The sequence below is a fragment of the Sphingobacterium sp. genome, assembly GCF_032065005.1.
Taxonomy (GTDB): Bacteria; Bacteroidota; Bacteroidia; order Sphingobacteriales; family Sphingobacteriaceae; genus Sphingobacterium.
Genome location: NZ_DAMBMM010000003.1, coordinates 61,021 through 176,363 on the forward strand (window position 1 = coordinate 61,021; position 115,343 = coordinate 176,363).

The 115,343-nt window shown below is 39.1% G+C and carries 108 protein-coding genes and 2 tRNA genes (1 of these 110 running past the window's edge); 41 read left to right on the forward strand and 69 right to left on the reverse strand.

The window, feature by feature from the left end:
• Positions 1-901: 901 nt before the first annotated feature.
• Positions 902-1,048, forward strand: a complete 147-nt coding sequence (locus RT138_RS05490; protein WP_185216216.1) for a hypothetical protein — start codon at positions 902-904, stop codon at positions 1,046-1,048.
• A gap of 34 nt (positions 1,049-1,082) precedes the next feature.
• Positions 1,083-2,705, forward strand: a complete 1,623-nt coding sequence (locus RT138_RS05495; RefSeq protein ID WP_313189903.1) for a hypothetical protein — start codon at positions 1,083-1,085, stop codon at positions 2,703-2,705.
• An 84-nt stretch (positions 2,706-2,789) separates the two neighbouring features.
• Here RT138_RS05495 and RT138_RS05500 read toward each other — a convergent pair whose 3' ends face one another.
• Together RT138_RS05500 and RT138_RS05505 are read right to left on the reverse strand one after the other, a co-directional pair.
• Positions 2,790-3,623 carry a glycoside hydrolase family 16 protein gene (locus RT138_RS05500; RefSeq protein WP_313189904.1) on the reverse strand — a complete coding sequence of 278 codons (834 nt, stop codon included), beginning with the start codon at positions 3,621-3,623 and terminating at the stop codon, positions 2,790-2,792.
• 6 nt (positions 3,624-3,629) lie between these two features.
• Positions 3,630-4,343 carry an SOS response-associated peptidase family protein gene (locus RT138_RS05505; protein ID WP_313189905.1) on the reverse strand — a complete coding sequence of 238 codons (714 nt, stop codon included), beginning with the start codon at positions 4,341-4,343 and terminating at the stop codon, positions 3,630-3,632.
• Between the two features lie 362 nt (positions 4,344-4,705).
• Between RT138_RS05505 and RT138_RS05510 the strand changes: the two genes are divergently transcribed.
• Complete coding sequence (locus RT138_RS05510) at positions 4,706-5,236, forward strand: O-acetyl-ADP-ribose deacetylase (RefSeq protein WP_313189906.1); 531 nt, start codon at positions 4,706-4,708, stop codon at positions 5,234-5,236.
• A 73-nt stretch (positions 5,237-5,309) separates the two neighbouring features.
• Entirely contained in the window at positions 5,310-5,825 is a 516-nt protein-coding gene (locus RT138_RS05515) for a GNAT family N-acetyltransferase (RefSeq protein ID WP_313189907.1), read from the forward strand.
• A gap of 123 nt (positions 5,826-5,948) precedes the next feature.
• Here RT138_RS05515 and RT138_RS05520 read toward each other — a convergent pair whose 3' ends face one another.
• The 6 genes from RT138_RS05520 to RT138_RS05545 all read right to left on the reverse strand — a co-directional run bounded on the left by RT138_RS05520 (position 5,949) and on the right by RT138_RS05545 (position 10,576).
• Complete coding sequence (locus tag RT138_RS05520) at positions 5,949-6,083, reverse strand: hypothetical protein (protein ID WP_313189908.1); 135 nt, start codon at positions 6,081-6,083, stop codon at positions 5,949-5,951.
• 1,324 nt (positions 6,084-7,407) lie between these two features.
• Positions 7,408-7,800, reverse strand: coding sequence for a barstar family protein (locus RT138_RS05525; RefSeq protein WP_313189909.1), 393 nt, complete (start codon positions 7,798-7,800; stop codon positions 7,408-7,410).
• A gap of 60 nt (positions 7,801-7,860) precedes the next feature.
• Positions 7,861-8,217, reverse strand: a complete 357-nt coding sequence (locus RT138_RS05530) for a hypothetical protein (protein WP_313189910.1) — start codon at positions 8,215-8,217, stop codon at positions 7,861-7,863.
• Positions 8,218-8,257: 40 nt separating this feature from the next.
• Complete coding sequence (locus RT138_RS05535; protein WP_313189911.1) at positions 8,258-8,593, reverse strand: hypothetical protein; 336 nt, start codon at positions 8,591-8,593, stop codon at positions 8,258-8,260.
• A 153-nt stretch (positions 8,594-8,746) separates the two neighbouring features.
• Entirely contained in the window at positions 8,747-10,360 is a 1,614-nt protein-coding gene (locus RT138_RS05540; RefSeq protein WP_313189912.1) for a hypothetical protein, read from the reverse strand.
• A gap of 54 nt (positions 10,361-10,414) precedes the next feature.
• Positions 10,415-10,576: a hypothetical protein gene (locus RT138_RS05545; protein ID WP_185216208.1), complete on the reverse strand. Its 162-nt coding sequence runs from the start codon at positions 10,574-10,576 to the stop codon at positions 10,415-10,417.
• A gap of 702 nt (positions 10,577-11,278) precedes the next feature.
• Here RT138_RS05545 and RT138_RS05550 point away from each other — a divergent pair.
• Positions 11,279-11,980 (forward strand): glutaminyl-peptide cyclotransferase, encoded by a 702-nt coding sequence (locus RT138_RS05550; RefSeq protein ID WP_409529447.1) that lies wholly within the window; start codon positions 11,279-11,281, stop codon positions 11,978-11,980.
• On the opposite strand, the gene RT138_RS05555 is transcribed toward RT138_RS05550, so the two are convergent.
• The 6 genes from RT138_RS05555 to RT138_RS05580 all read right to left on the reverse strand — a co-directional run bounded on the left by RT138_RS05555 (position 11,977) and on the right by RT138_RS05580 (position 18,225).
• Complete coding sequence (locus tag RT138_RS05555; protein WP_313189913.1) at positions 11,977-12,363, reverse strand: VOC family protein; 387 nt, start codon at positions 12,361-12,363, stop codon at positions 11,977-11,979. The genes RT138_RS05550 and RT138_RS05555 overlap by 4 nt on opposite strands.
• A gap of 39 nt (positions 12,364-12,402) precedes the next feature.
• Positions 12,403-13,122 carry a DUF2071 domain-containing protein gene (locus RT138_RS05560; protein WP_313189914.1) on the reverse strand — a complete coding sequence of 240 codons (720 nt, stop codon included), beginning with the start codon at positions 13,120-13,122 and terminating at the stop codon, positions 12,403-12,405.
• 56 nt (positions 13,123-13,178) lie between these two features.
• Positions 13,179-13,967: a sugar-binding protein gene (locus tag RT138_RS05565; protein ID WP_313189915.1), complete on the reverse strand. Its 789-nt coding sequence runs from the start codon at positions 13,965-13,967 to the stop codon at positions 13,179-13,181.
• Positions 13,901-14,146: a hypothetical protein gene (locus RT138_RS05570; RefSeq protein WP_313189916.1), complete on the reverse strand. Its 246-nt coding sequence runs from the start codon at positions 14,144-14,146 to the stop codon at positions 13,901-13,903. Before RT138_RS05570 ends, RT138_RS05565 begins: the two co-directional genes overlap by 67 nt.
• Before the next feature lie 427 nt (positions 14,147-14,573).
• Positions 14,574-17,459: a hypothetical protein gene (locus RT138_RS05575; protein ID WP_313189917.1), complete on the reverse strand. Its 2,886-nt coding sequence runs from the start codon at positions 17,457-17,459 to the stop codon at positions 14,574-14,576.
• Positions 17,460-18,134: 675 nt separating this feature from the next.
• Positions 18,135-18,225 (reverse strand) — tRNA-Ser (locus RT138_RS05580).
• Between the two features lie 106 nt (positions 18,226-18,331).
• Here RT138_RS05580 and RT138_RS05585 point away from each other — a divergent pair.
• The 4 genes from RT138_RS05585 (at position 18,332) to coaA (ending at position 21,320) form a co-directional block, all read left to right on the forward strand.
• On the forward strand, positions 18,332-19,396 hold the full coding sequence (locus RT138_RS05585) for a patatin-like phospholipase family protein (RefSeq protein WP_313189918.1): 1,065 nt from the start codon (positions 18,332-18,334) through the stop codon (positions 19,394-19,396).
• A 135-nt stretch (positions 19,397-19,531) separates the two neighbouring features.
• Positions 19,532-19,924 carry a methylglyoxal synthase gene (locus tag RT138_RS05590; protein WP_185212060.1) on the forward strand — a complete coding sequence of 131 codons (393 nt, stop codon included), beginning with the start codon at positions 19,532-19,534 and terminating at the stop codon, positions 19,922-19,924.
• Complete coding sequence (locus RT138_RS05595; protein ID WP_313189919.1) at positions 19,914-20,342, forward strand: OsmC family protein; 429 nt, start codon at positions 19,914-19,916, stop codon at positions 20,340-20,342. Before RT138_RS05590 ends, RT138_RS05595 begins: the two co-directional genes overlap by 11 nt.
• 33 nt (positions 20,343-20,375) lie before the next feature.
• On the forward strand, positions 20,376-21,320 hold the full coding sequence (gene coaA / locus RT138_RS05600) for a type I pantothenate kinase (RefSeq protein WP_313189920.1): 945 nt from the start codon (positions 20,376-20,378) through the stop codon (positions 21,318-21,320).
• Here coaA and RT138_RS05605 read toward each other — a convergent pair.
• Positions 21,307-22,188 (reverse strand): mechanosensitive ion channel family protein, encoded by an 882-nt coding sequence (locus tag RT138_RS05605; RefSeq protein WP_313189921.1) that lies wholly within the window; start codon positions 22,186-22,188, stop codon positions 21,307-21,309. The two genes, coaA and RT138_RS05605, sit on opposite strands and share 14 nt — an antisense overlap.
• A gap of 190 nt (positions 22,189-22,378) precedes the next feature.
• Between RT138_RS05605 and RT138_RS05610 the strand changes: the two genes are divergently transcribed.
• Positions 22,379-23,332 (forward strand): acetyl-CoA carboxylase carboxyltransferase subunit alpha, encoded by a 954-nt coding sequence (locus RT138_RS05610; protein WP_185212056.1) that lies wholly within the window; start codon positions 22,379-22,381, stop codon positions 23,330-23,332.
• Positions 23,333-23,361: 29 nt separating this feature from the next.
• Here RT138_RS05610 and RT138_RS05615 read toward each other — a convergent pair whose 3' ends face one another.
• The 8 genes from RT138_RS05615 to RT138_RS05650 all read right to left on the reverse strand — a co-directional run bounded on the left by RT138_RS05615 (position 23,362) and on the right by RT138_RS05650 (position 31,902).
• Positions 23,362-24,708, reverse strand: a complete 1,347-nt coding sequence (locus RT138_RS05615) for a PDZ domain-containing protein (RefSeq protein WP_313189922.1) — start codon at positions 24,706-24,708, stop codon at positions 23,362-23,364.
• Between the two features lie 201 nt (positions 24,709-24,909).
• Positions 24,910-25,761, reverse strand: a complete 852-nt coding sequence (locus RT138_RS05620; RefSeq protein WP_313189923.1) for a TIM barrel protein — start codon at positions 25,759-25,761, stop codon at positions 24,910-24,912.
• Between the two features lie 141 nt (positions 25,762-25,902).
• Positions 25,903-28,116: an NADP-dependent isocitrate dehydrogenase gene (locus tag RT138_RS05625; protein WP_313189924.1), complete on the reverse strand. Its 2,214-nt coding sequence runs from the start codon at positions 28,114-28,116 to the stop codon at positions 25,903-25,905.
• A gap of 187 nt (positions 28,117-28,303) precedes the next feature.
• Positions 28,304-28,960, reverse strand: coding sequence for a hypothetical protein (locus RT138_RS05630; protein WP_313189925.1), 657 nt, complete (start codon positions 28,958-28,960; stop codon positions 28,304-28,306).
• Positions 28,961-28,986: 26 nt separating this feature from the next.
• Positions 28,987-29,268, reverse strand: coding sequence for a GNAT family N-acetyltransferase (locus RT138_RS05635; protein ID WP_313189926.1), 282 nt, complete (start codon positions 29,266-29,268; stop codon positions 28,987-28,989).
• Positions 29,269-29,275: 7 nt separating this feature from the next.
• Complete coding sequence (locus RT138_RS05640; RefSeq protein WP_313189927.1) at positions 29,276-29,767, reverse strand: nuclear transport factor 2 family protein; 492 nt, start codon at positions 29,765-29,767, stop codon at positions 29,276-29,278.
• 119 nt (positions 29,768-29,886) lie between these two features.
• On the reverse strand, positions 29,887-30,867 hold the full coding sequence (locus RT138_RS05645) for a cation diffusion facilitator family transporter (RefSeq protein ID WP_313189928.1): 981 nt from the start codon (positions 30,865-30,867) through the stop codon (positions 29,887-29,889).
• A gap of 48 nt (positions 30,868-30,915) precedes the next feature.
• Positions 30,916-31,902, reverse strand: a complete 987-nt coding sequence (locus RT138_RS05650; protein ID WP_313189929.1) for a bile acid:sodium symporter family protein — start codon at positions 31,900-31,902, stop codon at positions 30,916-30,918.
• A gap of 146 nt (positions 31,903-32,048) precedes the next feature.
• On the opposite strand from RT138_RS05650, the gene RT138_RS05655 reads away from it, so the two are divergent.
• The 4 genes from RT138_RS05655 (at position 32,049) to rplI (ending at position 34,811) form a co-directional block, all read left to right on the forward strand.
• Complete coding sequence (locus tag RT138_RS05655) at positions 32,049-33,254, forward strand: pyridoxal phosphate-dependent aminotransferase (protein ID WP_237219459.1); 1,206 nt, start codon at positions 32,049-32,051, stop codon at positions 33,252-33,254.
• 468 nt (positions 33,255-33,722) lie between these two features.
• Positions 33,723-34,091 carry a 30S ribosomal protein S6 gene (gene rpsF / locus RT138_RS05660; protein ID WP_185212047.1) on the forward strand — a complete coding sequence of 123 codons (369 nt, stop codon included), beginning with the start codon at positions 33,723-33,725 and terminating at the stop codon, positions 34,089-34,091.
• Positions 34,091-34,354 carry a 30S ribosomal protein S18 gene (gene rpsR / locus RT138_RS05665; RefSeq protein WP_093096199.1) on the forward strand — a complete coding sequence of 88 codons (264 nt, stop codon included), beginning with the start codon at positions 34,091-34,093 and terminating at the stop codon, positions 34,352-34,354. Before rpsF ends, rpsR begins: the two co-directional genes overlap by 1 nt.
• A 13-nt stretch (positions 34,355-34,367) precedes the next feature.
• Positions 34,368-34,811 (forward strand): 50S ribosomal protein L9, encoded by a 444-nt coding sequence (rplI, locus tag RT138_RS05670; protein WP_185212046.1) that lies wholly within the window; start codon positions 34,368-34,370, stop codon positions 34,809-34,811.
• A 525-nt stretch (positions 34,812-35,336) separates the two neighbouring features.
• Here the strand turns inward: rplI and RT138_RS05675 are convergent.
• The 7 genes from RT138_RS05675 to RT138_RS05705 all read right to left on the reverse strand — a co-directional run bounded on the left by RT138_RS05675 (position 35,337) and on the right by RT138_RS05705 (position 42,459).
• Positions 35,337-35,531 (reverse strand): hypothetical protein, encoded by a 195-nt coding sequence (locus tag RT138_RS05675; RefSeq protein ID WP_313189930.1) that lies wholly within the window; start codon positions 35,529-35,531, stop codon positions 35,337-35,339.
• Positions 35,532-35,672: 141 nt separating this feature from the next.
• Complete coding sequence (locus RT138_RS05680; protein ID WP_313189931.1) at positions 35,673-36,992, reverse strand: hypothetical protein; 1,320 nt, start codon at positions 36,990-36,992, stop codon at positions 35,673-35,675.
• A gap of 3 nt (positions 36,993-36,995) precedes the next feature.
• Positions 36,996-39,032 (reverse strand): hypothetical protein, encoded by a 2,037-nt coding sequence (locus RT138_RS05685; RefSeq protein WP_313189932.1) that lies wholly within the window; start codon positions 39,030-39,032, stop codon positions 36,996-36,998.
• A 25-nt stretch (positions 39,033-39,057) separates the two neighbouring features.
• The gene (locus RT138_RS05690) at positions 39,058-39,741 is read right to left on the reverse strand and encodes a hypothetical protein (RefSeq protein ID WP_313189933.1); all 684 of its coding nucleotides are present in this window, start codon (positions 39,739-39,741) and stop codon (positions 39,058-39,060) included.
• Positions 39,742-40,054: 313 nt separating this feature from the next.
• The gene (panD, locus tag RT138_RS05695; protein ID WP_093096189.1) at positions 40,055-40,423 is read right to left on the reverse strand and encodes an aspartate 1-decarboxylase; all 369 of its coding nucleotides are present in this window, start codon (positions 40,421-40,423) and stop codon (positions 40,055-40,057) included.
• Positions 40,424-40,439: 16 nt separating this feature from the next.
• Positions 40,440-41,486: a DUF6695 family protein gene (locus RT138_RS05700; protein ID WP_313189934.1), complete on the reverse strand. Its 1,047-nt coding sequence runs from the start codon at positions 41,484-41,486 to the stop codon at positions 40,440-40,442.
• Entirely contained in the window at positions 41,473-42,459 is a 987-nt protein-coding gene (locus RT138_RS05705) for a cysteine synthase family protein (RefSeq protein WP_313189935.1), read from the reverse strand. The genes RT138_RS05700 and RT138_RS05705 overlap by 14 nt, the downstream gene beginning before the upstream one ends.
• Before the next feature lie 308 nt (positions 42,460-42,767).
• Between RT138_RS05705 and RT138_RS05710 the strand changes: the two genes are divergently transcribed.
• Complete coding sequence (locus RT138_RS05710; protein WP_313189936.1) at positions 42,768-43,067, forward strand: LPXTG cell wall anchor domain-containing protein; 300 nt, start codon at positions 42,768-42,770, stop codon at positions 43,065-43,067.
• 16 nt (positions 43,068-43,083) lie between these two features.
• Here the strand turns inward: RT138_RS05710 and RT138_RS05715 are convergent, their stop codons facing one another.
• The 3 genes from RT138_RS05715 to RT138_RS05725 form a co-directional block, all read right to left on the reverse strand.
• Positions 43,084-43,272 carry a hypothetical protein gene (locus tag RT138_RS05715; RefSeq protein WP_313189937.1) on the reverse strand — a complete coding sequence of 63 codons (189 nt, stop codon included), beginning with the start codon at positions 43,270-43,272 and terminating at the stop codon, positions 43,084-43,086.
• Positions 43,273-43,305: 33 nt separating this feature from the next.
• Positions 43,306-44,175, reverse strand: coding sequence for an SPFH domain-containing protein (locus RT138_RS05720; RefSeq protein ID WP_313189938.1), 870 nt, complete (start codon positions 44,173-44,175; stop codon positions 43,306-43,308).
• Between the two features lie 178 nt (positions 44,176-44,353).
• The gene (locus RT138_RS05725; RefSeq protein ID WP_313189939.1) at positions 44,354-44,860 is read right to left on the reverse strand and encodes a hypothetical protein; all 507 of its coding nucleotides are present in this window, start codon (positions 44,858-44,860) and stop codon (positions 44,354-44,356) included.
• 267 nt (positions 44,861-45,127) lie between these two features.
• Between RT138_RS05725 and RT138_RS05730 the strand changes: the two genes are divergently transcribed.
• Entirely contained in the window at positions 45,128-46,264 is a 1,137-nt protein-coding gene (locus RT138_RS05730; RefSeq protein WP_313189940.1) for a hypothetical protein, read from the forward strand.
• A 42-nt stretch (positions 46,265-46,306) separates the two neighbouring features.
• Here RT138_RS05730 and RT138_RS05735 read toward each other — a convergent pair whose 3' ends face one another.
• From RT138_RS05735 to RT138_RS05755, 5 genes are all read right to left on the reverse strand, one after another.
• Positions 46,307-46,876: a cytochrome b/b6 domain-containing protein gene (locus RT138_RS05735; protein ID WP_313189941.1), complete on the reverse strand. Its 570-nt coding sequence runs from the start codon at positions 46,874-46,876 to the stop codon at positions 46,307-46,309.
• 21 nt (positions 46,877-46,897) lie between these two features.
• The gene (locus RT138_RS05740; protein WP_313189942.1) at positions 46,898-47,350 is read right to left on the reverse strand and encodes a hypothetical protein; all 453 of its coding nucleotides are present in this window, start codon (positions 47,348-47,350) and stop codon (positions 46,898-46,900) included.
• A gap of 7 nt (positions 47,351-47,357) precedes the next feature.
• Complete coding sequence (locus tag RT138_RS05745; protein ID WP_313189943.1) at positions 47,358-47,954, reverse strand: TetR/AcrR family transcriptional regulator; 597 nt, start codon at positions 47,952-47,954, stop codon at positions 47,358-47,360.
• 108 nt (positions 47,955-48,062) lie between these two features.
• Positions 48,063-48,389 carry a hypothetical protein gene (locus RT138_RS05750; protein ID WP_313189944.1) on the reverse strand — a complete coding sequence of 109 codons (327 nt, stop codon included), beginning with the start codon at positions 48,387-48,389 and terminating at the stop codon, positions 48,063-48,065.
• Between the two features lie 114 nt (positions 48,390-48,503).
• Positions 48,504-48,576: transfer RNA gene (locus RT138_RS05755), tRNA-Lys, on the reverse strand.
• Between the two features lie 776 nt (positions 48,577-49,352).
• Here RT138_RS05755 and RT138_RS05760 point away from each other — a divergent pair.
• From RT138_RS05760 to RT138_RS05770, 3 genes are all read left to right on the forward strand, one after another.
• The gene (locus RT138_RS05760; RefSeq protein ID WP_185212012.1) at positions 49,353-49,673 is read left to right on the forward strand and encodes a DUF4870 domain-containing protein; all 321 of its coding nucleotides are present in this window, start codon (positions 49,353-49,355) and stop codon (positions 49,671-49,673) included.
• A gap of 62 nt (positions 49,674-49,735) precedes the next feature.
• Positions 49,736-50,689: a DUF3829 domain-containing protein gene (locus RT138_RS05765; protein ID WP_313189945.1), complete on the forward strand. Its 954-nt coding sequence runs from the start codon at positions 49,736-49,738 to the stop codon at positions 50,687-50,689.
• 125 nt (positions 50,690-50,814) lie between these two features.
• Positions 50,815-51,972, forward strand: a complete 1,158-nt coding sequence (locus tag RT138_RS05770; protein ID WP_313189946.1) for a hypothetical protein — start codon at positions 50,815-50,817, stop codon at positions 51,970-51,972.
• Positions 51,973-52,060: 88 nt separating this feature from the next.
• On the opposite strand, the gene RT138_RS05775 is transcribed toward RT138_RS05770, so the two are convergent.
• Complete coding sequence (locus tag RT138_RS05775; protein ID WP_313189947.1) at positions 52,061-52,669, reverse strand: dienelactone hydrolase family protein; 609 nt, start codon at positions 52,667-52,669, stop codon at positions 52,061-52,063.
• Positions 52,670-52,745: 76 nt separating this feature from the next.
• A complete protein-coding gene (locus tag RT138_RS05780; protein ID WP_313189948.1) occupies positions 52,746-53,681 on the reverse strand; it encodes a ring-cleaving dioxygenase in 936 nt (311 codons plus the stop codon).
• A 180-nt stretch (positions 53,682-53,861) separates the two neighbouring features.
• On the opposite strand from RT138_RS05780, the gene RT138_RS05785 reads away from it, so the two are divergent.
• Complete coding sequence (locus tag RT138_RS05785; RefSeq protein ID WP_313189949.1) at positions 53,862-55,124, forward strand: FAD/NAD(P)-binding oxidoreductase; 1,263 nt, start codon at positions 53,862-53,864, stop codon at positions 55,122-55,124.
• A 90-nt stretch (positions 55,125-55,214) separates the two neighbouring features.
• Here the strand turns inward: RT138_RS05785 and RT138_RS05790 are convergent, their stop codons facing one another.
• Positions 55,215-56,018: a response regulator gene (locus RT138_RS05790; RefSeq protein WP_313189950.1), complete on the reverse strand. Its 804-nt coding sequence runs from the start codon at positions 56,016-56,018 to the stop codon at positions 55,215-55,217.
• Positions 56,019-56,022: 4 nt separating this feature from the next.
• On the reverse strand, positions 56,023-59,133 hold the full coding sequence (locus RT138_RS05795; RefSeq protein WP_313189951.1) for a two-component regulator propeller domain-containing protein: 3,111 nt from the start codon (positions 59,131-59,133) through the stop codon (positions 56,023-56,025).
• Positions 59,134-59,313: 180 nt separating this feature from the next.
• Between RT138_RS05795 and RT138_RS05800 the strand changes: the two genes are divergently transcribed.
• From RT138_RS05800 to RT138_RS05820, 5 genes are read left to right on the forward strand one after another with little or no spacing between them, the layout of a single operon-like run.
• Entirely contained in the window at positions 59,314-62,481 is a 3,168-nt protein-coding gene (locus tag RT138_RS05800; RefSeq protein ID WP_313189952.1) for a TonB-dependent receptor, read from the forward strand.
• Positions 62,482-62,483: 2 nt separating this feature from the next.
• The gene (locus RT138_RS05805; RefSeq protein ID WP_313189953.1) at positions 62,484-64,301 is read left to right on the forward strand and encodes a RagB/SusD family nutrient uptake outer membrane protein; all 1,818 of its coding nucleotides are present in this window, start codon (positions 62,484-62,486) and stop codon (positions 64,299-64,301) included.
• Between the two features lie 4 nt (positions 64,302-64,305).
• Positions 64,306-64,980: a DUF3823 domain-containing protein gene (locus RT138_RS05810; protein WP_313189954.1), complete on the forward strand. Its 675-nt coding sequence runs from the start codon at positions 64,306-64,308 to the stop codon at positions 64,978-64,980.
• 6 nt (positions 64,981-64,986) lie between these two features.
• Positions 64,987-66,477 carry a sulfatase gene (locus tag RT138_RS05815; protein ID WP_313189955.1) on the forward strand — a complete coding sequence of 497 codons (1,491 nt, stop codon included), beginning with the start codon at positions 64,987-64,989 and terminating at the stop codon, positions 66,475-66,477.
• Positions 66,478-66,488: 11 nt separating this feature from the next.
• Entirely contained in the window at positions 66,489-68,339 is a 1,851-nt protein-coding gene (locus tag RT138_RS05820; RefSeq protein WP_313189956.1) for a sugar-binding domain-containing protein, read from the forward strand.
• 299 nt (positions 68,340-68,638) lie between these two features.
• Here RT138_RS05820 and RT138_RS05825 read toward each other — a convergent pair whose 3' ends face one another.
• A complete protein-coding gene (locus RT138_RS05825) occupies positions 68,639-69,706 on the reverse strand; it encodes a hypothetical protein (protein ID WP_313189957.1) in 1,068 nt (355 codons plus the stop codon).
• Between the two features lie 737 nt (positions 69,707-70,443).
• Positions 70,444-71,955, reverse strand: coding sequence for a TPM domain-containing protein (locus tag RT138_RS05830; protein WP_313189958.1), 1,512 nt, complete (start codon positions 71,953-71,955; stop codon positions 70,444-70,446).
• Between the two features lie 219 nt (positions 71,956-72,174).
• On the opposite strand from RT138_RS05830, the gene RT138_RS05835 reads away from it, so the two are divergent.
• Together RT138_RS05835 and RT138_RS05840 are read left to right on the forward strand one after the other, a co-directional pair.
• Positions 72,175-72,735: a DUF4230 domain-containing protein gene (locus RT138_RS05835; protein WP_313189959.1), complete on the forward strand. Its 561-nt coding sequence runs from the start codon at positions 72,175-72,177 to the stop codon at positions 72,733-72,735.
• Positions 72,736-72,742: 7 nt separating this feature from the next.
• A complete protein-coding gene (locus RT138_RS05840) occupies positions 72,743-73,351 on the forward strand; it encodes a class I SAM-dependent methyltransferase (protein WP_313189960.1) in 609 nt (202 codons plus the stop codon).
• On the opposite strand, the gene RT138_RS05845 is transcribed toward RT138_RS05840, so the two are convergent.
• Entirely contained in the window at positions 73,340-74,554 is a 1,215-nt protein-coding gene (locus RT138_RS05845) for an MFS transporter (protein ID WP_313189961.1), read from the reverse strand. The genes RT138_RS05840 and RT138_RS05845 overlap by 12 nt on opposite strands.
• Before the next feature lie 269 nt (positions 74,555-74,823).
• Positions 74,824-75,228 carry a hypothetical protein gene (locus RT138_RS05850; protein WP_313189962.1) on the reverse strand — a complete coding sequence of 135 codons (405 nt, stop codon included), beginning with the start codon at positions 75,226-75,228 and terminating at the stop codon, positions 74,824-74,826.
• Positions 75,229-76,038: 810 nt separating this feature from the next.
• On the opposite strand from RT138_RS05850, the gene RT138_RS05855 reads away from it, so the two are divergent.
• Entirely contained in the window at positions 76,039-76,269 is a 231-nt protein-coding gene (locus RT138_RS05855; RefSeq protein ID WP_313189963.1) for a hypothetical protein, read from the forward strand.
• 31 nt (positions 76,270-76,300) lie between these two features.
• On the opposite strand, the gene RT138_RS05860 is transcribed toward RT138_RS05855, so the two are convergent.
• The 4 genes from RT138_RS05860 to RT138_RS05875 all read right to left on the reverse strand — a co-directional run bounded on the left by RT138_RS05860 (position 76,301) and on the right by RT138_RS05875 (position 80,477).
• The gene (locus tag RT138_RS05860) at positions 76,301-77,248 is read right to left on the reverse strand and encodes a DUF5106 domain-containing protein (RefSeq protein WP_313189964.1); all 948 of its coding nucleotides are present in this window, start codon (positions 77,246-77,248) and stop codon (positions 76,301-76,303) included.
• A gap of 157 nt (positions 77,249-77,405) precedes the next feature.
• Positions 77,406-78,095, reverse strand: coding sequence for a hypothetical protein (locus tag RT138_RS05865; protein WP_313189965.1), 690 nt, complete (start codon positions 78,093-78,095; stop codon positions 77,406-77,408).
• 544 nt (positions 78,096-78,639) lie between these two features.
• Complete coding sequence (locus tag RT138_RS05870) at positions 78,640-80,274, reverse strand: hypothetical protein (protein ID WP_313189966.1); 1,635 nt, start codon at positions 80,272-80,274, stop codon at positions 78,640-78,642.
• Positions 80,275-80,294: 20 nt separating this feature from the next.
• Entirely contained in the window at positions 80,295-80,477 is a 183-nt protein-coding gene (locus tag RT138_RS05875; protein WP_139185432.1) for a hypothetical protein, read from the reverse strand.
• 660 nt (positions 80,478-81,137) lie between these two features.
• Between RT138_RS05875 and RT138_RS05880 the strand changes: the two genes are divergently transcribed.
• A complete protein-coding gene (locus RT138_RS05880; RefSeq protein ID WP_214648481.1) occupies positions 81,138-81,449 on the forward strand; it encodes a hypothetical protein in 312 nt (103 codons plus the stop codon).
• Here the strand turns inward: RT138_RS05880 and RT138_RS05885 are convergent.
• The 10 genes from RT138_RS05885 to RT138_RS05925 all read right to left on the reverse strand — a co-directional run bounded on the left by RT138_RS05885 (position 81,446) and on the right by RT138_RS05925 (position 92,155).
• Positions 81,446-83,158 carry an ATP-binding protein gene (locus RT138_RS05885; RefSeq protein WP_313189967.1) on the reverse strand — a complete coding sequence of 571 codons (1,713 nt, stop codon included), beginning with the start codon at positions 83,156-83,158 and terminating at the stop codon, positions 81,446-81,448. The two genes, RT138_RS05880 and RT138_RS05885, sit on opposite strands and share 4 nt — an antisense overlap.
• On the reverse strand, positions 83,155-84,279 hold the full coding sequence (locus tag RT138_RS05890; RefSeq protein ID WP_313189968.1) for a sensor protein KdpD: 1,125 nt from the start codon (positions 84,277-84,279) through the stop codon (positions 83,155-83,157). The genes RT138_RS05885 and RT138_RS05890 overlap by 4 nt, the downstream gene beginning before the upstream one ends.
• Before the next feature lie 13 nt (positions 84,280-84,292).
• Positions 84,293-85,372, reverse strand: a complete 1,080-nt coding sequence (locus RT138_RS05895; RefSeq protein WP_313189969.1) for a porin — start codon at positions 85,370-85,372, stop codon at positions 84,293-84,295.
• Complete coding sequence (gene kdpC, locus RT138_RS05900; protein ID WP_313189970.1) at positions 85,362-85,949, reverse strand: potassium-transporting ATPase subunit KdpC; 588 nt, start codon at positions 85,947-85,949, stop codon at positions 85,362-85,364. Before kdpC ends, RT138_RS05895 begins: the two co-directional genes overlap by 11 nt.
• Before the next feature lie 6 nt (positions 85,950-85,955).
• On the reverse strand, positions 85,956-87,965 hold the full coding sequence (kdpB, locus tag RT138_RS05905; protein ID WP_313189971.1) for a potassium-transporting ATPase subunit KdpB: 2,010 nt from the start codon (positions 87,963-87,965) through the stop codon (positions 85,956-85,958).
• A 15-nt stretch (positions 87,966-87,980) separates the two neighbouring features.
• A complete protein-coding gene (gene kdpA / locus RT138_RS05910) occupies positions 87,981-89,669 on the reverse strand; it encodes a potassium-transporting ATPase subunit KdpA (RefSeq protein ID WP_313190167.1) in 1,689 nt (562 codons plus the stop codon).
• Between the two features lie 20 nt (positions 89,670-89,689).
• Entirely contained in the window at positions 89,690-89,767 is a 78-nt protein-coding gene (locus RT138_RS18870; protein ID WP_185212105.1) for a potassium-transporting ATPase subunit F, read from the reverse strand.
• A 4-nt stretch (positions 89,768-89,771) separates the two neighbouring features.
• Entirely contained in the window at positions 89,772-90,107 is a 336-nt protein-coding gene (locus RT138_RS05915) for a hypothetical protein (RefSeq protein ID WP_313189972.1), read from the reverse strand.
• 92 nt (positions 90,108-90,199) lie between these two features.
• Positions 90,200-90,559: a hypothetical protein gene (locus RT138_RS05920; RefSeq protein ID WP_313189973.1), complete on the reverse strand. Its 360-nt coding sequence runs from the start codon at positions 90,557-90,559 to the stop codon at positions 90,200-90,202.
• A 252-nt stretch (positions 90,560-90,811) separates the two neighbouring features.
• Positions 90,812-92,155: a sigma-54 dependent transcriptional regulator gene (locus tag RT138_RS05925; protein ID WP_313189974.1), complete on the reverse strand. Its 1,344-nt coding sequence runs from the start codon at positions 92,153-92,155 to the stop codon at positions 90,812-90,814.
• A gap of 345 nt (positions 92,156-92,500) precedes the next feature.
• Between RT138_RS05925 and RT138_RS05930 the strand changes: the two genes are divergently transcribed.
• Entirely contained in the window at positions 92,501-93,004 is a 504-nt protein-coding gene (locus RT138_RS05930) for a thermonuclease family protein (protein WP_313189975.1), read from the forward strand.
• A 4-nt stretch (positions 93,005-93,008) separates the two neighbouring features.
• On the opposite strand, the gene RT138_RS05935 is transcribed toward RT138_RS05930, so the two are convergent.
• Positions 93,009-95,684 carry a cation-translocating P-type ATPase gene (locus RT138_RS05935; protein ID WP_313189976.1) on the reverse strand — a complete coding sequence of 892 codons (2,676 nt, stop codon included), beginning with the start codon at positions 95,682-95,684 and terminating at the stop codon, positions 93,009-93,011.
• Positions 95,685-95,865: 181 nt separating this feature from the next.
• Here RT138_RS05935 and RT138_RS05940 point away from each other — a divergent pair, with 181 nt between their 5' ends.
• Positions 95,866-96,738 carry a universal stress protein gene (locus RT138_RS05940; protein WP_313189977.1) on the forward strand — a complete coding sequence of 291 codons (873 nt, stop codon included), beginning with the start codon at positions 95,866-95,868 and terminating at the stop codon, positions 96,736-96,738.
• Here the strand turns inward: RT138_RS05940 and RT138_RS05945 are convergent.
• The 3 genes from RT138_RS05945 to RT138_RS05955 all read right to left on the reverse strand — a co-directional run bounded on the left by RT138_RS05945 (position 96,698) and on the right by RT138_RS05955 (position 104,441).
• Positions 96,698-99,160, reverse strand: a complete 2,463-nt coding sequence (locus RT138_RS05945) for a phosphocholine-specific phospholipase C (RefSeq protein ID WP_313189978.1) — start codon at positions 99,158-99,160, stop codon at positions 96,698-96,700. The genes RT138_RS05940 and RT138_RS05945 overlap by 41 nt on opposite strands.
• A 160-nt stretch (positions 99,161-99,320) precedes the next feature.
• On the reverse strand, positions 99,321-101,195 hold the full coding sequence (locus RT138_RS05950; protein ID WP_313189979.1) for a RagB/SusD family nutrient uptake outer membrane protein: 1,875 nt from the start codon (positions 101,193-101,195) through the stop codon (positions 99,321-99,323).
• A 12-nt stretch (positions 101,196-101,207) separates the two neighbouring features.
• A complete protein-coding gene (locus RT138_RS05955; protein ID WP_313189980.1) occupies positions 101,208-104,441 on the reverse strand; it encodes a TonB-dependent receptor in 3,234 nt (1,077 codons plus the stop codon).
• 1,486 nt (positions 104,442-105,927) lie between these two features.
• On the opposite strand from RT138_RS05955, the gene RT138_RS05960 reads away from it, so the two are divergent.
• The gene (locus tag RT138_RS05960; RefSeq protein WP_313189981.1) at positions 105,928-106,377 is read left to right on the forward strand and encodes a hypothetical protein; all 450 of its coding nucleotides are present in this window, start codon (positions 105,928-105,930) and stop codon (positions 106,375-106,377) included.
• A gap of 95 nt (positions 106,378-106,472) precedes the next feature.
• Here RT138_RS05960 and RT138_RS05965 read toward each other — a convergent pair whose 3' ends face one another.
• From RT138_RS05965 to RT138_RS05985, 5 genes are all read right to left on the reverse strand, one after another.
• Positions 106,473-107,213: a dienelactone hydrolase family protein gene (locus RT138_RS05965; RefSeq protein WP_313189982.1), complete on the reverse strand. Its 741-nt coding sequence runs from the start codon at positions 107,211-107,213 to the stop codon at positions 106,473-106,475.
• Between the two features lie 16 nt (positions 107,214-107,229).
• A complete protein-coding gene (locus RT138_RS05970; protein ID WP_313189983.1) occupies positions 107,230-108,096 on the reverse strand; it encodes an NAD(P)-dependent oxidoreductase in 867 nt (288 codons plus the stop codon).
• Positions 108,097-108,104: 8 nt separating this feature from the next.
• Positions 108,105-109,220: an aldo/keto reductase gene (locus tag RT138_RS05975; protein WP_313189984.1), complete on the reverse strand. Its 1,116-nt coding sequence runs from the start codon at positions 109,218-109,220 to the stop codon at positions 108,105-108,107.
• A gap of 100 nt (positions 109,221-109,320) precedes the next feature.
• A complete protein-coding gene (locus tag RT138_RS05980) occupies positions 109,321-110,256 on the reverse strand; it encodes a DUF1801 domain-containing protein (protein ID WP_313189985.1) in 936 nt (311 codons plus the stop codon).
• A gap of 11 nt (positions 110,257-110,267) precedes the next feature.
• On the reverse strand, positions 110,268-110,720 hold the full coding sequence (locus RT138_RS05985; RefSeq protein ID WP_313189986.1) for an SRPBCC domain-containing protein: 453 nt from the start codon (positions 110,718-110,720) through the stop codon (positions 110,268-110,270).
• A gap of 240 nt (positions 110,721-110,960) precedes the next feature.
• Between RT138_RS05985 and RT138_RS05990 the strand changes: the two genes are divergently transcribed.
• The 9 genes from RT138_RS05990 to RT138_RS06030 form a co-directional block, all read left to right on the forward strand.
• Positions 110,961-111,812, forward strand: a complete 852-nt coding sequence (locus tag RT138_RS05990) for an alpha/beta hydrolase (protein ID WP_313189987.1) — start codon at positions 110,961-110,963, stop codon at positions 111,810-111,812.
• A 74-nt stretch (positions 111,813-111,886) separates the two neighbouring features.
• A complete protein-coding gene (locus tag RT138_RS05995) occupies positions 111,887-112,303 on the forward strand; it encodes an SRPBCC family protein (RefSeq protein WP_313189988.1) in 417 nt (138 codons plus the stop codon).
• A gap of 12 nt (positions 112,304-112,315) precedes the next feature.
• The gene (locus RT138_RS06000) at positions 112,316-112,711 is read left to right on the forward strand and encodes a VOC family protein (protein ID WP_313189989.1); all 396 of its coding nucleotides are present in this window, start codon (positions 112,316-112,318) and stop codon (positions 112,709-112,711) included.
• A 1-nt stretch (position 112,712) separates the two neighbouring features.
• Complete coding sequence (locus RT138_RS06005) at positions 112,713-113,165, forward strand: hypothetical protein (RefSeq protein ID WP_313189990.1); 453 nt, start codon at positions 112,713-112,715, stop codon at positions 113,163-113,165.
• Positions 113,166-113,167: 2 nt separating this feature from the next.
• A complete protein-coding gene (locus tag RT138_RS06010; protein WP_313189991.1) occupies positions 113,168-113,602 on the forward strand; it encodes a DUF1801 domain-containing protein in 435 nt (144 codons plus the stop codon).
• Between the two features lie 74 nt (positions 113,603-113,676).
• Positions 113,677-114,093, forward strand: coding sequence for a DUF6157 family protein (locus RT138_RS06015; protein ID WP_313189992.1), 417 nt, complete (start codon positions 113,677-113,679; stop codon positions 114,091-114,093).
• A gap of 113 nt (positions 114,094-114,206) precedes the next feature.
• Positions 114,207-114,689 (forward strand): SRPBCC domain-containing protein, encoded by a 483-nt coding sequence (locus RT138_RS06020; protein ID WP_313189993.1) that lies wholly within the window; start codon positions 114,207-114,209, stop codon positions 114,687-114,689.
• 63 nt (positions 114,690-114,752) lie between these two features.
• On the forward strand, positions 114,753-115,199 hold the full coding sequence (locus RT138_RS06025; protein ID WP_313189994.1) for a VOC family protein: 447 nt from the start codon (positions 114,753-114,755) through the stop codon (positions 115,197-115,199).
• Positions 115,200-115,294: 95 nt separating this feature from the next.
• A protein-coding gene (locus RT138_RS06030) for a hypothetical protein (RefSeq protein ID WP_313189995.1) crosses the window boundary here: on the forward strand, positions 115,295-115,343 show its 5' portion. Its footprint extends 329 nt past the window's final position; 49 of the gene's 378 nt are visible here — the first part of the coding sequence; it begins with the start codon at positions 115,295-115,297; its stop codon lies beyond the right edge, outside the window.

The following is a 115,343-nucleotide window of genomic DNA, read 5'->3' on the forward strand; positions in this document are numbered from 1 at the left end:
AAGTTTGCATTGTTCCGAGATACTTCGGATGAACCTCAGTATGACTAAAAAAAATTGATTCTTCGCCTAGCTCTGAATCCCTCTTTAGCGCATTTTGATTCTGAACGAACAGTGAAGAATCTGTTAGGTCCTCCCCCACAGCTGCTGTCATCCTGCACCTTCGGTGCAGGAACTGTACGCCAATCCAATCTGCAGTAGTATAATCGATTAGATCTGTAATATTCCGAGATCATTCCTTCGTCAGCACGACAGCGTGGCGTTAAACTTTATATGCTTAAGCTTTTATTATTCTGAGATTTTCGAAATAACTTAGAATACGAAAAAAAGCCTTCACAATTTTTTCCCTAAATTCGAGAAAGAACAATTGCAGGTAATTCCCTTTTTCCCTAAAATTTTCAACTAAGAAAATTCTCCTTTTTCTGAAGATCTCGATTTTCCCTTTGATCTTATTCGAGACACATTCCGAAAATTCCCAATGCAACTAAACCATTTCTCGAATATGGCTCGAATGAATCCCGAACAAGACTAGGAAATATAGTCCAATTTCTGCCATCGATTTCTTCCAAAAAACTGATGGCACTCTCCTATTTTCCTAAACGATTTCAGGTCCAACCTTATCCATTTCAGTCAATTATTTACAATTATTTAAAAGGTCATTTTCACACTTTAGAGGCCGTTACCACATATCAATAGCAAACTGTAGTGATGAAACGACAATTTAAAATTAACTGCTATTACGCATATCTTCTGCAGTAGAGAAAATGAATTTCCTACTTATTTTTACAATGTTTTCAAAGTGAAGACATTAGAATATACCGAAAATCACTAACTATTAACGCGTAATTCTAAAATTTTATAAAGTATCACTAACTAGGTGCAAAGCATTATGGATAAAACTTACATGAGTCCAAAAATCGAGGTCCTCGATATCCATCTTGAAGAAGGTATAGCTTCAGGATCAGCATTTGTCCGCCCTCATAACACTGATAATGAGCTGATGGATCAATGGTACCAAGACGATCAGGAAACAAAAAATATCGATTGGTAATACAAACACACAAAGAATAATAAAAACCTACAAAATGGAATTTACACTACTGAACAAGATGGCTAGATTAAAAAGTATGTTCTTTATAGCGATTCTGCTACTTAGCTTTCAATCTTGTAAAAAATCAGGCTCTGATCCAGTTTCTGGAGAACTGACGACCGTAAAGGTAAAATTATCGGTTGGCTCGCCTGAAGAAGAAAGAATAGCATACGGAAGCAATAAATCAACTAAAAGGGCACCGGAATCCAATGTACAATTATCGAACGTAAAGATCAGCGATAATATGAACATGGAAGTTATGGTAATTCGCGATGTTGAACCTTCTACAATTAGAGAGACTTCTTCTGCAGACAATGCAGCCAAAGCTGCAACACAAACCGTGAACTCAACTTTGACTCCTGGCGTGAAGTACCGCATTATGGTTTATAATAATGCAGGTGCTCATCAAGGGAATTTCGACTATATCTATGGTAGCGAACCTACAACTGGTGGAATTCAATTAAATGCTGGTGAAACCTACACCTTTGTAGTTTATTCAGTTAATAGCTCGACAGATTTACCAAACGTGAGCAACCAAGGAAGCTTAAGTACAGCAAGCCTGAATAATATTTCCAGTGATTTGATGTTCTTTAAAAAGTCGGTTAAATTGACTCACGGAGATAATAATCTAAACGCCGTATTGGTACACCAATTTAGCCAGATTACAACGACCATTGAAATGGACGATAGTATGACCGGATCGATTGAAGCAATTTCAAATGCCCGTTTTTCTCCAACAAAGGCTAGCGGTTCATTGAAATTCAGTGATGAAAGTCTGAGCTTCCCTAATCAAAATAGCCAAACTAATGTGACATTCCCAGCTATTACACCAGGGATGAGAAGCATCAGCAGTAATCCAACATTTTTGATCAGCAAGAGTGTAACGGATGCCATCTTTACTTTTGGTTCAATCACCTTAGACGCGGAGACCCAAAATGGAATCCAAGTTAAGAATGTTAAGATCACTCCTGGACATAAGTACAATTTGGTATTGCGATTCAGAGCATGTACACAAAATGTAACTTCGGATGCATTGAATTGGAGATATGCAGAAGAAACTTGGAAAACGTGGGACTTTTGGAATGGCTGGACAACATATATCGGTATCATTAAAGACGGCCAAAAAATTAAAAACAATGAGATCATTACCAATTCATTCAGTGCACCACGTGCTGATTATGGTTTCCAATTTGATATTACTGAATTAGATAATGCATTGAATATGCGCGTAAATGGTCAATATATTTTTGGAAACAGCTATGCAGACCAAATTCAATTCCAGACTAACAATAACTTAGGTACTGTACGTAATATTGAATTTGAAGACGGCACAGAATATGCTAAAAATGGTATTGATGAGGCTTACAACCTAAAAGGTACATTGGCAAAACCATTGATCCGAATCATGATCAGCCGTACTGGAGAAGTGACCATGTTAGGAAGCAAAACCAACGAAGGACCATTGATTCCATTGCGCTTGAAAGCTGGCAAGCAATTCAACAAAGTTAACTGGAGTTCTACAGGTTCAAATACCGTGGTAGTAAGTCAGAAAGTGGACGGAAGGACGATTGTAGTTGGTAGAGGTTATGGAAGAAAAAGAACCGACTGTCCTAAATAGCATAAGCCCCATTTAATAACGAGGATATAATTTTTAAGATAACGGCCAAATATATTATTTGGCCGTTTTTATTTTGCGTAGATTTTATTGATACACTCGCACCCAATCTATTTCCATAGCAACAGGTAATTGTGATTGATCCACCTTACCTACCCAATTACCGCCTAATTGTTGATCGATCAAGATAAAAAATGGTTGATCATATGGCCATTGTGAAGGGTCAACCCCTTCTATCCTAGGATAGGTAAAAGTATCCTTGCCATTCAATTGAAAAACTATTCTGTCAGGATACCATGAGATTCCAAATACATTGAATTCATCAGGTTCTATAGACGTTGTGCCAGAATGTGGCGGATTGTCTTGATGACCAAGATTTAAGGTATAATGGGAATGGGTCGTCTGATAGATTATTTTATCATAATTGAGGTGTTCCATGATATCGATTTCTCCATTCATGGGGTATTTACCGTATTCATCCAATTCAGCTAACATCCACATGGCCGGCCATGCACCTTGTGCACTTCCCAATTTGGCTCGAATCTCAATCCGGCCATATTGAAAGGCAAATTTGTTCTTGCTCCAGATCCCTCCTGTGATGAAGGGTCTCGGGTCTGAAGATTGATCTGGATTATTGATACCTAGTAAAAATAAACCTCCGTTCTCCATTCGGAACACGGCATCTGAGGTACTCATATGTCTGTTCCAATCAGATTCTCCTTCGGGTATCCGGGACCATTTTGTTGTATCTATCCCCGTCCCGTCAAAATTATCCTCCCAGATCAATTTCCACTTTCTATCTGCCCTATTTTCTTTTTGGATATGGATATATGGTTTGTCCGCCATCTTTTGCGTAACTGAACATGACCCCAATAAAGTAATGAAAGTGAGTCCAAGGAGATATAGGATTTTAGTTTTCATAGCAGATTAAAATAGAGAAGTTTGTCCAGACCAAGGTTTTTGGATTTCGGGACGGTTTGTATTTCCGCTGCGATCAGCTGTAACCCGATATACTTGGTGGGCATTTAATTCCTTTGGGTATGGAATCATCAATTGTTTGATTTCCTCTTTTCCTTCCGCAAATAACCAAGCATCTCTGGATTCCTCGGGAATAACCAATGGCATCCTTTTCTTTTCATTATGAATCTCCTCAAGCAGTTCATTTGCAGCTGTGGTAATCACGGAAAAAGTAGGATAAGTCTCTCCGGTTTCCTTATCCGTGAAATGGGAATATACAATGCCCAAACTGATGATTTCATGCTTAGGAGCATAAATGAAATAATTCTCAGTATCTTTTTTTCCGGCGACCTTATGGGGTTCATAAAATCCGGTTACATACAATAATCCTCGATTATTGTGGATGTAGTTTTTATAGCTAGCTTTTTCGAAAATACTTTCCGCCTCAGCATTGAGGGTATTTGCATATTTATTGGCCTCAGTCTCGGTTTTTACCCAGCCTGGAATCAACTTCCATCTGGCCTCGATCACAGCATCTGCATCTTGGTTTAAAGTGACAGGGAGATAGGGCCTCGTAAATCCTGAAATATGGAAAATCTCATTTTCATTCGGGTAGTATATCTTCTTTTTGGGAAGCTTATTTTTTAATTCTGATTTACTTGGAGAACCAACGTGATAACACATAACTGTAAGGTAGATTTCAGTTGAAAATAATAATTATTTGACAATTAAACGCATATTTTGATTGCAGGAACACACATGGAGATAATTCGACGGTTATTATTGCCAATAAACAATTATACCCCAATAGCTTGGGGTATAATCTTATGCAAATTGACAATAATTTGTAAACTAATTTCTGAAAAGAGTCAATCTGCAAATTTATGGTTGTATTGCGATGTGCGTTATAACAGTTTAATGTTCTAGATAATTTTGAAACAATTTAAATGTAAATTGGTTTTTGAACATTTTGATTTTTTATGAATAATAAAAAGATTAAACTTTTTTCACAGGAATTGATTCATTCATAAAGGTATACTGAAAATATGGGGGATAAAATAAAACTGGAATTGGGAGATATTACCAAATGTCATGTGGATGCTATTGTAAATGCGGCAAACACCTCATTATTGGGCGGAGGAGGTGTTGATGGCGCTATCCATCGGGCTGCTGGACCTTCACTTTTAGATGAATGCCAACAGATCCGCAACCGGCAAGGTGGTTGCAAAACAGGCCAGGCTGTCATCACCCATGCTGGCAATCTTCCCTGTAAATTTGTAATCCATGCTGTTGGTCCGGTTTGGAAGGATGGGAACCATAAAGAGGATGATCTTTTATATAGTGCGTACCACAGCAGTTTGGTCATAGCAAGCAAGAATAAGGTTAGGAATATAGCATTCCCTAATATCAGTACCGGAATTTATGGTTTTCCAAAAGAAAGGGCTGCAAAAATCGCGATTCAGGCTGTAAAAGATTATTTAACTGAAGATGAATCGATTGGAGAAGTAATATTTATCTGTTTTGATGATGAAAACTTTAAGATTTACCAGAAATCGTTGGATATAACTATAATATAAACGTCATAACTTGGATTTCACCTATCCAAATTGCATATAATTCGATACATTTAGGCTCCCAGGACTTAATATTATGATTGAAATCAAAGTAGCATCTATTGATGACTTGCTCATTATTCAAAAAATTGGTCGAGAAACATTCCTTGAAACCTTTGAATCCAGAAATTCCGAATCGGATATGTCTGCATATATTAATGATCGTTTTTCCGAAAACCAGGTTCAGCATGAATTGAAAAACCTGGAATCTATATTTTATATAGCATGGGATCAAGAAGACCCTATCGGCTATCTGAAATTAAATATTGGTCAGGCTCAGACCGAGTATAAGCTAGAGGACCATATCGAAATAGAACGGATTTATGTCTATGCAAGTCATCATGGCAAACAAGTTGGTCAGCTGTTGTTTTTTAAGGCGCTTGAAACCGCAAAAAATTTAAGGGTTCCAACGATTTGGTTGGGAGTCTGGGAAGAAAATGCCCGTGCCATCAGTTTCTACAAGAAAAATGGATTTGAAGAGTTTGATAAGCATATCTTCAGGTTAGGCAGTGATGAACAGACGGATATTTTAATGCGAAGGGCCGTTGGTTAATGCCCTATCGGGGTTTAATATTATTCAAATATTCTCTTCGTTACTTTTGAAGCCCAAAAGTAACCAAACCGACGAAGGAGCTCACGGATACCAAAAACAACTCGAATCCGTAACGGCTTCGGCTCATTTAAGATGGCTTTTCGCACCATCCACTACACATGAAAAGAATGCCTTGATGTCGGGAATATCTTTTTGAAGATCATCCCTTTTGATGGGATGATCTTCAAAAAGCATTCCAAGGCCAATCCCATCGCACATGGCAACGGCATTCTTTCCATTTTTCCGCCATTGGAAATGAGCCGGGGGCTAAAGGGCTTCCTTCGGAAGGATGATGTTTGTTTCTAGAACCCCTGGAAGGGGTGAAATCTTTGTAGAACCTGGATGTTTGAAATGGTCAACCCACAGCGTGGGTGAAATATTTTCTATATCCTTTCTGTGTCACCCTGAGGGCGCCGCCGAAGGGTCTCGGAACTATCCATACTTCATTTGAAATAGTTTTCTCATCTTACGATTTCGAAATGACAAACACCTCTAATTAAAAACTAAAATAGATTCTTCGCTTCACTCTGAATCCCTCCTTAGCGCATTTTGATTCTGAACGTTCTGTGAGGAATCTGTACGGTTTTCCTCCCACCGACCCTGTCATCCTTGACCTTCGGTCAAGGAACTGTACGCCAACACAAACTATATTAGATTGACGAACTGTTCGCCAATCCAAATTTTATTATAGTGTAAGTTTGCATTGCTCCGAGATACTTCGGATGAACCTCAGTATGACTAAAAAAAATAGATTCTTCGCTTCACTCTGAATCCCTCCTTAGCGCATTTTGATTCTGAACGTTCAGTGAGGAATCTGTACGGTTTTCCCCCCACCGACCCTGTCATCCTTGACCTTCGGTCAAGGAACTGTACGCCAATACAAACTATATTAGATTGACGCACTGAACGCCAATCAAAATTGTATTATAGTGTAAGTTTGCATTGCTCCGAGATACTTCGGATGAACCTCAGTATGACTAAAAAAAATAGATTCTTCGCTTCACTCTGAATCCCTCCTTAGCGCATTTTGATTCTGAACGTTCAGTGAGGGATCTGTACGGTTTCCCTCCCACCGACCCTGTCATCCTTGACCTTCGGTCAAGGAACTGTACGCTAACACAAACTATCTAAAATTGACGCACTGAACGCCCATCCAAATTTTATTATAGTGTAAGTTTGCATTGCTCCGAGATACTTCGGATGAACCTCAGTATGACTAAAAAAAATAGATTCTTCGCTTCACTCTGAATCCCTCCTTAGCGCATTTTGATTCTGAACGTTCAGTGAGGAATCTGTACGGTTTTCCCCCCACCGACCCTGTCATCCTTGACCTTCGGTCAAGGAACTGTACGCCAATACAAACTATATTAGATTGACGCACTGAACGCCAATCAAAATTGTATTATAGTGTAAGTTTGCATTGCTCCGAGATACTTCGGATGAACCTCAGTATGACTAAAAAAAATAGATTCTTCGTTTCACTCTGAATCCCTCCTTAGCGCATTTTGATTCTGAACGATTAGAAACTTTTGGACGTTGTGCCTTATTTTTTAATCAGTTCGATATTGGTATGTTCTGCGATAATTTCTTCGAGGATTTCGAAATAGGTCTGCCCCTTGCCTTCCCTCAATGCATCCAATCGTTTTTGGATAACGGAAGAATCGAAATCATCGGGATGCTCTAACTTTTCCTGATAATAATTAATGGTGAATTCAGTTCCTAAAGCTTTTCGATTGGCTTCAAAGTTTTCCCAGATCAATGTTATTTCTTCCTTTTCACGGATAGCTCCAAAACCTCCGTACAATAGGTCATCAAATGCATCCAAACTTTCCGCTAATTGCCAGCTTTCATTTTTCATAAACTTTCGGTTTATTTCTTCGTAAAAACTGGTTTTATCGTAGATTTGGCTTCCGTCAATTATGATTTCTTTTTTCATGTATACACAAAAATAGAAATTTTAGGGAATCTGGCTAAATCTGATGCGTTAGTCTAAGTTCTATTCAGAATATTGTTTGGAACAGCTATCAAAGACAATTTTTCTGTCCAATATTTTCCTTGGGTCCTCCAAATTGATTTTGTCGAGATCACAGGTATAGCCAGTTTCCGCTTCTGTAACCAGACATTCAGCACATGATATTTGGCTATAATAAACAATTTTCCCTTCATAACTTGCCCTTATTAAGTCAGAAGAATAAGATGATTTGGCATCTTCCTTACAATAAAGTTCTTTGGCTAAATAATCCCTCATTTTTAATAAGCAAGCAGAAGCTTTTGTACGGTCCTCTAAAATTTCCTCTTTTCCGCAAGAACTCATTCCTACAAAAAGAATTAAAAGTATAATGATGTTTTTCATGAGGTCTTATAATTAATTAGAATTTAGATTTTTGGGTGTTTTATTCCGTGTAATCCTTAGTACAGCTGTTATAAACCATAGTTTTATTGGCAACCTCATTAAAATTATCAAAATCTACTTTTTCTAGGTCACAAGTATAGCCATATTCTGGTGAAGCAGTAAGGCAAGAAATACACACGTCATCTACATAATATACCGTTTTGCCTTTATAGATTCCTTTATAGAGATTGGTTTCATACGCACCTTTCTTTGTACATCGTAATTCTTTATTGAAATGGCTTTTTAATTTTTTTGAGCATGGTGAAGCATCTTGACCTTCTTTTTCGCAAGCCGTAAACAGTACTATGGCTAGAGCTAAAAACATAATTCTCTTCATAATTGACAATGGTTTAATATTAATAGAAATGCTGTGTATTAACTAAACGATTAAATTTATTAAGATGCTACAAAGTTGATGGCATAAAAAAAGCCTGATTTCTCAGGCTTTTTCCTACAAATTATGTTTATAAAAAAATTAATCTTTTACTTTTTATTTACAAGCAATTTTAGCTTGACCGTAACCTCTACCTACAACAAAAGTTGTATTGGATACTTTTTGAGTAACCTTTACGCTATTCGTTCCAGAAGTTTTCCAAGGCACTTTGTTGAATTTCAAAGAACCTTTTAACACCATTTGAACTAATGGTCCATTGTTTGTTTTGCTACCTAACATGGTCACTTCACCTGTTTTACTGATAATGATTCTTAACATTGGAGTAGCATCAGTTCCTCTAAGGTTCCAAATATCCGGAATGCCACCTTTACCATGTTCCGTTCCATCAGCAAATTGAATGTTACGAGTAATGATTCCTTCACCATTTGCTGTGTTATCGTAAGTTTGGAATTGAATCTGGCCTTCTTTAGGATCAGTTAAGATCTGAACTCCATTAACTTCCATATTTACAGCATTGTCCAATTGGAAGATGTCAAATGTAAAGCCGTAATTTGAAGCAGGAGCAGCGAATTCTCTCGTCAATAATTCTCCATTTTTCCAAACTTTACCTGAATTTGGATCATAACAACCCTTACGGTCACCAGTTTCAGGAAATTTCCAGTTTAAAGCATCATTCGCCAATTTCACTTCCTGGGTACAGGTTCTAAAGTTCAGATTCAGGTTGTACTTACATCCAGGATTTACCTTAATATTAGCGATTGAAAAGTTTGTCTTGGTTTCATCATCAATGGTAATGGATCCGAAATTCAATGTTTTGTTGGTAGCTGCAGGGTTGATAATCAAGGTAGGGAAACTAGTAACGTCTCTTAATCCAGTTCCCAAAACAGGGAAATTGATTGCTGCAAATGTGTTTTGGTCATTTTTGTAAGCGATGGTTTCGCCATTGAAATTAAAGGTAGCACTAGCATCCACTTTACCGATGGTTGTATTGGTCAAGGTCTTGATAGAGCCTGTCATTTTTGAATCCATGGTTAAGCGGGTGGTAATCATGCTGAATCTATGTTTTAGGATTACCCCTAATTTATTGTCACCATAGGTCAGTTGTTTATCCTTAACAATAAAGACCATTAAATCTTTAGATACGTCAACCAATTTTGCATTTGCAAATGTTGTAACGCCATTGGTGTAGATTAATTTAGGTAATTCATCATTTGCGCTGTTGATCGAATAAGCAACAAAAGTATATTTTTTACCAGCATCTAAGCTCATCGCACCTGCTGAAGCTTCACTACCATAGGTATAATCCTTTGCTTGATTAAAAGTACCATCTGCATTAAAGGCTACCAATCTATATTTGGTACCTTTGGTCAGTGGAGTAGTTTTCGTTACTGCTGCTGCCATATTAGCATCAGAACCACGGTAAGTAGTATGATTGCCAACTGTTCTATTTGATCTGTCATTGTCTTGGGACATTTTCACGTCCACTACAAAATCATCATAAACCAAGGAGGTATCTTTTACAAGACCAGATGCAACAGAGCCGTTGCTGCTGCTTTTCTTATCGAATTCAATATTGTCCTCTTCAAAAGAAATCCCATCAATCTGAACATTAAGTTTTGCTTCTCCATTGCCCCCAACTGGATCATCAGACCTCTTACAAGATCCAAAACTAAGCATGAGGACTGCCAAGAATCCAATACTAAATTTCATACTGATTTTATTTTTGATATTATTCATGTTCTATTTCTTAATCAATTTTTATAATTACCAATCGATATTTCTATTATCATCGTCCTCTTCGGTCCATTGGTCTTGGACCACATTGTTACCATTTTGAGGATATACTTTTGCAGACCCCAATGCGATGTCCACTTCCATCTGTACTTTAACTAAATGAACATGGGGTGATTTGTAGTGCTTTTTCATCTTTTTTAACCTCCATTACGAACTAGCCTCAAAACCAAAAAGAAAAAACAATTTTTCCTATCAGTTAAGATTTAGCCGCAATTTTGTATGCCTTTTTTATTATTTTTTTAATAGTTGTGTGCCATATAATTATGGTCTACAAAAATACACAGGATTTCGATTACCTAAAATCAATAGTATCTATTTAGCACTGTTAATTATTTTTTGTAGCCCATGGCCTACACGATATTAGCGCATCAAAAATTAGCTAATATGTTTTAGTTATGTCATTATCATAGTGTTGACTACAATTCATTAAATATTTTACATATTGAAATTCAATAAATTTTTTTAAAATAATTGCGTTTATCCGCTTTAAACTGCGTTTTAAAAATCAGGATTTTTACTGTTTTAAGCATATTTTTAAGCACAGTAAGAGCATATTTGGTTAATCAGCAAAAAAAGGAGTTTTGGACTTATTGGATACTAATTTTAACGTCTGGTTTTATTTTATTGAAAAGGAGTAAATCACATGTTTGAACATGTATAATTTTAACGGATTTAACTATATTGGTTACTAAACATGTAATTAATCGCGATGAATAAGAATATTATTTTTCTATATATTATAAGTTTGCCCTACTCTATTCTTGTAAACAGGGAACAAAGACAGAACCTAATCAAACTAGTCAAAATTCCACGCAAAGTCCTATTCCGGCAGCTATACCTCTCACCTATCAAATTATTGGAACACTAAACCACGATACTTCAGCTTTCACCCAGGGCTTTATTTTAGACAAAGGAAGCCTAATAGAAGGGACAGGCCTTGAAAGGCATACCCGAATCAACAAGATTGATACTTCAACGGCAAAAGTTGAGGTCCTCAAGGCAAACTATGAGGATCATGTATTCGGTGAAGGAATTACCATACTGAACAATAAGCTTTATCAGTTGACCTACCTGAACAATAAGATCTATCAATTTGATCTGGACAATTTAAAGCAGCCCAGCGGCACACATAGCTGGCAGAAAGAAGGCTGGGGATTGACACATGATTCTACCTCCTTGATATTAAGTGATGGTTCCTCCAGGTTGTACTACCTTAATCCGGAAAACATGGCAATCATCAAAGAATTGAAGGTCCAAGATAATATGGGGTCAGTGGATAGTCTGAATGAATTGGAATATGTAGATGGCTATATTTTCGCTAACCAATGGGGCTCTGATTTAATCTATAAAATAGACCCGAAAACAGGCTATGTGGTAGGAAAAATAAGTTTTGAAGGAGTCTTACAACTTTACGACAAGAGTTTTCAGCCTGACCCTGAAAAGGTGCTCAATGGGATTGCCTGGGATCCAGCGAATAAATTTATGTTTGTTACTGGAAAAAACTGGCCTTTGATCTTTAAGATAAGGATCAATTAACCTTCATAATTATGGTCTTCAGTGATACTGATGTAATAACCATCGAGATCGTAAAATGAATATTCCATTTTTTGGGAATTTATATTTCTATGAAGATCTTCAATCATCTCTATCTGCATTTCTTTTGCTCTATCGTAAATCGCTCGGTAATCCTTGGTCTTGAGGTATAGGATTAAGCCATTTCCATGAGCAAGGTCTGGGTTTTCCATGCTTGGATGATGGTGCTGAGCCCATTGATGAAGGCATAAAATGGTATCACCTGAAGAATCTTGCAATACAGCGAAATTATCACCTCCATGGTTATTTTGGAGGTTTAACAACCTTTCATACCAATCGGCACTCTTCTGTACATCTTGTACAGCAATAATAGGATCTAATTTCATATTTATCTGCTTTTACCAAACGCTATTTAGCAAGAACAATTAAAGACAGGAAATTGATTTCATCGATTGCCATTCATGTTCAATATTTAACATTAATACGGCATGGTCAAATTGGATAGAGCCTTCAGGAAAGCGGTTTTTATCATCAAAATAAGTCGATTTTATGTTTAGTACTTCTAATGGACTTATCTCCCAATTGTAGGTATTTAATTTTAGTCCATCGAATGATTTTCCATTTGGCGAATAACCAACGGATCCTTTTTCAAAGAACCGGGATACCTCGTCAATGTTGTCGAATATAGAATCTAATGGAAACTCTGAGGTTCTCCGGGCGTCGATTTGGATCTTATTCTGATCGGAACTGAGAGCATCTAGGTGATAGTTAGCATTAGATTCTCGAATATTGAAGTTTGCAAAGTGATGTTTTCCAGGAAAAAACCTACCTCCTACTAAAGTGTTCAAATAGAGATTGGTATCTCTTCTGGGAATATAGACCCCCTCACAATTTTGGCCGGATTCATCAGTCCATTCTACAGCAAAACGATGGGCAGCATTTTCAGAACTAACTCCAATAAAGTTAGGAAAACCTTTCGGCTTGATAGATTTGAGTCGGATCAAGCAGATGCCTACAATTGCTTTTCCTTTATATAATTTTGGCTTAAATGGAGCTGGCAAGAGTTTGCTAAGGGCTGCAGGATCTGCAGTATAATTGATTAAAATCCTTCTTTCTATAAACCCATGTATCTTTGGTATTTTCATCGGGAAATGCTAAAGTTTATCTTGCTCATATTTATATCAGTAATTTACAAATTGCTTTACTGTCCAAATTGTACCTTTTTGAATGCTGATGGAATATGGAAATCTGGCTTTTTACCAGTGGGTCTAATCCAAGATAACCAATTGATTGATTTTTCATTCCATTCCAGGCTATCAAATTCGCCTCTGAATAAGCCTAGATATACTGATTGACCGGAATTAGAATCCATAATTTTTTTAATAAAAGCCATAGGAATCCTTCCTTCCAATATGTAGCCATCAGGTTTTATTTTTGACTTTACTTCTAAACTTTCTAAATCCCATGCATAATCAAACATTCTATAATGGGTTGCCCTATAGTCTAAAACCTTGGCACTTGGAGATATTTCAAAACAGTAATATTCTTTTAAACCAGGATCTACTGATAAGAATATCTCTCCTCTATCGCCTCTTCCTACATCTTCTTCTTTCTCAAATTTCTTTTCTACGATATTATTATCCTTGATATCAAAATAGAAATAGAAATAGGCCCCATCATGAAATGCCTTAAAGATCGTCTTCCCAAAGTTTTGATTTCCCCAAGGAGATATAAATTGATCTACGGAGAATAGATTTTTTTGATTATTCCAGTCGGTTAGAATTCCATCTATTGTGATGGAATGGATTTTTTTGAATGGAATTAATGGGATTTCAGAAGATTGCGCTATAGTAGCTTTGGGAAGGCTAAACAATCCGGTCAGAAGGATGAAAGCAAATAGAAAAGATATTGGTCTTTTAGGCATTATAGATTTCTTGATTTGATCTCGTCCTCTAATTCTTTTGTGCTCTTTTTGGATTTCACAAACCAATAGACAAATAATAATGGGAATAGCGTAAAAAAGCTGAATCCTTTATTGTAGAAGCTGTAGGCTGCAACACCTACCGCTGCACCGATCAAAAGGGCATTGATCAGGTTGGTTGACTTTAATTTCTTTTGCTCTTGTAGGAGCTGTTCGTCCGTCAATTCGGAATATTTATTTTGGTTCATAGATTTGGGAAATTGATTTTTAGTTTAACGAATATAGAAAAATTGGAGGGAAAGAATGTTAATCTTATGATCAGTCTATAAAAAAACAGCCCTCATAATTTGAGAGCTGTTTATTCATTTTTAATTTTCCGGTTCCTTTTCGGCTTCATCAGGATCAACCACAAATCCTATGAAATAGGTTATTACATTTAAACCTAACATGACATACATGGACCATCCAGACTGATGCGTTAACACATAATAAGAATATCCTAGTATGAACAGAACATAAAGAATGTTGAGAAAGTAGGCTTGATTGATATTCTTTAAGCTTGTTAATCCGAACTCGTTTTTGACAGCTAAGACATTTTGCCTTTTACTGAATAAAAAGATAAAGATGATATATGCTAAAATGCCTACACAAATATTTATAAACATAATAAAAATACTAAATGGTTAAACTTTGCTTGATTTGATTAATTAACTGATCTCTTTCGTTGAGATCGGACGCAATAGCATCGTTAGTATGCTGCATTAAGTCCTGATTGAGTTTTTCTAAAATTTCATCATTGCTCTTATTTAGAGCTTTCAGGGCTTTAATTTCATCTAAATATTTTAATCGACGAACCATACTTTTTGCTTGCTCTGCAATTATTCCGACCATCTTACCTGATAACTCAGCAAGGTATGGTTTGTCCGGAAAGTTTTCAATCATCAATTTCTCTAAATAACCGCTCATGCCTTCTTTAATGGAATCCTCATCACGCAATTGCAGAAAATTCGTTTTGGTAATAAAAGAATCCATTTTATCCGAAATCAATTTAGTTTCATTCACATCAAAAGAACAGCTTTGCATCCCTGTTGAAACTCCATCTATGAATTTCTTACGTACGTTGTCTAATAAGGCAACCATATCAAGTACTTTATTGGCCGCATTCGATATTTTCCTAGACAATAATTGGCTCTCATCATAACTTTCAGCACCTTTAACTGCCTTAACAAAGGTCAGGTTACTTAGGTATTCTGCTGGATTCAATAAATTGTCCCGAAGTCCTTTTTCTAAAATATCCTTTGATATCTTAAGAACAGTATTGATGTTTGCTGGATTAATATCTGCTAAAACATCGTCCATATTCTTTTCTTTAAAATATTCCCTAACTTCCTCTGATAAGCCCTCGATTGCCGTTGCTATTTTGATATTTTCATTTTCTAATTCAACGATACGACCTTTATAATATGAAATATCCTTTTTTATTTTTTCAATTTCATTTGTACTTGAATTAAATTCAGTTTCATATGGCTCGAAAAAGGTAGACCATTTAGCAAATACATGATCATATACTGCCGTATTTAATCCCAAAGACAAGATCTTTGAGATCATCCCAGGTTTGGTTGGCTGAATGTTCAACAGCATTTCATAAAGCGGCTTAACTTCATTTTCAAGGTAAGCTCTTTCGTCATCTAAACGTTTTTCTAGATTCCCAATGCTTTTATGATGCTCTAGGACATCTAACTCATTTGAACGCCTTGATAAGACAAGCCTTTCTCTTTCCTTAAAAACCGGGGACTGCTTAAATTCTCCATATTTGTTCAATAGACTCTTTAATTCACCACCTAAAATATTATTGAAATAGCTTCCATAGCATTCTGCCAAAGGAATAAATACCTCGCGAATATTGGTGTAAACTTCAAATAACCTACCTAAATCAACCAGGATCTTTTGATAATCTGGGGCAAAGGAAAGCTTCATAAACTCAATATCCTTCTTAATTTCTAAACATTTCTCCTTGGATAGGGAACGAGTATTTACAACGTTTTCAAGAACTTTCTTCGCAACATTGACAAACTCCTTTTCAATATGTTTTTGCTTTAGCTTGGAAAAGGCTGCCTTCTCAAGAACATTGGAAATTGATGAATCTAATTGGCCTTTTACCTTTTGTAGATTTTGATCGGCCTGATCTAAAAAAGCATCGTATTTACCTTGAATTTTTTCAAACTGCGTATCTAGGTCGTTAAACATGTTCTCTACATCCAACCATTCAATTTGATTGAAATTGAATAATTGCGGATATGAATCATAGATTTTCTCACCATACACATCTTTTAGGACGCTAATTAAATCTTCCCTGTCGAAACTTAGCTGAATCCTTAATTGAGAGTATTCATTGATGGATTGTAAAATCGAAAATTTAGCAAAATGGTATTCTTCCAGAATATTGGTATAGATTGAATATACTTCTGTAGCCCTTTGCGTAAATTTTTTCACGTTACTCGCGCCAGTGATGGAGAACCAAGATTCTTTAGGTAATTCTATTTTCTCAAAATTATTTTTGAAGATGTCTAATGTTTCCCTTATCTCGTCCTCAAATGTTGGGTTTATCATTTCACCTAACACCTTAAGACTTCCTGCAGAATTTTTAACTGTGTCAAAAGTCAAGCTCTGTTCTGCAACAATCAGACTGCTATCCTGGCTTAATGGCCTATTGAGGAAATTATTTACAAAATATTTATCTGCATTCTTCTTTTTGTAGATACTAAATGCTTTATAATAAGACTGATAGACCTGCATAAAACTCGAATCTTCATAAAAACGCTTTTTAAAAAGGTTGGAACTATTGAGGTATTCAACAATATCAGATCGAGTATACTGGGTCTGATTAATTTCACATTCACTGAGTAATTTATCCATTACTTCGGAAAAAGAATTATCAACCAAACCGTTATCGTTATTTAATACCTTCAGCATCTTCGAAACATAGCCATCGTGCCTAAACCAGTTGTGTGCCCAGTTAGGGACCATAAAAATATATCCACTAGGATCCTCATGAGGTGCACAATCAAGCTGATTGCCAATCGCAAGTGAGGCTTCTCTTACGGTCATGCCGCATACATGGGCTACTTCCTGCCTGAGCAAATCGTAAGTAACTTCACGGATCATAGCCGCAGTAACACTCCTATCCGCTAAGGCTTTAGCAGTAATTTCATTGGATGCAAGGATTTCCCGTAGTTGCGATTCATCTGGAGTTTTGACTACAGGAGAAATCCGTAATCCCCAAAAACAGTACTCTCCATCAATTTTGAACATTTCAAAGGGAGTGTTTGCATTTCTAGCATTACACTTTTGGGCTAACTCGGCCAATTTGGGATTGCTGATATTTTCTAACATTTCGTTAATGATGGGCTGATGCCTCAATTGACCATAGGTATATCCTTCCCTATTTATTCCACCGGAGCCATTAGGAACGTCATTATCATCTACTTCACAGATTTCAACCGTGCGGATGTTAATAAGATCTGGATAGTCAGAGTAGAGCTTTTTAAATTTCTGTTTCATCTCAGTTAATAATAATAGATTGGTTGCATGACAAAAGCCATGCATTAGTTCAGATTCACTTTTTTGGAACTATTTCACAAATGTATATTCGCAGACTGCCAAATTCTGTCAGTGTAAGGGTAATGATTAATAATAAGTCGGTCTGTTGGTTTCAAAATTAATTGTTAAACAATAAAAGATTTTACGGGAAACCTTATTGAGAGCTGAAAAATTATTTGTTAATGGGTAAGGTGGTTTGAGATTTTAAGGGAAAAAGATTAGAATTTTTTAGATTGAAGGAATTGCGATAGGAAGCCGTGGCTCAAGGGGACAGGAACAGGACTTCATAGGTGCAAAAGATCACGATTAGGGTTCTTAAGCATAATGGGATTCCGACAGGAAGCAGTGGCTCAAAGGAACAGGAAAACATAGGTGAAAGGAACCCTATTTGCAACCCATAGCTTAAAGAAACAGGAACCATAGGTAAAAGGAACCCTATTTGGAACCCATAGCTCAAAGGGATTGGTTCAGCCCCACTGGGCCCGCACGTAAACCCTGAACCTTCCCTTTGGGGGGAGGCTTCACAGAAACAAAGGGCCTCGCTCCGCGGGCCTTTTGTTGTTTCAGGACAGCCTTTGCTCAAACAAGTTCTGTCCTGAAACAACAAAACCCAACTAACGTTGGGCTTTGTTTCTTTGGCGGAGAGAGAGGGATTCGAACCCTCGATACAGTCATCCCGTATACAGACTTTCCAGGTCTGCTCATTCGACCACTCTGACACCTCTCCTGATTGTGGGTGCAAATATATTACTTTTCATGAGCTTTAAGGCATTTTTCTTGAAAAATATTTATCCTTTCTGATTTCCTTTCCCTAACTTAGGTCAAACTCTAAAATGAAAAGGATTTTATCTATCGATGGTGGTGGAATTCGAGGAATTATTCCCGGAATGATGCTGGTATCCCTCGAACAAAAATTAAAGAAAGCTTCAGGCAACCCAAATGCCCACCTGTCAGAATATTTTGATTTCTTTGCCGGAACCAGCACCGGTGGTATTCTGATCAGTATATTACTTTGTCCTGACCCCCAAAATCCAACGAAACCCAGGTTCTCCGCAAAAGATGCACTTGATATCTACCTGAAACATGGCACAGAAATATTTACCACAAGCAGTTGGAGACGATTCCTGAATCAATTCGGTTTATTGACGGAACTCTATGATGAAAAGGTCTTAGAACGGGTCTTGGAAAGCTATTTCGGTGATCAAAAACTTTGTGAACTGATCAAACCCTGTATTATTACTGCCTACAATATTGAACTCCGTAAAAACCATCTCTTTCGACAACAGAAAGCTATTTCTCACGGAGAATCCCGAGATTTCTATCTTAAGGATGTTTGTCGAGCCACATCAGCCGCCCCTACCTATTTCTCTGTAGCAGAAATATATTCATTGGCTGGAACGCGGTATCCATTGGTTGATGGCGGCGTGTTTGCCCATAACCCTGCGATCTCAGCATTATTGGAAGTGCTCAAGACTTACAAAACATTCAAAATCGATGATGTACATATCCTTTCCTTAGGAACGGGGATTGCAAAGAATGCCTATAAATACGAGGATTTCAAAAAACAGAAAGCGATTTCCATTGGTCCTGCCTTAGTCGATATTATGACCAGCAGTTCTTCAGAGAGCAATGATTATTTCCTTCATCAATTATTTAGATCGGTTCAGCATTCCTCCAATTACATAAGAATCGAACCCTCCAACCTATCCTCCATTGAACCAGCTCTTGATGCTGCCTCTGCAGGGAATATCCAAAAAATTGTTTCCTTAGCTGATAAATTGATCAGTGACCATGAAAATATGCTTGATGCCTATGTGTTGGACCTCATAGCCGAAAAGGAAAAAAATGGAGAAAAGAAACACAACTCGGTATGGCAGTTTTTGCGGGATAAATTATGATTTCCTTAATCTAAAGTCATAATTCCCACTAATACTTATAAAATTGATATTTTAATAGCCTTAAAATAACCTTGTAAAAATATTTTTGTTATATTATCGAAGCGATTAAAAACAGAACGCAAACATATCATTCAAATGGCAAAAACAATAGCTTTAATTGCACATGATGGTAAGAAAGCCGAAATGGTGGCTTTTGTTAAAGATCATCAAGAAGGATTATCCAAAGCCCACCTCGTGGCAACAGGAACGACGGGTTCCTACATTCAACAAACAGGTTTAGAAGTAGAATTAAAACTATCCGGTCCAAAAGGCGGTGATGCGCAAATAGCAGCCATGGCAGCCGAAGGAAAGATCCAAGGTATTATATTTTTCAGGGACCCACTTGGAAAACATCCGCACGAGCCGGATATCCAAATGCTGATGCGTATTTGTGACCTCTGGAATGTACCATTGGCAACCAACCCGGCAACCGGATCATTGATTATTAAAGGATTATTAGAAGAAGATACAGAGATTTATGGCAAATGAAGTTTTAGTGAGTATTGGGGAAACTAGTTATACAACAACTATTTCCTATGAGAATTTAAATATTTTAGCAGATGAGCCCATCGAAGTCGGAGGGCAAAACAAAGGGTTGGCGCCGACCCAATTATTGCTTTCATCCGTGGGTGCCTGTAAGGCCATTACCATGCGTATGTATGCAAACCGCAAGGAATGGAAAGTAGATAAAATTGACATCAAGGTTTCCAGTGAAGTTCAGCGGAGTGAACAACAACAAACAACCTATATCAAGTGCAATATCTTTATTGAGGGCGATCTGGATGAAGAACAGAAGAAAAGATTATACGCCATAGGTGAGAAATGTCCGGTGCACAAGATGTTGATGAACCCTATAGTGATAGAAAGTAATCTAATTGATACAATCCAAGAAAAAAACATTTCTTGATTGTATATTTGCGACTTGAAAAAATAAATTGCTATGCCCTTAATCAGCGAACATACTTTTACAAGTCCGTTCCAAAACTTTACTCGTGAACAATGGAAAAGGTTGAACGGCCAGTTGAGCCACTCCATTCAAGAGAAAGATTTAGATCAATTGCATGCCCTTAATGAGCCATTGACAATGGATGAAATTGAGGATATCTATATCCCTTTGGCTCATTTACTGGAAGTACATATCCATAACTTTCAGGAACTGCATTCAAAAAGCAATGTTTTTTTCAAGAGAAACCATCAAAAACTACCTTTTATCATTGGTATAGCGGGTTCAGTGGCGGTAGGTAAAAGCACCACAGCAAGGGTACTGACCAAAGTCCTTTCTCTTTTGCCCAATAAACCAAAAGTGGAATTGGTCACTACGGATGGTTTCCTGTATCCCAACAAGGAGCTGATCAAACGCAATATCCTGAACAGGAAAGGATTCCCTGAAAGCTATGATACCAAGAAACTCCTACAGTTCCTTGCGGACATTAAATCCGGCAAATCGCAGGTTACCGTGCCATTATACTCCCACCTGGAATATGATGTTCTAAGCAATGAAAAACTGGTGATTTCCCAACCGGATGTATTGATCGTTGAAGGTATTAATGTATTGCAGGTTAATTCAAGAAAGAACGGCGTCTTCGTTTCTGACTTCTTTGATTATTCCATCTATGTGGATGCGGACGAGAAAAATATCGTGAAATGGTATATCGACCGTTTTGAATCCCTTAGAGCAACTGCCTTCCAAAATACGGCTTCTTATTTCCATAAATATGCAAACCTGACTGAGGAGGAAAGCTTTGACATGGCCAATACTATCTGGAACGAGATCAATAAGCCTAATCTACATGAAAATATCCTTCCAACCCGTTATAGAGCTGATCTAATCTTAAAGAAAGGATCTGAACACTTTATTAAGCGTGTGAAGGTCAGGAAGATTTAAGGATATTTCTTTCGAACTTGATTATCTCCTTCAAGATCTCATTCTCGATATTTCTATGCATTCTATTGCTGTTGGTTACAGCGTAAAGATCTAGTTTATAACGAACGAAGTCCTTCCCTAATTCTAAAACTTTTACCTGAAACTCATCTTCCTTGATTTCCAGATTAGGATGGGTAGTCAGGCTTAGCCTTAAATGCTCCTCTAATTCCTCAATATGTAAGGATACTTCTAGAGGAAGTTCGAATTTAACGGTAAAAAGACTTGATTGATGTGCAGACAGGTTCATGAAAGTAGCAGTAAATACCAGATTGTTCGGAACCATTACGATATCGTCCTCTTCATCCTGTAATACCAAATTGGCAAAGGTAATGTCAATAATCCTCCCCTTATGTTCTCCCACCTTGATCCTATCTCCAACGGACAACTGCTCAGAGAACATAACGATTAATCCGGATATCATATTGGTGATATAATCCTTAAAGATAACCGCAATGGCCATGGCCACGATGGTAATGCTGGTAATAAAGTCTTTGGGGTTAATGCCAAATGCAGTCATGATTGCTATCACCAAAAATACCGTATTCAATACTGCTGTAAGCCTATTGATCCCAAGAACAAAGTTACCGCGTTCTCTTTTTTGGGAATCCCGTGCATTGTAGAGCATGATCACCAGAAAACGGAACATGGAAAGGACAATACTTGGGATCAAGAAAGAATACAGGCCTTTCAGGAATTGGGCCAATAGTTTCCTTTTCTCAATATCATATTCAAAATTGATGTGTAATGCAATAATGATGATGACGAGAATGACCTTTCCTATAAATACCCAAGGAATTTTTGGTTTGTTTTCTGTGGCAGCTGCATTCATGGTCTTGAAGATATTATTTTTTTATATAGTACACAAAACAAGTACGAACTACATTTTGTTATATGGCTTATTATCAATCACTAAATAGTTTTAGGTGTTGTTTATCTTTCCTTAATGATTAAATAACATTTTATAATTCTTAAAAAACAAGTAACTTAGCTACCGCTTTAATGACACCAAACAGGTAATTATGGAAACAACATTTGATTTTGAAAAGCCGATTGCTGATCTACAAACGCAAATCGAAAAGGTTAAACAAGTAGAAGAAAAAACCAAAGTCGATATGGGCGCTACAGTTCGCGAATTGGAAGAAAAACTAGAGCAAACAAAAGTTGAGGTGTATAGCAATATGACTGGCTGGCAGAAAGTTCAGATGTCCAGACATCCTGATAGACCACAAACATTCGATTATATTGACTTGATCTGTGATGACTTTATTGAGTTGCATGGAGATAGGAACGTACGTGATGATAAAGCTATTGTTGGCGGTTTTGCTACCATTGGCGGTCAATCTGTAATGGTCATTGGTCACCAAAAAGGAAAGAACACCAAGGAGCGTCAGTTCCGTAATTTCGGAATGGCTAACCCTGAGGGATATAGAAAAGCTCTGCGTTTGATGAAGATGGCAGAGAAATTCAACAAACCTGTGGTCACATTAATCGATACAATGGGAGCTTATCCTGGGTTAGAGGCTGAAGAGCGTGGGCAAGGTGAAGCAATTGCAAGAAACCTACTTGAAATGTCCGTTCTTAAAGTGCCTATCATCTGTATCGTAATTGGCGAAGGTGCTTCTGGTGGGGCCTTAGGTATCGGAATTGGAGACAAGGTATATATGTTGCAAAATACATGGTATTCTGTAATCTCTCCGGAGTCTTGTTCTTCCATCCTATGGAGAAGCTGGGACCAGAAAGAAAGAGCAGCAGAGGCCTTAAAATTAACGGCAGAAGACATGCTTGGTAATGGATTGATCGATGGCATCATTGAAGAGCCTATCGGAGGTGCACACCAAGACCCTGAAGCGACTGCTTTGAACGTAAAGAATAAAATCCTTTCAGACCTAGCCGTTCTAGGCGCTAAGGATAGCGATACACTGGTTGCTGAACGAATCGACAAATTCAGCAAAATGGGAGTTGTAAACGAATAAAGAAAAAGCCTTGATCTCTCAAGGCTTTTTTATTGCAGTTTCTTCTGGAAAGGAATAGGATCCTTTAAAATAAATTGAGCCTTTACTTCTTCAGTTCCCCGCAAGAGAACTAATCGGATCTCCTCTCCTTCCTTATGCATTAATTTCCCAATTATCTGCTTCAATTTCATACTTTGAGCACTACTGCCGTTGACTTTGAGCAATTCATCATCCACTTTCACACCCGCTAAATCTGCAGGTGAGCCTTCTCTGACACTTGCTATTTTGTAGATAGGTCGTAAAATAAATTCGTATTTAAATTCTTCATAATTATAAACATTGATACCAGAATTGGGATTTTCTGAATCTCTTTTCCCAATGTTCGTGGTCAGTCTTCTCTTTGTCCATTCCAGTCCGTCATGTTTGATCTCCATCCCAGACATATTTATTTCGAATTTCTTCCCAAAATTCCGGTTCTTCTTTAAATAGATCTCATTCTTAGGATAGTTAAACAACACCTGAAAATGCTGCAATACCTGATTGCCAATCGATCCAACACGGTTCACAGCAAGTTTCGCCGCATGCACGGCATTGGAATCCGGATAAGATACAATCGGTTCCTTGATGTAAAACCCAGACCAATCAAATCCTTCTATCCTATTCCGACGACCAAAGATCAAACCATTGAAACCTCGACCAATAAAATCATAAATACTAGGTTCATGGACTACAAAAGAATCCAACAAAAATGGAAAAACCAACATACCATCAGAATTGCCCATGTCCACAAGCATCTTTGCATCTTTTACCTTTTGTGTCCCTAAATCAACATCGATATGTACATAAGGTCTGCTCCTCTCCAATTGAATAGGTAACTTGGTAAATTTATTGGTCAACTTTTCAGGATAATCATAAGCATCATAAATACTGATCCTTTTCTTAAGATAATCAACTTTTATTAAGTAATCTTCAAAAAAATGGCTGCCCAAGATTCCATTGATAGGGACACCGATATGGCTGGACAGATCAAGATCATCCCCATCAACAACATATATATTATGTAGGCTGTCGATCAAGGTATTACCGACCAATAACTCATTGCCGATTGCCATAATTCCCTCCACGCCATCTTCTATCCCTATGCCCGAAAACTTAACCTTAGAAACATTCTCCAATGGAACCGAATCTTGGGGAGTGGCAAACAGGATTGTTTCTTTGACCCCAGTATCCAATAAAAAAGCCAATTCAACCCCATTTAGCTTGACAGGGATTATAACCAGGTTTCCACTGAGATCAAATTTGAAGGAATTCTTTTTGGGGTTAATCAACGAAAAATTTCTTTGCGCATAACTATGCAAGAACATTATGTTCAGCAATAATAGAATTATGATTTTCATACACAAAGGTTTATATATGCTAATTTACCTAATTTTTAGATTCAAATAACTTAACATACGCTTAATATTAAACATTTGATAAATTATTAAGTTTCAATAACACCTTTTAAAAAACTGTACAGAATGCATCTCGATTGTTATGAAAACAAAAAGGAATAATCAAATTGATTATTCCTTTTTAAATGATCTTGTATTTTATTTTTAAACAGCGCTGAGCACACCTCTAAAATAACCTACCGACTCTGCAATTCCAGCCAGCGGATCTTTCATGTCCTTTTCAAACTCTATACTGCAGCAACCACTGTACTTGTTTTTCAACAAAGCTTTTACAAAAGCAGGGATATTGATCACTCCACGCCCTAACTCACATGTCGAGCCCTTTGCATCAGCTGCTGTCACATTCTTCAGGTGGATATCAAATATCCGATCCTTGTATTTTACATAATCTTTGATGGCATCTTGTCCATCTCTGGTATCATGCCCCATATCAAAACACATCCCAAGATTTTTATCCAAATCTTTGATATGGTTCCAGATAACCGTAGCATTCGGATAGATCTTATCTTCGGGACCATGGTTATGGATTCCAAACTTGATGTTATTTTCTTTGGCTTTCTTGGCCACATACGGAAGATCTTTGATTTCTGGAATACCGATCATCAAATTCACACCTACCCGCTTGCAATAATCAAATGCTTTGTCAATTTCAGCTTCGGTCTTCATATAGATAGGGCCGACAGCATAACCCGTAACATTTGATTCAGCCAATTTCTTATGAAACGCAGCAATCTGTTCTGCGCTACTATTCAGCGGCAAATGAAAATCTTTGATGCACAGAAATCTTACATCCATCCTTTTCATCATGGCCAAGGACTGTTCCAAATTAAAATTTACGAAGCTATAGCCTGCTATTCCTAATTTCAGACTATTTTGGTCTGCCAAACCTGACTCTTTAGTTTCAGCCTGACTGCTTAACCAACTTGGACTTGTCAATACCGCTGCAGCTCCCAATGCACTGCGTTGCAAAAAATTTCTTCTACTGTTATTGCTCATGGATATAGGTTTATGTTGTTTTACTATTAAAAATAATGATTAATACGCAGAATGGCAATATCATAGAAAGGAAACCAACAGCTTTAATACAAAAAAGCCCTTGTCAATAAAGACAAGGGCTTCTGTAAATATTTAGAAATTCTACAATGAACTTAGTGCAGAATTCAATGTTTCAGAAGGACGCATAGCTTTCGAAGCCAATTCATCATTTGGATAATAATATCCACCGATTTCTTGAGCTTTTCCTTGTGCTGCAATCAATTCCTCATTGATCTTAGCTTCCTGTTCAGTTAGAGCCTTTGCTAAACCAGCAAATTTAGATGCCAATTCAGCATCTTTAGTTTGGTTAGCCAAAGCTTCTGCCCAGTAAGTAGCTAAATAGAAGTGAGAACCACGGTTGTCAATTTGTCCAACTTTACGAGCTGGAGACTTATCATTTGCCAAGAACTTCGCATTTGCCTCATCAAGAGCATCTGCCAATACTTGAGCTTTCTCATTATTCTGGGTTTGTGCTAAATGTTCTAATGAAGCTTGTAATGCCAAGAATTCACCCAATGAATCCCAACGTAAATAATCCTCTTCCAAGAATTGCTCAACGTGTTTAGGAGCAGAACCACCGGCACCAGTTTCAAATAAACCACCGCCATTCATTAATGGAACGATTGATAGCATTTTAGCTGAGGTACCAAGTTCTAAGATTGGGAATAAGTCAGTAAGGTAGTCACGTAATACGTTTCCAGTTACCGAAATAGTATCCTCGCCTTTACGGATTCTCTCAATCGAGAATTTAGTAGCTTCAATTGGAGATAAAATACGGATATCTAATCCTTTAGTATCGTGATCAGCCAAGTACGTATTTACTTTCTTGATGATTTCTCTATCGTGAGCACGGTTTTCATCTAACCAGAATACTGCTGGAGTATCTGATAGACGAGCGCGATTTACCGCTAATTTAACCCAATCTTGGATTGGAGCATCCTTGGTCTGACACATACGGAAGATATCACCTTCTTCAACCTGTTGTTCCATCAATGTTTTGCCATTGTTGTCTACAACTTTGATCACCCCATTTGAAGGAGCTTGGAAAGTTTTATCATGAGAACCATATTCTTCAGCCTTTTGAGCCATAAGACCAACGTTTGGAACTGAACCCATAGTTTTAGGGTCGTAAGCACCATTTACTTTACAGTCTTCAATAACAGCTTCATAAATTCCTGCATAAGATCTATCAGGAATGATCGCTAATGTATCGCGTTCTGCACCTTCTTTATCCCACATCTTACCACCGATACGGATCATTGCAGGCATTGAAGCATCAACGATCACATCAGAAGGAACATGTAGGTTAGTAATTCCTTTATCCGAATTAACCATCGCTAGATCAGGTCCATTCGCAATTACAGCATCGATTGCCGCTTTAACTTCAGCCTCTTGTGGAGTACCAGCAATTTTAGCATATACTTCACCTAAACCATTGTTCTTATTGATGCCCAATTCATTGAAAAGAGAACCGTACTTTTCAAAAACATCTTTAAAATAAACTTCAACGATCGCACCAAAGATAATAGGGTCAGAAACCTTCATCATGGTCGCTTTTAAGTGAGCTGACAATAACACTCCAGCTTCCTTAGCTTCTTGAATAGCTTGAGCAACAAATTCCTTCAATTTAGCAACATGCATTACTGAAGAATCAATTACTTCGCCCGCTTTCAAGTTGCCAAGGCCTTTTAATTCTTTAGCATCACCATTAGCAGCAACAAATTCAATTTTAAATTGGCTGTCAGCATCCAAGGTCAATGATTGCTCAGAGCTGTAGAAATCGCCATCTTGCATAGAAGTTACCTTCGTTTTGCTATCAGAAGCCCAAGCACCCATTCTGTGCGGGTTAGCTTTAGCGTAGTTCTTAACAGCTTTAGGCGCACGACGGTCAGAGTTTCCTTCACGTAAAACAGGGTTTACTGCAGAACCTAAAACTTTAGCGTAAGCAGCTTTGATTTTCTCTTCTTCTTCGTTTGCTGGAGCATCTGGATAATTTGGAATCTTATATCCAGCTTTTTGCAATTCAGCAATCGCTGCTTTTAACTGAGGAATAGAAGCAGAAATATTAGGAAGTTTAATGATGTTTGCATCAGGTGTAGTAGCCAATTGTCCTAACTCAGCCAAGGCATCCGTAGTTTTTTGGTCTTCCGATAAATATTCGTTTAAATTAGCTAGGATACGTCCTGCCAATGAAATATCTCTTAATTCGACTTCAATATCAGCAGTTTTTGCGAATGCTTGAACGATAGGTAGAAATGAATACGTTGCCAATAAAGGCGCTTCATCTGTTTTTGTGTAAATGATCTTAGATGACATAATTTTCTATTGAAATGATATTATTTTGCAATTATTAGTGAAATTCAAAGAGTTGATAAGCCTCTTTTTTAAAATTCGCCTAAAGATAATAAAATGAATTTTAAATAGCCATAAAAGCCGAAATAATGATGGAATCTGAAAAATCTTTGTCTTGAATCAATAGAATGAAAGGAATAACAGAGCCGGATTAAGCTTTTTCACCTAATTCATCCCAGATCTCTTTGGGATTATAGATATCGATCAGACCATCCTTATCTTCAAAGGCAGCATCCATTATGGCCCTAGCCAGAATCATCGTACTGATTGGTTTATATAGCTTAAACAAACCCAACTTATTCAAGAACTTAAGGGTACTGACCGCATACTGCTCTCCTTTTCTTTTGCTGTTAGGGCGATCTATAGGACCAGGTCTTACGATGATTAATTTGGGGAAGTTCAAGGCCTTGATCCCCTCTTCCAACAATCCTTTCATTTTGGTATAAAAGAACCTGGAATTCTTATTTGCCTGGGCTGAGGACAATAGCACAAAGCTATGGAACCTGTTGAGCTTGCATAGGGCAGCAAACTTCAACTGGTAATCATAATCCACTACCCATTGCCCCTCTTTACTGCCGGCATCCTTTAATGTGGTGCCCATGGTTGAGAAAGCAACATCTCCAATGATAAAGTGGCTGAAATCCTCTAAACGATCAAAATCAACAATTACTTCGTGTAATTTGGGATCAGGCGTAAAAAAAGGCCTTCTTACCAATACATTAACCGAATCCACTTTAGGATTTGCCAACAACTGCAGGACCAATTCCCTACCTGTCGCGCCAGTAGCACCTATGACAACTGCTTTCATAATTGTTGATTTTGAGTTTTTAACTATTAAAACAGGACGTCACGAATATTAACATCGCGATCGAACTGCGCCTTAGCAAATGGGCATAGGGGCATAATTTTCATTTTACCTTCCCGCGCATGTTCAACAGCCTTGTTCAATAAAACGGAACCAATCCCTTTTCCTTTTTCTTCTGGATCTACCTCGGTATGGTCGATAATGATTTTACCAGGTCCAGCTTTGGAATAGGTCATTTCACCTATTGTTTTGCCATCTTCAATAGCTATAAATGATCCCTTATTCCCATTTTCTTCGTGTTTCACTAACATATTATCTTTATTTAAGTTTTAATTCTTCAATAATTTTATCTTCCACGTCGGTCTTCATTTTGACAACTTCATCAGCCAAATCATTTGGCACAGTCATCGACAGTACATACTGCTTGATCAACCACTTCCCATCTTTAAGTACTAATACGCCCGAACCTCTACAGATCTTCATTTGTGTATTTAACAACTCATCTATCCATGCGGTTTTACCGTCTTCTGAAATTTCTATATTTCTTTCCAGACTACTGAAGTTCCAGGCCTTGCCTTTATCGAAGTGTGGCTTGGCATAATCCATAAATTCCTGCTTGTCCCAACGTTCTGTAGCATCCGTACCGATAAAGACGGAATTAGCATCCATTAAGCCAAAATACTCCTTAAAATCAGCCTTACCAGCAGCGGCGTGCCACTGATCTAAGACTTTCGCGACCTCTTGTTCTGATTGTGCAAGAGAAACCTGAATAAACATCAAGAATACTGCTACTAAGCTGTAGATTTTCATATTAATTGGTTTTTAATAAAGATACCTTTTTGAACGCTAAGACACAAGACAAGTCAAAAAGACCATATTTTCCTGACAATAAAGCAAGGTAATTTTAGGGAATAGACCGGGAAATGAACTTAAGCTTTCCTGAAGTGCTTCATATTCTTGGTGACATTTACAATGTTCCAATCAATATGTTTGGAGTAAGGCTCGGAGCGGATTGGGCAATTTTCTACCGTGCAATAATGGCAACACTCTGGCATGCAAGGGTCGGCATGTATAAAGAATTCTGTCTTGGAGGCAAGGTTTTCATTTAAAACGGAATCGAAATCGGAGATACTGTCATGGACCTGGTTAAGGTCATAATAGTTAGGTAAAGTTAAGTGACAGTCAATATGCAGTTCCTGTCCATATCGCTGTATGCGAAGATTGTGCACATCTATCCATTCTGATTTCCTATTCTGGTTCAGGATTGCGACCACTTCTTCCACTACTTCTGCATCCGATTCGTCCATTAAACCAGAAATTGACTTTCTCAAAAGTTTATAGCCATTATATAAAATGAAGGTACCGAGGACAAAAGAAAGTGCTAGGTCGATCCAGGCCAAACCGGTAAGTTTCATTAATAGAAGTCCTGCAATCAGGCCTATTGAACTATAGGCATCCACCTGCAAATGCTTGCCATCAGCTTCAATGGTCAATGAGCGTAGGGCTTTCCCTCTCTTCATGAGATAGAATCCTACCCCAAAGTTGATCAGTGAAGTAGCTAATATCAAGTACATGCCCTCTTCTACATTACTTACAGGTTGAGGTGAGAAAACGGCATAGATGGATTTAATGAGGATAATGCTACCAGCGATAAATATCATTCCCCCTTCAACAAATACAGAGAAGAATTCTACTTTTCCATGTCCATAAGGATGGTTTTCATCTTTTGGTTGTGCTGCAAGGTAAATACTGTAATAGGCAAAACCTGAAGCGACAATATTGACTATACTTTCAGCGGCATCAGAAAAAATGGCGTTAGATTCGGTGATAAAATAGGCCACAAACTTGATAAGCATCAATACGATACCGGTTACCAAGGATAACAAAACCAATCTCATCTGCCTATTCATAACCCTAAATTTGAACCGCAAAAATAATTAATTAAGAAACAATAAATGTTACTTTTTTGTTAATATACCCTCATCTTTCTGATTTCCCAAACGTTGTGCAATAATGGTCACCACAAAAATCTGAAAGGCATGATAAATCATCAATGGTAATATGTACAGCCCTAATTTGGGATTATTGGCAAACAAAAATTTAGAGAATACACTACCATGGGTAAGCGATTTCTTTGATCCACAGAACAATGCAGAAATCCTATCCTCCCGATTGAATTTCAATACATAACGCACGAGCAATAAAATAATCAGATAAACCGTAAAGAACAGGGCAATAACAGCGACAAATAAGCTTGCTAAATAACCTGTGCCAATGGTATTGAAAATATCATTCATAAAAGATTCCGAGAAACTGCTATATACGATCAGCAGAACGACTCCTTTATCAAAATTGGATAAAGCTTTGCCATACTTATGGGCCCATTTTCCCCAATATGGTTGTATCAGTAAGCCCAGTATCACGGGAAGTAATACTTCAAATAGAAGACCTATATACAACTCTCCGAAGACATTGACTTCGCCTACCTCTAAAAAGAAGTGCATCAGCAATGGGGTAATGGCAACACCGATCAACCCTGAAATCGAAGCATTGAATATGGCAGCAGGGACATTCCCTTTTGCAATGGAAACCATCACGACCGAGGAAGTTACGGTAGAAGGCAATGCGGCCAAGAAATAAAAGGATAGCCAAAACTGCTCCTGTGTTTCAGTATGCACCAACGGTCGGAACAACAGAACCAGCAGCGGGAATAGTCCAAAGGTGAAGAGCTGAACGGACAAATGAAGTTTCCAATTCTTCATTCCGTCCTTGATTTCATTGAAACTCAGTTTCAACCCATAAAAGAAGAACACCAACGCGACACCAACACTGATCAAAGCATTTAAAAACTTGCCGTCTAAATAACCTGCAACATCGGGATAAATGTAGGCAAGGAATATCATGAAAATTAAGGCTATTATAAACCCATCAAATTTTAACTTCATCTAAAACCTAAATTTTGCATACAAAGCTATAATTAATTTCATAAACACCTATTTACATCCATCTATTTAGAAAGTATCATTTTTATAGAGATTTTGTTACACTTTTCTCATCGATAATAAATTGTATATAATATATTTGCAATATCATGAGTACAACATCCATATTATCCGATAGAATAAACAATCTATCCGAATCAGCAACATTAAAGATGACCAAATTGGGCCGTGAACTGGCGGCTAAGGGCATTAATGTAATTAGTTTGAGTGTAGGTGAACCTGATTTCAATACGCCTGAGCATGTAAAAGATGCTGCCAAGAAGGCATTGGATGAAAACTGGACCCGTTACTCCCCTGTTTCTGGTTATCCTGAACTTCGCCAAGCGATCGTAAATAAATTAAAAAATGAAAACGGTTTAGATTATGATATCTCCAATATCGTGGTTTCCACAGGTGCCAAGCAATCCCTTTCCAATGTATTGCTAACCCTTGTGAATCCAGGTGAAGAAGTGATCATACCTACACCATACTGGGTTTCTTATTCTGAAATGGTGGTATTGGCCGAAGGAAAATCTGTTTATATTGATACGACGATCGAATCCGATTTCAAGATCACCCCAGAACAATTAGAAGCTGCGATTACTCCAAAATCAAAAGTCTTTATGTTCTCCTCGCCTTGTAACCCAACTGGTTCTGTATATTCAAAAGCTGAATTGGAAGCCTTGGTAAAGGTATTTGAAAAACACCCACAGATCTATATCATCTCTGATGAGATCTATGAGCATATCAATTTCGTAGACAAGCACGAATCTATCGCACAATTCCCTTCCATTAAGGACCGTGTAATCATTATCAATGGTTTTTCAAAAGCATTTGCAATGACGGGTTGGCGCCTTGGTTACATCGCTGCGAACAAAGAAATCGCTGCTGCAAACGAAAAAATGCAAGGACAAACGACTTCAGGTACATGTTCAATCTCTCAGCGTGCTGGTATTGCGGCATATGAGCAAGGATTGGAAAGTGTATTGGAAATGAAAGAAGCATTTGCCCGTCGTCGTCAATTGGTTTATGACCTATTGAATGATATCCCAGGTGTTAAAACAAACTTACCTGATGGAGCATTCTATTTCTTCCCAGAGATCAGCTCTTTCTTTGGTAAAAAGGATCCTGAGGGAAATGTAATCAATAATTCAGCAGACCTTGCTCTATACTTATTGAACTACGGTCATGTTGCTACAGTTGGTGGAGACTCTTTCGGTAACAACAATTATATCCGCCTTTCCTATGCTGCTTCTGACGAAAATTTAAAAGAAGCCCTTCGCAGAATCAAAGAAGCATTGGCGAATTTAAAATAGTATTGAGATTTGAGATATGAGATTTGAGATATTAACCGGAAAACCAATTCCGCATTAAATCTCAAATCTCTATATCCATTTCCCGCTTTTTATCTCAATACTCATATCTACCCTCCCATTAACCCCAAATAGATCAATTCAAACATTACAAATCCAATTAGCAACCCCATAGTCACCGCGACTATAATCCTCGCCCACCAAGGCAACCTGATAATATAATTCAACTTAACTTTTTACTAGTTTGTGCAGGGGCAAAGATGAAAATATTCGATAAAGATGAATCGGGATTGGGCAAGAATTTAGTGTTTTCTGTAAACATCTGACTACAATGGATTAGAAGGGATTGATTACCAAATATCAACACAAAAAATAATTCAGCATTTTTTTAATAATCAATTGATTTTTCTATCTTTGCACTTCCGTTAACATAACTACGGATAGAAATTAATAAACATAATTATTTACAAAATGCAACAGTACGAATCTGTAATCATTCTTACCCCGTTGCTTTCAGAAGATGCTGCGAAAGAAGCAATCGCAAAATTCAAAGACATCTTGACAGAAGGCGGAGCCGAAATTATCGCTGAAGATAATTGGGGTTTGAGAAAATTAGCGTATCCGATCCAGAAAAAAACAACTGGATTCTATCACTTAACTGAATTCAAGGCTCCAGGTGAATTAATCAAAAAATTAGAGGTTGAATACAAACGTGATGAGCGCGTGATGCGTTTCTTAACAATCTCTCTAGATAAGCACGCAGTGGCTTACAACGAGAAAAAACGTAGCGGTGCATTCAACAAAAAGGCAGAAACTAAAACTGAGGAGGTAGCAAACTAATGGCAAACGAAAACATCCAATACGTGACTGCTCCTAAAGTAGAGGACAACCGTAAAAAATACTGTCGCTTCAAAAAGAACGGTATTAAATACATCGACTACAAAGACGCTAACTTCCTTTTGAAGTTCGTAAATGATCAAGGTAAAATCTTACCTCGTCGATTAACTGGAACATCACTGAAATTTCAACGTAAAGTTGCTCAAGCCGTTAAACGTGCGCGTATTATCGGACTTATGCCTTACGTAACTGATTCATTAAAATAAGGAGGATACGATAATGGAAGTTATATTAAAACAAGATGTTAAACACCTTGGAGAGAAAGACGATATCGTAGTAGTAAAACCAGGTTTCGGCCGTAACTACTTAATTCCTCAAGGATTTGCAGTAATGGCGACGCCTTCTGCAAAGAAAGTATTAGCTGAGAATATCAAACAAGCTCAGTTCAAACAAGAGAAAATCAAAAAAGATGCTACTGAATTAGCAGGTAAATTAGAATCAGTAAAATTAACTATTGGTGCTAAAGCTGGTGAGTCTGGCAAGATCTTCGGAAAAGTTAACAGCATTCAAATCGCTGACGCTCTTAAAGCTCAAGGTTATGAAGTTGACCGCCGTCGTATCACTTTCGAAACTGAACCTAAGCAATTAGGTGAGTACATCGCTAACTTGAACTTACACAAGGAAGTGAAAGTACAAATCCCTTTCGAAGTAATCGCTGAGTAAGCATTTGACAATAAAAAAATCCCCGTTATCAAAAGATAACGGGGATTTTTTTATTGCTAGTATTTAGTAGTAAGTATTTAGTATTTAGACCGCATGGCTTTCAATTAACCGGAGCCAACTGATCATTTTCCTGAAGCTAAACTATTCAAAGGGTCATTAGCAATCGAGGATCTTTCATCATAATTTTTTTGAAGAAGCAGTCCTGATGGATTTAATATTGACCTTATTCGGGACACATTCCGAATTTTCGCAATACAAGCAAATCTATTCTCGAATATGCCTCGAATAAGTCTCGAATGAAACCCATATTTCAATCCATTGATTTCCTATTCAAAAGTACCATTTTAGCGGAGTATATCGTTGGAATGGGATGAAAGAAAAGTTTGAATTCCCAATAATCGGATAGAATATTCACCAATGCAATTAATTCAATGGTAAAGAAAAAGCCCCTCATATATTTAAGAAGGGCTTGTAGAATCCTATTGTTAACGGAAATGCTAAATTTCCGATATTAATTCCTATTGGTTAATATTGCCACAATACATCTACCCTATGTCCAGGGTGGTTATGTCTGCCCTTATTTCCTTTGTGTTTTTTCTTTTGTTGACCTGGTGCATAACGTTTTGCAGATTTACCACCGTATTTCTTCTTAGCTTGTCCAGGAGGCATTCCATGCGGATGATGATGGTGTGTATAACAAGAGGATACACTAAATGCCATAAATGCTACTAATAATAATCCCAAAAATCTTTTCATACGATATTCATGTTGTTCGCAATATATGACCAAAATCTAAGCCAAAAGTTTAAATTTTTAATAAAGCATTAATATTTAAATGTTGAAACACTGATTATCAATATTTTATCTGGATCCAATAATTTGATAAAAGGAATTAACCGCGGGGTTTTCAAAGACAAATCCACCCTTTAAACGAAGGCTATTTGGTCCCTCAGCGATACCATTCAGTTCACCTTTTAGGATTTTATCATAGTTTGGCAACCAGCCTAAGTATTTCGCTGAAACAGGTTTTTTCTGGTAGCTCAATACAAATACATTGGATGATGGCTTTAGATCAATATTTTGCCCAAATGTTGCAGGGTCTGTACTTAATCTGATCAGACCATTATGAAAGTCCTTGCCAAACTTATAGAACATCTTTTCTGGAAGGTATCCCAATAAATGTGGGGAAGCCATAACTTGAAAGGTTAATGAAGGAACTTCAACCTGATTGATTTCCTTTTTCTCGGTCATCTCAAAATTATCATCATAATCATAGGTAATGATGGTATCAGACTCCAGAACTTCTTTATCCTTCAATTCAATAGTGGCAAAATTACCTACATATTTATAGATACTATCGACTGGTAGTTTTAATTTTTCCAGTTCAGCTTCCTGATCCTTCAAAATAAGCGAAAGATCGGAGTTTAAGGCCATATAAAGCACGTTGTCTTCAGGTATCAAAGCTTGGACAGGCTTTGATGGAAAACCCAATAAAGAGGATTTTACAAAGGCATTAATATCCAATCTTCCATTTTGAAAATTAACGGTAGCCCAATTGTCTTTTTTGTCCACAAAGCTCATATCAGCATCTTGGATCTCCTTCAGCTCTTTGCCAAACCCATTGGCGTAAGCCCAATCCCCTTCGTCGGATTTCAACAATGTTAACATGGTTTCAGGCTGCTGGTCCTTTCCTAATGATAAAATCAATCTTTGATTATCAAAGAGAGCCTGTACATGCTTTTTGGAATATAGCTCCTGCCCTTTCTCTAAACCTTGGAAAACAGAATCTTGACTTAATCCTATTTGACCCTTAAGGAAACTTTTGAGATCTTCCCTATCCTTTACTTCCAATACAGCATAGTAATGACGTGAAGTATCACTTAAACTAAACATATATAATTTAGAAGGTATCTGCATCCCTATATCCCAAAACTTGGCTTTACCCCTAATTGTACTGGTATCCTTCTTGGATCCATAATACTCCGAATAATTGGAAAGGGAATTCTTGAACATCTTCAGGAGAAGACCATCCACATCCAAGCGAATTACTGAAACTGAATTTTCAGGGATTTTGATGTTTTCTGCTTTGGAAGATCTATAATACTTAAAAACAAAAAAACTTATAGCCATTACGGCTATAAGTCCTAATATAAATACTACTGTTTTTTTTATCCAACCCATAGGTTAATCATTTAATGATTTACTGACACGGTCCATAGAATTGAGCAAGAAATCTAGAGCATTTTTTCCGGTCTTAGGAAAATCCACACCAGCTTCCCATGTAAAATTCTTGCCTTTCAATCCATTGCTGATCATATAGATATCACCGTATTCGGACAATCCCTTCAATTCACTCTCCATCGAACGATGAACCGGAAGATCTAGATCATCAACCATACTTGGAACCTTTTTAGTATTGAACAACATGGAGAATTTATTTTTCTTGGCGATAGCAGCAAATCTTCCTGGATTTCCTTTAAAGGTTTTATCCTTGATCTGTTTCATCTGCTCAAGATCATTGCCCAAGAAAACGATCCCTTGCTGGATCAAGATGTATGGAGCAAATTCATCAACCTTTCCGCCAACAATCTCATAGATTCCATCATGGTTTACCATATTGTTCTCAAGCTCTAAAATAGCAAAGATTTTTTCAAATATGCGAGTATCATCGGAAGAGAACATCCACAAGTAGTTCGGGATTTTCTCCATTTTGGTTTTTTCTATCTCTTGATAATTGTAATCATCATCATATTCATAGTCAATATATTTCACTTCTTTTTGAGTGACTCCATTCAGGATAAACAGGTTATCGCCTTTAAATACTTTGGCAACCGCTTTTTCATCCACGATAATCTCCATACTGGTGGTGAATAGATCTATGATCTTCTCTACTTTACCATCCATTCCCCCATAAACGCGCTGTACGATCCTAGGCATGTGCTTCAAGTAAGCTTCGGTATTGAGGTTGATCGAAAGGAATCCTAAAGCATCGTCATTTAAGTAGTTCACAAACTTAGGATTGATTTTCTTATTGTACATTTCCTTATAGTACCTTGTCATCTCTTTATCAAAGCTGACATCACCAAGGATCTTCATCCTATTTCCGTCCACTACAACTGTACTGTTGATACTTTCGTATCCATAGTCAAAAGCTGGCTGTCCGCTCATATAACCATAAAGAAGGTTTCTAGGGTAATAAAAATGCATTAAGCTGTCTAATGAACCTATTTCAATTCTAAGCAGTTCATTATCTTTCATAGAGGTCATCTTTTTCGATTTGTAGCTTTTGATATTTCCAGCTATAATTCGATCCAATAGGTTATTGACCTGTTGGTTTGCAAAAACATTCTTAATGGAGTCATTATGATTCGATGTCTCGCTGTATTTTAGATAATAATCGTCTTGATATTCATCCTTTTCTAAAACGGAATCCACGTAAGTAAACTCATCTGGTACCATCGGTGGAGCGATATAACCTTCTTCCCCAGGCTGGGCCACTTTTTCGGGAGGCAATGGTAAACTATACAATTCTGATGTATCTCTTTCCACTGGAGCTTCTTCCTCAATTTGATACACAGTGTCCGCAGCTTCTGCCCAAGCTTCCCAATCCAAGGTGCTATCTGCTGCCACTGCTACTGAATCCACTCCATCATAGTCATAGTCATAGTCATAGTCTTCCGCCGCGTAATCATACTCCGGAAGTTCCAAAAGGCCAAATTTCTGTTTAATGTCCTCACGGCTGAAATAATTGTCCATAGGCACGCCTGCTAATAGGAATATGGTATTTTGATTCCAACTGATACGTAGTGTCCTATCCTCACTATAAATGGTATTTAGGTCGCCTTGTACATCAATGACATATTCCTCTGGAAAGATCGATTCAAATTGAGCCTTATTTTTCAATGGCATCATGGCTCCGAAGAACTGCATGCTATCATTGACATTGGTATACAAATAAGATTTTGCATGGATATCAATTCCTAACTCTTCGATATTTTCAGATTGAAATTTACTGTTGTCTTCTGCAATTTTTTCAAACAGACCAGCTCTTTTCAATATTTCGTTCAATTGTTGGGCACTCGCATGTTTGAAAAATCCTTTTCCGTTCAATGCGACCACCACTTTAGATTCAGCAGGAACCTTTGACAAGAGATCTTGCGAATATACATTCCCTCCCAGACTTACTGCCAATAAGGCGATGGCAAGTTTCAAGTTATTCATATATGTTTTATTAGATATTCTTAAATTATTTAAGGACAATATTGTTAGATAGATTGGCTTTACCATTAATTAAGCTAGGAACGGAAACCTTGACCATCACAGCTTGCTTGTTGCCTGAAACCTTACCGTTCGTATTGTCCTGCTTGATGACAGGATTTTGAAAACGATAGATACTGGTGTAAAATGCCTGATCGAAAGATTTTTGATTTTCAGGCTTTAGTTTGTCAAATTCTTTTTTTGCCTCGGTACTATACTTATAGTTACGCACAAAAGTTTTGCTACTTGGATTAAAACTATAGCTCGAGTAACTGTTTAATTTGGTTTTGAAATGTTTAGAAAGTGTTTCTGTATAGGAATTTAAGGCCTGCACATTTTGGAAATCACAGGACACACTCGCTATATAATTATTAAAATCAAGCTTATAATCTACGTTACTGATGCCTTTTGTATTCTTTAATAACTGAACGATGGTAGCCACTTCTTTTCTGATCTCAGCCTGATTAGGGATCTTGAACCCATCTATCTTATCCAACTTCATTAAGGATGACACCTTTGTACGGCTCTTGCTCATGTTCAGTGTTCCTACGATGGAACCACTGCCATTACTTTTCATGTTGATCTCTTCCACAACATCAAAACAAGAACTCAGCAATAAACAAAAAATAGAACTAATAGCAAGTAACCCGATTTTCCTGATCTTTTTCAACATATTAATAGTATTAGCAACCCAAATTTTAAGTCTTCGAAATTATCAACTTAAAAACACTTATCCTTCACTGATTTCAGTGATTTTTTAAACTTAATGCTTAAAGTTTCATCCTGCAAGCATCAGGATGCAATAATTATATAAAAAAACAATATTTATGGCGAGCATTATATTAGCTAAATCATAGAATGGCATAAATTGGCAATTCATGAAATGGCCAGCATCTCGCAATACAAATATCACGAATATCAGCAAGAACCAATAAAAAAGGCCATCTACAAAATGTAGACAGCCTAATAAATTGTATGGTTAAACCTTAGTAGTTATATTTCTCTACCGATTTAATTTCATTGTTACCTTCCGTAAATACCAAAGTCGGTTGATAAGTTTCTGCCTCTTCTGGACTTAAGTTCACGAAAGAAAGAATGTGTACAGTGTCGCCTACTTTAGCATGCAATGCTGCGCCACCATTCATACAAACTTCGCCACTTCCTCTCTTGCCGGGAAGGACATAAGTCATGATCCGACTACCATTTACAGCATTATTGATATATACCTGCTCATATTTTACAATTCCAGCTGCATCCAATAAATCTGCATCAATGGTGATAGAACCATTATAGCTTACATTTGCCTCAGTTACTTTTACGGTATGAATTTTTGCTTTTAAAATTTTTAATTCCATTTCTTATTATACTTTTTTAGATAGATTGTTTTATATTTAAATTATTAATATCTAGTGTATTAAACACTATTTCTTTATCATTCTGTTTAAGAAGATGCTTTTTATGGTGAACATGATAGCTAAACTTGAAATCATGTAAATCACTGTACGCAGCATCTGTAGTTCCGATTACGGAATATTCAACTTCTCCTTTATGGTTGAACTTACTAATTTCAGCTTCATCTTGATTTGCTGAAATGGAATACCAACAGCCTTCACCCAATCCACCAAGCCATTCTGCCTTGTTCGGAAGGTCTTTCGGCCTTTTAGGTTCTTCGATAAAGCCCAACAATAGGTCATCGGGAACTTCATGTGATCTTGATTTCAAGAAATTAGGTTTCAAGAGATCAACCTGGAATTTTAATGATTCCCAACGTCCCAACTTTTTCTTTTCCAAAACCCCATTATGGAAGCAATAGATCTCATTATCTTCGACAGCATTGACGACATTGCTGGTGGGGCTTGCCTTCAGGCATTCCGGAAAAAAGATTTTATTACAGCGTCGATCACTCTTTTCCATCGCATTGACCAAGATCTGGGCAACATAACGGGAACAACTGTTATTGTTCGGGGCTATCGCTCCGTACAAAATAGGCCCCTTATCGACCAGGGATTCGGCATATTCAACTCCTTTCTGAAAAGAAACATTTTCGGCAATGGAACATAACAACCGGCCCGCTCCGTGTGTGGCAGATTCTTTTTTGGACAATTCGACGAGGATCTCCTCAAAATTCATCAATTGATGGTCTTCCGAAAATCTGGCTTTGCTGATCAACTCCAACCTTGGGTCAAACTCGCTGGATCTCGCTCTTCCAAATCCTCGAGGAACGATATAACGCCCAAAATCAAAATACCTGAGATTGCCAGTCTTTCGTTCTATTAAAACTATGGCTGCATGCCCTACCTTGAAATTAAGGTTCTTTACTATCCCTAATTTCTTTAATATGGCCATCCATAACTCATCACCCCTCGCCGTTTGGTCAGGCCAAGCTATTGGAATTGCTATATCATTATATTGATGCATTATAGTTTTCTTTTACCTGAGGTTGAGGATAAAAATCCTGATATAACTTGTTAATATAGCGACTGCCATGGTCTGGAAAAAATAGGACCACTTGATCAGTTTCTTTCAAATTCATTCTTTCCAGGTTCTCGTCCAATGTGGCCAAGACAGCTGCACTTGAAAAACCTAATAAATCGCCACATTCCTCCAGATATTGATGGGCAATGACTTCTGACTTATCTTTTCCGATCTGAAAGATATGATCGACTACTTGCTTATCAAATGCTCCTGGAATAAATGTCCGTCCAATACCTTCTATGGCATCAAAACGAACTTCTTCCTCAGGGATTGGATTATTGTCCATAAACAGATGATAGACTGAATTCTTTGGTTCAACCCCCCAGATCTTGATCCCTGGATTACGCTCCTTTAAATACCTTCCAATTCCTGAAATGGAACCACCTGTACCAACACCAACCAAAACATGGGTGACTGCAGCATTTGTCTGTTGCCAAATCTCCGGTCCTGTTGTTATATAATGCGCTTTGATGTTGTTTGAGTTATAGTATTGGTTCGTAAAATAGGTATTGGGGTTGTTGGTACAAAAAGCCTGTGCAAGATATTGAGTGGAATTGAAAACATGCAAACCATTAGAATTATCGCATCGTTCAATTTCTGCACCATAACTCTTCAATAATTTAATCTTTTCATCAGAACAACTGGCAGAAACAAATATCTTCGACCTATAGCCAAGCTCTTTGGCGATCAGAGCGATGCTAATACCGGTATTGCCACTACTTGCTTCAACAAATGTGCCTCCCTCAACAATTTTATTGCGCTTAATGGCATCTTCAACCATAAACCATGCAGCCCTATCTTTGGATGATTTTCCAGGATTATAGAACTCCTCCTTGATTAAGATGTTTGTTCCATATTTCTTGGATAAATAATCCTCCCTTCGTAACGGTGTATTCCCAATAAAATCCTTTATCAATATTCCCTTTGTTTAGTATTTTGTTTATAATTTAACGTCAATATACTTAAGATTATTCTACTGTATTAACCTAAAACGTGCCAAAAAGTTTATTAACAGTATGGTTACAATCCGAAATGGCTAAAAAATTACCGTCAAGAACCTAACTTCCAGTAAATACAATCTCAAACTTTTAATATTAGGAAACTAAATAAAATTACAATAAATTTTAATAAAGTCTAACACAGGAGGTTTTAGCGCAATCATATTGTTACTAAAAATTGAAATCCTAGCTTATTTTTATAGTTTTGTCCTTTAAGATTATCGATATGAAACCAAAGACCATTGTAATCGCAGTATTATTGGCCTTATTAGCCATTGTCCTTTTCAACAATAAAGAGGAAGCTTCATTTTGGCTATTTGGGGACATCCGCACTTCTAAATTGATTATTCTAGGGATATTTTTTCTTTTAGGTGTTGTTGTCGGCGCTATAATATTCAGAAGAAAAAACAAGCACCCAAAAGAATATGGGATTACCAATACAATCAATCCGACCGAAGATCAATTGTTTTTGGGAAATGATGATGAGATGTCGGATGATGACAGAGAATACATCCGAAGGGACTAAAAATATGTTAAATGGATCAGTTGCTTTCTTCAACTGATCCATTTGTGTTTTTTGCTTTTGTTTTTTTCATTCGGCCAGATTTCTGCAAACCTTGATGGATCAGAAATTCTATCTGTCCATTCACGCTTCTAAATTCATCCTGAGCCCACGCTTCCAATAGCTTAAAGGTTTCTTCATCCACCCTGATCACAAAACTCTTTTTCATAAATCTTTCTTAACTATCCGGAATTACTCCTTATTAATTATAAAGGGTTCCTGCATTTACAATAGGCTGTGCTGCCTTCTCCCCACAGAGAACCACCATCAAATTACTGACCATCGCTGCTTTTCGCTCATCGTCCAATTCCACAATATTCTTGTCTGATAACTTTTGGAGTGCCATTTCAACCATACCGACAGCACCTTCAACGATTTTAGCTCGGGCAGCCACAATTGCTGATGCCTGTTGACGCTGCAACATGGCTCCTGCAATTTCTGGAGCATAGGCTAAATGCGTTATCCTGGCTTCTTCTACCACTACCCCAGCTTTGGATAGACGTGCTGACAGCTCGGATTCCAAGATTTTGTTGACATCTTCACCTCCATCCCTCAAGGTTAGATCCGCATTCTCATCCTCAAAACTATCATAGGCAAAACTTACGGCGAGATGTCGAACAGCAGCTTCGCTCTGCACCCTCACATAATCCATATAGCTCTGTACCTCATAAGCGGCCTTGTAGGTATCACCAATTTTCCAAACGATAACTGCGGCAATCTCAATCGGATTTCCCAATTTATCGTTCACCTTCAAGGTCTGGCCCTGTAGGTTTTCCGATCTAAGGCTTATTTTCTGAGCTGTATAGAATGGATTGATAAAAAACAGACCGTTGGCTTTGATGGTGCCCACATATTTACCAAATAGATTTAAAACACGGGAATGGTTTGGATTGACAATGATCAGCCCCTTTATGATTACGATAAAAACAATGAACAGGATTACCAATACTGGCACATATCCAATCTGCCCATGTGAACCTATCTGAATAAACGAGAAAATAATTCCTAGAAGGCTTAAAAACAATATCCCTAATGCTAAATAGCCTGATGTTGGTTTAATGATCTTTTCCATAATTATGATTTATTATGATATTATTTTGATATCATAAATATAGAAAATATTCTTTTCATATTTCCAAGAAATAAATCAAAAAAGAAGCACCGTTGAAAACATTTTTCAATGGTACCACTTAATCATTTGCAGAAAGCTATTAAATAGGTAAATAGCTATGGTTGAATATGTTTAAATCTTACAACGTACTCATTACTTCAGGCTTCAATACACCATCAAATTTCTTATCGACGATTAAAATAGCCACAGGTCGCATGGTAAAACTCTGTTTTTCACCGAAGGACTCTTTATATTTCAGCAATAGCTCTCCACCTTCTCTGTTCAGAGAAATGGAATCAATGCTAGGTTTTAAATCCGAACTCGCTGAAATGATCGCAATAACAAATTGCTTATCAAAATCGATGTTACTGGGCATTCCAGAATCACCCATAGTTGCTGCTGGCGAAAAGAATTCATCAAAGGCTTTTTGCGTTTCAATTTTGTGAGCACCATTTTTATCCTCTGGAACCGTGTTTTTTACAAAATAATTTTCGCCTAATACAAATGGAACCAGTTCCCTATTTGCTTCAGACTTCAGGTTTGTGCTGTCATTGATAGCATTTTCATTTTGCTTCGTTCCGGCATTATTGCTACAGGAAGCAAATAATAGTGCATTCAAGATGATTGGTATAAATAGATTTTTCATTGCGTCATGTTTATTTTATATCCATTAAATGATTGGAAAGCAAATTTGTTTGAAAAAATAACAGTCCTGGAATTTATCAAGGCTTTGAATAGAGAGAGCTTATCTAAAATTAACACCCAATTATCACAAGGGAATGAAATCCAACTATTTATAATAATAAGATAATTTGTTATATAATTTTAAATATCGAGAAAATTTTAACAATATTGTACCGTGTAAGGTTTGAGGGGACAATTACTAAAATTCATTTTATTGATAGATTGACATATGAATTTCCACATTATCAATGATTTATATTATAAAGATTTTCATGCGGGTTTTAAAGCAAGATATGATGTTTTTGAAACCATCAAGTCAGACCTGTCTGATTCCAATACCTATGAATTTTACAAGATCACGTTAAAAGATTCGAAATACAGGTTGAAAAGGATACTTTCTAGACGATATGCAAATTATGCCAATTACCTAGCCTTTAAAAAATATATAGCAGAATTGGACTCTAATGATGTGATTATGGTCCTGATTCCTTTTGAGAGCTTGTTTGAGGTGGCAAAAGCCGTTTATTCGAGCCTTTATAAGGCAAAAATAAATAAAGGATTGAGGATCATCATGATGATAATAGACTTAGATTCTATTCGGCGAATTGGGCAAATCGATCCAGAGCTAGAGATTAAATATTTAGATTTTGCAGATGTATTGATTTCCCAGAATGCGGAAATGTCCAGATGGCTGATTAGCAACCACATAGCAGCTGATAAGATCGTAGATTTAGAATTATTTGATTTCAGGCTCGATCCAAACCATCAACCTTCTGGTGTAGGGACAGCGATATTGGAGAAGAATATTGTTTTCGGAGGGAACTTAACGCCAGAAAAAGCAGCCTTCATCTACAAATGGAAGCCTAATTTCAAAACGAAGCTATACGGTATACATTTGGAACCAGTGGAATTGCATAAGAACATGGAATATTTGGGCGTATTCGATCCAGGCCACCCAACCATGGATGTCAGTGGCATTTCATTTGGATTGGTTTGGGAAGGAGACAGTACAAAAACCTGTACCGGTCTTGCCGGACAATATCTAAAATATTCCACCCCACATAAGATATCACTATACCTATCTCAAGGTCTGCCTGTCATCGTTTGGGAAGAATCGGCCATGGCAAAATTTGTTCAAGAGCATAACCTTGGACGCACGATAAAAAGCTTAAAGGACATTGAGAAAATTTTAGACAATATTACCCTCACAGAATATGAAGAAATCAGGACAAACGTTTTGAAAATAAAGGAAAAGGTGATTCGTGGTGAGTTTTTAAAAAATGCACTCAATCAATGCTTCATCAAACTGGACAGTCCTGATCTGCAGAGCAAAATAAATTTCAGTCAAAAAAAAGAGCTTCAATAGTTATTTAAACCATAAAAGCTCTTTATTCTTGAATCTATTATTTTAAGATTTATTTTCTTTATCCCCTCCTATCATTTTGGATGTAATCCCTTTTTTGTCAGTAGTTTCGGCGATCAAAACACCCAGCAAGTGAAGCACTATAAATATAGGAAACCAGTATAGACCCCATTTATGGACACTTTCTATGCTTTCTTTCCATTGGCTAAAAAAGCCTTTTTCTATACAGATTCCAGTAGCTGCAGAGATCATTACAAAAAGATAGAAATAGACATAGGTAAAACCTTGCAAACGCTCCTTTAAGGACTGAACCCTCAGGAATGGATTGGGAAACCTGATCCCTTTAACTAGCATATAGATAATCCTTGCTAAAAATGAAAAGATCATAATATGGGCAAATAGTTCATGCCATTCCCACATGGGTTCACGGATACCCTTCACAACCTCTGAAACCTGCTCTTTTGAAATGCCTGAAATCTGCTTTTCTAAAACAGGAATAATGTTATTCTTGCCCATCCAGTACATCCTGAGAAACCCTGTAATGAAAAGAACGGGCATTGCAAAAGCCATTATCCAATGCAACACGCGATGGAAAATGGTAAATTTTCGTTGCATACTCATGGTAATGGAATTGGCCTAGTTAAAAAATTTACTGAATTCCATATAGGAGTCATGAAGCTTGGCGATGATGACATTCACCTTTTCAGGATTTCTCTCGGCTTCTAATTCCTTGACCAATTCCATGTGAGGATGTAACCATTTATGCAATTCATCGTGTCCTTTTCCATCCATGGTACAGCTTTTTATGAGCTGGTCATTCTGTTCTTTTAATTCTTTTGCAAGCCGCAGGTTATCGGTTTGTTTTTCCTGCACATAAATTTGAATCAAGTCCACTCCCTTCAAAACAAAAGGCTTCATTTCTTCATTCATCGTCCATTTCTTTCCATTGTTCAATTCCAATGCTCCTTCAACATGGTCATGCTGATGTGCTGCATGGCTTTCTGCATCGTGATTGTGTGAATGATCTGAATTTTGATGGCAGCTCCATAGTAAGATGCTGCTAATCCCCAATAGCATTAATTTTTTCATATTCTGTTTATTTTGTTTTAATCATTTTCAATACCCCATTGACCACTGCCCTACCATCCTTGATGAGATCTGTCTTATTACCAGACAGCTTCCATTTAAGGACTGTTAGACGTATTCCACCCAATAAAATAGTTGCTAAGGTTGATGATTGGATCTCCGCATTGAAAACACCCTTGGATTGACCATTCAAGATATTCTGTTCTACGTAGCCCTGCATCAAGTCCAAGATCTGAGCAACCTTTATACTTAAGCCTTCATCAAAATGAAAGATATTCTCAGCAAATATGACACTCACAACTGCTGGTCTTTCGGTAAATGTCTTGAACTGGAAATTGAACAGGTCAATTAAATTCTCAGCAGGACTCTTCTGCTTATTGAAAGAGAGGCTGGAGATCCTATTCTCCATTCTAGCAATGAAATAGTTAAGCAGGCTCATGAGAATATCATTCTTACTCTTAAAATGCCTATACAAGGCTGGTTCAGTTACCTTGATGTCGGCAGCCAGATTCTTAATGGTCAGATTCTGTATGCCATACCGGTCAATTCTCCTAGTGGCAGCTTCAATGATTTCAATTTGCCTATCCGTATATCCTTCAATCTTCATAGCTACAAACCTTATGTTAGTTAGTATTCACTAACAAAGTTAAGTATTGTTTAACTGATTAATACAGAAAAAGATATCGATTTTAAGGAATGTTATATTGAGGAGTTTTCAGGATGGGTTAGTATGCATGCTGTAGCAGTAATTACTCGAATCCCGAGCGGGCACAATGCCTTGGAGATTCTCTTGGTCTGATCCCGCTAGGGTTGGTTCAGTCCCGCAAATCCCAGTCACTTGCCCTGAACCTTCTCCGGGTCGAACCATAAATGGTGCCTGCGGTGCCTGTCCGCCATGCCCACAGGCCAATAAGCAACATGCAATTATTCGAATCCTAGGTAGGCACATTGCCCTGGGATTCTCTTGGTCTGATCCCGCTGGGAGTGGTTCAGCCCCGCAAAGCCCAAACACTTGCCCTGAACCTTCTCCGTATCGAACCATAAATGGTGCCTGCGGTGCATGTCCGCCATGCCCACAGCCATTCCCGGATCATGCAACAATTCGAATCCCGAGCGGGTACAAAAAAAGCCTCACATTTCTGTGAGGCTTTTTTTGTGATCCCGCTGGGATTCGAACCCAGGACCCATACATTAAAAGTGTATTGCTCTACCAGCTGAGCTACGGAATCGTTGTTCTTTTATCGAGAACCCTTCGTTGTTTGAAGTGATGCAAAGGTAGGTTTTTTCAGAACAATTCACAATCTAAAAACACTTTTTTTTCATTATTCCCTTAAACAGCCTGATAATAAAAGAATTATTTTTTCAAAAACCCTCAATCCTGATTAAAAATCCCCTTTTATTTCATCGCTGGATGGGAATGGTCCTTTCATTTACTCCTAGCGATAATTACAGCTAATTTCAGTAGGCAGCAGTCAAGAATCACTGGCTTAGATATAGAATAACGCTACTTTAATGCTGAATAACAGTAACTTATAAATTCTTGTAGAGATTTTGTAGATGCTTTTTTATCGGACGTATAAACATTGTAGATTCTAATTAATTGTATCTGTCCCTGAAATTAAAAAACTTTGGATAACAAAAATAGAAACTATGTTTTTCATATTAGGAGTTAGAAAAAGTCGTATTGGAACTCAGGTTTGTTCCTCAGCATGCAGTTATTGCCAGCAAAAGGACACATTGGCCCTAATTGCTTACCAAAATTATTTCCATGTGTTTTGGATCCCTCTCTTCCCGCTTTGGAAGGAAGTCCATTCTGTTTGCGTGCATTGCAAGCAACAACGCAGAATGGGCGAATTTAGCCCCGAAATGAAACTAGAAGGAGTCGAATTAAGGAAAAGATCGAAAACTCCGTTTTTCACTTATGCACTACCGGCCTGCATCCTTCTATTTTTTATAATTAGCGCAATTGTATACTCAATTAAGTAAAAAATTAAACAATAACATTATGAACAACAAAACATTAGCCGTAGTCGCTTACATCACACTTATTGGTTGGTTAATAGCTTATTTTTCTGGAAAAGAGAAAGCCGATGACTTTTTAAGGTACCATTTGAGACAAGGTCTTGGCATCTTCGTATTTGGTATCTTCCTTTCCATTATTTTGAACATCCTTATGATGGTAACCGGAATATATTCCCTTGGATACATTGGATTGATCAACATCGTCTTGATGATCATTGGCGCAATCAACGCTTCGAACGGAGTAATGAAACCTCTTCCCATCATCGGGACATTCTTCGAAAATAAATTCAAGTTCATCAGCTAGTCAGATTGAACGATCACAAAAACTATACATAAAACATTTATTCACTTAATAAACAGATCAATATGAATTACAAAAGCATATATATAGGAAGCCTTCTGGCCATGGCCTTGTTCGCGAGCTGTAACAATACTGACAAATCAAAATCAGGTGAATCTGAAAGTACTATAGGCGGATTATTTAGTGGGAAAGATGACAAAAACAAAGCTAGCGAAATCATTAATTTCAACAATTCTATTGTTAAAGTTGATAATTCCCAAAATTCTGCCATCCAAACTTTTGCCAAAAACTTTGACAGTTTCGAAAAATTTGTAAAAGAGAAGGTGGAAAATCCGGAAGGCTTCATGACCATCCCGCCTATCATGATGTTCCCTCCTACTGTCCACAATCTAAAATCCCTTGTTTATCCAGATGGACTGAGCAAAGAATTCAAACCGCTTATCGATCAGATGAATGAAAGCTTTGATGCCATAAAAGAAATCAATAAAGAGGTAGATTCATATAAATCTGCTGAAGATTGGAAAGAAGACAAAGGGCAAAAATTAGTTGAATTAAGAGAAAAAGCAACAAGCGAAATCAAGAAATACCAAGACGCATCGACTGCTGTATTCGCTAAATTAAAACCTCTTGCTGAGAAAGCTGAGGAAACTACCTTGGATGGCAATCCATTGAAAGATCAATACGTAGGGTCGAAAAAACTATTGGAATTAGTGCAGAATACCACCAATATCGCGTTTGAAACTGAAGATCAAGGCAAATTGACTGCTGATTTCAAAAAACAATATCAAGATATTGAAAAGCTTTACAAGGAAAATAAAGACAAAGAAATTCCAAAGGACTTTCAGCCTAAGATTAGAACCTATGGAATGTTCAACGATGATGTAAATGATTTCTTAGGAAAAATGAGGATAGCACAACGTGAATTGGATGCGAATACCCCTTTGAGCGAAGACGCACTGAGAGGATTGGATAACGCTGCTGAATCCGTTCTAAGATCCTATAATGCATTTGTAGATTAAGCTTCTACAGCAAAGGGACAAAACTGCTTTTACCTTGTAATCCCGAGGTAAAAGCATGTTTTCATCAGAACATAAAAATCAAATGGAAGCTAGAAATCAACAGCTTTCAGTAAAATCAAGCATTAATGGAAAAAAATAAACTTACTTTCACTCCTTCAATAATCCTTGCTCTGTTTATTTTCCTGTCATTTTTTACGAGTTGTGATTCATTGACCGGCTCTAAAAAAGATTTCCAATGGAATGAGGAAGTGGCTGACTTAACAGACAAAGACCTCAAATCTTGGCTAAGAAAAGCTCCTTTTTCCAATGAACTAAAAGGCAAAGATAATGAAGTGATGTTCAGCAATGCCGAACAGGTATTCCCTTTCTTAGGAAAATACTACAACAGTGTAGAGCGACAAATAAAGAACTATTCCGATTCTGATGCTGGACATATTTATCAGATTGAAACGGTATTGTTCCAAGATCCGCAATGGGGTGACCTATTTGTCAATGCGGCATTGATGTACAATAATGATGAGCTTTTCTTAAATGATAGCAACATAGAGTCTGGAGACCCCATGTTTGAAGGAAAGGATGCCATATATAGTACCTACCATGGTGGCTTAATGGAAACTTCTGTCCACAGCAAGGGTCAGGATACTAAAAATGGCTTGTATTGGGGCTCGAACAGTGCAAAAACTTATTTATTGGGTTTTTATCAAAAAAACAACCTTGCTTTTGAAGTCGCTGTTCCATTAGTCGGACAAGACACGCTCGCCACATTAAACAAACTGAAAGAAGTCAACACAGCCCTTGCATTAAATGTCCCGGAGTGGACAAATGCCCAAATTAAAGACCTTAATCCAAATGACAACAATGGCACCTTTTGGAAAGATCCATTTCAAGGAATTTATGCAGTGAACTACTTCATACCGACAGTTTTTCTTAAAACCTTAGATACCGATTTTAAAGAAGAACAATCCTCAACTGATGAAATCTATCAATATTCTGCAAGCCATAATAGCGGTACGGCAAAATTCAGTACCAAAATAGCAACTAGCACCTTGAACTTTGAAGACTTTGAAAAGAAATACAAGGATTTCGCTCATTATGAATACTTCCACAAGAAATTATATTATGAAGAGAAGGAATCTGGCAATGAAATCCAGGGTAAGGCCTACGCTTTCTATAATCCTGAAAAAATATTAGAATTTGAGTACAGTTACCCTAAAAACAATCCAGAACTAAAAAAACAGATGCATTCCATCTTGAAATACGTCAAGATCACGAATCCCTACTAAAAGAAAATTGTATAGTATAGTTTATTAAGTGAAAAACCCCTTTGGTCCAAGACCTCAGGGGTTTTATTATTAAAAATAGAGAATAGACTTATTTAAAGATTGTTTCATTGACGATCTTGATTTCATCTTGAGAGATCGTATGCCCCATATTCGGATATATTTTCTCTTCTACCTGTGCTCCTAAGCTGCGCATCAGCTTAGTGCTTTCCTGCACCCGTTCCACTGGAACATGAAAGTCAGGGTCCGAAGTTCCGATAAACACGTTTGTACCTTCAAAATCACCGGCATAATGGTCAGCATGCAGCTTTTCACCAATCAGACCGCCAGTAAAAGCAACAACACCTCCATATTTTTTTGCATTTCTACTCGTATACTCCAAAGTCAAACAAGCCCCTTGGGAGAAGCCCAAGAAATAAATGTTTTCGTTTTCAATTCCTTTTCCATTGGCAATTTGCACTGCTTCAGCAATTAATTCAAGAGCGATGTCCAAATTTGGCTGATTTGAAATAATAGGCGCAATAAACGAATGTGGGTACCAGGTATTCTGATCAGCTTCAGGCCCTAACAATAAATAATTATCGACTTTTAAATATTCAGCTAGCCCCATGATATCTTGAGCAGAACCACCTCTACCATGAATCATGATCAAGGCTTTCTTTGGATCATTAACATTTCCACTTTGATATATTTTTGACATAATCTTATTATTTAAATTTAATGACTTAACAATTTAATGTTGAGGTAGATGACAATCATCCACCTCAACAAATAACTTATTTCAATACCGGCAACACTTTCTCAATTGCTGAACGTTGAGGCTCATATTGTTTTGGCAATTTTAATGAATTACCTAACTCAGCCAATGGCTCATCTACATCAAATCCAGGGTTTTCAGTAGCGATTTCGAACAATACACCTCCTGGTTCACGGAAGTACAAGGAGTGGAAATAATCTCTATCGATTTGAGGAGTAATCTGTAAACCAGCTGACATGATTTTTTCACGTAATTCCATTTGATCTACATCATCCTTCACACGGAATGCGATGTGGTGATTAGTTCCCGCGGTATTGATTCCTCGTGGAGCGTTTTCATCAACCAAAATGTCAATGATATTTGCAGTATCTATATTTTTGCTTTTGAATCTGTAACGATTACCTTCTTGGGCAATCTGTTCGTAATCCAACAAATCGGTTAAAACCTTTCCTGTTGGCTCTACATCCCTCAAGGTTAAAGTGCTGTTATGAAAACCTTTAGTAGCTACCTCTTTACCTACTTGTTCAGTAGTCCAGCCTGTTCTGTGATCAGCATCTTTTGGAACAACCAATGATAGATTCAATCCATCAGGATCCAAAAATGGAAGATACAACTCTCCAAAACGCTCAACAGCATCTCCGGTCAATACATTGTTTTTCCCAAAGCGTTCTTTCCAGAACTCTAAACTTCCTTCAGGAATCGAATAGGCAATTTCTGTTGCCATACCACCGCCGGTTCTACCTTTGCCAATGCCTTCCCAAGGGAAAAAGGTAAGGATGGTTCCAGCATTCCCTTTTTCATCTCCATAATAGAAGTGATAAGTTCCTGGATCATCAAAATTCACAGTTTTCTTTACCATTCTTAACCCAAGGGTATTGGTGTAGAAATCGTAGTTTCTTTGTGCCAAATTAGCGATGGCTGTTATGTGGTGTAACCCTAATACTTTATTGTTCATCTTAATATTCCTTTCTATTTATACCTTAATTATTTGCTTTTGTTTAACTGTTATACAAAGGTGACTAAATCCGTATAGTTGTGCATTGATGTATGGTAAGAAGTATTTCTCTTTAGTAACTAAAGTTACAAAGCCAAGGTTTTCATAATGTTAACTTTATACTAACCAATATTTAGACTTATGGACGTTCATTATAAAATCATCATCATCGGTGCTGGTACGGCAGGCATTATGACTGCCGCCCAACTGCTCAAAAAAGACCCAAATTTAGAAATTGCTATTATTGACCCAGCCAAAAAGCACTATTATCAACCGGCATGGACATTAGTAGGAGCTGGAGCCTATGATTTTGATAAAACTGTTAGACCCATGAAAGACTTGATCCCCGAAGGTTGCACTTGGATCAAGCGAGCCGTAATTGCCTTCTCTCCTGAAAAAAACAGCATTCAACTGGACAACGGAGAGGTTCTTGAATATGATTTCTTGATTGTTGCCTGCGGATTGGTCAACGACCTCAGCCTAATCGAAGGGCTGCAAGAGGCTATTGACAGAGGCGTGGCCTGCTCCAATTACATCGATCCAAACTATACCTGGAAATGCATACAAAATTTTAAAGGTGGCAATGCAGTCTTTACCCAACCGACAACCCCCATTAAATGTGGCGGCGCTCCACAGAAAATAATGTACCTGGCATGTGACTATTTCAAGAGAAATAATTTAGCTGACCATGTAAATGTAACATTTGCCACTCCGGGATCAGTAATATTCGGGGTAAAGGTCATCGCGGAAACACTGATGAAGGTCATCGATCGGTACAACATCAATTTTAAACCCTTCTATGCCCCAATAAAAATAGATTCAGATAAAAGAATCATCACTTTCAAGAGCTCAGATCCTAAGGATAACGAATGTGTGATCAACAAGGGCGACTCCGATGAAGTTCCACAACAAATGGAACAATTAATTGAAATACCTTTTGACCTCCTGCATTTGGCGCCACCCCAAACAGCTCCCAAATTTGTCAAAGACTCTGTATTGGTCAATGATGCCGGTTGGTTGGATGTAGACATCAACAGTATGCAACATAAAAGATTCGCCAATATCTTCGGACTTGGTGATGTGGCCGCCTTGCCTACTGCAAAAACTGGAGCCGCAATAAGAAAACAAGTTCCTGTAGTTGTTGACAACCTCTTAAAGTTGATCAAACTACAAGCGGCAGACAACAAATCCTATGAAGGGTATTCTTCATGTCCACTCGTAACAGGATATGGAAAGATGGTGCTCGCAGAGTTTAACTATAAAAATGAATTTACGCCAGACCCCAAATTGAAACAGATGCTGATCAAGGACAGCAGTAAAGAGCATTGGCGCCTTTGGTTATTGAAAAAATATTTATTACCGCACCTGTATTGGAACAAAATGCTCAAGGGTGAAGAGGAATAACAAAGAAACACTCTACCTATAATTTTTTTTTAAATTAGCGATGCAAACTGGTTGGCAATTCTGTCGGCCAGTTTCTTTTTTTGGAGAGTATTAATTAAACCTGAACTTCACCAGCTTCTCTTGCTGGAACCTAGCCTCCCATTCTTTTGGACTATAGCCAAAATGCTTCTGAAAATTCCGGATAAAATGGGAACTCGAACTGAATCCAACCATATTGGATATCTCATAAACCTTATAGGATCCACTGTTTAACAATTGTGAGGCCTTCTTCAGCCGAAGGTTGTTTATCAATTCATTCGGAGATAAATTGGAGGTTTGCTTGATCTTTCTATACAAGGTAGGTCTACTGATGTTCAATTTATCCGCCAGGAACTCTACACATAAGGAAGTATCATCGATATGGTCCACGATCAGTTGCTGTAACTTGTCCATAAAATCTTCCTCAATGCTAGTATGCAACAACAATTCATCAGGATCTTGCTGTTGTGCATAATGTTCTTTCACAAACATCCTGTTTTTCAACAGGCTCCTGATCTGTGCCTGAAGGAATGAAGGTGAAAATGGTTTCTCGATATAGGCATCAGCGCCATACTCCAAACCTTCAATTTTTGCCTGAAGGCTGTTTTTCGCTGTTAGGATGATAAAAGGGATATGCTTATAATTCTGGTTTCTTTTGACCTGCGCACAGAGCTCAAAGCCATCCAGCTTTGGCATCATCACATCCGACACGATTAAGTCGATATGTTGTTTTTGAAGGACCTCTAAAGCCAGATATCCATCATGAGCCTGCACGATATCATAGTCATCACATAGATCATCTGTCAAAAAATCCAAGATCTCTTGATGATCATCTACCAATAGAATTATTTTGCGGACTTCTAATTCTTGTGACATTCTATTAAAGGTTTTTAGGAATAGCGAGAACGAATATATTTAAATTTTCGGAATTCTCTACATACCTTAGGTCACCCGAATGTAGCAAGGCGAAAGAATGTGCCAATGCCAATCCTAATCCGGAACCTTCAATTTGACTGTGCTGATTCGATCGATGGAATGGTTTAAATAACAGGTCCACTTCCCTTCTATTCAATATATGTCCATCATTTTTTAGCTCCAATATCCAATAATTCAACTTATCATCATCAATCAAATGGATATCTACCATTTTATCAGCGTACTTAAGTGCATTCGAAAAAAGATTTTCCACTATCTTACTGATCATATCCTCATCAATCTTTCCAATTATGCCTGGTTTAATATCTTGTGTCAATACAATGCCTTCAACCTGAAAGGAAGTCTGATAGTCTTTTATAAACTCCGTGATAAACTCGGAAATATTGCATACCGTAAGGTTCAACTGTTTTTCATCGGTCTCTACCTTTCGGAAGTCCAATATGCTATTGGTCAGCCTGACCAGCTTTTCCGTATTCTTCTGCATGGTCGTCAAGAGTCTATCTGTCCTATCCTCCCCTAAATTTTTATTGTCAACGAGCTTTTCCAGTGGCCCTTTGATTAAGGTCAGCGGCGTCTTGATATCATGGGCAACCTGCGTAAAGAAATCCAATTTTGCTTGATACAATCTCCTTTCTCGATTAGCATTGATTTCCATCAGATGCCTGCGGTTTCGCTCCTTAATCTGGTTATCAAAATATTGATAGATAAAAAAGACCAGTAGAATAAGGATTATCGCATATACGGCAAATGCCAATCCGCTTGCCCAAAAGGGTTTGCGAACTTCAATTGGAATCGCAATCTCATCAGAAATTATCCTTCCTTGGCTATCAAGAGCTTTGACCAGCAATTGATATTCCCCAGAAGGCAATTTGGTGTAATACGCTTTGTTTTCTTTGGACAACACCCAATCTGAATCAAAACCTTTCAACTTATATAAATAGGAAGTAGATGCGGCGTCCACATAGTTCAAAGCGGCAAAATCAAATTGAATCGTAGACTCATCATAATCCAGTAAAACCTTATCATAGTTCAGCTTCGTAAACTTCTGACCATATTCATAATTGACCTCTAGGTTCCTTTTGGATGATCGGGCAAATGTAAAATAGATAGGGACCTTAGTTTCGGAATTCCTTTCCCTAAGAAGGGAATCAGGATGAAATTTAATCAATCCATTGGTGGAACCAAAGTATAGATTACCTTCCTTATCCTTAAACATGGAGTTGTAGTTAAACTGTAGATTGGACAAACCAAACTCCTTATTATAAACACTTAACACATACGTATTAATATCTATACTGATCAATCCATTGGTACTGGACAGCCACATATTTTTATTCGAATCCTCCTGCATGGACAGGATTAGATTACTGGGCAGCCCATCCGATTTGGTGAAACGCTTAACGATCTTGTTATCTTCCGAACAGATGGTTAGTCCATTCTCCGTAGCGATCCAAATTTTCCCTTCTGAATCCTGTTGAATTCTATTGGTCCTATTGCTGTTGATACTCGACTGATTATCCCAATCATGCTTAAAAACCTGACTTGACTTCAAATCTGGATCAACTAAATATACCCCATCTCGCCAAGTGGTCAACCAAATCCTACCCATTCGATCTTCCAGCATCGAAGTGAAAAATATGGAATCAGGAACGGCATCCACTAATCGGAACCTATCCTTTCCAGGGAAAAACTCATATAAACCATTTGGAGTCGTAAAGAATACTCTTCCATTTTTAGTTTTGTAGGTACTCATGACGAAATTGGATCCTAATTCCGATTGGGTATTTTCTTGGTTATAATGTGCAATGATCTTTTTGCTGTTGATATTGATTATATCCAGACCATTATTGAATGTTCCAACCAAAAGGCTGTCACCCACGATTTCCAGTCCATGAATATTATTATGCGACAGACCATTCTTGGTAGAAAAGTGGATGAAGCTATTATTACGCTTATCCCAGAAATTCAAGCCATTATCTTCCGTTCCTATCCAAAGATTCCCATTTTTATCCTGTCTTATTTCACGGACTGCATTTCCAGAGATCGAATTAGGATTCTCCATCGGAAATGTTCTTTCAAACAGATTGTGTTTATGATGGAAATAATTGAGCCCTCCAAAATAGGTTCCGATCCATACCCCACCCTGATGGTCCTTTAATATACTATAGGCTGCATTATCCGAAAGCGACCAAGGATTATCCCGCTCATGGCAAAAGACTCGCCATGCATTGTCCCTGGTATCCAACACAACCAATCCTGATTCTGAGGCTATCCATAATTCATGGGTATTTATTTTTTTGATATCCCGAACAAACAACCTAGTTCCATTTTTTACAAAAGGAATTACCTGTGCAAGGACCTTAGACTTTAAATCCAGAGATATCAAGCCATTATGTTGTGTCCCGATCCAGATTTTGTCATCATGTTCAAAGGCAATGGATTCTACATTCAGGAACCTCTCCTTATTTACCCAGAATGCAATATTGTTCTTCCCATCAACAGAGAAAAGGCTTTGGTGACCTGCAGCCCAGACCTCATTCTTCGAATTCTTTGTCAAGGCAGTCACGTTGATATCTGAAAAATGAGGTTCAGCTTTAAGTTCCAATCCTTTGGAATTCAATTTAAAGAGTTTATAGCTTGAAAGGAACCATAAATTCTCCTTTCCATCATGCTGCATCTCAATGATTTCTTTCATTTCAGTGCCAGGCACCAGTTTGAAGGTTTCCGTTTTTGCATGGAATTTATACAGTCCATTATCCGTTCCTACCCATAGGACATTATACTGGTCGACCAACAGGCAGGTAATATAATTGCTGGCTAGGCCATTCCTTGCTTCAATATCACTGAAATACTTTTTAAAGGTATATCCATCAAACCTATTCAGTCCGTCCTTTGTGCCGAACCAGAGAAATCCATTTTTATCCTGGGTACTGCACAAGACCGCATTATTGGACAATCCTTCGGTAATATTGAGATGATCAAAATTAAACACCTGGCCCCAAACCCTACTAAGCAAGGAAATCAAAAGGACTACAGATATCAATAGGTTTCTCATCAGATAGGTTTAATAAGGACAAAATAACAATTTTCCCGATAAAGAAACACTAAGCATCAGTATTAAGGCACTTGTAACAGGCTTTGATACAAAATGGCTATAAATTGAGATAATTAGTCAATTTAATGAAAGGCCCCCTCTTTAAATTTGAGTATCAATTATATACTAACCAATCTTCCAATGAAAAAAAGAAATCTAAACTCTTTGCACATTCGGTATTTATTGCTTTTGGGCTTATCGATGCCATTGGTTCCTATGTTTGTTCATGCTCATCCAGTTACCTTTCGTTCTTCAGCATTACAGCAACAGGAAGTAAAAGGTACTGTTCGCAATCAACAAGGTGAACCATTACAAGGTGTAACTGTATTCCCCAAATCAAGACCAAATGCTGGCACCGTAACTGATGAACAGGGAAATTTCACCGTCACTGTTACTTCAGCCAACGAAACCATTGTTTTTAGAAACATTGGCTATGTTACCCAAGAGCTTCCAGCGAGCAACAATATGGCAATCAGCTTACAGGCTTCAGATGATAACCTTGAGGAGATCGTTGTTGTTGGTTATGGTACACAGAAGAAAGAATCCTTAACCGGAGCGATTTCAACCGTTACTTCCAAAGATATCGCAAGATCGGTCGCTGCAACAACTTCTGGAGCCATGGTCGGAAAGATCGCCGGTGTAAATAGCCGGATGCCTGATGGTCGTCCCGGTGCATCAACCAGTATCAATATCCGTAACATGGGAACTCCACTATATGTTATCGACGGAGTACAGAAAGATGAAGGACAATTCAACAACCTAGACTTTAATGATATCGAGAGTATCTCGGTTCTAAAAGATGCTTCCGCAGCCATTTATGGTGTACGAGCGGCGAATGGAGTTGTCGTGGTAACGACGAAAAAAGGATCTCGTGGTGATAAAAATGAATTTAATATCAACTCATATTACGGCTGGCAGAGCATGTTTAGATTCCCTAGACCTGCAAGTGCAGCCACCTATGTAAAAAGTTATATCCAATCTGACGCCATCTTGGGTATCCCCAACCCTCAGTATACGCCAGATGATCTAGCAAAATGGGAACAAGGAACGGAAAAAGGATACCGACCATGGGACTGGTATGATTATATCTTGGAAACAAGCCCCCAAAAATACCTGTCCGGAAGCGTATCAGGTGGTTCTGAAAAAATCAACTACTACCTAAGTGCCGGCCACTTGGACCAGCAATCGATCATCAAAAATTATGGTGGTTTCAAAAGAACCAATGTTCAATTGAACCTAGAGGCCAATGTTTCGGAAAGATTGAAGATTGGCGGTAACTTGAATGGCCGTATAGAGAAACGTAGACAACCAGGTGTTCCAGGTGGTGATGATACCTGGCAGGCTTTGTTTGCAATCTATAGAAACTTACCTACCGCAAGGCCATATGCCAATGATAACCCACTGTACCCAGCAAGGACAGCTGCCAATACCGAAACAAACTTCGCGATGTTGAACTATGATCTTTCTGGTGAATTTAGGGATACATGGCGTGTGATGCAATTGAATTTCAATGCAGAATACAAAATTAACGACCATTTGAAATTTACAGGTTTAATGGGCTATTATTTAGCAAACCGCTGGATGGATAACCAAGAATATACCTATAAACTTTATGGCTATGATGAAGCGACGGACACCTATCCAGTAGTCTTCAGCATGGACAATCCATGGCGTGAGCGTGATATCCGAATGATCGAAGAATTGAGTTACCAAGGAACCTTGAACTATAACCGCACCTTTGGAGAACATACCATTGCCGGCGTATTTGCTGCTGAAGCCATACAAAGAGATACCCCAAGATTCTGGGCCCATGATAGACCTGCATCAAATGCACTATCATTGATGTATTTCCAAACGATGGACCAATTTGATGATTTCGGTAATGACACACAAGCTAGAGCAGGTTTTGCAGGCCGTATCAACTATGATTTTGCCCAAAAATATCTCTTGGAATTATCGGCTCGTTATGATGGTTCTTGGAAGTTCCCAGAAAACAACCGTTGGGGATTGTTCCCATCAGTTTCTGCAGGTTGGAGAATTTCCCAAGAGAATTTCTGGAAAGAATCTAATTTCGGCTCCAAATTCACCGATTTCAAGGTCCGCGCATCTTATGGTGTCTTGGGTGATGACAACCTAGATCCTTGGAACTATTTCGCATTTGGCTTTATGCCAGGATACACCTACAAACAAGGTGGCTCGGTGATCAATGGAAACTATGTAGTAGGTGCACAACCACGCGGTTTACCTGTAACTACCTTATCATGGATCAGAGCAAATACCTTCGATGTGGGTGTTGACTTTGCCCTATTCGGTGGTAAATTATCTGGTTCATTAGATTACTTTAACCGCAAAAGAACTGGTTTACCAGCATCTCGATATGATGTGCTCTTACCTACAGAGGTGGGCTTTGGCTTGCCTTATGAAAACCTGAATTCTGATATCCACCGTGGTATGGATGGAAGTATTATGTGGAGCAGCACCCTTCAAGACTTCAGATATAATATTGGAGGTAACTTCACATTTGCTAGACAGATTGATGGTGAACAATATAAACCAAGATTTGGAAATGCTTGGGATCAATATAGAGGGTCAATCCTAAACCGTTATGCCTTCTTGAACTGGGGCTATGAGTCCCTTGGACAATTCCAAAGCTGGGATGAGATCCGTAATTATGATGTGGACAATGATGGCCAAGGCAATACCAGCCTTCGTCCAGGAGACATTAAATACAATGATGTCAATGGCGATAAGGTTATCAACGGACTAGATCAGCGACCAATCGGTTATAGGCAAGGTGGATTACCTTACTTGAACTTTGCCGTTAACCTTGGTCTTGGATACAAGGGTTTTGACCTGGCTGCGGATTTTACCGGTGCATCTTTTGCATCTTACCGCGCAAACTGGGAAGGTATGCTACCGTTTCATGATGGTGGTAACAACGCTGGATATTACATGGAAAACCAATGGATGTTGAGCGATATCACGGATCCAAACAGCGACCTGATTCCAGGAAAGTTCCCGACACTGATCAGAGGTAACCAAAACCACAGTAACTATTGGCACAGTGACTTTTGGGTCATGAACGTGACCTACCTAAAATTAAGGAACCTTCAAGTAGGCTATACTTTGCCAAGTAAAATGACAGAACGATGGGGATTCAGAAACATACGTGTGTATTCCATGATGCAGAACGTATTCAGCATTGATAATTTGGGCGAGATGAAAATTGACCCAGAAATCACCTCCGAGTCTGGAATCCAATACCCTACCAACCGAGTTATCAATGTGGGATTAAACCTAACTTTTTAGTCATGAAGAAATTTAAAATTTATATACTATCAGCAGCATTATTGGCAGGTACTGCGTCCTGTTCCAAGTTTTTGGACAGAGAGTCTGAATCCATCCTAACTGATCAACAGGTCTATTCAGATGAGAAAATGGTTGCTTCCGTATTGGCCAATTATTACGGAAGAGTAAGTTGGGGGCAACATATCGCGAATACAGGCAGTATGGCAATGCTGGATGAAGCGGCCTTCTCTTCTGGAGGACCCAACAATATGCAAGATTATGGTGATGCACTTTGGCGTGTGTATGACTATACCCTGCTCAGGGACCTCAACTTATTTATCAATGGGGTAAGGAAATCATCTTTCAGTGAAACCACACAGGATAATTTCGAGGGTGAAGCTCGCTTTCTGAGGGCATGGACTTACTTCAATATGGCACGAGGACTTGGCGGTGTACCGATCATCAATGATGAGGTATTTGATTACCAGGCAGGAATCGATATTACGACCCTGCAATATCCACGCTCTACCGAAAAAGAGATCTATGATTATATCATAAAGGAATGTACTGAAATCAGCAGCTTATTGTCCGATGCCAAGAATACCAATTCTGCTAGAGCCAATAAATGGGCTGCTCTGTCCTTGAAAGCCAGGGCCGCCTTATATGCAGGATCTATTGCAAAATACAATTTCAAGACCCCAGAGGTGAAGACTAGCGGTGGCGAAGTAGGCATACCTGTTGCGGAAGCACCAAAATATTACACCCTCGCCTATGAAACTGCAAAGGATATCTTACAAAACAGTCCTTATGAACTGTACAATAAAAATGCTGACAAAGGAAGAAATTTCTACGAGGCTGTAAGCAGTAAAGGCAGCACGGAGGTGATCTGGGCTAGAGATTATAAATATCCTGGGCAAACCCATCAGTACACCAACAATATCATCGCCTCTTCCGTACGCGGAGATATTGATGCCAATATCATTACCCCTGTATTGAACTTAGTAGAGGATTTTGAATATACAGATGACCGTAATGGCGCATTAAAATTGACCAACGGTGCCGGTGATTTCATCTATTACAATAATCCATCAGATGTCTTTGCCAAAAAAGATCCAAGGTTATATGGGACCATCATATACTCAGGTGCCGATTTCTTGGGTTCAACCATTACTTATCAAGCCGGTGTAAGGTATTTGGAAGGTGGTACTTGGAAAATAAAAACAGCTGAACCTGGAAAATCAGAAGCTCCCTATGGTTTGATTACCAGCATGGATGGACCTACTACTTCCAATGATCAATTTGTCAATAAATCTGGATTCAATATCCGTAAATTTTTGGAAGAAAACAGGGATGCTTCAACCCGTGGTCGTGGTAGCGATATGTGGTTTGTGCGCTTTAGATTGGGAGAGATCATATTGATCGCTGCCGAGTCTGCTCTGGAACTAAACAAACCTCAAACCGAAGTTGCTGGATTTATTAACCAATTGCGAGACCGTGCAGGAATCCAAAAATTAACTACGGTAACCTTTAATGACATTGTTCAGGAAAGAAGGGTTGAGTTAGCATTCGAGGATCACCGCTATTGGGATCTGAAAAGATGGAGATTGGCACATACCGTTTGGAACGGCCAGCAGGACAATCCTAAGGCTACCATGTATGTCCTGTTTCCATACAAAGTGTATGCACCTGGAACTGCAAATCATGGTAAGTGGGTTTTTGAAAAGCGTAAATCTAGTCACGTGATGTACCCTCGATATTTTAGGTTCCAAAATTATTACAACTTTATCGACCAAGGTTGGATCGATAGAAATCCAAAATTAGTCCGTAACCCTTATCAATAAGACAATGAAAAGAATAAACATATTAGCCATCGGAATATTCCTAAGCCTAGCCCTACTCTTTTCCTGCGGAAAGGATAATTACGACGCCCCAAATGCAAACTTGACAGGCAAAGTGACCTATAAGGGTGCAGCAGTGGGTGTGAGGGGTTCCAACAATTCCGTCCGCCTACAGTTATGGCAAGATGGATACGCCCTTAAAAACCCAATTGATGTTTTTGTCACCCAAGACGGTTCCTTCTCAGCAGCGCTTTTCAACGGTACCTATAAATTGATCACGGTTCCTGGAAATGGACCTTGGAAATCCAAGACAGATACCATGACCGTGCAGTTAAATGGTAACACCACTATTGACTTCCCTGTAGAGCTTTATTATGACCTCAAGGATATCAAATACCAATTGAACGGCAACAACCTAACTGCAACCTTCAATGTAGAGAAACTTGATCCTAGCAAAACCTTGGATGACATCAATCTATTGGTTGGTAAGACCAAGTTTGTCGACTTAGGTCATTTTCTGAAGAGAGCGAATAAATCGGGGGATTCGAACGGAAATGTGACCTTGACCGTGGATATCGGTCCGGAATTGCAATCGAATCCAATCCTATTTGCGAGGGTTGCCGCTAAAATCAATGGTATCACTGAAGCTATTTACGACGCTAACATACATCAGGTTAAATAATTGGAAATGCAGATTTTAAGCCGTATAACCCTCATTGTCCTTACCTTATTAAGCTTTTGCCAAGCGCAAGAAAAGCCTTATAATGTATTGATGATCCTAGTGGATGATCTACGTCCAACATTGGGTGCATACGGCGATAAAGCTGCAATCAGTCCAAATATTGACCAATGGTCCAAAAATGCCATGGTCTTTGAAAGAGCCTATAGCAATCAGGCTGTATGCGTAGCCTCAAGATATAACCTACTCTTAGGTTCAAGGTCTACATCTACCGGATTATATGATTTTGGGAGGGCATTTCGGGAATTTTATCCCGATGCTACGACCCTCCCAGAATTGTATAAGAACAATGGTTATTATACAGCAGCCATTGGGAAGGTATTCCATGTTGGCCATAATACCTACAATGACGAGCAATCTTGGTCAGTGAACCATTGGCATGACAAGGTGATCGAATATGCTGCCAAAGACCATAATAAGGAAACCAGGGAAGAAGCATTATTCGCCAATAAAAGTTGGGAATATGCCAATCAACTGGAAAAAGGTTCTGCTTGGGAAAAACTGGATGTAGCAGATGATGCCTACGCCGATGGCAGGGTAGCCAACGAAGCAATAGCACGAATGGACAACCTAAAAGCCAGCAAACAGGCTTTTTTCTTGGCCGTTGGTTTTGCAAGGCCTCACCTACCCTTTACGGTCCCAAAGAAATACTGGGACCTATATGATCAGGAGGAACTACCGTTTCCAAGCATAGAGAACAATCCAAAGAACGCACCTTCTTGGGCGGTAAAAAGAGATGGGGAAATATCCCAATATGCCCAGGTGCCTTCCGCAAAAGACAGCGATCCGTTTCCACCAGCTTTAACCAAGACCTTAATCCATGGTTATTATGCAGGGGTCAGCTATGTAGATGCTCAAATTGGGAAAGTATTAAAACATTTACAAAGGACAGGCTTGGACAAAAACACAATTGTCGTAATTTGGGGAGACCATGGTTACCTATTAGGTGAAATGGGCATGTGGACGAAACATGTAAACTATGAATTAGCCAATCGTATCCCCTTGCTGATCAAACATCCTGCTATGCAAAAAACAGGACACAGCGAGGAATTGATTGAAACAGTTGACATCTATCCTACCTTGGCAGCCATGAGCGGCCTGGACCTAAAAGAAGCGAAACAACCTATAGACGGGATAAGCTATGCAAGTATGCTGCTTTCTGGAAATGGAAGCGTAAGGGAAACCGTGTACCATTGTTTTCCAAGAGATGGAAAACTTGGAAGGGCCATTCGGGACAAAGACTATCGACTGATTTCTTGGCAGAATTTTCAAGGAACTGAGGATCCACAATATGAACTCTACCACTATAATAATGGACTGGTAGAAACTGAAAATATTTGGAGAGAAGATCATCCAGCATTTATTAAACTTAAGGGAGTCTTATCGGCACAACCAAAACCTTTGCCAATGAGACCCGCATCTAAACCACGAAAACATTAACAAACAAGAATATGATGAAGAAAACAATTGCAATTGCATGCTTAATTGCCGCTTCTATCACGGAGGGAAATGCTCAGAACTGGGCGCCGGTCCGCGATAAAATCCTTACTCCATGGGCGGAACAGGTAACCCCTCAAAATGCGCACAGAGAGTATCCAAGGCCACAACTCGAACGAAAGAACAATTGGCAGAACCTGAATGGTTTATGGAAATATAAGATTACCAATAAAGACCAAAAAGACATCCCTAGCTCTTGGGATGGTGATATTTTGGTACCTTTCGCTGTAGAATCAGCCCTTTCGGGTGTTGCCAAGCCGGTAACGAAAGATGATGCCCTTTGGTACAACAATAAAATCAGTATTGACAAAAAATTGAACAAAGGCCAGGTCCTGTTGCATTTTGGCGCTGTTGATTGGGAATGCGATATCTATGTAAATGGACAGCATGTAGGAAATCATCAAGGTGGTTTTGATCCTTTCAGCATTGACATTACAAAGGCAATCAAAAAAGGAAAGACCCAAGATATTGCTATCCGCGTTTGGGACCCTACCTCGGATGGTCCACAACCTAGGGGTAAACAGATCAACAACCCACATGGGATTTGGTACACGCCAGTTTCCGGAATTTGGCAAACCGTATGGTTGGAATCCGTACCTGAAACGCATATCGTAAGCACTAAGCAGACTCCGGATGTAGACAATTCAGTTTTGAAATTCTCCGCTGAACTATCTTCAGCAAAAGCTGGTGACGAGATCTTGGTAGAGGCTTTTGATAACAATAACAAAATTGGAGAAGCAAAAGCAAATGCTGGTGAGGAAACCCAATTAAAAATCAACAACCCTCAATTATGGTCTCCTGACTCACCAAAACTATATGACCTGAAGGTTAAGGTATTAAGAAAAGGAAAAGTTGTCGATGAAGCCAACTCCTACTTTGCCATGCGTAAGATCAGTGTAAAGAAAGATGCCAATGGCATCCAAAGAATGTACCTGAACGATAAGTTTGTCTTCCATTACGGTCCATTAGACCAAGGTTGGTGGCCAGATGGTCTACACACGGCCCCTTCGGATGAGGCTTTACGCTTTGATGTGGAGAAAACCAAGGAAATGGGATTCAATATGATCAGAAAACATATTAAGGTAGAACCTGCTAGATGGTACAGACACTGCGATAGCATCGGTGTACTGGTATGGCAAGATATGCCAAGCGGTGACCTTGGAGGCAATATCTGGGATATGAACCCTGGAAAGATCAGGATTGGAAAACATGACAAAGACCGTACTCCTGAATCAGAGGCCATCTATAAAAAAGAATGGAAAGCCATCATGTCCCATTTGCATAACTTCCCTTCCATCGTAGTATGGGTACCTTTCAATGAGGCATGGGGGCAATTTAAATCCAAAGAGATTGTGGACTGGACCATTCAAAACGATCCTTCCAGATTGGTGAACGGAGCATCCGGCGGTAATTTCGATGCACCGGGACATATCTTTGACATCCACAATTATCCAGATGCTGCAATGCCAAGAGCTGAACTGTTCGGCGACAAATATGTATTGGTATTGGGTGAATATGGTGGTTTGGGCTTACCGGTAGAAGGCCATACTTGGCAACAAAAGGACAATTGGGGTTACCAGTCTTTCAAAAATGCGGATGAGTTGAAGAAAAGATATCAAGAGGTAGTTTCTGACCTAAGCAAATTAATCCCTAAAGGATTATCAGCGGGGGTATACACACAGACCACGGATGTGGAGGTAGAAACCAACGGATTGATGACATATGACCGAAAAGTAATGAAGATCCCTGCGAATGAATTGAAAGAAATCCATAGCAAACTTTACCAAAGTGATCTCGTTAAATAGAAACGATTATTCCCAATAATAGAATATAGCAAAGCTGGTCGAGAGCAATTTCGACCAGCTTCTTTTTTATGTTTAATTAAGTTAAACCTTCATTCATTACCTTTAATTTGACCATATTCGAGACAAATTCGGAATTTTCGCAATATGTCCCGAACATGCCTCGAATATGTCTCGAAACTTCTGCTCCATTTTTGATTGATAAGTTCCGGATATCACAGCCATTATTATTGGAAATTCATTAATAAAGAAAAGGCTGACTAAACAAATAGACAGCCTTAAGATATTATTATTTTAGAACACTAATAACGTACCTTGAGCACAATCTGGCCTAAATCGTTAAGCTCTTCTTGCCCTGTAAAATAGGCCTTCCCTCCTTTTGAAAGGACATTCCAAGCGATATTGGAGACAACATCATCGACAACGCCAGCTTCTTTTGCATCATCCGCCAAGTCAAAAGTACGATCAGACGTCATCTTAACGGGTTGCTCATAATCTTGCTGTACCATAAGTAACTCTCCTCTGCCGTCTATGGCTGCTTGATAAATATCTTGAAGGTCGGTCAATACCTGACCAGAGGATACGGCTTGCTTCAAGTCGCCAATAGCATTGGAACGTTCTTCTTTTTGCAGGTCCTTAATGCTTTCGAAGGCCTGCTTCGCCATCTTATCAGGTTCTGAAGCATCATAGTTCATGTTATCATGGGCTACGTACATCTTTGGAATATCGGCGACCTCCATGAGCATCGCATAATTGGGCTCCGTGGAGATAACCACAACATCCAGATCATTTGCATTATGGACCTCAACAACTGCTTTATCGATTTGATTGAAATATTCTTTCAAACGGTTTTCAACTTTATTGTTGTCTGAACCTGTAACTTCCAAAGGATTGGCATCAAACGGGAAATCATCATTTACGATTTCTTTTTCAACCCCATCGTTTAATGCTTCAAACAGATGTGCACCACCTTGGGCGATGGTCAATATCATATATTCTTTAGTTCTATTCAATGCCTTGATCAAAGGCTTAACAGCAAAGGAATCATCAATAAAGACAGCGTCATTATCTACCGGCCATGGTGAAACGACCATTTCATCAACCTCCTTGGAAATAAATACATGCAAGCTATCCATTAACTTTTGGGAAGATACCGTTTCTGGCAATGCTTCCAGTTTTTCTAGGATCTCTGGAATATCTCTCTTTCCATATTCTTCAAGTAATCTACTTTCAGCTTCCTTAATAAGATTTTTGATTATGATAGGGTTTTTCTCACTATCAGGAAAGGTTCTATAGGTATTAAACGAAAGTGTTATACTTGGAGATTCATTTTTTTCTGTCAACGACTGAATTATATCTTTTAATGCCATAGGTTTTTTTAATTAAAATTGTGAAATACTGCTTATTATCTATATATACAACAGGCTTGAGGACTTATGGTTTTAGATAATCTGGATAAGATCCAGCAAGTTGAGGGATTAAATGCAGAAGATTACAAAAGATGGATTATGATAGCTAAATTTGCCTTTTAGAAACGATTTATGAAGAACAAGCAGAAAAATTTCTTCCAAAGGCATTTGGATGAGATCAAGGATACTATCTTTCCCTATGATCCGGAAGACAGTCCGGGACAGAGGCGGAGAAAAAAATTAGGTTGGATTATGTTTTTAATTTTGATGACATGTGGTCTGCTATCCATGCTAATAGCCGTATCCTTTGCTCACTAAGGATTTTTTTACTGAACCCCTATTTTATAGGATATTGTCTTGCTTGGATCTTCGTGAGGTACAGCAGGTTGTCAGGGTATCCTATACCCTATATCAATAATTGGCTTACAGATTTTGTTTTTGTTCCCCTGATCGCCCATTTTGCCTTTTGTGTAGGAATATATTTATTAGACTTAAAAAAGGGATTTTCATTTCCCTTATGGCAGCTATTGGCATTGTCTTTCATGACATCCATTTTCTTCGAATACCTAAGTCCAAGAATCACAGATTACAATACTGCTGATATAGTTGATGCACTCTGTTATTTTTTAGGTTCTCTTTTCTATTATTTCATCCATCAGCCTTTTAACAATAAAAAATTAGCTCAAGAAGAGTGCAGGCTACCAGCGTCCGCCAGCTCCACCTCCTCCTGATGAACCACCACCAAAGGAACCACCACCACCAGAGGATCCGCCAGCGCCTCCACCCGATGAACCACTACCCCCTGAACTCCTTTCTAATTTTGGGATGATATAAGTGCCCAATATGATCATGTAATCACAGTTTTCGCATTTGTCGATCTTTTCACCTTCACCAGAGCTCGTATAGGTTGCTTTCTTGATGACCTTTTCTTTATCTTTCTCCAGCGTATAAAAATGACATTCCGGACATTCATAAAGCCTTTTGTTGACATCCCATGGAACTAACTTGATCTCTTGGGATTTATTGTTTTTCCAAATCTCATATCGACGTGACCCAATCTTTTCTTCCTTTATTTGCCCTTTGTTCAAATACTGGCCAGTTTCAGCCTTTTTGGAGGTTCTTACAATTCTTTCCCAATCGCCAGAGCTATCGGGTGGATCATAACGATGTTTATATTTATTCAGTCGGAACAGGATGCCACCCATATTAAATAGTGTTAAAGGGGCTAAGAGGGAGGGAATAATAGTCAATCCCGCAAATTTTTTAAGCGCTATCCCCTTTTCTTTCTCATCTACAAAGCTCTTTTTGATAGCTTCTTGGGTATCATGGATCTTCATCCACAGGACCACCCCCCCAAAAACAAACAAGAAATATGGCGTATTCTTTACCTGATAGACTTGTTCGAAGTTTTTAAATATAAATGCGAAGATGAAAATAGAAACAAACATTAAGAATCCCATACAGCCTAATCCATAGAAAAACGGAGCTATGGGCTTTAATTTTTGCTTGTCAGTTTTTAACCGTTTACCTATTAAATGTATATAGATGTATAGGAGCAAAAAAAAACCTATCACTAAAAGACTGTTTTTGAAATACGGATTTTGAAGACTAAAAAATGGTAGAGCCTCGGGCATCATGGATTTTAATTCTTCCAGCGAATTAGGTGATTTTAGGATTTTGGATATAAATTCACTGGCCTGTAGCAGTCCGATTTCATAATTACCGTCTTTAAAATTGGGAACCAGATATTTTTCACCTACCTGCTTAAGGTAGATATCAGGAAAGATCCTTTCCATTCCATAGCCAGAAATAAACCTGTATTGACGCTTTTCTTTGGCAATGAACAGCAATAGACCATTATTGGCTTGTTTGTTTCCTATCCCCCATTTAGTGAACAAATCAAAGGCAAATTGGAAATCATCATCCGATTGATAATCATTGACAAGCACAATGGCGTATTCTGCTCCTGTCTGTTTTTCTATATCTAAGGATATACTATCCAGTAAACTGACTGTATAGCTCCCCAAAATCCCATCAGGGTCACTGACGAAGTAATCCTGCCCTTTAGATTTTGGACTAGGCACCTGATCGAGACTATAGATGGTTTGGGCGGAAAGGCCATGCGAAAAAAGCAATCCACTTAGGATAAAACCAATGCAGAGTAAATTTTTAAATTTTAGTCCTAAATCATGTTGGATATCGCTTTTCATCGATTCAAAAATTGGATTACATAAAAATAACAAAATCTAGGCTGTCATGCTAAATCCGTTTAACAGAAATATATAAAATTGACAAACATTATGTCATGTTTTTGGGTAATTAGATTAGGGAATTGTAATTAAATGGTTACTAATCAAGTCATAACGATAGCATTACAGTTTCTTGACATTAATTTTGTAGAATGGTCTATATTTTGAGAACAGCAGGTTATGACAAAGATATTGAAAGTATTAATCGTTCTAGGTTTGATCATTGGAATCACTTGGTTTGTATGGGAAAGGATAAAGCCGGCCCCATCTAAAGAGACCAATCACCAGATATTAGTGGAGAAAATCGAGTCAATGGGTAAACTGGAACTTGTAAAATATCGCTTGAGCGATGTCGTGGAGCATAAGAACATGACAGCTTATCTTCCCGATGCCAGTGTTTTGCTGATCATCAAAGCGGATGCGGTTGGTTGTATTGACTTGGGAAAACTGAAAGCAGAGGATGTAAAGGTCATCGATGATTCAGTGACCATCAGTTTACCGAAACCAGAGATCTGTTATGTAAAAATAGACCATAAAGCTTCAAAAGTGTATGATACTAAAATGGCCTTTTTTAGGGAGGCAACCTTGGTAGATGAAGCATTTAAAGCTGCGGAGCAAGAAATCACCAATCAGGTTAAGAAGTCTGATATTTTGGAACAGACCAAAAACAACGCTACGCATGTATTGCGCCCATTATTAGAAGGATTAGGCTATACAAAAATCAATTTAACTTTTTATTAGCACAAGGATGTCGGATAAAGAGCGGAAAGACGTATTTAAGGTATATGATATCATTGGGGAAAGCTTCTATGAAAATAGAAGCCAGAACCTGATGGAAGAAAAATACCTGGAAACGATCTGTTCGTTGATACCCAAAGCAGGGAAAATATTAGATCTGGGATGTGGCTCTGGGAAACCGATTTTCGAGTATTTCAAAAAAAGGGGATTTAAACTGCTTGGCGTAGATGCCAGTGAAAAAATGCTGGCTATAGCCAGAAAAAACTTTCCTGAAGATAAATTCCTATTGATGGATATGCGCCAATTGCACCTTGATCAAAAGTTTCATGCCATCATTGCTTGGCACAGTTTCTTCCATCTGGAGGCTAAGGATCAAGAAAAAATGTTCAACATTTTCCAAGAACATCTTGAACCAAACGGAATATTGATGTTTACCTCTGGAAATGAGCAGTCTGAAGCTTGGAGCGAAAATTTCAGCCAAGCATTATTCCACGCTTCCTTATCTCCGGAACGCTATATGGAATTATTGTCGGCACATCAATTCAGCCTAGTCCAGCATAGCATTGAAGATCCTGAATGTGGCGGTGCTACAGTTTGGATCGCCCAGTTAATTCAGTGATTCCTTAAACTTCACTTTTTTCATATTAGGAAGGAAATACGCCGTTATGCCGATTAATGGCAGATACGAACACACCAAGTAGATGTTTTCCAGTGAGGTATGATCGGCCCAATATCCAAGGATTGCTGCTCCAATCCCTCCCATTCCGAATGCAAATCCATAAAAAAGTCCCGAAACCATCCCTAATTTTCTCGGTAAGAGTTCCTGTGCATAGACTAAGATAGAAGGAAAGGCAGAAGCCATGATCAAACCTATGATAAAGACCAATATGCCGGACCAGAAAAGGCTCGCGAAAGGCAACAACAGACTGAATGGCGCACAGCCAAGAACGGAAAACCAAATGATATATTTCCTGCCCAAATAATCTCCTAAGAAGCCTCCAAACAGGGTTCCCAAAGCAATAGCTATCAAGAAATAAAATAGATATACCTGTGACTGTACATCGCTGATGGCAAATTTTTCCATCAGATAAAATTGGAGATAACTGGTAATGCTCGCAATATAGACGTATTTAGAAAAGATCAACAGTAAAAGGATAAAGATGGAAAAGTTGATCGTAGCATCCGATAGGTCAGGCAATTTGACCATTTTTTTGGTCTGCCCCTTTACGGCAGTCAGGACCTGCTTGTACCAAACTGCAATGTAGGAAAGGACGATCTGAGCAAATACACCAACCAATAAAAACCATAGAATATAACGTTGACCATGCGGAACGACAAACATGGCAAGTAATAAGGGAGCCAATGCAGAGCCTGTATTTCCTCCGATCTGAAAAATGGACTGCGCCAAGCTCCTTTTCCCTCCAGACGATAAAAAAGCCACCCGAGAAGATTCAGGATGAAAAATGGAAGAACCAATACCAACCATGGTTACCGAAAACAAGACCGAATAATAGTTATTGGAATAGGCTAATGCGATAACTCCAATGATACTGAACATCATGCCGATCAGTTGGGAATAAGGTTTGGGATGCTTATCTGTATATGCGCCCACAACCGGCTGCAATAAAGAGGATGACAATTGGAAACAGAAAGTAATCACACCAATCTGCGCAAAGCTCAGGTGAAAGTTTTCTTTCAATAACGGATATGAAGCGGGAATAATCGCCTGGATCAAATCATTGGAAAGATGGGCAATGGCAATAGCAAGTAGGATTGGGTAAGATGTTTTCGATTGATCGTATGAGAAAGATTGTTTTGGCATAAACTGACAAATAAATTAAATTGCTGTAAGCAAATCATTAAAAATCAAGGCGTAAATCCAGACAATAAAATCTTATTGGGAGGGTAAACTGCACAAATGTAAGGCATTAATAATTGGAATGCCAAAGAATCCGATATAAATCTCCTTAAATGAAGGTAAGGTTAGAAAATTTCAACCTTATCTCAATAAAAAAAGCGCGAAAATCGCGCTTCTTCTCTCATTATTAGTCTATAAAAGCCAATTATAATAAATTATTGACCGTAAAAAATCTACTCGTTTATCCTTAATGCCGGCTTGATATCTTCATAAATAGCCATGTATTCCATCCCTGCCTGTCCTGCATTGATCACTTCACCCTGTACCATGACCTGCACATTCCCGTCTTGTTGAGGAACTTCCAATACTTTTGAAATCTTGACATGTCCGCCTACTGGGATTTCAGATTTCAGTTCCGCATTCGGCATACTGTTCTCTGCAGAAAGAAAATATCCAGATTTTCCGCCATCAGAGTGGGTGTAATGATAGTAATATAGGGGTTCTTTGGTAATGAAAATATTGTTAGCAATATCCGCATATTTAGGATCTTTGGTCATATCTCCCTTTTGTCCTGTACAGGCAGAAAAAATCAAAACCGATAATACAATGGCTATCCAACTAAAATTCTTCTTCATCATGAGCTATTTTTATGAGTTTAATAATTAATCTATTTCTATTTTCTAATGATGGGATAAAGGTCAGGATAAAGCCCTTAAAGCAAGAAAATATAGAATGACAAAGCGTATACAAGGCAATTTTGCCTTATATACAATTTATATACAGGAAAATCAAGCGTACAGAATCTCCCTCAAAGCAAAGGAGTTAGGGATGGGGAGATGTGAGATGGGAGACCTTCGCAAGTCCACCTTGGCATTTTTTGAAATATTCCATCTAGGTCAATATCAAAAATAATCTTTTGGAAAATAAATGTAGATCTGGATAGCCAGTGACAACCAACATTCATGTGATTGGTACGAAAGATGGATTTCAGAATAATAATTACGTCATTGATTTGTTGAGGATTGCACTGGCGTACAGTTCCTGGACCTTCGTCCAGGATGACAGGGCCCTTTGAGGAGAGAACCGTACAGATTCTTCACTATTCTTTCAGAATCAAAATAGGCTAAAGAGTGATTCAGAGTGAAACGAAGAATCTATTTTTCGGAGTTTTTTAGGATCGTTGTCATCCCGAAATCGTAAGATGAGGGAACTATTTTTATTAATTTTATAGATACGTGGATTTGCAGAAAAACATTACACCCAAGCTGTGGGTTGGCCATTTCAAATATCCAGATTCTACAAAGATTCCACCCACGCTGTGGGTTTTTTATCTGTCCTAAAAGGAAAAAGGAGTTAATCACCCTAAAGAGAGATATTGATTTTAGGCTTGCAGGAGACGGGCTTATGCAATAAGCCCCTACAAAATCGGCTACCTTTCCAGCGACACGATGGACACGATCTTGGCCCATACGATTGGTGATCGGAACCGATCCCCTCATCCAAACATCCTGGTCCATTTCCAGATCTTGGCCCATCCTCGAATCCCGAACATCCTGGTTCAAAACCCAAATCTTGGTCCATCCTCGAATCCCGGACATCCTGGTTCAAAACCCAAATCTTGGTCCATCCTCTCATCCCGTACCCTGAGCTGCGTCGAAGGGCATCCTGGTTCAATCTAACCATTCCATTTAATGACACTTATTCTTTAAACTAAATGTTTTGGAAGAATTGAATCACTTGATTCAAGTTCGTGTCTTTCAATATGACTTTTTTATTCTCATCCATTAAATAAATGGTAGGTGTCGCTTTGATCATGTACAGTCCTTTGTTAACGACTGTTTGATTTTCATCTAAGCCATTGATCCAATTGCTAGGGATATTTTTTTGGTAGCTTTCCCAAATCTCCTTATTACCATCAGGGTAAATAGCTAGGATCTTAAGGGCACCTTTTTCAAGGACAGCATTAAAGCCGGGGTTCGATTTTATCTGACCTATGGCCTCTTCACAAGTACTACAACAAGGCTCATAAAAAATAAGCATGGTAAATGGCGCTTTGATATCGTTTAGGGAAGAACTTGAACCGTCTGCTGTAAGGAAACTGAAATCAGTGGCCGAGCTTCCCGGTTTATTTTTCCTTAACAGGGGCAATAAGGTTTCATATTTAATCTTTTCATCTGGAGATAGCTTACCCGAACCGATCAAATAGTCCAAAAACGTTTCATAATACTGATCATTTCGCATTGGGGAATTAGGATTGCCCAGATAGTTGTCAAATTGGTACTTAAAGAATTCAAAAACTGAGCTTTCGATCTTCGCTTCATTGAACAGGGTTTCTATACCATCTTTCAGGGTATCCGGTTGCACCAATGGAAAATGTCCTATATAATCAGCGACAGCTTGTTCCCCATAATTAGGGTCAAACACCTTACTGGTATCCCTAAAATTGAAGTTGTCCCAGAAATGGTTGAATACATAGGTAATCTTCGCCTCCTCCCCTTGGATATTATCAGGTGCTTTTGGCGGGGCATATGCAGCAATTTCGGTCGGTTCGCCTTGAGCTTCGGCATCATTGTTTTTCGAGTTGGTATATTGATTACAGGAAGACAATAAAAAAAATCCGGCAAGGAAACCTATGGTCAATATATTATTTATTTTCATATTCTATTTATTATAAGGCATTAACTAGAAATACTGTGCCAAGGTAAGTTTTTTTGATAAAAATAGAAGGATTGTAGGGAATTTGGCGTATAAAAAAAGAGAAGCCTTGAAATCGGGCGAGATCAAGGCTAATTATTAATAGTTAGTGAATCTAAGCTTACCTATTCAGGGTATACTTCACACCTACCGAAGTAGATACGGCCCCTTCAAAATTCCTTCCTCCCACTTCACCATCGAATTCGTCACCATATAGGTTACCCCTGATATCCAATGTTAAATCTAACTTATCAGTTAATCGGAAAGATTGCAACACTCCAAGGTTAGGACTGAATTTCAGTGATCCTGGATCAGACAATACGGCTCCGAAACCGATACCCACGTAAGGAATTAAATTGTACAAACGATTTGGGTCATAACCCAAAGCATCATTAGTCCAATTGAACATAAAATCTGCATGAACATTAATGAAGTTAAATTTTTGGTACTCCAATGATTGACCAGAATGAAAAACTTCACCAGTAGTGTACATTTTAGTTTGGGTGATGCCTTTGTAATGTAACCCGTTCAACCCAAGTCTAATAGCAAATTTTTCGTTAATCCATTTCCCTCCATACACCTCAAACTGAGGCGTGATTCTTTTTCCGATAGCAAGTTGTTTGTCATGGTCACCAAAATAGATTTGACCGCCCACACTAGCACCAACAAACCAATGATTCAATTCGGAACTTTCTTGGAAAGCTTTATTCGCCATGAATTGCGTTTTCCAAGGGTTGTCATTAACTGGTTCCTTCGCGAAACCTACAACTGCAAACAATGTTGCAAAAACAATACTACTTAACTTTTTCATTAATGTTGTTTTATGATTAAAAAGAAGATTTTTTATTACTATCTGTTTATAAACTAGCAAACAAAAATAACTCCTTCTTTTTACTTTCGCATCTGAATGTATAGCGTTTTAACTATCCAATGAGTAAAAACACTTGTCTATATTTTGAAAATTAATAGTTAGTGTGATTCTATTTTTTTCAATTTCTCTCTGAACAACAGTACGAATATACATGCTATTTTAACAGGAGCAAATTTATCAGAATCTGAAATTTTCACTAATAATTAATTTTAAAACATCGATATGTTATATATTTTCATTGAAAATTTAAAATACCTTCAAAGACGAAGTTTCGGAAGAAACATTTTTGTCATTTTATGATATGAATTTACTCATAACATTTTTATTTAACAATAAATTGAGTTTGACTTTAAATGATTTTGTAAATGTTTATCTACAGTCAATTTTAACTTGGAAACTGGGGAGAATCGGGAATATTAAAAGGAGAACAGCAAAGGGCTGTCCATGCCGACAGCCCTAAATTATGAATTAGGATAGAATGAAGTTAATTTCGGATACATCGGGTATTTAAGTTCCCTCCCCATGATGATGCCGCCCAGTGCTCCCAAACATAATCACCAACTAGCAAATATCTTCCATCACTAACGCGGTAGGTATAAACTCCTGTGATGGCTCCACCGGCAAAGCCTGTTTCGCTTGTCCAGAAATATCCATTAGTACCGTCCTCATTTACACCAAATAGACCGGCAATAACATGGAAATACCCAATTTTATTGACCCTCATTTTGTTGCTAGGATAAGGAGCAGCAGTCCCTGTTGCCACGTATTCAACATAATCACCAGTCAATTGACGGTTCGCACCATCTTGAGAAATTAATTTGTCGGTTTCAGCTCTGTTTGGCATTCTCCATTTTCCTAAAGGATAAACTCTAGTACAAGGGTCCTGAGCACCAATGGTACCACCCGGAAACGGAGCTTTAAAATTCCAATACTCCTCAGATACTCTACCATAAATTGGTTCGATCTGATGTCTGAAACGATAAGCCCTATCGGCTTCACTAAAGTACAGGTTCGCTCTTGACCAACGAATACCATTCACTGTTACAGCAGATTCGATCAAGTCCATCGCACTGGTCAATCGATGTCCCCAAGTCATGTCGGGCAAATCCATTGAAAACTGGAATGGAGTCGAGAAAGTACGATTACCTACTCCATTATAGACTTTATCCAACTTTATCGTAAAGGATTGTACATTGACAGTCGTTGCAGGGATTGGCGTTTGGGCAGCTGTATAATAAGAAGCAACTTTAATGGTATCCTTTGTTTTTGCACTATAATTGGTAAAAACAAGATTACCAACATCAACAGCTGACATACTCTCATACTGTCCGGTAAGGACATTTAAAGTCCCTTTTTGAATATAATCAGTTCCCGCAAAGTTTGCCGTAATGCTTTCCAAGCCAGCAAACATCCCTCTAGCACTCAGTTCAGCACCGATCTTTGATGTTCTATGCGCAAACCTAACCAGCAATGGTTTATCAACATTTCCAGCACCTGTAACCGTTACGGTTCCGCTTGCATATAACAACGGTTTATCCACTGCCGATTCAATAACCGGTGCAGCTGGATTGGCTACATCTGGGATATTATCTGCCGTATTATAGGAATATGCATACCAGGTATACTCTTCACCTTTCACAACCTCTACATGGGAGGCTACGCCAGACTGAGCATGTACGGAAGTAACAAATTTACCCTCTTTATAGAGCAGTAACCTGTATTTAATCCCTGGGTCCATAGCAAGTGCTTTTGTCGCTGACTTTCCAGCTGTTCCTTTTGCAACCTGATTGTTGGAAACGGTTCGGTCCCCAGCAACTTGGTCTTCTTGAAGTCTTACAATGGCATCAAATTCTTTGTAGGTAACATCTTTTTCTTCCAATACACCGGAAGCCAATTGGGATGAACTTCTTGAATTGGAAGCCTTGATCGCCTTTGGATCATTTCCGATCTCGTTTTCAATTCCTTCCACCTGAATACTTAGTGAAGCTGCAGCTCCAGAATCAGCAGCATCCCCAGCGGCTGAATTCTTATCACAGCTTGTCAATAATCCCAAGGAGAAAACTCCTAAAACACAGAATCTAATAAGATTCGCATTTGATATTTTTTGATATAGTTTCATTTTGTTTTTTGCCCTTAATTCTATAAATCAATTTCATGGGTTTCTTTGGAATCCATCCAGTTATCAATTTCTGGAGTGTAATTCCCGTTGGTTCCATTGCCCGGTGTAAAAGTTGCGGATGATGCAAGGATTCCTTGCTCGAGTTCAATTTTTAAAAGCACAATTTTTGGTGATACATAAGCACCCAATACTTTCTTTTTCATAGTTATTTTTTTGTTTCCAACCATTCTCATGGTTGCTTTTGAAGGGTCTTTGATTTATAGCTAAAAGATGGACTGTTCCCCAAGATTTTATAACAGCATCTTCATAAACCCTTCTGTCATCATTTGACTTCTCCCAAGCCAGTTAATTAATTATTGATTCATTCTTTAAATAATAATAAATTATCATTATTTATTGGCACAAAAATATGGCAACATTATAGGGTATTCAATCATTAGATTTAATTAATTCGGTTATGTAGTAATACACTTACAACCAGATTGTTACAATAAACCAAAAATAAATAATAGGTTTAATTTTAATAATATTAGCGTCTTGAGATAGGTTTAAAATGATTTCAACAATAAAATGTTTTATTAATTATATAGCCTATTAACATCAAATAAAATTTATTAAGCTGATAAAAGGTTTATGGATTAAATTTTGGAAGGGAAAATAGTTGCAGTGCTAATTTTTAATTGCACGACAAGAATTACATTTTCTTAAACGATATTTTCATGAAAAAAGTCACCTTTTCTGTAACTAAAAAGGCAATAACAAACAATTTCGTACTGTTTTTGGTAGGTATATAGGAAGGTTCTATCAATTTTGAGAACAGAATTAAGTAAATTAGGTCAATAAACCAACGAAAGGAGGCAATCATGAAGATCATCACTAGGATTTGGCATGGGATTACCAAAAAGGAGGATGCAGACGCATATTTAAATTACCTTTTTGATACAGGGATCAAGGACTATAGAAGCATAAAGGGAAATCTTTCCACCAAAGTCTTGAGGAGGATTGACCATGATATTTGCCACTTTATGACCATTACCGAATGGGATTCGGTCAATAGCATCCAAGAATTTGCTGGAGAGACCTTCGAAAAAGCAAGGTATTACAAGGAAGACAAGAAATACCTGCTAGAATTCGAAGAGTATGTTACGCATTTTGAAACTTACTTGATTGATTAAGGGTTTACCATTGGAAGCCTGAAATAAAAGGTACTCCCTACTCCCAATTCACTTTCGACACCTATCTTACCGCCTTGGTTTTCAATAAAGTCTTTGGAGATCGACAATCCCAGTCCTGTTCCTGTACGTACGCTGCCCGGTATTTGAAAATAACGGTCGAATACCTTGGAACGATAGGCCGCATCGATACCTTTACCATGATCTTTTACGGAAAACAATAGATGCTTGTTTTCCTTTTTGAGGGATACTACAATCTTACTGTTGACCGGAGAATACCGGATAGCATTGGTGATAAAATTGGTGAGCACCCAAGCCGTTTTTTCTTCATCCACATAAATCTTGGATATATCATCTTCTATTTCAGTGCTGATTTCAATATGCTTCTGTTCGGCTTGCATCCTGGTTGCATTGAGTGCATACTGAATAATTGGCAATGGGTCCGATATTTGGGAATACAGCTTGATATTACCTGTTTCAACCTGCGATACATTCAATAACTCGCTCGTTATCCGTAATAGCCTAAGGCTATCCTCTTCAATTCCTTCCAACAGTTTTTTCTGTTCATCGGTCAATGAACCAGTTCTTGGATGTTTGAGCAACTCTGAGCTCAACTGTATGGATGCAATCGGAGTTCGCAACTCATGCGAAACCGTTGCAATGAAATTCGTCTTGGCGACATCCATCTCCTTAAAGGCAGTGATATTCTTCAGTACGATCAACTCCCCTATCTTTTGGCTCTTCAATTCTCCTGTAGGCGTAATTTCCATAGGAATGACTTCCTTTTCAAAATAACTTTCCTTATTGTCAGCAAAGATCTTTAGCGTGGACTCTCTATTATTTACATCAATCAGATTACGAACCAAATCATTTTGATTTACCAATTCATCAATATTGCTATGTAATAGGTCTGTACGCTTTAATCCTGATACCTGAAGGCATTCATCATTGATGAAGATGATCTTCCGGTCCTCATCCAGACCAATTACAGGATCATGCATGCTATTGACAAGGGTTTCTACCCTTTTCTTCTCTTCGAGGATCTGATCTAATTTACTGTTTGAATATTCTTGAAGGCGTTCGGCCATACTATTAAATGAGCTCGCCAATTCAACGAACTCGGAATCTCCTTCGAAATATAAGCGTTGTTTATAGTTCTGTCGGGCGATCTCAGAGATACTTTCTGTCAGTTTTTTGATAGGATTGGCAATATTGCTCGGGAGATTGATAAATAAAACAAAACTAATCAGGAAGCAGAGTGCGCCAATAACGGAGATCAGTACGAAAGCATTGCTGGCCATTTCCTTGGCGTGGTCACTTTTCATGACAATGGCATCCATATTCACGGTCATCAGTTTCACCAAGTCAGCCCGGAATTCCTGACCTACAATGGGGTCGTCTGGGTTTTCCTTTAAGCGGGCCAACTGAGTGGACAGCCTCTCGGTAATGTCTTTTTCACCCTGTTCAGTTACATTTTGTTTCTGCCTAGCAAAATTGCTTTCCAATTGAGCGATGGCTTCCTTGTTCAAATGCATTTCATCTGAAGCCTTTAGCATATTGCGGGCGTACTCCACAGAATTGTAGTTTGCAGAAAGTACGTTCTCCGTATCTTTCTTCAAGGAGCTGACAAATAAGGTGCTTACCGCAGCAAGGATCAGGATCATTAGAAATAACAATCCAATTCCTAAATAGAGTTTAGCTTTAATTTTCATGATAGAATAATGATGTCAACTTGAATCTTTTCCAATTTCTTTAATAGTCTTCTAAATATACCCATGGACCAAAGGATCCTGAGGAATGGCCAATATGGCCAACCCACACAGAGGGTCGTGATCTCCATACGAAGAACTTGATCGACGATGTTCTCCGGTACATCCTTCCCTTGGACCTGGATGACCTGTCCGCCTAATTCGGTCGCCAATTTAAAATTATTAATGAGATAACGCTGCTTATCCAGTGCAATTTTGTCGTTGCTCTCTTTTGGGGTCTGTATATAGAGGACAAACCAATCGGCTTGATAGTAGCTCGCCAGCCTTGCTGTCCTTCGAATCAGGTTCTTGGCTTTCTTTTCATCGGTTCCAATGCACACCATGAACTTTTCTGCTTTCCGCTTTGAATCTGGTTTTTTCTCGCGTTCATGTTTTTTGATCGCATGTGCAGCAACTTCTTTTAAAGCAAGCTCCCTCAACAAGAGCAATTGCTCGGATTGAAAGAAATTCTTTAGCGCAGTCTCAATCTTTTCCTTTGTATAGATCTTTCCTTCCTTTAATCTGCCGATCAGGTCCTCAACGGAGATATCAACAAAGACTATTTCGTCCGCTGACTGTATTACCCGATCTGGAATGCGCTCATAGACTGGAACAGACAACAAATCACCAACATCTGCCTGCAGACCTTCGAGATGTTGGATATTGACGGCTGATATTACATTGATCCCGGCATCCAGCAATTCCAGTACATCCTGCCATCGTTTTTCATTCTTGCTTCCCGGAACATTTGTATGGGCAAGTTCATCTACGACGACCACTTCGGGATGTTTCTGCAAAACGAGGTCAACATCCAGATCTTCTAACTCATTGCCTTTATAATAGATTTTCTTTCTTGGAAGCAACGGCAAACCGGCCAGCTGTGCAACAGTCTCCTCCCTATTGTGGGTTTCAATATAACCTATCTGAACATCAATACCGTTCCTTAATAGGTTATGCGATTCCTGCTGCATCCTGTAGGTTTTCCCAACACCAGCACACATCCCTAAATAGATCTTAAACTTTCCTCTTCTGGACTGTTTTATCAGTTCCAGAAAGTGTTCGGCCGATTTACGTTGTTCTTCCATTTTAATTAACTAATTAGAATCGCCAACCTAAGGCAGTGCTGATTGTTGTGCTATTGCTTTTTAATTCGGATTGGTTATTCGCAAATACTTTTTCAGAGGAATTCAAATTCCTGACTTCGGTCCTCCAGATCAATCCTTTATACAAGTCTACATCAAATCCTGCAGAATAGCCAAGAATGTTTGTTCCTACCTCTCCATACCTCCCGAACACGACCCCATCCTCGTCATTAAAATACTCCAATCTCGCATTCATTTTAACTTTAGGAGCAATGGCATAATTTCCTTGGATTCCTGTATTCCACCAATGGTAATTTTTTGAAAGGAGCGGTTGCTTCTGCATCCCATAATCCCAGTTTGCCAAGATATTCATCTTTTCGTTTACCGCAACTTGAACATATAAATCATGGAAAAACCTTAAGCTATCTGAACCTTCATCACCTATATACGAGCTACTGTTCACAACAACAGATTCAACTGGTTTATACTGTATCTGATGCCCGAAGGACATATTTTTACTTGTATTTGGTAATTGTATTCTTTGCCAACCATTTAATGCAACGGCTGCTAAATATAGTTTGGAATCCTTAGTGGTATAGGAAAGCCTAGCCCCTGTCTCAAAATATGGAGAATTCTCCGCTGCTAGGCTCCTGCTCAAGCTAATGTTATCCAGACCTATCGCACTTTCCCCTCCTATATGAGAAGGCAATACACCTGCATCGATCCAGAGGTCATGGTTCTCTAAAAGTTTATAACCAACATTTGCCTCATACACATTCTTCCAAACACCCTCTTCTCCTGCATAATTAGCATTCATATAGCTCCCGACCGCAATAGCCAAGTTGCTTCGAACCCTATCTCCATCAAACGTTGCCTTGAGCATTGCCAGATTAACAGAGAACTCATTGCTACGGTTATGGCTATAAATAAATGCCGGCCTTTTGTGGTCCTCAGGATTATTGAAATCATAGGTATAATACGATTCGATATAACCGGAGATAGTCAGGTTCGATTTCAATGATTCGGAGATTTCCTGTGCATCAACAAGACTAATACTTAAAAAGCCAGCAGCCGAGCAAAGAAATTTATTGAGCATCTTGAACTCCTTTCTTATTAACCATATTGTCTAATGCTAAGTTTAGCTCCAATACATTCACTTTCTCGGGACCAAACATGCCCCATAATGGCTTCTCCGTATTTACCTGGATCAGCTCCATTAATGCAGGTTCTTCCAAACCTCTCAATTTAGCAATCCGAGGAACCTGAATTTCTAAAGCATTAACAGAAAGGTGGGGGTCAAGACCGCTTCCGCTTGCTGTAACGATTTCGGTTGGAATCTGTTCTTTGCTCACATCCGGGTTATGTGACAAAAAATGTTCGATCCTGCCCTCCACTTCCTGTATATATTCTGGGTTAGAACCTGCTTTGTTACTGCCACCAGATCCTGCAGCATTATAATCTACAGCTGATGGTCTTGACCAGAAGTATTGGTCTTCTGTAAACTGCTGTCCGATATTCTTATAATATGATTTTCCATTTCCCTCTACAAGAAAGCCTTTTCCTTGATTAGGACTCAACTGAGCAATTGCCCACACAACAAATGGATATAATATTGCAAGTAAAATAAAAGATAAGATACTCATCTTAATTGCCGGTAAAATATGTGTTTTCATTTCTGATTAAATAAATACTGATAATAATAGATCGATCAACTTGATACCAATGAATGGCACAATCAATCCTCCAAAACCGTAGATCAAAATATTTCTACGCAACAAAGCGGATGCACCGATAGGTTTATAGGCCACCCCTTTCAGGGCCAAAGGGATCAACATAGGAATCAGGATGGCATTGAAAATAATAGCTGAAAGGATTGCTGATTCAGGGCTGCTCAATTTCATGATATTTAATGGAGCCAAAGCAGGGATCATGGCAACAAACAGAGCTGGTATGATGGCAAAGTACTTAGCAACATCATTAGCTATACTGAAAGTAGTCAATGTTCCTCTGGTCATCAAAAGCTGTTTACCGATTTCTACGACCTCAATAAGTTTGGTTGGGTCATTGTCCAGATCCACCATATTACCAGCTTCCTTGGCCGCTTGAGTACCACTGTTCATCGCAACACCCACATCGGCTTGCGCTAATGCCGGCGCATCATTGGTTCCATCACCCATCATGGCTACCAACTTACCTTCAGCTTGTTCCCTACGGATGTAGTTCATCTTATCTTCAGGTTTCGCCTCAGCAATAAAATCATCCACACCAGCCTTTTTAGCGATGTATTCTGCCGTCAAGGGGTTATCACCAGTTACCATCACTGTTTTGATCCCCATCTTCCTCAAACGCTCAAAACGTTCTGAAATACCTGGTTTGATGATATCCTGTAATTCAACTACACCCAAGGCTTTTTCATTTTCAGAGACAACCAATGGGGTACCACCATTACCAGAAATGCTTTCCACCGTTTTCATGACATCCTCAGGAAATTCATTGCCTGCTGATTCAACCAGTTTTTTAATGGCATCTGTTGCCCCTTTACGGATCCGCTGATTTGCGATATCCAACCCTGAACACCTTGTCTCTGCAGTGAATTTGATAAACTTGGATTCCTGTAATCTAAAGGGCGCTAAATCTAATCCTGCCAACTCCACAATGGATTTCCCCTCAGGAGTCTCATCGCTCATGGAACTCAATGTCGCTGCCCGGATTAATTCCGCCGAATCAACACCTATTGCCGGATGAAACTTCGTAGCCTTTCTATTACCGATGGTAATCGTTCCGGTCTTATCCAACAGCAATACATCCACATCGCCAGCTGTTTCAACGGCTCTACCTGACTTGGTCAAAACGTTCGCCCTTAGTGCACGGTCCATCCCAGCAATACCGATTGCAGATAATAAGCCACCAATGGTAGTTGGAATAAGGCAGACAAATAGCGATATGAACGCTGCAATACTAATAGGGACATTGGAATAATCTGCGAATGGTTTCAGGGTCACACAGACCAAAATAAAGACTAGGGTAAAACCAGCAAGTAAAATGGTTAAGGCAATCTCATTCGGTGTCTTCTGTCTTTTGGCACCTTCAACCAAGGCAATCATCTTATCTAAAAAAGACTCCCCGGCAGTAGCGGTAACCAATACCACGATTTCATCTGATAACACTTTTGTACCACCAGTCACGGAACTACGGTCACCCCCAGACTCTCTAATGACCGGTGCTGATTCACCTGTGATGGCACTCTCATCAATGGTTGCAAGGCCTTCAATGATCTCACCATCGCTGGCGATAATATCTCCTGCCTTACAGACAAACACATCTCCTTTTTGCAATTGCGATGATGGAATGGTCCTACCATCTTTCAATTTCGCTGGGGTTTCCTCCCTCGTTTTCCTCAAACTATCAGCCTGAGCCTTTCCCCTAGCCTCTGCCAAGGACTCAGCGAAATTCGCAAACAATAAAGTGATCAATAAAATAAGGAAGACAATAAAATTATATCCGAAAGAACCTTGCGACTGATCTCCCAATAATATGGCAATACATACGACTAACATCACCACAGTACAAACCTCTACAGTAAACATGACTGGGTTACGGAGCATTTCTTTAGGATTGAGCTTAATAAAAGCCTGTTTAAAAGCAACTTTTAACAACTCGGTATCAAAGAATGGATTATTTGATTTCATTTTGAATCTCATTAATTATTTAATAGAAAAATACTCTGCAATTGGACCTAGGGTCAATGCAGGGAAAAACGCCAATGCAGCAACAATCACGATCACGGCAAAGACCATAAATCCAAAACTTGCTGTATCGGTTTTAAGGGTTCCGGCACCTTCTGGGATATATCTTTTCTCTGATAATATTCCCGCTATGGCAATTGGACCAACGATAGGGATAAACCTGCCAAACAAGAGCACAATACCAGTACTGATATTCCACCATAAGGTATTATCACCTAATCCCTCAAAACCACTACCGTTGTTCGCTGAAGCGGAGGTAAACTCATAGAGCATTTCAGAAAAACCATGGAATCCAGGATCATTGGTTGTACTTGCTCCAATACTAGGATAGGCAGCAGCAATTGCGGTCCCTATCAAAATCAGGAATGGGTGGATCAAGGCTACGATCATGGCGATTTTCATCTCCCTTGCCTCTACCTTTTTACCCAAGAACTCTGGCGTACGTCCTACCATCAATCCAGAAATAAATACCCCTAGGATAATAAATACAAAGAAATTAAGGATCCCTACGCCATTACCTCCATAAAAGGCATTGATCATCATGGCCAACATTTCATTCATTCCCGAAAGCGGCATACTACTATCATGCATGGAGTTTATCGAACCAGTAGAAATTACCGTAGTTACAATCGACCAGAAACCTGAAGCCGCCGCGCCAAACCGGATTTCCTTTCCTTCCATGGCCCCCAAATCCTGCGTCACACCCAATCGTTCGATGGCAGGACTTCCCTGCGCTTCCATCAAGACATTTGGAATAGCCAGGCATAAGAAACCTATGGTCATCACTCCAAATATCAGCCATGAAAGTTTTTTCCGATTAATGAAGAAGCCAAGTGCAAATACCATGGCAACAGGAATCACAAACTGCCCTATCATTTCGACAATATTTGAAATATAGCTGGGGTTCTCAAGGGGATGATTTGAATTCGCACCGAAAAAACCTCCCCCATTCGTACCCACATGTTTTATGGCAACAAATGCAGCCACTGGTCCTCTAGACACTTCCACAGTATCTCCCTGAAGGTTAACCATGCTATCCTTGCCTTCATAGGTTATTGGCGTTCCTTGGAAAACAAGGATCAAGGCAACGACAAATGATATTGGCAATAGGATTCGAGTACATGATTTCAAGAAAATATCATAGAAATTACCGAGCAGCTTGCTGCCCTTATCCTTAAAAGCCTTGAACAATATTATTGCAGCCGAAATCCCAATACCGGCACTAACAAACTGAAGGAACATCAATCCCGTTTGGGATAAATAGCTGACGCCAGTTTCCCCTGAATAATGCTGAAGATTACAGTTTACCAAAAAGGAAATGACGGTATTAAATGCCAAGTCTGGCGACATGTTCGGATTAGCATCAGGATTTAAAGGGAGATAAGCTTGAAACATCAAGACCAACATCCCTACAACAAACCATACTAAGTTGATGGTCAATAGAGCGACTAAATGTTCCTTCCAAGTCATTTCTTTCTTAAAGTCAACACCTGAAAGTCGCATAATCCCTCTTTCAACCGGTCCAAACAGTTTATCCAAGAAACTCGGTTTATCGGAAAAAACATTGGCGATATATTTACCTAGGGGAATAGCAAGGATGATAGTTGCTATAAACATGAAGACAACGCCCCATATTTCTGTGTTAATTAGATTCATTTTTCTTTTCCTTAAAATTTTTCAGGATTCAACAATACATACATGGTGTACAAAAAGACCATGATGGCGACGATTAATAATGCGATCATATCTCTAATTTTCTATAATAGTTTTTACATAAACTGACCTCATTTCCTTCGGGAAAAAGGTAAGATGCTTCCTTAAGCTTGCCGGAGATTCCATGGAAGCCATAGGCTCCAGAAACTCATTCTCTATGGCATTCTTCACATGCAAAGATCCCCCGCCATACAAAATCCCTATGACATGCAATGCTTCTCGGGTCATTTGCTGTTCATCTGAAGAGCCTTCAAAATTTGCCAAACAATATTCAGCAACACGTTGAAGAACCTCATATTCCGACTCCAGCTTTCCACCCTTCACGCAGTGCGGTAGCCAAGCTTTTACGGTTGAAATAATTTTACTTTCCATTTCCTTAGATTTTGTCGAAAAAATCAACTGATTTGAAGAATAGAGCAAAGCAGACAATGCCCAAAATCAATAATGCTATGGTTAATATCATATTACTTGATGTGTTGAATGATGTAAACTTCCTTAAGACCATGAGGGAGCTCTGAGATAATCTTGCTCCATTGCTTGGCACTGCACAAATGGTCCATTCTCGTTAAGCAGTGCATAAACAGATACTCCACTTGTTGCCTGATCTGTTGATCACCTTTCTGATAAAGGATACCTACGCAGGCTAGGATCCGCTGCACATAGCGGAAGTTTTTCCTTTGACATAATTCGCGCATATAACTCACGATCACCTGCATAACCGCAGCCACATTGCCTTCCGATTTTAGACTCTTCAGCCGTGGAGATAATTTCCGGATATGCCTTCCTACATAATTTGCCATCTCTTGGGATGTAATCTTTTCCATAATAAAAAAATCATATTTGACCCTAGATGCCAATCTCTATTCCAGCGAATGAAACAAAGACCTAACTAACTACTTATCAGTAGGATAAATTAAAAAAGGAAAATATAGGCAATAAAAAACCCTATCATTTTGATAGGGTTGTTATCATTTTGAGAACCAGGATGAATGGGATTAAAGGATAAACCAGGATATCTGGTCAACCCTATTTAGGGATGGACAAAATACTAAATACTAACTACTAAATACTAAATACTAGATCTTGTACTCCTCAATTTTTCTATACAAGGTAGCTACGCCGATTTCCAACAAACGCGCAGCTTCGGCTTTGTTTCCTTTGGTAAAGGCCAAAACCTTTTGGATATGCTTACGTTCCATTTCGGCGAGTGCCATAGCCGACAAGCTATTGGAAGTACCTTCTTGCATACAAAACTCATAGGGCAAAGCGTTCGCATCCAAGGTATCACCCTCAATGAGGATCAAACTTCTTTCTATACTGTTTTTAAGCTCCCGAACATTACCTTTCCAAGTATGCTTTTGCAATAAATCAATATAGGAATCATCTATTTTTGGAACCGGCATATTTAATTTTGCAGCTTGGAGAGCCACAAAATGTTTCACTAGCAGCGGAATATCAGAAGTGCGTTCTTTTAGGGAAGGTAATGTTATCGCGAATACCGAAAGCCTATAATAGAGATCAGAACGAAACATTCCTTCCTCAGCTTCCTGCTCCAAGTTTCTATTGGTGGCGGCAATAACGCGAACATTGACTTTCGTTGGTCTACTTTCCCCTACTTTCAGGAACTCTCCAGTTTCCAGCACCCGCAATAGTTTTGCTTGCAGTTCAATGGGCATTTCACCTATTTCATCTAAGAATAAGGTCCCTTGATTGGCTTCCTCAAACAAACCTTTTTTATCTTTCAGTGCACCGGTAAACGCACCTGCAACATGGCCAAATAATTCCGATTCCAATAGGTCCTTGCTCACCGCAGAACAATTTAAGGCAACAAAGGATTTCGAGTTACGCTTGCTATCATAGTGGATTGCTTGCGCAAACACTTCCTTCCCTGTTCCTGTTTCACCTAACAATAAAACCGTGGCATCTGTCTGGGCAACCTTCTTGCCAAGGGATATCGCATTCTGCAATTCTTTAGATTTCCCTACGACCTGATCAAAGGAATATTTCTTACCAACTTTCTCCTCCAGTTGCATCAAGCGTTTCGCCATTTCTACCTTTTGAAAAGCCTTATTGATCAATGGAATGACTTTATTGTTATCATCTCCTTTGGTCATATAATCAAAAGCACCGTTTTTAATGGCTTGTACACCATCGGCAATTTGACCAAATGCAGTCATCAATAAAACTTCGGCAAAGGGTTGTAGCTTTTTGATTTCCAGAACTGCTTCTACCCCATTCCCATCTGGAAGCTTCACATCACATAAAACCACATCGATATCTTTGGTTTTTAGGATCTGATAACCAGCCTTGAGGTTGGCCGCCTGAAAAACTTCCAGATCATCCCATTCCAATTGGATAATCCTAGCCAGTAATTGGCGTAGTTTATCTTCATCATCAATAAGCAAAATCTTCTTAAGCATGGTCTAAATTAGTATTTACTAATTAGTATTTACAACATACGAAGCTAAAATGTCAAAATAATAGAAAAATCCCAAGGCGGGGAGCCTCAGGATTTTATCAAACCAATTATTAACCTAAATTATGAAATTTCTTTTTTTACATTTTTACTTTGTTGATGATATAACGCAAGTCAAAAGCAATTCGCGTCAAGCCCTGCCAATCTTAACATAATTTAACAACTCAGCTTTGTTGCTTATTCAGCATATAAAAAATTATCTTTCTTACTAAGAATGCATTAAACAAAACTGATGGTAATATTCCTGCTATGCGGTTTGTAGGGTGGAATTGATTGCTATTTTTGCAGCATGACGATCAAACATCTACTGAGCTTATCCTTCCTGCTATTATTGATTTCCCAAACTGCCTTCAGCCAGGAATTGCTAAAGGGCAAGGTGGTAAAGATCTCAGATGGAGATACGATGACAGTTCTGGACAGCCTAAACCAGCAGCACAGGATTAGGCTGCATGGAATTGATAGCCCAGAGAAAGGTCAGGATTATTATCAGGTGGCAAAAGACTATGCAGGTCAACTCTGCTTCCAAAAACAGGTAGAAGTAGCCATACTGGATTACGACCATTACAAACGTGCCATTGGCAAAGTATATGTTGATGGTCTGGAGGTAAATTTAAGCCTATTAAAGGTTGGTCTTGCTTGGCATTTCACACAATTTGACCAATCAGAGGAATATGCACTTGCAGAAGCTGAAGCAAAGCTTAATAAGATGAATATCTGGTCCCTTAAGACGGTTACTGCCCCTTGGGAATTCCGAAAAATCAAGAGACAGCAACAGAGATTGAAAGCCAAATAGAATTCTAATTGGCCTTATTTCTAATCAGCTTAAATAATTCATTGACGAATAGTGGCACCAAACCAAACCCTAAAACTTTCAGCCAATCATTAAGCCCAATAATCTGCAATTTAAAGGACTCCCTTAACACTGGTACAAACAGCACCAATAGCTGCAGGGCAAATCCTAGAACAATGGCAAACACTAAATACTTATTGGAGAATATTCCAACCTTAAAGATGGATTTGTTCTCGCTCCTAAAGGACAAGGAATAAAACAATTGACAGGCAATAATGGTCAAGAAAGCCATAGTCCGTGCATAGGAATGTATGTCTTCAGGAATTTGATCCTTAAATGGATTGTAGCCATGCTCAAAATAACCGATCAAAAATGCCGCTGCCGTCAATAGGCCAATCAGAATCCCCGCTACGATAACCCTTTGCGTACCGCCATGCGAAAAGAAGTTTTCATTTAATTCCCTTGGTTTCTCCTTCATCACATTTGGGTCCCCCAGATCCATCCCTAAGGCAACTGCAGGCAAGGTATCGGTGATTAGATTGATCCATAACAGTTGTGTCGCCAACAGCGGAACTGGCAATCCCGCTACGATGGTCACCAACATGGTAATGACCTCACCTAAATTACTTGCCAATAAAAACACGACCGATTTCTTGATATTATTATAGATATTTCTGCCTTGCTCTATCGCACCAATGATGGTCGAGAAGTTATCATCGGCAAGGATCATATCCGATGCGTTCTTGGCAACATCTGTCCCTGTAATCCCCATGGCGACCCCGATATCGGCAGCATTCAAGGAAGGCGCATCATTTACCCCGTCTCCGGTCATCGACACAATGTTTCCTTTCGATTTGAAAGCTTTGACGATATTGACCTTATGTTCCGGAGAAACCCGGGCAAAAACCCGGTAATCAGCTATATGCGATTCCAGTTCTTCATAGGAAATAGCGTTGATCTCTTTTCCAGTTGTAACCTGATCAAAGTTTTCGGCAATCCCTAATTCCTTCGCAATGGCAAATGCTGTATTGCCATGGTCACCGGTAATCATGATGGTTGTCACCCCAGCTTCTTTGGCCTTTGCTATGGAGTCCTTCACTTCCTTCCTTGGAGGGTCGATCATACCGACCAGCCCAATAAAAACCAGATCCTTTTCAAACTCCTCCTTCTCTATTTTGGAATCACTCTCCTTAAAAGCCACGGCCAATGTCCGCAATGCTTTAGAAGACATCGCCTCCACGGCATCAGTGATCTGCTTTTTATGTTCCTCGGTTATGGGATGTAATTCTTCATTTTGAATAATATACTTACAGTTCGGAAGAAGGCTATCCACAGCACCTTTGGTATACAAGATATATTTAGAATCATGGTTGTGCAAGGTCGACATCATTTTCCGATCTGAATCAAAAGCTAACTCATCCACCCGCGGTTGATTGCTCTGAAGTTCCTTCCTGTCCATTTCCCATTGATCCGCCAATGCCAGTAAAGCAACCTCTGTGGGATCTCCCGTCTGTTTATCCTCTTCAAGCGTTGCATCAGATGCGAGCACCATCGCTTCAGCCAATAGGTTTTCTTCAAAAGTATTTTCCCCTTCATCATCCACGGAGATCAAATCATCACTAAAGGTAAAGGCTTCCTGAACGGTCATCTTATTTTGGGTCAATGTCCCAGTCTTATCAGAACAGACGATGGTTACCGACCCTAAGGTCTCTACCGCGGGAAGTTTCTTGATAATGGCATTCTGCTTGGCCATTTTAGTAACCCCGATGGACAGCACGATCGCAACAATGGCAGCTAGACCTTCCGGAATGGATGCAACCGCTAAAGAAACCGAAGTCAGGAACATCTCCGTCAAGTCCCTGCCCTGAAAATAAGATATAATAAATATGACCACACAGATACCAATGGCCACTTTGCCCAAAGTTTTGCCTAAATGGTCCAAACGGATCTCCAAAGGAGTTTCCTCAGTTTCGCCAGTATCCAGAAATCCGGCAATTTTTCCAACCTCGGTCTGATTGGAAGTTCCGATCACCAAACCAACGCCCCGACCATAGGTCACCAAAGTAGACATATACGCCAAGTTGATCCGATCTCCCAATGGAATGTATTCTTCATCCAATTTTGCCTCGGCATCTTTCTCAGCAGCGACGGACTCTCCTGTCAGGGCAGATTCATCAATCTGAAGGTTCGCCGATTCAAGCAAACGTAAATCAGCAGGAATATATCGGCCGGCCTCCAACATCACAATATCACCAGGAACCAATAGCTCAGAATCGATCTCCACAACCTTTCCTTCTCTTTTCACAATGGCTTTAGGATGGGAAAGGTTTCTCAGAGCATCAATGGCATTGTTCGCCCTTACTTCCTGAAAGAGCCCCAGAAAAGCATTGATCAATATGACGATCAAAATGATGATACCATCGGTATATTCACCCATAAAAAAGGTAATCCCTACTGCAGCAAAAAGAACATAGATCAGCGCATCATTCAGCTGTTCAAAGAATATGCGAAAAATGGATTTCCTTTTCTGTTCCTGAAGTTTGTTCTTGCCATATTCCTGCAACCTCTTTTCTACTTCTGGACCATTCAGGCCCTCCGATGGATTTACGCCCATTTTCTGGAGAGACTCTTCTACACTTAATGAATAACTATTGTTGCTGATCGTTTTTTGTTCTTCTGCCATATTATAGTAAATACCCTAAACCCAAAAATAGTTCTAAATGATCTTTCTTTCGATGATTTGAATCACTTTCACTCAGCATTTTAGTTAATAGGGGACACTAAACTGCCCATTCAGGGCTAAAACTTGATTCAGGCCTTTCTTTTGGCTATATTTGGGATACACTCATCCTACCGATAGTATTATGAAAAACGCACTTTTAATTCCAACCGACTTTTCTGAAAACGCATGGGTAGCCATTAAATATGCTGCAAACCTAGCCATCAAATTTAACTGGGATATTCATGTACTCCATGTTTACCAAAAGTTTGATAGACTGCTTGCCACGACAGAATTCAATGAAGCCGTAGCGAAACACAATGAAGATGCATCCATAGGTGAAATGCAGAACCTGGAAAACAAGATAAAAACTGAATTTCCTAAACTTGGACTCACTACCGCATGTATCGACGGAAATTTAACGGAAACTATTTTAAAGGTCGCAACGGAAAACAATGCACCCTTTATCATTATGGGTACCAAAGGTGCTAGCGGATTAAAGGGATTGGTGTTTGGCAGCAATACCTTCGAAATTATCCAGGAATCACCAATTGGAGTAATTGCCGTTCCTGAATCATATCAGGAGTTTAAACTGGAAAAGATCGGGATGCTGACCAATTTCCAGGCAACAGAATTTGACCTCATTGATAGTTTTATCCATAGAACAAGTCCTGCCATTGACTTGGCACTTTTGCATGTGCTCGAGTCCAATAAAAGCAATGATCAGAACACGATACTATATTGGGAAGAAAAGATGCTTAAACATACCGGCGTGAATTCCGTGACGTTCAAGAGTAAACAGATGATCAATAGGATTGATGTCAAACAACCAATCCCCTATTGCATCGAGCAAATGATCCTGGAAGAAGGAGTAGATTTACTCCTTCTTACTTATACCAGGAAAAGCTTCTTTGCGAATTTATTTTCTAAAAGTTTGACAAAATCAATTGCCAATGAACTGACTGTACCGAGCTTCTTTATGCGAGAATATTTTCTCCACCCATTAAGGGATCAGTAATACTTGGTTTGCCATTTTCTATATGACCTGCATATTTAATGAATAGGTCTGGATCTTGATCCGAGGTAATCTCAAAATCATACCAGCCATTGGATTTATCCAATTTCCAAGTCTCTTTTTTGCTTTTACGAGCAGAAAGGGTCTTTGGCGAATGGCCATAGGAAGGATCCTGTACTTTCAGGTCCACGGCGCTATTTTTCAATTCCAATTGGAAGCCCATATTCGCATGGCCGCTTACAGCTTTTAGGGTTGGAAATGCAGCCTTCACCTTCCCTTTGAATGCTCTATAGAACCCATTCGGGCCATGTACGGAGAAACAGAAGATATCATTTTTTATATCGGCAAGATCGATGCTGTACACCAACTCTTCTTTGGCTTTGACAGCAAAATTCCAGGTTCTACCGATTTCGTTCTTCGCACCATAGGCGGTATGCGAAATCAATTGAAAGGGTACACCTACCGTTTTACTATGAGCTAGGTTTCCATAGAGGCCAAAATGGAAGTATAATTTGCCGCCCTCCACAGATAGGTTCACGTCCATATCATACGGAATGGCGCAGGCTGGTTTTGTTCCCTTTTCTTGCAATCCTAAACCGGTATTAAAGGAAAGGTTATTCTTTATCTTGGAAAGGCTATCAGGGCTGACCGCCTTGAAGTTTCCAGGAATGGACTTATCCTTTGCTGAAAATATCCGTTCTACATATTGATCTCTGTTGACGAAATCAATGGCCGGACGCTGATTTTCAGGAATCGGTCTGAAGGAAGATGTTAGGTTTCCACAGATCAATCTTCTCCAATCGGTCAAGTTTGTTTCCTTGACTTCTTTCTTATATTTTTTCTGGATAAAATGCTCTAAGAACTGCAAGGTCGAGGTATGGTCACATACTTCCGAATTTACCCAACCGCCTTTTGACCAAGGTGAGGCAATGACCAATGGCACTCGATATCCCAATCCAATCGGACTATCATGCACCCCGGTTTCTCTTCCTGTCCTTTTATTCTCTTGCTCTACAGTTACATATTCGTCTGCGGTATTCATCCCTTTTGGAACAGCACCAGTTTCCTTTTTACTGCTCAATGGTGAAATGAAAGGCGCAATATGATCAAAGTAGCCATCATTCTCATCATAGGTAAGGATAAAGATGGTTTTCTTCCATACTTCGGGATTGGCTGTCAGGATATCCAAGCTTTCAGAAACATACCAAGCTCCGTACCATGGCGAACCTGGATGATCCGAAAAGCGACACGGCGCTACCAACCAAGATACAGCAGGCAGCTTTCCTGATTTCACATCCTCGCGGAACTGATGGAAAACATCACCCTTAGGCACTTCAATCTCGACCCCATCTTGCCCCTTGATCTTGGAAAGCTGATGGTAATTCGGGTCATTTGTATTGGTCGCAAATGCACGAAGATGAATCTCTTGCTCTTGCTTGCTTAATTTTTTGAAATTCTCTGGTGAATATTTTTCTACATCCTTTTTATAACCTTCCAATTCATTCACCACCTTTTGATAGGCTTCTTGGTTCGCAAATTTAGCTACGGTCAATAAATGCTCGATTTCCTTAACTTTTTTCTGCGCAAATCGATAATATGCAGGATGGAATTTTACCTGATATTGCTTATGGAATTCTAGGTTATTATCGGTAAAGTTGGCTAACCAATCTTCTTCTTCACCTTCGAATCCAACAGGCAGACTCAATTCATTCTGGTATACCTTCCATGATATTCCAGCTTCCTGTAATCGCTCTGGATAAGTTTTCCAACTCACATCTTTGTAATTGATCTGCGAATTATCGACATGGGCTGTAGATTCGGGATTATGGGGTTCTTCACGCACAGTACCCGACCAAAAATAGGAACGATTGGCACTGGTACCCGTCAGCGACGAACAGAAATGTTGGTCACACACCGTAAAGGCATCCGCGAAGGCATAATAAAATGGAATGTCCTTTCTTTCAAAATAGCCCAAGGTCAATGGGATATGTTTGTATTCGGGATCACCGGCTTGTTTAGCTTCCAGCCAGGTATTCATCTTCCCTTCATTACGGGCAGCAACCATGTCGCGCCAACCATGTGGAAGACTTCCCATCCAGGTAATCTTGGTGTTTTCAATATCTAAATGAAAGGGAGCATAGATCTCCGCTTTATTATTCTGTTGGTACCACACCGGCAACCCGCTGGGTTGACGCATGGCCCGAGGATCATTGAACCCACGGACACCCTTCAAATTGCCATAACAATGGTCAAATGATCGGTTCTCTTGCATTAAAAAAACAATGTGTTCCGCATCCAAGTAGCTACTTCCTGGTTTGGCATCAATGGCTAAGGCTCTTTGTATTGATTCAGGTATTAGGTTTATGGCAGCAGTGGAACCTGCAAGCATCGAAGCTTTCTTTAGAAATTCTCTTCTATTATCCATTAAAAATTAGTTTAGACAGCAAAGCTATCATTTTAATCAGTTTAAACTTTAATATAGGCATTCTAACCCTAAGATTTAACCAAAACTTATTATAACCTTAATATTATTACACAAAAAAGCCCAACCTCACGGTTGGGCCAATCTATAAACTTACCTAATCCTATTCGTAACCAGGATTCTGCAATAATTTAGTGTTCCTGTTGATCTCATCACGGTGGAATGAACTGAAGTACATCTTATCATTCCAGCTTCTGTTTTCAATACCAGGGTTCAATGTATTTACCGTATAGATATAGGTATAATTTGCTGGATCATGTTTGTACAGACTTACGGTCTTTCCAGGTTTCAATTGCCCGAAAACATCCATGATCGTAACTTTACGACCTAAGGTGGTCGGAGCGATCATCCAACGGCGTGCATCAAAGAAGCGGTGCTCTTCATAAGCTAGCTCAATACGTCTCTCGTTACGGTAGCGCTCTTTCAAGGCTGCCCCTGTTTCGGTAATAGCTGGCATCCCTGCACGGAAACGGATCTTGTTTAACCAAGTTTTCGCTTCTGCATCCTCGCCCAGTTCGATACATGCCTCCACATAGTTCAATACGGCCTCGGTGTAGCGCAATAAAGGCCAAGGAATCTGCTGACGCGTATTTTGATCAACGATTGCTGGGTTCGGATCTACAAATTTTCTGTAGTAATATCCGGTGTATGAACCATTCCAATCCTCAATCGGACTGTTTCTGGTATCCAATCCGAACACCACTGTTTTCGTTCCTGAACCGTTACCGATTTCATAACGCCCTGTCTGGATCTGATTGAATGGATCTCTATTCCGAACATCTTCCGTTCTTGGTTTCCAACCTGCACCATCAGCACTGATGGTCACATAGAACCTAGGATCGCGATCAGTATAAGGTGCTGCTTTATGGGCTGGATTGTTCCAGTCAAACTTCACGCCTGACCTAAATTCATAATCATCAACCAATAATTGAATCGGCGAGTTTCCAGACCAGTTATGGTATCCGTTAGGACCGTTGTCACGACCTACCCAGCCACCACGCTCATCCTTCAAGTCCACAAAGAAACGGCCTAAAATCAGGTCTTTCTTACCATCCGCATTCGCCACTTTACTACCGCCACCCATCGCTATATCGAGGTAATTTGCCTTACCTTCTTCTGCCGTTGCTGGAGCAGTCAAGCTCATTTGATAGCCGTACTCAGCACGGTCAACAACCTTCTTGGCAGCATCTTTTGCTTTTTGCCATCTCGCTTTACGGTCGCCTGACAAATAACCCAAGAATTCTGGCTTTCCATATCCACTGATAACGGCAGATTTGCCTTTTGCAGTTGGAATATCATGCAGGTCTGATGCTGCATAGGTCAATACCCGAGCTTTAAGTGCAAGCGCAGCAACCTCATTGGCACGTCCGTTAACTTTCGCTACGCCTGTCAATAATGTAGTCGCCGAATCGCAATCGCTCACGATCAAGTTCACACATTCCTCATAGGTATTTCTTTCTTTCATATAGTCTGCTTCTCCTAATTGATAAACTTTCGTTACCAATGGAACAGCACCATAAAAACGCAAGAGCTGCTGATAGAAATAGGCTCTTAAGAAATAAGCCTCCCCTAATAGTTGATCAGCTTTTGCTTTGTCGATTTCTGGGGCCCTTAATTTTTGGATGGCCACATTGGTCGCACGAATGCGGCTGTACATGTTCCCATAGCTGTAAGTACCCATGATATAACCTTGATCGGCAGCATTGGATCTGCTCTCGGTTACGGTATTGATTCCACGTCCTGGATGGGTAAACAAGGCCTCATCCGTCATCGAAGCCATCTGCTGCTCTTCGAATCCTCCAACCCCAAATCCATTGTAGATCTCATAGATAAAGGCTTGTGCTAATGCGGCATCCGTCCACACTAGTTCCTCAGGCGCTTCGTTTAATGGTCGTGTGCTGACGAAATCATCATTACAGGAAGCCATTAACCCCACAAAGGCCAAGGATATATATTGTAATTTGAATTTAAATTTCATGTCTGTCTATTTTTAAAAAGAAACCATTACGCCTGAATTGATCAATCTCGCCTGTGGGTAATAATGCCCAATAGCATTGGTCGATTCTGGATCATAAACTTTCATTCCACTCCAAGTCAACAAGTTCTGTCCACTTACAAATACCCTCAGGCTACTTACTCCGAATTTCTTCGTCCAGTCGGTTGGTGCATTATAGCCCAATTCAACGTTTTTCAAACGAAGGTAATCGGTGTTACGCATCCAATAGGTATTGTTGTAAGAGAAGTATTGATCACTACGGTCTGTAATACGCGGATGTTCACTGCTTGGGTTATCAATAGACCAGCGGTTTTCATAGAAATCAATCAGGTAGTTACCAATAGCTCCAGATTCATCCGTACCGATACGGGTCTCTGCTCCCATGGCTCCTTGGAACAAGACAGATAGATCAAAGTTCTTATAGGCAAATCCTAGGTTCAAACCTCCCTGGAATGTAGGCACATTGTTCTTGTTACGACGTACACGGTCATCCGGTGTGATCTTTCCATCTCCATCATAATCCTGATATTTCATATCCCCAGGACGTAGGTTCCCGGTAATATCGCTGTAATCGATTTTATTCGCATCGATCTCTGCTTGATCTTTGAAAACACCATCATAGATATAGTACATGCCAGCGTTGATCGCTCTTCCTGTACTCTTTTGCCATTCTGGCGCTCCCGGTGCTTCGTCCCAGAAGATGATCTTGTTCTTCGCATAACCTCCGTTTACAGATGCACTGAATGCTAGTTCACCGAAGGTCTCACGGTAGCCGATATTCAAGTCGAAACCGGAGTTATCTACCTTACCGATGTTCTCTACCGGTAATGACATCCCTGTACTTTGCGGAATAGATGCATTTCTTCTCCAAAGGATACTTTCACGACTGTTTTTGAAGAGATCAAATTCAGCATTGAATTTGCCGCCCAAGAATTGTAGGTCAAAACCTAGGTTGTAGTTGTTGGCAACCTCCCAGGTGATGAACATATTCGGAACGCGACTTTCTCGTAGCGATTTTACGATCTCATTATTGATAATGTAAGAGTTGAAACCATAGGTATTGAAGTATTGGTATTCTTGTAATGCTCCTTCAAAATAGATATTATCGTTACCCATCTGTCCATAGGATGCACGGATCTTGAAGTAGTTTACAAAAGGAACATTCTCTTTCCAGAAATTCTCTTCGGAAACCATCCATCCTAACATCGCTCCTGGGAAGAATCCATAACGCGTATCTGTAGGGAACATGTAAGAACCGTCCACACGCCACAATAGCTCAGCGATGTATTTGTTCTTATAGTTGTAGTTGAACCTACCGAAATAGTTCAAACGAGCTCTTTCCCATGCACTACCATTGTTATCCTTTTCCGTATCACCACCTGCAAATAGATAGTCGATATTATTGGAGATAAAGTATCTTCTGAAGGCCGAGAAATTGTCGTTACGGATCGTTTCGCGGTTTACCCCAGCCAAGATATTAAAGATATGGTCACCAATGGTTTTATCATAAGATGCCACAGCACCCAATAATACGTTCATCTGATCCTCATTGCTTTGATTTAATCTTGGCTCTGCAGGACCTCTTTTTCCAGCCACCAATTTTGGTGTTGTTCCATCGGCTTCGTAATCACCCTGCCAAGTATATAGGAACCATGGAATCTCCCATCTTTTGGTTCCTCTTACATATTTATCCACCGCTGCTGTACCGGTCACTTTCAATCCTTCCACACCAGGGATCTTGATCTCGATCTGTCCATTGGTTTGGAAATAATAGCGCTTGTCACGGTCGTAACCCGTTGCATCCGTCGAAATAACTACAGGGTTTTCTCCATATTCAATATCGGGTCCTGGCATTCCGTTTGGCCAATAAGCTGGCATGGTAGGGTTACCACGCATCAACATCCGGAAAATGGTACCTGCGCCCTTAGTAGGGAAATTCCTGTTTTCCTGTCTGCCCAATACACCAAACTGTGTTTTGATATATTTGTTGATATTGGCATCCAAGTTCACACGGATATCATATTGTTTATATCCTGTTGCTGAATTTTTGTAATATCCATCTTGGTTCAGGTATCCCAATGACATTAAATAACGAAGGTCTTCTGTTCCACCTTCCAATTGCACATTGTGCTTGGCTTGTGGAGACCAGTTCTTTAGGGCTTCTCCGTACCAATCGGTATTTGGGTGACCCCAAGGATCCGATCCATCAGCAAATAGTTTTTTGTCCTCTGGATCAAATGGAGCCGTTATCGTATTACCATTCGGTCGCTTATAGGATCCTGCTGAATTAAAGGCGTCCAATGCTGCGCCCCACTCGGCCACTGGAAGTTTGTAGATTTCCAGTTCATTTCTCATTTCAGCATATTCGCTGGCATCAGCCAATTTTGGAACCACGGTAGGTTGCGAAAAACCTTGATTGAAGGTATAGGAAAGCAATGGCTTGCCTGTCTTACCGCGTTTTGTCGTTACCAAGATTACCCCATTTGCGGCACGGGCACCATAAATGGCTGCCGATGCATCCTTCAGTACCGAGATGTTCTCGATATCTGCAGGGTTCAATCGATCGATACCTCCAGCACGTGCAGGGATACCATCGATTACGATCAGTGGACCTGAATCTCCCAAGGTATTCGTACCGCGGATACGGATGTTGGAACCATCATAACCCGGTTCACCACTTCCATTCGTTGCGACCACACCCGGAACACGTCCGGCCATCGCATTGGATAGGTTGATTGCAGGAGATTTTTTCAGCTCTTCCCCCTTAACAGCTGAAACCGCTCCTGTTACGGTTTCTTTCTTTTGTGTACCATAACCAACGACTACCACCTCATCGATATTATCGGATGTCGGGCTTAGATCTACGTTGATGCTGGATTGATTGGAGACCGAGACTTCTTTTTTCTCTAGTCCCACTGAAGTAAATACCAAGGTTGCTGAACCAGGCACACCTTCCAAAGAATAATTTCCATTTTCGTCGGTTGTTGTGGCTTGGTTAGTACCTTTAACACTTACAGTTACTCCGGCCAAGGGTTGGCCTGTCGAGATATCTTTCACTGTTCCTCTTACAGTTACTTGATTTTGCCAATGCGTTGCAAAATGAGTTGCATGCACTGCGGAATGGGAAAATGCGGACACAGAGGCAATACTGCAAAGCATTGTGATTCCTCCAACCCGAAGCATTTTTAACCCACCCTTTCCATTGAAAAGATGGCGGCGTTTAACCATAGAATTAAGGCGTTTAAGTTATTATAGATTTATGTTTAGTTATCCTAAGATAGACAAAAGCTTAAGATGTGCAAACCCTTTGCTAAATAAAACGCTAATAATATCATGTAAAAATTCTTTTTAAAGAAATTAAATGTTCAACAAACATTTATCAACCTGTTGCTTTTCAATAAATTAAAAAATACGAGAGCAATACTAATAATTTGACAACATATTGTAACAAAATATAGGGATCGCCCAATTAATACGCTAAATTTTCAAAAAACTAGCAACGCAGTTTAATTTATTTTTATACGAAATAATTATAAGGAAACAAAAAATTAATATAAAATTATAACTAAATACTTGACTTTCAATAATTTTAATATTATCTTGAAAGAAATAATTTAAATAATTAATTATTAAAATGAAAACCATCCTAACATTATTAATCTTTTTCAGTAGTTTTCTATGGACTGCCGTTTACTCCATAAAAACCCAAATTATGACCAGCGAATGGACCTTGTTTTTAGCTTTATTTGTCACATCACTTTTCCACCTATGGATCTATAAAGAGAGATATAAAAGAGTACCTCGATATTAAACAGACCCCTCCTATATTAACCTGTATTTCCTAAGTCAAAAATGCTCTTGCTTTTGAGGCGATAAACCCGTGCTTTATATAGGATTCATTCGGGTCTCATTCGAGACATATTCGAGGAACAGCCGAAATTCACATTGAAAAAATAAGGGGAATGATCAGGATTTCTTTGGCATTCTATCGGACTTGACTTTCCAACATGTTAAGAATGCTTCGGATGTAATTTAGATATAGATTGACGCATATTGCGAATTTTGAAAACAAGACCAAAACAAGGTCAATATTTGACTCCATACCCCACTCCCCAGACAATGCCATTAGATTAATTTTCTTTTAGTCATACTGAGGTTTATCCGAAGTATCTCGGAGCAATGCAAACCTACAATAATTTAGAATTAGGATTGACGTTCAGTGTGTCAAAATTAGATAGTTTGCATTGGCGAACAGTTCCTGCACCGTCGGTGCAGCATGACAGGACCTGTGGGAGGAGAACCGTACAGATTCTTCACTTCACTCAGAATCTATTTTTTTAGTCATACTGAGGTTCATCCGAAGTATCTCGGAGCAATGCTAACCTAATATAAAAGAATTTGGTTTGGCATACAGCTTGCCAATCTTAGATAGTTTGGGTTGGCGAACAGTTCCTGCACCTTTGCTACAGCATGACAGGATCTCAGGGAGGAGAACCGTACAGCTCCTTCACTAAGCGTTCAGAATCAAAATGCGCTAATGAGGGATTCAGAGTGAAACGAAGAATCTATTTTTTGATTTTTTTTGAATTTTGGGTCATTCCTAAATCATAAGATGAGGAAACCATTTCAGATGAAGTATGGATAGTTCCGAGACCCTTCGGGGCTGCCCTCAGGGTGACACAGAAAGGGTATAGAAAAATATTTCACCCACGCTGTGGGTTTGCCATTTAAAACATCCAAGTTCTACAAAGATTTCACCCACGCTGTGGGTTACCAAAACAAATCTCTATCCTTCCGAAGGAAGACCTTTAGCCCCCGGCTCATTTCCAATGGCGGAAAAATGGAAAGAATGCCGTTGCCCTGTGCGATGGGATTGGCCTTGGAATGCTTATTCAAGATCATCCATTTAGATGGGATGATCTTGAAGAAGATATTCCCGACAACAAGGCATTCTTTTCATGTGCGGATGACCGTGCGAAAAGCCATCTTAAATGAGCCGAAGCGTTTTGGTTACTTTTGCGCCTCAAAAGTAACGAAGATAATTTGTGTCCTTAAGCTCCTGCGTCGGTTTGGCTACTTTTGGGCTTCAAAAGCAATGAAGATAATTGGTGTCCCAGAGCTCCTACGTCGGTTTGGTTACTTTTGCGCCTCAAAAGTAACGTAGATAATTGGTATCCTTGAGTTCGATCCAAAATGGCAGAATAAAGCCCCAATTTCTTGGGGCATAAAACTATAAATGCTTTTAATGTATAGGCTCCCTTATTTCAAGGTCTCTTTCAAAAACATAAGCGTATGATTCCAGGCGCGTTTGGCCATCGTTGGATTATAGTCCGGAGATTCGGGATTGGTAAAAGTATGTTTGGAATTGGCGTAGGTAATGATCTGCCAATCTGCTTTCCCTTCATTTAATTCCTTGACCAAGCTTTCGTAATGCTCCGGTTTTACCCCAGCGTCGTCTGCAGGATGCTCAACCAATACCTTGGCTTTGATTTCTCCATTAGGTCGGTCGGCAGCTTTTGCTAGTCCACCATGGATGCAGACTACTGATTCTACGGGTAAACCTCCCCTAGCGGTCTCTAATGCTCCGGTACCACCAAAACAATAACCTATAACAGCGATTTTGGTTGCCCCAGCTTTCTTTAGTTCGTCTATGCCTGCCTGGATCCTTTTTTGATAAGCTTGATAGTCATTCTTATACTGGGAGGACAATTTTGAAGCGGCGGCATTATCTGTAGGAGTATTGTCGACTCCATAGATATCAGCAATAAAAGCAATATAACCCTCTTTTTCAAGTGCTATAGCGGCATCTTTTGCCTCTTGATCAATACCCTTCCATGCCGGGAGAATGAGCACTCCTGGAAGTTTCTGGCCGGCATTACTGCTGACCATCCCTTTTAAGGCCTGATTACCTTCTTTATAGTCCACTTCTTTGAGCTCTTGGCCAAATGCAGCGTTGCTCAACAGCAGACTTAATAAAATTATAAAAGATTGATTTTTCATAATTTATAGTTTTGATTTACGATTCTAAATTTCCATGCTCCTTGATGAAAGGGATAATGCTCATGACATCCATGGTAGCAAACCCAGCATCCTTGGCTCCCTGATAGGTCTTGAGGATATCTTGGGTCAATGGGTAATCAGCACCGGCATCTACCGCCAATTTTACATCTTTCAGCATAAGGTCTACCGAAAAGGCTGCGGGGAATTCATTCTTGATAATGGAAGCGGTCTTAACTTTGGATGCACCACTGCCACTGGCGCTTTCATTGATAATGCTCATCATATCTTCCCTGGATATTCCCAGTTTTTCTGCAAAAAGGACAGTTTCCGCCATTCCTTGATATAATATGGACAGGTAATAATTGATACAGAGTTTTGCTGAAACACCTTTTCCATTTTTACCCATATATTTCACTTCCTTACCCATCAATTTCAGATATGGCATAACGCGCTGTTTGTCATCTTCCTCGGCACCGACCATAAATATCAAGGTTCCCTCTTTGGCTGGCTGGGTACTGCCTGCTACCGGCGCATCGATAAAACTTGCACCTTTTGCCTTAGTAATTTCAGAGATGGTCTTGGAAGCATCTTGGGAGATGGTACTCATATCAACAAATAACTTCCCTTTAATATCCATGGTCAATATTGTCTCGTAGACGGCATGCACGGCATCATCATTGGTCAGCATGGTGAATATGATGTCGCAGTTCTTTACGAGGCTTCCGATATCATTGCAAGAGGTGCTTTTTTCAGCAAAATCTTGCATTTTCTCTGCTGTCCTGTTGTATACATAGAGGTCCAATCCAGCTTTTTCCAGATTCTTTGCCATTGGCTTCCCCATATTTCCCAAACCGATGAAGCCGATTTTATCTTTTTTATCCATGCTGCAATTTAAGCATTTGGTACTGGAGCTTGTTCAGAAATAATCTTTTCATGTTTTAGCTCTTCCCAGAATCCACTTGGTATCTTCACCTCAAAGGAAGCTGCATTTTGTTTGGCTTGTTCTGCTGAACTTGCTCCTGGAATAACAGAAGACACTACCTCTGGAGCTGCTGAAAATTGCAGAGCTGCTGTCCTCAGATCAACTTGATGGTTATCGGCCACCCGTTGAAGCTGTTTTAGTTTTTCTGCTGCAAATTCAGGAATCTTGGATCCATATAGGTACCGAGGTTTGCCTGCTAGGAATCCCGCGCAAAGTGGAGCGCCTACCACAATGGATAAACCTTTTTCGGCAATTTTAGGAAAGACCTGGTTCAGATCGTCCTCATAATGGATCAGGGAATATTGGCAAGCAGAGAGGAAAATATCCGGATCTGCAACCTCCATCGTCTTTAAGATAGGTTCAATCGTATTGACCCCTAATCCCCAAGCCTTGATGATTCCCTCCTCTCGCATTTTGGTCAATTCCTTAAATGCTCCATTCTTTGCCGTTTCAAAATAAGATACCCAATCTTTGCCCATATCGCCATTATCAGAAGATAGATCATGGACAAAAACAATGTCCATCGACCCAATACCTAATCGCTGTAAACTATCTTCAATCGACTTCCTAGCACCTTCCGCGGAATAATCGTATTTATAGGAGGCATTCATCTGCCCTTTCCACATCAAACCTTCTTGCTTATAATTATCGTGGGGCACCAATATCCTTCCTATCTTGCTGGATATGCTGTATTCTTCCTTGCTTTTTTCCTTCAGGTACAGACCCATCCTTCTTTCACTGATACCTAGGCCATACCATGGCGAAGTGTCAAAATACCTGACTCCAGCATTCCATGCCGCATCCATGGCTTCATGACAAGCCAGGTCTGTGTTATGATTAAATCCATTTCCTAACGCTACTCCTCCAAAACCACTAAGGGTCTTGGGACGAAACCTTCCTGATTGATTGTTGTTTTCCATTAAATTTTCTTTGTTTATTGGTCTATTTCCTGCATAAGACTTCCAGCCTAAGGATAGGCTGCCTCCTAACACTAAACCATGGTTGATAAAATCTCTTCTATTCATACATTGATTATTTAAAGATTTATGGTAACCTCTATTATCTGAACAGATAAAATTTGTATTTGTTGTATTAAAACAAAAAAAGCCTATCGTTAAGATAGACTTATTTCTTGTATTTATCGTGTAAACCTTTTCCTTCAAAGATCAAAGGTTTTATTTTTTCCACCCGACTGAGTTTGGTTTTCTCTTGTTTGGCTTCTTCAATGTACTCGATATATTCTTTTTTCTTTCCGGGAGTAAGCTTTTCAAAGGCTTCATTGAATTTCCCGTCCTTTGAGAGCTCTTCTTTCAACAGGCCATCCACTTGTTTTGGGGCGGAACGGTCTGGTTTGATTTCCTTTCCATCCTTGATGGTCTGTACGGACTCTTCGATATAAGCTAGGATTTTCTTTTCATTCATATCCTTGATATCGGTAAACCTCCATTGCCTTAAGGACTTGGTTTTCCCTTCCGATGCTGTAACCAAAACTTGGTCTTTATCTTCGAGGAAGACTCCATTGTAGAACCATAAGGAAAAGAAATCCTTGAATCCACCCCATCCAATGACGTTCTTACCTTCGTAAGTATAGACATCGGATCCCCATTTAATTTCTCGCTTGAGTGGCGTTTTATTCTTTAAGACGATTTGATTCATCAGTTCCTGACAATCGTTCCAGCGTTCATTTTTGGTCTCCCAACTAGGATATTCCTTTTCTTTCAATCGCTCGGTATTGAATTGGACGATATCTGAAATTAGTTTTTCAGGCAGCGCTTGGTCCAAAGGAATTTGAATGGCTCCTTTTGAGGTTTTGTATAGCTTAAGGGCATCTGCAAAGTGTTCGATGGCTTCCGTTCCGGGATACAGTCCAAGATGATTTTTGAACATGGCAAAATGAATCAGGTTCCCATTATACCTAAAAGTTGGCATCCTGTAATTGATAGTTTCCTTGGTTTCTTTTGGAGCTGCTTTTTTGATGATTGCGCGAACATCTTTCAATGTTTTTTGGGCTTTCCCATCAAAGCCTGCAATGTATTCATCGATATTGGTAAATGTTGACATAGATAATCAGCTTAGGGTTTCATAAAATCAAAAGCCCCTTTCCTCAGGTTAATCCCATATTCAAGGCTAGCTTTCAGGGATGCCAAAAAATTAGCCCAACCTTCAGTTTGGCCGATGGCTTGCTTTATTCCTTCTTCATTGGCCGGCATATAGCTTTCCTTGATTCGAACTACCGTAAAATTATCATGGAAAGGTTCCAAAAAGATCTCTACAACCATTCCTTCTTCACCCCCGCTCCAATCAAATGAAATATAGTCGTATGGTCGGATAAATTTTCCTGTTACCGGAAAGATATCTTCAAACTCAGGAAACTTCCATTCTACCGTCACTCCTTCCTCTAATCTTCCACTCGATCTTTCAATAAAATAATTGCTCATTTTTTCAGGATCTACAATAGCCTCAAAAACCTCTTCAATAGGTTTCAAGATCTGTATCGATGCTCTCGCGCTTAGATTTTCGTTCATGTTGTTTTTTTGATAGTGTATCTAATTGAGTGTTTTTGCTGGTACAGATCTGATTAATTAAAACAGATCTAGTTTTGTTAACGCCTTCAATTATGAATCTAATTTAGATGTTTAATTTATCTTGTAAAAGATATTATTTATAAATCCATCCTAATGGACAGAATAAAACAGAAAAGATGATTACATTGTTTTATCATTAACGACGGACTAATTAATACAAAAAACCAGTTTAACTAACATATGACGGAAAAGATTGTACAGCATCAAAACATCAGTTTATTTACTCAATCCTTTGGAAATAAAAGAAATCCTGCCGTGGTACTGATTGCAGGGGCTACGGTTTCCATGTTGTTCTGGGACAGCGAGTTTTGCCAAAAGCTGGCGGACAAGGGTTTGTTTGTGATTCGATATGATTTTAGGGATACCGGTCAGTCCACTTCGGTGGCAGAAGGTGAAGCAAGCTATGACATTGTCGATTTTGCGGAGGATTTGATAGCTATTATAGATACCTATGAAATTCCGGCTGCACATTTGGTCGGTATATCCTTGGGTGGGATGATTGCGCAGATTGTTGCGATTAAATTCCCCGATCGCGTAAAATCTTTATGCCTATTCAGTACGATGCCATGGGGAGATTCGGACATCCCTGTTCCGGAAATGGACCCTAGGATTTTAGATTTCCATGCAAAAGCAGCTGAAATTGACTGGGAAAATGAGGATAAGGTCATCCATTATTTGCTGGAGGGATCCCATTTGATGAGTGGCAAAAAACCTTTGAACGTTTTGCGAGCAGAGAATTATCTACGTGAATCCTATCGGAGGGCAAATAATTTCAGGAGCCAGTTCAATCATGCGAGTATAGCTGGTGGCATGGAATATTACAATCAGTTGGATAAAATCAATGTTCCGGTCTTAGTGATCCATGGCACAGAGGATATAATCTGTCATTTTCAAAACGCCATATCCCTGATGCAAAAAATAAAAGGACAAAACTTGGTTGTGCTTGAGGGTACTGGGCATGAATTGCATGAGGATGATTGGAACCTGATCATCAATTCGATCAATAATGTTGTGAAGATTGGGGAGCAATAATGTATTTCTTGCCATAGGGCAAGTTGATCTAAGATATTATCCTTTAAATTCGACTATCACAAGAAAAAACTATAATGGAAAAGAAAAGAATTCATATTGAGACCTTAATCAATGCTCCTATTCAAACAGTTTGGGATGCTTATAATAATCCAGAAGATATTAAACAATGGAACCATGCATCAGAGGATTGGCATTGCCCCTCTTCTGAAAATGACTTACGCGTTGGTGGTAAGTTCAAAAACAAAATGGCAGCGAAGGATGGCAGTTTTGAATTTGATTTTGAAGGCACCTATACGGAAGTTACCGCCATGAACAGCATATCTTATGTATTGGGGGACAATCGCGAAACGGACATCAAGTTTAAAGATGAAAACGGAAAGACCGCGGTCAGCATTGACTTTGATATGGAGGCTTCCAACCCTGAGGAAATGCAAAGGGACGGCTGGCAAGCGATCTTGGATAATTTTAAGAAACACGTGGAAAGCAAATAAAAAACGAAGAACATGTCAGAACAGAAATATAAAGCAGGTCAGATCGTATGGGCAGATCTGACGACCAATCAAGCTGATTCCTTGAAGGAATTCTATAAAGATGTCATTGGTTGGAAGGAATATCCAGTGGCCATGAAAGATGGCGAAGAAGCCTATAACGATTATGCGATGCTCTATGACGAGAAGACTCCAGCTGGAGGCATTTGCAATCAACGGGGAATCAATGCGAGCATCCCAGCACAGTGGATCATGTATGTCTGCGTGGAGGATGTGGCAGCGACACTGGAAAAGGCTATTGCCCGTGGCGGAAAGCTTGTACATGAAAATAAGAAAGCCGATGGGACCTATAACTATGTAATCATTCAGGATCCAGCTGGTGCAGTTTTTGGATTCGGTAAATTCCAATAAAATGAAAACGATATATTTTAGCGAGCAAATCAATGCAGACGCAAAAACTGTTCATTCCAAAATGTTAACCCGCGATAGTTATCGGGAATGGACCAAACCCTTCAGCCCTACCTCAGATGTAAAAGGCAGTTGGGAAGAAAATTCGAAAGTAAAATTTCTATCCTTAGATCAGAATGGCAATGAGGCCGGCATGGTATCGGTAATAGACAAAAATATCCCTGGAGAGATCGTGATCATCCGACATCTGGGCATGTTTGACCAGAACGGCGAAAAATATGAAGGTCCAGGAATTGACAATTGGCGAAATGCGCTAGAGATCTATAGGTTTAAGGAAGAAGGTGGGAAGACTAATGTACTCTGCTCCTTGGAAATTTCTGATGACGATGATCTACACATGTTTGATGAAATGTGGCCTGATGCATTAAAGAAATTAAAAGAAATCTGTGAACAATAATTATGGCTAAAGTAAAAACGCAATTTACTGCAGATGATGTCTATGCATATATCGATGAAATAGACAATGAACAAAAGAAAAAAGACTCCTTGGCATTGATTGAGCTGATGGAAGAAGCTACTGGAGAACCAGCAATTATGTTCGGTCCAAGTATCATTGGTTTTGGACAATATCATTACGTATATCCTACGGGGCATCAGGGCGATGCTCCTTTATTGGGCTTTTCACCAAGGAAAGCTGCCATATCCCTATATGTATTTACCGGATGTGAGGAACATAAGCATCTTTTGGAAGGTTTCGGAAAATTCAAGATGGGGAAAGCCTGTATCTATATCAAAAAACTGGAGGATATAAACATTGATGTGCTCAAGAAAATGATGAAAGAATCGATTGCATTTATTTCAGATAAATACGAAAGGATCCATCCAGAAAAATAAACTTAATGTTTGCAGTTGACAAACTGTTGTCACTCCGCAGTCCTAATTTTATTCTGTAATCCAAAGAATGCATCATGAAAGTACATAGCACGAATTATTACAATACATTGATCACCGTGGCTGAGGACTGTAAAACCTTAAAAGGCGAAATACCTCCGCTGAAGATCGACAAATTGACTGTTGCCAATATGCAATATGATAGATTGATGAAAGAGCCTGCAAAGGTTAATTCAGATGATTTGATCTTTGACATCCATGCACAAAGGAAAGATTTACTCGAGGAGGAATTGGGAGAAGAACGAGAAAAATTCTATTCCAAAGGACAGGCCTGTTTAAGGACCTCCCCTCTTGCAAAAACCTATGGTTGGGGCATTTATTATGATTCAGAAGGTAAAATACGGTTGATTGACAGTTCTAGCGATGAATATCAAACCATGTTAAGGGATGAGTCGATCAAGAAACTCCCTGCCATGCGTTCTTCTAAAAAATAACTGACCATTCCTTTTTTAAACGAAGTTTCATTTCTTGTCCTATGGCAAGTGGATTCCTGGAGTCGCTCCGTACCTTAGATTTACTATTTGAAGAGAAACAAAACATATAAGCCATGGAAAAGAAATTTCAACATCAGATCAAAGAGAACGAAGTCATCATCACACGTACATTTGAAGCTTCTCAAGAACAAGTATGGAATGCATTTACCGATTCTAAAATATTAGATGAATGGTGGGCACCCAAACCTTGGAAATGCAATACCAAAGAACAGGATTTTTCTGTTGGTGGACGCTGGCTATACAACATGACCGGTCCAAACGGAGAGATCCATTGGTCTTACATGGACTATAAAGAAATAGACCCTCAGAATTACTATTCGGGAGAAGATGGTTTTTGTGATGAAAATGGAAACCCAAACAAAGATTTTCCTAGTTCAACCTGGAGAAATGACTTTTCTTTCAGCGATGGAGTCTGCACAGTGACCTCCTCTTGCAAGTACGACTCGGCAGAAACCCTTAAATCCTATTTGGATATGGGCTTTCTCGAAGGCTATGAAATGGGATTGAATAACCTGGAGGCCCTACTCAAAAAGTAATCATAGACAACTAAAAAAAATTAGACACATTAATTAAATATAAACCAGAAAAATTAAAACATTATGGCAAAGGTTCATGCTTATTTAAACTTTAACGGTGATTGTAAACAAGCTTTTGATTTTTATCAGAAGGTTTTCAAGACTGAGGCCCAAGGGACATATTTATTCGGTGATATGCCAGCAGATCCTAATTTCCCACCGCTACCTGAAGATGCCAAGGGAAAGGTCATGCATACCTCCCTTCACATCAACCCTGACACCATGTTGATGGGTTCGGATGTAGTGGAAGGCTTCGGACATAAACTGACCAATGGGAACTCTATTTATATCATGTTGGATGTAACCTCAGCCGAAGAAGCCAAGGAACTTTTCAATTCGCTTTCTGCAGGAGCAAGAAATATCGAAATGCCTTTGGAAGAAACTTTCTTTGCTGAACTGTACTCTTCTTTCCAAGATCAATTTGGTATCAATTGGATGATCCATTTTGAAGGAAACAAGAAAATGGGTTAAACGATCTCTGATCACTAACAATTAATCAATCAGTACCACATTTTCTGAAATGTGGTACTGATTGCTAAGGAATTCATTTTATTGCAAGGTATCGTATGGGAAAATTCAAACTCAATGCTAGCAACAATATCGCATTAAAGATTC

Bases quoted from the DNA above. Each gene is read 5' to 3' on its own strand.
- RT138_RS05490 (WP_185216216.1), top strand. From the start codon at position 902: ATGAGTCCAAAAATCGAGGTCCTCGATATCCATCTTGAAGAAGGTATA.
- RT138_RS05495 (WP_313189903.1), top strand. From the start codon at position 1,083: ATGGAATTTACACTACTGAACAAGATGGCTAGATTAAAAAGTATGTTC.
- RT138_RS05500 (WP_313189904.1), bottom strand. From the start codon at position 3,623: ATGAAAACTAAAATCCTATATCTCCTTGGACTCACTTTCATTACTTTA.
- RT138_RS05505 (WP_313189905.1), bottom strand. From the start codon at position 4,343: ATGTGTTATCACGTTGGTTCTCCAAGTAAATCAGAATTAAAAAATAAG.
- RT138_RS05510 (WP_313189906.1), top strand. From the start codon at position 4,706: ATGGGGGATAAAATAAAACTGGAATTGGGAGATATTACCAAATGTCAT.
- RT138_RS05515 (WP_313189907.1), top strand. From the start codon at position 5,310: ATGATTGAAATCAAAGTAGCATCTATTGATGACTTGCTCATTATTCAA.
- RT138_RS05520 (WP_313189908.1), bottom strand. From the start codon at position 6,083: ATGTGCGATGGGATTGGCCTTGGAATGCTTTTTGAAGATCATCCCATC.
- RT138_RS05525 (WP_313189909.1), bottom strand. From the start codon at position 7,800: ATGAAAAAAGAAATCATAATTGACGGAAGCCAAATCTACGATAAAACC.
- RT138_RS05530 (WP_313189910.1), bottom strand. From the start codon at position 8,217: ATGAAAAACATCATTATACTTTTAATTCTTTTTGTAGGAATGAGTTCT.
- RT138_RS05535 (WP_313189911.1), bottom strand. From the start codon at position 8,593: ATGAAGAGAATTATGTTTTTAGCTCTAGCCATAGTACTGTTTACGGCT.
- RT138_RS05540 (WP_313189912.1), bottom strand. From the start codon at position 10,360: ATGAAATTTAGTATTGGATTCTTGGCAGTCCTCATGCTTAGTTTTGGA.
- RT138_RS05545 (WP_185216208.1), bottom strand. From the start codon at position 10,576: ATGAAAAAGCACTACAAATCACCCCATGTTCATTTAGTTAAAGTACAG.
- RT138_RS05555 (WP_313189913.1), bottom strand. From the start codon at position 12,363: ATGAAATTAGATCCTATTATTGCTGTACAAGATGTACAGAAGAGTGCC.
- RT138_RS05560 (WP_313189914.1), bottom strand. From the start codon at position 13,122: ATGAAAATACCAAAGATACATGGGTTTATAGAAAGAAGGATTTTAATC.
- RT138_RS05570 (WP_313189916.1), bottom strand. From the start codon at position 14,146: ATGAACCAAAATAAATATTCCGAATTGACGGACGAACAGCTCCTACAA.
- RT138_RS05575 (WP_313189917.1), bottom strand. From the start codon at position 17,459: ATGAAACAGAAATTTAAAAAGCTCTACTCTGACTATCCAGATCTTATT.
- RT138_RS05585 (WP_313189918.1), top strand. From the start codon at position 18,332: ATGAAAAGGATTTTATCTATCGATGGTGGTGGAATTCGAGGAATTATT.
- RT138_RS05590 (WP_185212060.1), top strand. From the start codon at position 19,532: ATGGCAAAAACAATAGCTTTAATTGCACATGATGGTAAGAAAGCCGAA.
- RT138_RS05595 (WP_313189919.1), top strand. From the start codon at position 19,914: ATGGCAAATGAAGTTTTAGTGAGTATTGGGGAAACTAGTTATACAACA.
- coaA (WP_313189920.1), top strand. From the start codon at position 20,376: ATGCCCTTAATCAGCGAACATACTTTTACAAGTCCGTTCCAAAACTTT.
- RT138_RS05605 (WP_313189921.1), bottom strand. From the start codon at position 22,188: ATGAATGCAGCTGCCACAGAAAACAAACCAAAAATTCCTTGGGTATTT.
- RT138_RS05610 (WP_185212056.1), top strand. From the start codon at position 22,379: ATGGAAACAACATTTGATTTTGAAAAGCCGATTGCTGATCTACAAACG.
- RT138_RS05615 (WP_313189922.1), bottom strand. From the start codon at position 24,708: ATGAAAATCATAATTCTATTATTGCTGAACATAATGTTCTTGCATAGT.
- RT138_RS05620 (WP_313189923.1), bottom strand. From the start codon at position 25,761: ATGAGCAATAACAGTAGAAGAAATTTTTTGCAACGCAGTGCATTGGGA.
- RT138_RS05625 (WP_313189924.1), bottom strand. From the start codon at position 28,116: ATGTCATCTAAGATCATTTACACAAAAACAGATGAAGCGCCTTTATTG.
- RT138_RS05630 (WP_313189925.1), bottom strand. From the start codon at position 28,960: ATGAAAGCAGTTGTCATAGGTGCTACTGGCGCGACAGGTAGGGAATTG.
- RT138_RS05635 (WP_313189926.1), bottom strand. From the start codon at position 29,268: ATGTTAGTGAAACACGAAGAAAATGGGAATAAGGGATCATTTATAGCT.
- RT138_RS05640 (WP_313189927.1), bottom strand. From the start codon at position 29,767: ATGAAAATCTACAGCTTAGTAGCAGTATTCTTGATGTTTATTCAGGTT.
- RT138_RS05645 (WP_313189928.1), bottom strand. From the start codon at position 30,867: ATGAATAGGCAGATGAGATTGGTTTTGTTATCCTTGGTAACCGGTATC.
- RT138_RS05650 (WP_313189929.1), bottom strand. From the start codon at position 31,902: ATGAAGTTAAAATTTGATGGGTTTATAATAGCCTTAATTTTCATGATA.
- RT138_RS05655 (WP_237219459.1), top strand. From the start codon at position 32,049: ATGAGTACAACATCCATATTATCCGATAGAATAAACAATCTATCCGAA.
- rpsF (WP_185212047.1), top strand. From the start codon at position 33,723: ATGCAACAGTACGAATCTGTAATCATTCTTACCCCGTTGCTTTCAGAA.
- rpsR (WP_093096199.1), top strand. From the start codon at position 34,091: ATGGCAAACGAAAACATCCAATACGTGACTGCTCCTAAAGTAGAGGAC.
- rplI (WP_185212046.1), top strand. From the start codon at position 34,368: ATGGAAGTTATATTAAAACAAGATGTTAAACACCTTGGAGAGAAAGAC.
- RT138_RS05675 (WP_313189930.1), bottom strand. From the start codon at position 35,531: ATGGCATTTAGTGTATCCTCTTGTTATACACACCATCATCATCCGCAT.
- RT138_RS05680 (WP_313189931.1), bottom strand. From the start codon at position 36,992: ATGGGTTGGATAAAAAAAACAGTAGTATTTATATTAGGACTTATAGCC.
- RT138_RS05685 (WP_313189932.1), bottom strand. From the start codon at position 39,032: ATGAATAACTTGAAACTTGCCATCGCCTTATTGGCAGTAAGTCTGGGA.
- RT138_RS05690 (WP_313189933.1), bottom strand. From the start codon at position 39,741: ATGTTGAAAAAGATCAGGAAAATCGGGTTACTTGCTATTAGTTCTATT.
- panD (WP_093096189.1), bottom strand. From the start codon at position 40,423: ATGGAATTAAAAATTTTAAAAGCAAAAATTCATACCGTAAAAGTAACT.
- RT138_RS05700 (WP_313189934.1), bottom strand. From the start codon at position 41,486: ATGCATCAATATAATGATATAGCAATTCCAATAGCTTGGCCTGACCAA.
- RT138_RS05710 (WP_313189936.1), top strand. From the start codon at position 42,768: ATGAAACCAAAGACCATTGTAATCGCAGTATTATTGGCCTTATTAGCC.
- RT138_RS05715 (WP_313189937.1), bottom strand. From the start codon at position 43,272: ATGAAAAAGAGTTTTGTGATCAGGGTGGATGAAGAAACCTTTAAGCTA.
- RT138_RS05720 (WP_313189938.1), bottom strand. From the start codon at position 44,175: ATGGAAAAGATCATTAAACCAACATCAGGCTATTTAGCATTAGGGATA.
- RT138_RS05725 (WP_313189939.1), bottom strand. From the start codon at position 44,860: ATGAAAAATCTATTTATACCAATCATCTTGAATGCACTATTATTTGCT.
- RT138_RS05730 (WP_313189940.1), top strand. From the start codon at position 45,128: ATGAATTTCCACATTATCAATGATTTATATTATAAAGATTTTCATGCG.
- RT138_RS05735 (WP_313189941.1), bottom strand. From the start codon at position 46,876: ATGCAACGAAAATTTACCATTTTCCATCGCGTGTTGCATTGGATAATG.
- RT138_RS05740 (WP_313189942.1), bottom strand. From the start codon at position 47,350: ATGAAAAAATTAATGCTATTGGGGATTAGCAGCATCTTACTATGGAGC.
- RT138_RS05745 (WP_313189943.1), bottom strand. From the start codon at position 47,954: ATGAAGATTGAAGGATATACGGATAGGCAAATTGAAATCATTGAAGCT.
- RT138_RS05750 (WP_313189944.1), bottom strand. From the start codon at position 48,389: ATGGTTCGATACGGAGAAGGTTCAGGGCAAGTGTTTGGGCTTTGCGGG.
- RT138_RS05760 (WP_185212012.1), top strand. From the start codon at position 49,353: ATGAACAACAAAACATTAGCCGTAGTCGCTTACATCACACTTATTGGT.
- RT138_RS05765 (WP_313189945.1), top strand. From the start codon at position 49,736: ATGAATTACAAAAGCATATATATAGGAAGCCTTCTGGCCATGGCCTTG.
- RT138_RS05770 (WP_313189946.1), top strand. From the start codon at position 50,815: ATGGAAAAAAATAAACTTACTTTCACTCCTTCAATAATCCTTGCTCTG.
- RT138_RS05775 (WP_313189947.1), bottom strand. From the start codon at position 52,669: ATGTCAAAAATATATCAAAGTGGAAATGTTAATGATCCAAAGAAAGCC.
- RT138_RS05780 (WP_313189948.1), bottom strand. From the start codon at position 53,681: ATGAACAATAAAGTATTAGGGTTACACCACATAACAGCCATCGCTAAT.
- RT138_RS05785 (WP_313189949.1), top strand. From the start codon at position 53,862: ATGGACGTTCATTATAAAATCATCATCATCGGTGCTGGTACGGCAGGC.
- RT138_RS05790 (WP_313189950.1), bottom strand. From the start codon at position 56,018: ATGTCACAAGAATTAGAAGTCCGCAAAATAATTCTATTGGTAGATGAT.
- RT138_RS05795 (WP_313189951.1), bottom strand. From the start codon at position 59,133: ATGAGAAACCTATTGATATCTGTAGTCCTTTTGATTTCCTTGCTTAGT.
- RT138_RS05800 (WP_313189952.1), top strand. From the start codon at position 59,314: ATGAAAAAAAGAAATCTAAACTCTTTGCACATTCGGTATTTATTGCTT.
- RT138_RS05805 (WP_313189953.1), top strand. From the start codon at position 62,484: ATGAAGAAATTTAAAATTTATATACTATCAGCAGCATTATTGGCAGGT.
- RT138_RS05810 (WP_313189954.1), top strand. From the start codon at position 64,306: ATGAAAAGAATAAACATATTAGCCATCGGAATATTCCTAAGCCTAGCC.
- RT138_RS05815 (WP_313189955.1), top strand. From the start codon at position 64,987: ATGCAGATTTTAAGCCGTATAACCCTCATTGTCCTTACCTTATTAAGC.
- RT138_RS05820 (WP_313189956.1), top strand. From the start codon at position 66,489: ATGATGAAGAAAACAATTGCAATTGCATGCTTAATTGCCGCTTCTATC.
- RT138_RS05825 (WP_313189957.1), bottom strand. From the start codon at position 69,706: ATGGCATTAAAAGATATAATTCAGTCGTTGACAGAAAAAAATGAATCT.
- RT138_RS05830 (WP_313189958.1), bottom strand. From the start codon at position 71,955: ATGAAAAGCGATATCCAACATGATTTAGGACTAAAATTTAAAAATTTA.
- RT138_RS05835 (WP_313189959.1), top strand. From the start codon at position 72,175: ATGACAAAGATATTGAAAGTATTAATCGTTCTAGGTTTGATCATTGGA.
- RT138_RS05840 (WP_313189960.1), top strand. From the start codon at position 72,743: ATGTCGGATAAAGAGCGGAAAGACGTATTTAAGGTATATGATATCATT.
- RT138_RS05845 (WP_313189961.1), bottom strand. From the start codon at position 74,554: ATGCCAAAACAATCTTTCTCATACGATCAATCGAAAACATCTTACCCA.
- RT138_RS05850 (WP_313189962.1), bottom strand. From the start codon at position 75,228: ATGATGAAGAAGAATTTTAGTTGGATAGCCATTGTATTATCGGTTTTG.
- RT138_RS05855 (WP_313189963.1), top strand. From the start codon at position 76,039: ATGGACACGATCTTGGCCCATACGATTGGTGATCGGAACCGATCCCCT.
- RT138_RS05860 (WP_313189964.1), bottom strand. From the start codon at position 77,248: ATGAAAATAAATAATATATTGACCATAGGTTTCCTTGCCGGATTTTTT.
- RT138_RS05865 (WP_313189965.1), bottom strand. From the start codon at position 78,095: ATGAAAAAGTTAAGTAGTATTGTTTTTGCAACATTGTTTGCAGTTGTA.
- RT138_RS05870 (WP_313189966.1), bottom strand. From the start codon at position 80,274: ATGAAACTATATCAAAAAATATCAAATGCGAATCTTATTAGATTCTGT.
- RT138_RS05875 (WP_139185432.1), bottom strand. From the start codon at position 80,477: ATGAAAAAGAAAGTATTGGGTGCTTATGTATCACCAAAAATTGTGCTT.
- RT138_RS05880 (WP_214648481.1), top strand. From the start codon at position 81,138: ATGAAGATCATCACTAGGATTTGGCATGGGATTACCAAAAAGGAGGAT.
- RT138_RS05885 (WP_313189967.1), bottom strand. From the start codon at position 83,158: ATGAAAATTAAAGCTAAACTCTATTTAGGAATTGGATTGTTATTTCTA.
- RT138_RS05890 (WP_313189968.1), bottom strand. From the start codon at position 84,279: ATGGAAGAACAACGTAAATCGGCCGAACACTTTCTGGAACTGATAAAA.
- RT138_RS05895 (WP_313189969.1), bottom strand. From the start codon at position 85,372: ATGCTCAATAAATTTCTTTGCTCGGCTGCTGGCTTTTTAAGTATTAGT.
- kdpC (WP_313189970.1), bottom strand. From the start codon at position 85,949: ATGAAAACACATATTTTACCGGCAATTAAGATGAGTATCTTATCTTTT.
- kdpB (WP_313189971.1), bottom strand. From the start codon at position 87,965: ATGAAATCAAATAATCCATTCTTTGATACCGAGTTGTTAAAAGTTGCT.
- RT138_RS18870 (WP_185212105.1), bottom strand. From the start codon at position 89,767: ATGATCGCATTATTAATCGTCGCCATCATGGTCTTTTTGTACACCATG.
- RT138_RS05915 (WP_313189972.1), bottom strand. From the start codon at position 90,107: ATGGAAAGTAAAATTATTTCAACCGTAAAAGCTTGGCTACCGCACTGC.
- RT138_RS05920 (WP_313189973.1), bottom strand. From the start codon at position 90,559: ATGGAAAAGATTACATCCCAAGAGATGGCAAATTATGTAGGAAGGCAT.
- RT138_RS05925 (WP_313189974.1), bottom strand. From the start codon at position 92,155: ATGCTTAAGAAGATTTTGCTTATTGATGATGAAGATAAACTACGCCAA.
- RT138_RS05930 (WP_313189975.1), top strand. From the start codon at position 92,501: ATGACGATCAAACATCTACTGAGCTTATCCTTCCTGCTATTATTGATT.
- RT138_RS05935 (WP_313189976.1), bottom strand. From the start codon at position 95,684: ATGGCAGAAGAACAAAAAACGATCAGCAACAATAGTTATTCATTAAGT.
- RT138_RS05940 (WP_313189977.1), top strand. From the start codon at position 95,866: ATGAAAAACGCACTTTTAATTCCAACCGACTTTTCTGAAAACGCATGG.
- RT138_RS05945 (WP_313189978.1), bottom strand. From the start codon at position 99,160: ATGGATAATAGAAGAGAATTTCTAAAGAAAGCTTCGATGCTTGCAGGT.
- RT138_RS05950 (WP_313189979.1), bottom strand. From the start codon at position 101,195: ATGAAATTTAAATTCAAATTACAATATATATCCTTGGCCTTTGTGGGG.
- RT138_RS05955 (WP_313189980.1), bottom strand. From the start codon at position 104,441: ATGGTTAAACGCCGCCATCTTTTCAATGGAAAGGGTGGGTTAAAAATG.
- RT138_RS05965 (WP_313189982.1), bottom strand. From the start codon at position 107,213: ATGAAAAATCAATCTTTTATAATTTTATTAAGTCTGCTGTTGAGCAAC.
- RT138_RS05970 (WP_313189983.1), bottom strand. From the start codon at position 108,096: ATGGATAAAAAAGATAAAATCGGCTTCATCGGTTTGGGAAATATGGGG.
- RT138_RS05975 (WP_313189984.1), bottom strand. From the start codon at position 109,220: ATGAATAGAAGAGATTTTATCAACCATGGTTTAGTGTTAGGAGGCAGC.
- RT138_RS05980 (WP_313189985.1), bottom strand. From the start codon at position 110,256: ATGTCAACATTTACCAATATCGATGAATACATTGCAGGCTTTGATGGG.
- RT138_RS05985 (WP_313189986.1), bottom strand. From the start codon at position 110,720: ATGAACGAAAATCTAAGCGCGAGAGCATCGATACAGATCTTGAAACCT.
- RT138_RS05990 (WP_313189987.1), top strand. From the start codon at position 110,961: ATGACGGAAAAGATTGTACAGCATCAAAACATCAGTTTATTTACTCAA.
- RT138_RS05995 (WP_313189988.1), top strand. From the start codon at position 111,887: ATGGAAAAGAAAAGAATTCATATTGAGACCTTAATCAATGCTCCTATT.
- RT138_RS06000 (WP_313189989.1), top strand. From the start codon at position 112,316: ATGTCAGAACAGAAATATAAAGCAGGTCAGATCGTATGGGCAGATCTG.
- RT138_RS06005 (WP_313189990.1), top strand. From the start codon at position 112,713: ATGAAAACGATATATTTTAGCGAGCAAATCAATGCAGACGCAAAAACT.
- RT138_RS06010 (WP_313189991.1), top strand. From the start codon at position 113,168: ATGGCTAAAGTAAAAACGCAATTTACTGCAGATGATGTCTATGCATAT.
- RT138_RS06015 (WP_313189992.1), top strand. From the start codon at position 113,677: ATGAAAGTACATAGCACGAATTATTACAATACATTGATCACCGTGGCT.
- RT138_RS06020 (WP_313189993.1), top strand. From the start codon at position 114,207: ATGGAAAAGAAATTTCAACATCAGATCAAAGAGAACGAAGTCATCATC.
- RT138_RS06025 (WP_313189994.1), top strand. From the start codon at position 114,753: ATGGCAAAGGTTCATGCTTATTTAAACTTTAACGGTGATTGTAAACAA.